Here is a 114,688-nt window from a genome sequence, read left to right on the forward strand (position 1 = left end):
CACCCTGCCCGATACCGACATCGGGTGCCGACTACCGCGATGCCACCGGCCTGGTCAGGCATCAATCACCCGGGACCAGAACCCGAACAACACCGGAACTGGCTCCAAACAGGTTGACAGACGCCGGCAACCCCGAGAATCGGGCCGCTTTCTACCGTCAGATTCAGTAGTTGGAGGGCGGGTCCGAGGCAGGGAAGGACTCGTCCTCCCACTCATCGGCCCGTTCGTCGTCATGCCGGTGGGCGGCGGCCGCCGCCGCGGCCACTGGATCTTCGGCATCCTCGGCGGCCACGGCCTCCGATTCCTCCAGGCGGTCTTCCTCGGGCACTTCCGGGTTCTCGTGGTCCATGGCGACTCCTTCGGGGGCGGGAATCCCAGTCTGGCCACCTCCCGGCGGTCGGGGCAAGTACTCAGGCTCCCCTCCGGCGGGCCGTGACGGACAGGATCAGGTAGACCAGCGCGCCGGCGAGGAACCCCCAGAATGGCGCCGCAATGTCCGCCACAGTCAGCCCCGAGGCCGTCACGGCCAGGGTCACGACGCCGGCCTCGAGACCCGCGGGGCCGCGTCGCCCGCCGCTGCCGGGCGCCTTCGCCCCGACCGGCGGGTCCGGATCCACCCGGACCACATCCGTCAGGGCCCCCTGCAGTGCCCCGAACAGCGCCACCCCCGCGGCGGCCGTGACCAGCTGTTCGGGGACCGCCCCCAGCAGCTCCACGATGTTCTGGCCGGCGAAGCCGAAGGCCACGAAGAACACGCCGCAGGAGATCCCGGCTACATAGCGGCGGGCCGGGTCCTCGTGGGCCTCCCGGCCGCAGCATATGCCGGCGGTGATGGCCGCCAGGTTGATGGAGTGGGCCCCGAAGGGTGCGAAGAGCACCGAGCCGGCCCCCGCGGCGCCGAGGAGCAGCCGGTCGTTCGCGGCGTAGCCGTTCGAGTGCATCATGGCCAGGCCGGGGCCGTTCTGCCCGGCCATCGTCACGATCAACAGTGGCAGTGAGATCCCGATGATCGACTGCGGGTCGAACGTCGGGGTGGTCCACAGCGGCATGGTCAGGCCGGCACTCAGGTGCGGGGCCGTCGTCGTTCCCGTGGCGAAGGCCAGCGCTACCCCCGCCGCCAGCGCCACCAGCACCGCGTACCGAGGCAAGAACCGGCGGCCGAGGACGTAGGCCAGCACGAGTCCGCCGGCCACGATCGGCGCCTCGGCGGACGCGCCCGCGGCGTCGAGCACGAAAGGCAGCAGCACGCCGGCCAGGACCCCGGCCATGATCGGCCGGGGCAGGGCCCGCATCAGCCGGCCGAACCATCCCGTGACCCCGAGGACGATGGTCAGCACGCCGGTCACGATGAAGGCGCCGATGGCGTCGGAGTACTCGTAGCCGCCAAGGGTGGTGATGAGCAGTGCGGCCCCCGGAACGGACCAGGCCACCACCACGGGCTGACGCGTCACCAAGCTCATGCTCACGCAGATGATGCCGCTGCCCACGGAGATGGCCCAGACCCAGGAGGCTGTCTGGCCAGGGTCGAGTCCGGCCCGCTGGGCGGCACCCAGGACCACGAGCAGCGGCCCGGCATAGGAGATGGCGACCGCCACCAGTCCCGCGACCACCGCGGATACGGAGACGTGCCGCCACGCCGGACGGCGGGCGGTGATGAGGGGGGATTCGGTGAGCTGGGTCACGGAGGTCACCGTACGGCCCCGATGTCAGCTCGCGCCAATAGGCAGATCGCGCTCATTGAGACGAGAACCAGGGGCAATCAACCCCCTGGGTCAGCCCTAGGGGAATGCCTGATGTGACTGGAGTCACCGATCTTCAGACTGGCTGGATACGCATCTGGGGAAGCCTCCCGGCCGCCATATTCCACGGGCCGGTGCCGTCCCTCCCCGTCCAGAAGGAGAACGACATGACCGAGAACCTGACTCACGTCCGGGACGTCCTCACGGACGCCGTGGTGGATGATCGCGAGAAGGGCATCATCCGGGCCAAGCGGGAGATCTTCACCGACGAAGAGGTCTTCGAGCTCGAGATGAAGCACCTCTTCGAGGGCAACTGGGTGTATTTGGCGCACGAGTCCCAGATCCCGAACATCGGCGACTACTTCACCACCTACATCGGCCGCACCCCGGTGATGATCACCCGGGACAAGGACGAGAACCTCAACTGCATCGTCAACGCGTGCTCGCACCGCGGGGCCATGCTGTGCCGGCGCAAGACGGACAACCGCACCACCTTCACGTGCCCGTTCCACGGCTGGACGTTCAAGAACTCCGGTGAACTGCTCAAGGTCAAGGACGGCCGCAACGGCGGCTACCCCGAGGGCTTCAACACCAACAATTCCCACGACCTCACCAAGGTGGCCCGCTTCGAGTCCTACCGCGGCTTCCTCTTCGGTTCCCTCAAGGCCGACGTCCTCCCGCTTCAGGAGCACCTGGGGGATGCGACCACGGTGATCGACTCGATCGTGGACCAGTCCCCCGAGGGGCTCGAGGTGTTGCGCGGAGCCTCCACCTACACCTATGACGGGAACTGGAAGGTTCAGGCCGAGAACGGCGCGGATGGGTACCACGTGACCTCCGTGCACTGGAACTACGCGGCCACCACCGCACGCCGCACCGCCGGGGACTCCGCCAACACCACCAAGGCCATGGACGCCGGCAAGTGGGGCAAGGTCAAGGGCGGGTTCTACTCCTACCCCCACGGCCACCTGCTGCTCTGGCAGGAGTGGACCAACCCGCAGGACCGCCCGCTGTGGGACCGCCGAGAGGAGCTGGTGGAGAAGTACGGGGAGGAGATGGCGAACTTCATGATCAACATCTCGCGCAACCTGTGCCTCTACCCGAACGTGTACATCATGGATCAGTTCTCCTCGCAGATCCGCCACTTCCGGCCGATCTCCGCGGACCAGACCGAGGTGACCATCTACTGCATCGCCCCGAAGGGCGAGTCGGCGGAGAACCGCGCCAAGCGCATCCGCCAGTACGAGGACTTCTTCAACGCCACCGGCATGGCCACCCCGGACGACCTGGAGGAGTTCCGCTCCTGCAACAAGACCTACTGGGCCACGAGCGCCAAGTGGAATGACATGACCCGTGGCTCGGCCCACCAGATCGAGGGACCGGACGAGCAGGCGGCGGCGCTGGGCATGAACGACGTCATCGCCTCCGGGGCCCGCACTGAGGACGAGGGCCTCTACCCGATCCAGCACCAGTACTGGCACGGGGTCATGGAGCAGGCGGTCTCCGCGGAGGAGTCCGCCGCCGAGAAGGCCGCCACCGGCGTCCAGTCAGCTGACGCCGAGACTGCCGCTGAACCGGCCTTGGCCTGACCAAGACCACCAAGACCTGCGAGGAGCTGCTTTCATGACCACCACTGCCACCGCGGTGCCCACCGTCAAGACCACTGAGGACATCATCACCCTCGAGACCGTCCGCGCCTTCCTCTACCGGGAGGCCCGGCTGCTGGACGACCGGCAGTTCGACGAGTGGCTCGAGTGCTACCACCCGGACTCCGAGTTCTGGATGCCGGCCTGGGATGACAACGACGAGCTGACCGAGGACCCTCAGTCCGAGATCTCCCTGATCTACTACGAGAACCGGGGCGGGATCGAGGACCGGGTCTTCCGCATCAAGACCGACCGCTCCTCCGCCACGTCCATGCCGGACCCGCGCACCGGGCACAACATCACGGACGTGGAGCTGATGGAGCGGGACGGGGACACCGTGAGGGTCCGCTTCAACTGGTTCACGCTGTACTACCGCTATCAGTCCACGGACACGTACTTCGGCACCAGCCACTACACGATCGACCTCTCGGGGCCCGAGCCGGTCATCCTCGCCAAGAAGGTCGTGTTGAAGAACGACTACATCCACCACGTGGTGGACATCTACATGATCTGAGCCCCGGCCGCACACCGGACGTCAGACACCCACCACCAGATTCAAACCGGATCCACCCGGATCCATCCAGGAGGACACCATGGGCCATCAAGTAGCCCTCAGCTTCGAGGACGGCGTGACGAAGGTCGTCAAGGTCGGCGACTTCGAGACCATCATGGACGCCGCGTACAAGGCACGCATCAACATCCCCTCGGACTGCCGGGACGGGGCCTGCGGGACGTGCAAGTCGTTCTGCGACTCCGGGACCTTCGACCCGGGCGACTTCATCGACGACGCCCTGACGGAGGACGAGCTGGAGAAGGGATACCTGCTGACCTGCCAGGCCGTCCCGGAGTCGGACATGATGATCCAGGTCCCGGCCACGGCGGAGTCCGCCAAGACCTCGGCCGCCGCGTTCACCTCGACCCTGAGCCGGCTGGACAAGCACTCCGAGTCCACCATCTCCTTCACCCTGGACGTGCAGGACCGCGAGGAGCTGGCGTTCCTGCCGGGACAGTACGTGAACATCAAGGTGCCCGGCACGGACGCCGAGCGCTCCTACTCCTTCAGCACCGGCCCGGACGAGGACCACTCCTCCTTCATGGTGCGCATCACCCCGCAGGGGGCCATGTCCGAGTACCTGCGGGATCGCGCCGCGGTGGGGGACGCCATCGAGTTCACCGGTCCCTACGGCTCGTTCTTCCTGCGCGAGCCCCAGCGTCCGCTGCTGCTGCTGGCCGGCGGCACCGGCCTGGCGCCGCTCATGTCCATCCTGGAGAAGCTCAGCGCCAACCCGCCGGCCCACCCCGTGCACCTGATCTACGGGGTGAGCCGCGAGGCGGACATCGTGGGCCTGGACTGGCTGAGCGCCTACGAGGAGCGGCTGCCGCAGTTCACCTGGGACCTCATCGCCTCTGAGGAGGGCACCTCCGCGCCCCACACTGGCTACGTCACCCAGATCATCGAGCCGCAGCACCTGAATGACGGCGATGTGGACGTGTACCTGTGCGGTCCGCCGCCCATGGTCAACGCGGTGGCGACATGGCTGGAGACCGAGGGCGTGGAACCGGCGAACTTCTACTTCGAGCGGTTCGCTCCCAAGGAGGCCACCGGCGGCGACGCCGAGACCGGCGCCCCGGCGTCCGCGGAGCAGGTCGAGTCCGCCGGGGACACCCTGTCCCGCTCCGAGGCCGTCTCCTCGATGACCACCGGGCGGCTGTCCTTCCGCAAGGAGGACAGCTACGCGCAGCTGGACGCCCGGATGGGCCTTGAGCTGGCCATCACGGAGCTGATGTTCGGCCGGCTCACGGACGAGCAGCTGCAGCAGTTCCGCCGGCTGGCCGAGGCCACCGCGGCCTGCGTGGGGGACGGAACGGTCACGGACCCGGAGGAGTACGTGAAGACCAACGAGGCCTTCCACGAGTACCTCTTCACCATCTCGGAGAACCCGGTCCTGCTGGAGTCCTACCGCCGGCTGGACCTCAGCGAGCAGATGTTCGCCACGTTCGAGCAGGGCACGGAGATCTTCGCCCGGGTGTCCCAGGACCACGTGGACGTGGTCCAGGCCTTCGAGGACGGGGGCCAGGAGGACAAGGAGAGAGCCCGGGAGATCGTCATGGCCCACGCCAAGGACGCCAAGGGCACCATGGCCACGGCCATCGACGCCATGGAGGCCGGCTCCGGTCCGGCTCCCGGTAGCGGTCCGGCCCAGGGGCACGACGCCGGCCAGGCGCCTGCCGCGGCAGCCGCGCCCTCCCGGGCGGTCGCCTGATGGCCGCCCCCTACGCGGGCCAGTTCATCACCCCGGGGCGCTTCGCAGGCAAGGTCGCGGTGGTCACCGGGGCGGGTCAGGGGATCGGTCGGAAGGTGGCCGAGCGGATCGCCGCGGAGGGCGGAACTGTGGTGCTCGTGGATCGCGCCGAGCTGGTCCACGAGGTGGCCGCCGGGATCTCCGAGCGGGAGGAGTCCACCGGGTCCGGGGGATCGGCCGCCGCCGTCACGGCCGACCTGGAGTCGTTCGACGGGGCCCAATCGGCCGTGGACGCGGTGCTGGCCACGCATGGGCGGGTGGACGTGCTGGTGAACAACGTGGGCGGGGCCATCTGGATGCGACCGTTCGAGACGTTCAGCGCCGAACAGATCCAGCACGAGGTCACCCGGTCCCTGTTCCCCACTCTGTGGATGTGCCGGGCCGTGCTGCCCGCCATGCTCGAGGCGGGCCAAGGCACCATGGTCAATGTCTCCTCCAACGCCACCCGCGGCATCAACCGGGTGCCCTACTCCGCGGCCAAGGGCGGGGTGAACGGCATCACCCAGGCGCTCGCCATGGAGACCGCGGAGCGCGGAATCCGGGTGGTGGCCACGGCCCCCGGCGGCACCCAGGCCCCACCCCGCACCGTCCAGCGCGGCCCCGGCCCGGACGGCGAACGGGAGGAGCGGTGGGTCCAGGACGTGGTGGACCAGGTGACCGAGTCCTCGTTCATGAAGCGCTACGGCACCCTGGACGAGCAAGCGGCACCGATCGTCTTCCTGGCCTCGGACGAGGCGTCCTATGCCACCGGGAGCATCCTGCCGGTGGCCGGCGGCGATCTCGGCTGAGCCCGGCTCGGAACGGCCGGCCGGCAGAGGCGTTGTCCCACCGAGCTCCCTGGGGACGGCTCAGTAGACTCGCGCCCATGATCACTGGCCATCACGCCGGTGCCGAGTTGCCGCTCGTCGGCCGGGCCCCGGTCCTCGACGGATTGACCGAGGCGCTGGACCTGGCGCGAGGGGGGACCGTGCGGACGGTGGTGCTCAGCGGCCCCACCGGGTCCGGGAAGACCGCCACGCTGGACCACTTCCTGCAGCACTGCCGAGCCGTGGTGCCGGACGTGCAGCAGATGACCGCGGCCGGGGATGTGTGGGAGAGCGAGTTGCCCCTGTCCGGGTATTCGCAGTTGATGCACCGGGAGCCGCTGCGTTCCTCCAAGGGCGTCGAGGGGGCCGTGCTGCCCCGGCCGGAGTCCGGGATGGACCTCACCCCGGCGCGGGCGGCCAACTTCGCCGACACCCTGGCCGCGCACATCACGGCCCTGCAGTCCCGCTCCTGTGTGGTGGTGGCCATCGACGACGTGCACCTGCTGGACGAGCAGAGCCTGCGAGTGCTGCTGTTCGGCCTGCGCCGCACGCACCGGCAGAGAGTCCTGTTCGTCCTCACCCTGGACCATGCCCGCGCCCACGGCGTTCCCCCGGGGCTGCTGGACCTGTTGAACAGCCACCGGGTCGGGCACCTCCAGCTGGAGCCGTTGGATGCCGAGGACGTGCGGGAGCTCGCGCGCCGGCGGTTCTCCATCGACCTTGGGGCCACCGCCGCCCACGGTCTGGTCCGGCACACCCGGGGGATGCCCCAGGCAATCGTGGAGCTGCTGGCCGAGTTGCCGAGGGAGACATGGCAGTCCTGGTTTCCGAGCCTGCCCGCCAGCTCGCGGATGCTGGCCCGGGTGCGGGGCCTCCTCGAGACCGCCTCGGAGGACCTGGTCTGTGTGGCCGAGGCGGTGGCGGTCCTGGGAGGGGCCGCCACCGCGGATGCGGTCGCGCATGTCAGTGGCGTGGAGGCCCTGATGGACGCCCTGGATGAGGGGCACCGGGTGCGGCTGCTGCGCCTGGCCGTCGACCCGACCACGGCCCGGGTGGAGTTGATGGAGCCGGGCGCCGCCGAGGCTGTCTATGGCCAGCTGGCACCCAGCCGCAGCCAGGCACTGCACTGCCGTGCGGCCGGCGTCGTGCCCCAGGAACGGGACCGACTCGGTCACCGGGCGGCCGCCACCCTGGGGGTGGACGAGGGCCTGGCGATGGAGCTCGAGGAGTTCGTGCGCCGGCGGGCGTTGGTGGGTGCCTGGAGTGACGTGGCCGTCTCCCTGTTCGCCGCGTCCCGGTTGTCCGCCGATCCCCGGTCGCGGAGCGAGCGACTGCTGCGGGGTGTGGACGCGCTCGTGGCTTCGGGGAACATCGCCGAGGCCCAGATGTGGTCCTCGGCCGTGGAGGACATGCCCCCGTCCTCCCTGCGATCCTCCGTGCTGGGCTACCTGTCCACTGCCTCCGGACACAACAACGGTGCCCGGACGCAACTGGAACAGGCCTGGGCGGACAGCGATCCCGAGCGGGAGCCCGCCGCCGCGGCCGCCGTGGCCCAGCGGATGGTGCTGCACGGGGTGGCGTCCTGGGATGGGCCCACCATGGGCCTCTGGGCCGAGCGGGCCATGACCCTGACCGCTCCCGGCACCCCGGCACACATCGAGTCCGAGGCGATCTACGGACTGGGCCTCTACGCCCAGGGGCGCACGGTCGAGGCGGAGCGCAGCTATGAACGGGCCTTCGGGCACGTGGCCGAGAACGCCCAGAAGCAGCGGATCCAGATGGGCTCGGCCTGGCTGGCGTTGCGGACGGACCAGGTGGAGACCGCCCTGGTGAACTTCGAGGCGGCCGTACCCACGGAGCAGCGTGGCGGTTCGCTGCGGATCTCCCTGTGGGCCGAGGCCTGGCTGGCTCGGACCCAGCTCACCCTGGGCGACTGGGATGCCGCGGCCGCCACGGTCTCCCGCGCCGCCGTGCGGCTGGAGACCTCGCGAATGCCGTTGATCCGCCCCCTCCTCTACTGGACCGCCGCCGAGCTGTGGTCCATGCGGGGGGACTGGGAGCGGGCCCGGCGTTACGTCTCCCTGGCCGGGGTGCAGCCGGGGACCTATCGGGCCATGCAGGTGCCGTCCATCCTGGCGCGGGCGCGCTTCCACGAGGCGCGCGCGGATTATGCCAGCGCCCTGGACGCCCTGGAGTCACTCGTGGAGATCGACCCGTGGACCAAGGACCGCGTGTCCTTCTGGCCCTGGCAGGACACCTACGTCAATGCACTCGTCATGACCAACATGGTCGATGAGGCGGACCGGTTCCTCACCGGTTTCGAGGCCATCCGCCGGGAGAAGCCGGTGCCGTCCGACCTGGCCCGGATGGCCTGGGCCCGGGGCCGGATCACGGCCGCGCAAGGAGATCCGGGCGCGGCCCGCGAACACTTCGAGGCCGCACTCGGGCACCTGCGCGGTCTGCAACGGCCGTACCTGCGGGCCCGCGTCAGCTTCGCCTTCGGCCAGAGCATGCGCCGTGCCGGCAAGCGTGGACTGGCCTCCTCTGTGCTGCACTCCGCCAGGGCCCTGTATGACAGCCTGGGTGCCACCACTTACGTGGAACGGTGCGACCGGGAGCTGCAGGCCAGCGGTGTGGACGTCGGTCTCATGGGGGACCCTTTGGCCGCCGGGGCCGCTGGGGTCGCCGGGGCCGGCGGCCCCACGTGGTTCGAGTCCGGCGGTTCGACCGGAGCCGAGCGCACCTCCGTGGAGCTGACCGCGCAGGAGCGGGCCGTGGCCGGACTGGTGGCCTCCGGGGCCACCAACCGAGAGGCGGCCCAGACGCTCTTCCTCGCCGAGAAGACCGTCCAGTACCACCTGACTCGGATCTACCGGAAGCTGGGCATCCGTTCCCGCAGCGCGCTCGCCGCGCGCTACCGCCCCAGCGGCTGAGCAGGCTGATCCGGCTGTGCCGGTTGAGCCTGCTGCGTTGGCTGTGTTGGTTGCACCGTTTGAGCCAGCCGTACCGTGGGGCCGGGGCGGCCGTCGTCGGGCGCTCCTGCCACTGCGGAGGCGACCGCCGGGCTCGCGGCCCGCTCCAGGGCGCGCTGACGCGGGACGGCCAGGGTGACGAGCGCCCCGAAGAGGGCGACGCCCCCGAAGATGTAGAACGCCGACCCGCCGCCGATGCCGAGTGCGGCCAGCCATCCGCCCACCAGAGGGCCGAGGACGCCACCGATCCGGCCGAAACCGGCCACCCAGGACACCCCCGCGGCACGGGCGTTGGTGGTGTAGTAGTTCGAGCTGAAGCCGTAGATGAGGACCTGGGTCCCCAGCGTGCCCACCCCGGCCACGGCGATGAACAGGAACAGGACGGGGGCTGGGAAGGCGAAGGTCATCAAGACCAGGGTGATGGCTGCCAGGACGAACGTGGTGGCCACGATCCGCTGAGCGCCGAGCCGGTCAGCGGCCGTGGAGGCGATGATGCCCCCGAGCACGGCACCGCAGTTGAGGATCAGCAGGAAAGAGAGTGAGTAGTTGGTGCCGAAGCCGTAGCTCTCCATGATGCGGGGCAGCCAGGTGTTCAGCCCGTAGGTCAGGAGCAATCCGGAGAAGGACATGAAACCCAGCAGGATCGTGGCCACGAGGAACTGGCGCGAGAAGATGGCCGCGAAGCCGCGGCGCGCAGGGGCAGCGCCCTCCCGCTGGACGACCTGCTCCTCCAGGAGGGGGATACCAGTCCGGGCCGAGGCGGCGTGCGCCTGTTCGGTCCGGCCGCGGGAGAGCAGCCAGCGGGGGGACTCGGGCAGCTTGAACCAGGCCAGGGGCAGCAAGAAGAGGAGGGGAGTGGCGCCGAGCATGAAGAGTCCCCGCCAGCCCAGGGGCTCGAGCAACAGGATGCCCAGCAGGGCAGCGATCACGCCGCCGGCCGGGATTCCGGAGTAGACCACGGCGTTGTAGAAGTTGCGGCGTCCTGCCGGAGCGAATTCCGCCATGGTGGCTCCCGCCGTGGCGAGGATGATACCGAGGCCGAGCCCGGTGAGCAGACGCATCGCGCCGAACGCGGGCACGGTGGTGGTCAGGGCGGTGATGAACATGCCGACGGAGAACCAGGCGATGCCCCCGAGGATCAACCGGCGGCGTCCGAAGTGGTCGCCCAGGAAGCCGCAGGTGAGTGAGCCGACCAGGACGCCGATCAGGGCGAGGGAGCCCAGGGTCCCGGCTGCAGCCGCATCGAGGGCCCCGATCTGGCCGGGATCGTCCAGGAGGGTGGAGAGCACGGCGCCGTAGATGGTGAGGTCGAAGCCGTCGAACACCAGGGCCATGCAGACGATGGCGGCCACCCAGTTGGCGGTGCGTCGCTCCTGGCGATCGGTCGATGTTCTCGGGTCGTGTGAGGTGCCGCCAGGGGCGGGGGAAGGCAGGGTCATGACCGATTCCTCTCGGGTCAACGCTGGGGGACAACAAGCCAGGGTCCAGCGTTGCAGGACGTGAGGTAGATCACATCAGGAGAATGCCCGGGTACACGTCAGGGGGCGCTCCGGGGGGTCAGGCGACCGGGTCGGCTGGCGTCTGGATCGCCGTCGGATGCGTCTGGACCAGGGGTGCCTTCCGGTGGCGGGGCTCACAGCCGCCTCGCTAGGGTGAGCCCATGATCAATCCCGCACGCCTGCACTCCGACCAGTCCCGGCTGGCTCGCGAGACCGCCATGCTCCTGGCCACCGTCGAGTCCCTCTCCGAGGACGAACTGGCCGCTCCCTCGCTCTGCGAGGGCTGGAGCCGGGCCGACATCGTGGCGCACCTGGCCTCCAATGCCCGGGCCCTGGTGCGCATGGTGGACTGGGCCGTCACCGGTGAGGAGCAACCCGTGTACTCCTCCCCGGAGGCCCGCGCCGAGGACATCGCCCGGATCGCGGCCCTGCCCCGGAGGGAGCTCATCGCCGAGCTGGTCGAGGCGTCCCGGTACTTCGCCGAGCAGTCCGAGCGGCTGGCCGGTGAGATCCGGGCGGAGGGGGTGCGCATCGGCGCCACACCCATCCCCGCGACCTCCCTGGTGGCCGTCCGCATCTCCGAGGTGGTGGTCCACCACGCCGACCTGGACACCGCCTGGACCGTCGAGGAGGCGGACCCGGACTCCCTGCTCAACGCCGTCGAGGCCGTCGTCCGGGCCATGCGGGTCCGCAACGCGCCCGGCATGACGCTCGTGACCGAGGAGCGCGACGAGTGGGTCATCGGTGACGGTGCCCTGAAGGTCGAGTCCGACCGGGAGGGCCTGTTGGCCTGGTTGGCCCGGGGTGACGCTGCGGGCGTCGAGGCTGACGGGCCGCTGCCGGAGCTGCCGTCCTGGTGACCGTCACACCTGCGCCGCGGCCGGACCGTCAGGTGGCGGGCGGCATCTGTTGCAACGACCAGGTGTTGCCGTCCGGATCAGCGAAGTAGACGAAACGGCCCCAGTCCTGTTCGTCCACGCCGCTGCACTCCACGCCGCGGCCGGACAGTTCAGCGAGGGCTGCATCCGCGTCGTCGATGACCATCTGAACGCCCTTCTGCGAGCCGGGCACCATCTCGGTGATGCCCACACCCAGCACGATCGAGCAGGCCGATCCCGGCGGGGTGAGCTGGACGAAGCGCAGCTCGGGGGAGAGGACGTAGTCATGGTCGGCGTGGAAGCCGACCTGGTCCACGTAGAAGGATTTCGCCCGGTCAACGTCGGTGACCGGGATCGCCACCAGTTCGATCTTCATGTCCATGGTGGCCACGGTAGAACCGCGGCGGTGCCGGGACCAGGTCCCGGCACCGCCGCGATCGAGCCTCAGACCGTGGTACCCGCCAGCGCCTGGCGTGCCGGGGCCTGGGCCGAGAGGAACTTCCGGTAGGCCGGCAGGGTGAGGAAGTCCGGGTACTCCTCGGCCAGGGCGGAGCCGGCGAAGACCTCGAGGGCGTCGTCGAAGCGGTCCCCCTCAGACCGTTCGATGCGGGCGAACTCCTCGTCCATCAGCTCCTGCACCCACTCGCGGGTCACGGTGCGGGTGCCGCCCCCGGTCAGCTCGGCGGAGGATCCGGCGTTGATCCACTGCCAGATCTGGGACCGGGAGATCTCCGCGGTGGCAGCGTCCTCCATGAGGTTGTGGATGGCGGCGGCGCCGTTGCCCCGCAGCCAGGACTCCACGTACCGGATGCCGACCTCGATGTTCATCCGCACGCCGGCCTCAGTGATGGAGCCCGGTGTCTCGGACACGGTCAACAGCGCTGCGGCGTCGGGAGTGACATCCTCGCGGCGGTTGGCGCGGATCTGGTTCTGCCGGTCCGCCAGGACCTCGTCGAAGACCTCCATGGCCACCGGCACCAGGTCCGGATGGGCCACCCAGGAGCCGTCGAATCCATCGGATGCCTCACGGGTCTTGTCCGCCCGCACCTTCTCCAGCGCCGCTGCGTTGGCCTCGGGGTCACGGCGGTTCGGGATGAAGGCCGCCATGCCGCCGATCGCCGAGGCGCCGCGCCGGTGGCAGGCGCGCACGAGCTGATCGGTGTAGGCCCGCATCATCGGGGCGGTCATGGTCACGTCGGCACGGTCCGGCAGCACGAACGCCTCACCGCGGTCCCGGAAGTTCTTGATGATGGAGAAGATGTAGTCCCAGCGGCCCGCGTTGAGGCCGGCGGCGTGGTTGCGCAGCTGGTAGAGGATCTCCTCCATCTCGAAGGCCGCGGTGATCGTCTCGATCAGCACGGTGGCGCGCACGGTGCCCTGCGGGATTCCGAGGTGGTCCTGAGCCACCACGAAGATGCAGTTCCACAGCCGCGCCTCGAGGTGGTTCTCGGTCTTCGGCAGGTAGAAGTACGGTCCGCGGCCGCGGCGCAGCAGCTCCTTGGCGTTGTGGAAGAAGTACAGGCCGAAGTCCACCAGGGCGCCGGCCATCGGCTCGCCGTCCACCACCAGGTGGTCCTCGTCCAGGTGCCAGCCGCGGGGGCGGACGATGATGGTCGGGCGGTCCACGAGCTGCACGCCCCCGAGCGTGTAGTCCTTGCCCTCGGGGGAGGTGAAGTCGATCTGGCGGCGGATGGCGTCCCGCAGGTTGACCTGGCCGTTCAGCATGTTCTCCCAGGACGGCGAGGAGGAGTCCTCGAAGTCGGCGAGCCAGCATTTGGCACCGGAGTTCATCGCGTTGATGGTCATCTTCCGGTCCACCGGTCCGGTGATCTCCACGCGGCGGTCCTTCAGACCTGGCGCGAGCGGGGCCACCCGCCAGGAGCTGTCCTCGCGGATGGTGCGGGTCTCCGGCAGGAAGTCCAGGGTGGCGCCGTCGGAGATCCGTTGACGGGTCTCCTCCCGCTTGGCCAGGAGTTCGAGGCGGCGGCCGTTGAACTGACGGTGCAGGCTGGCCAGGAAGTCGAGAGCATCGGGGGTGAGGATCTCCTCCTGCCGGGGCAGGTGCGGTCCGGTGATCGTCACGCCGTTGAGGGTGATGGGCTGGTCGGTGGGGTACATGGGAGCCTCCTCGGGAAGTCGTCCGCGGCGGCCGCAGCAGCGGTGACGCGGTGCGCGTTCAGAAGATCGCGCGGGGTCGAAAAAGTCGGTGGAAGAGCCCCAGGGGTGTGTGCGGGGTGAAATAAGGGGCGACGCCGGCCGTCCGGTCGGGAGCCGGCGTCGGGATAACTGATGGTGGGGTGGAAGGACGGGCGGCGCCCGGACCATGTGGGGTCCGGGCACCACCCGCCTTCCGTCCGGCTCAAGGCTTGGCCTGAGCCGACTGGATCAGAACTGGCCGGCCTCGGTGGACCCGCTGAGGGCCAGGGTGGAGGCATCCGGGTTCAGGGCGGTGGAGATGGCATCGAAGTAGCCGGTGCCGACCTCGCGCTGGTGCTTGGTGGCGGTGTAGCCGCGGGCCTCGTCGGCGAACTCGCGCTCCTGGAGCTCCACGTAGGCGGACATCTGGCGCTCCTGGTAGCCCTTGGCCAGGTCGAACATGGAGTGGTTCAGGGCGTGGAAGCCGGCCAGGGTGATGAACTGGAAGGTGTAGCCCATGGCACCGAGCTCGCGCTGGAACTTGGCGATGGTGGCATCGTCCAGGTTCTTCTTCCAGTTGAAGGACGGCGAGCAGTTGTAGGAGAGCATCTGGTCCGGGAACTCGGACTTGACGGCCTCGGCGAACTTCTTGGCCAGCTCCAGGTCCGGGGTGCCGGTCTCCATCCAGATGAGGTCGGAGTACGGGGCGTAGGCTTTGGCGCGGGCGATGCAGGGCTCGATCCCGTTGCGGACCTTGTAGAAGCCCTCGGCGGTGCGCTCGCCGGTGATGAAGTCCGAGTCGCGCTCGTCCACATCCGAGGTGATCAGGGTGGCGGCCTCGGCATCGGTGCGGGCGATGACCACGGAGGGGACATCGGCGACGTCGGCCGCGAGGCGGGCCGCGTTCAGGGTGCGGATGTGCTGGCCGGTCGGGATGAGGACCTTGCCGCCCAGGTGGCCGCACTTCTTCTCGGAGGCCAGCTGATCCTCCCAGTGCACGCCGGAGGCGCCCGAGGTGATCATGGACTTCATCAGCTCGTAGGCGTTCAGCGGTCCGCCGAAACCGGCCTCGGCGTCGGCGATGATCGGGACCAGGTAGTCCTCCACGGTCTGGACGCCTTCGGCGAACTCGATCTGGTCGGCGCGCATCAGCGCGTTGTTGATACGGCGGACGACCTGCGGCACCGAGTTGGCCGGGTACAGGGACTGGTCCGGGTAGGTGTGGCCGGAGAGGTTGGCGTCGGCGGCGACCTGCCAGCCGGAGAGGTAGATGGCGCGCAGCCCGGCCTTGACCTGCTGGACGGCCTGGTTGCCGGTGAGGGCGCCCAGGGCGTTGGTGTAGGAGCCCTCGGCGTGCTCACTGGTCAGCTGCTCCCACAGCTTCTCGGAGCCGCGGCGGGCCAGCGTGTGCTCCTCCTGGACGCGGCCGCGGAGCTTGACGACGTCCTCGGCGGTGTAGGTGCGCTCAGTGGTGGCCCAGCGGGAGTTGTGATCCCAGTCGTGCTGGATCTGCTCGGCGCTGGCCGGGGTGTGCTGGGTGTTCTGCTCGGTCATGGCAGTCTCCTCGGGGTCTGGACTGACGGATCTGGGGTGTCGAAGCGGTGTCTGGCTGCTTCGTTGGGATCCAGTCTTGACTCCCTGAGGACTCGAAAGGGTGAAAACTCCGGAAAAGTTCTGGCGAATGCTCCAATTTGTCAAAAGATAGGATCTTTGCGTACTTCGTTGCCGTAAGTGGTTCTCGTAGACGTGGAATGCGTCAGATGGCAAGAAAACTGACTGTCAGTCCTGGTGGATGGCCGAGCGATAGGCCGCGAGATCCTCCGCGAAGGTGTCGGTTCCGGGGAATCCTGTGACGCTCCTGGCCGGTGCTGGACCCACGGTCGGCTGCACCGCGGTCATATCGCCCGGGGTTGACGCGACCTCCTCCGCGGACCTCGCGGCGGCCAGGGAGCGGAACATGGACCACGTGGGCGGCATGAGCTGATGACGTCCGGCGCGGAAGTCCTGCAGGGCGCCGCCCGCCGTGGTCCACCGGCTGTCCGTGCCCTCGAAGGAGAGTGTCCCCGGGACCTGGCCCTCCGGCAGGATCGCGGCGAAGAAGTACGTGTCATAGCGCCGGGGGGCGTCTTCGGGGGTGACCCAGCGGGCTAGGGGCGCCATGCCGGTCACGTCTGGCAGCAGCTCCTGCTCCGTCAGCAGGTCGCCGAAGTCCAGCTCGTGACGCTCGACGCGGATCCGGGTGTCCTCCGGCCAGGCGTTCACCGAGGCAGGGCCCACCGGGGTCCCGTCCCGGTGCCGGGCCACCAGGATGCCGGTCTCCTCGAAGGTCTCCCGCACGGCCCCGGCCAGCACCTTCCCCGCAGTGGCCGGCTCCAGCCCGAGCAGCCCTCCCCAGGCGTTCAAGTCGGTGCCCTCCCAGAGTGCGGCGGGCAGTTCGTCAGCGGGGTCGATCCGGCCACCGGGGAAGGCTGAGACCCCCGCGCTGAAGGCGAGCTCCGTGGACCGGGTGATCGTGAAGACCTCGGGGGCTCCGGCGGCAGATGCCGTTCCGGGGCGGAGCAGCAGGACGGTCGCGGCCTGGGGGATCGGCTGGGGTGCGCCCGGAGCCGTCATGCCGCACTCCCGGCCTCGGCGGCGACGCCGGGGGAGGTGCCGCCGGCGAGGGACCGGTAGGCCATCCCGGCCAGGATGACGCCCGCTGGATCCCCCGGGGAGTCCGGGGCGCTGTGCGGGGTGGAGTTGAGCAGGCCGAAGGTGCCGAGCAGGCGGACCTGGCGCTCGCCGTCGTGCATGGTCGGGTCCAGGCGGGCCAGGACCCCGTCCCAGAGCTGGACGTATTCGCGCTGCAGTCGGCGCACCTCCTGGTTGTCCTCCGGAGCCAGGGAGGGCAGCTCGCGGTCCTGGATGCGGATGACGTCCGGATCGGTGGTGGCGAACTCCAGGTGGAACCGGATCAGGCGCATCAGGGTGTCCGCGGCACCGCCGCGCGCCTCCTCCGGCGAGTCCTCCGCCAGGATGGTCCGGCATCCGTCCAGCAACCGCTCAGAGGCGTCCACGAGGATCTCGGCGAGGAGTGCGTCCTTGCTGGGGAAGTGCTTGTAGAGGGCGGGGCCGCTCATCCCCACGGCCTCGCCGAGCTCCGCGGTGGACACGGCGGCGAAGCCGCGCTCGGCGAACAATCGGGCGGCGGACTCCATCAACGCGGCGCGGCGATGGGCCTTCTGGGTGGCCCGCCAGGTTGCGGTCATCTGGTCCTCCTGGGGATCCGGGTGCGTCCATCATAGACAACTTCGGTTACTGACCGCTAACCTGATTTCAGTTACCGTATAATCACCCAAAGGACGGCGCCCCTGATGTCGACAACCTACCCAGAGCTGATCGCCGAGCTGCGCGAGCGGCGCGCCACGGCGGCCCTCGGCGGGCCGGAGCGATCCCGCCTCAAGCACACGGAACGCGGCAAGATGCTGGCCCGGGACCGCGTGGACACCCTGTTGGACGAGGGCAGTCCCTTCCTCGAGGTGGCGCCCCTGGCCGGATTCGAGCTGTACGGGGGAGACGCCCCGGCCGCCGGGGTGGTGGCCGGCATCGGCCTGGTGGAGGGCCGCCAGGTGATGATCGTGGCCAACGACGCCACCGTGAAGGGTGGCACCTACTACCCCATCACGGTGAAGAAGCACCTGCGCGCCCAGGAGATCGCTGCCGAGAACCGGCTGCCCTGTCTCTACCTGGTGGACTCCGGGGGGGCCTTCCTGCCGATGCAGGACGAGGTCTTCCCGGACCGGGACCACTTCGGGCGCATCTTCTACAACCAGGCGCGGATGTCCCGGGACGGCATCCCCCAGATCGCCGCCGTCATGGGCTCCTCCACGGCCGGTGGTGCCTACGTGCCCGCCATGAGCGATGAGACCGTGATCGTGCGGAACCAGGGCACCATCTTCCTCGGGGGCCCGCCGCTCGTGAAGGCGGCCACCGGCGAGATCGTCACGGCCGAGGACTTGGGTGGTGGCGAGGTGCACTCGAAGGTCTCCGGCGTCACGGACCACCTCGCGGAGAACGACGAGCACGCCTTGCAGATCGTGCGGGACATCGTGGCCACCCTCCCGGACACCGCGGAGCTGCCCTACGTCCCGGCCGCCGTGGCGGAGCCCGAGCACTCCCCGGAGACGCTGGCGGACGTGGTCCCCGTCTCCCTGACCACCCCCTACGACGCCCGGGAGATCATCGCCCGCACCATCGACTTCGGCAGCTTCCACGAGTTCAAAGCCGAGTACGGCACCACCCTGGTGACCGGCTTCGCCCGGATCCACGGACACCGCGTGGGCATCCTCGCCAACAACGGCGTGCTCTTCGCCGAGTCTGCTCTGAAGGGCGCTCACTTCATCGAGCTGTGCGAGCAGCGGGGCATCCCGCTGCTGTTCCTGCAGAACATCACCGGGTTCATGGTGGGCCGCGAGTACGAGGCCGGCGGCATCGCCAAGCACGGCGCCAAGATGGTCAACGCGGTCGCCACCGCGTCCGTGCCCAAGCTGACCGTCGTCGTCGGGGGTTCCTTCGGGGCCGGCACCTACTCGATGTGCGGCCGCGCGTACTCGCCCCGGTTCCTCTGGCTGTGGCCGAACGCCCGGGTCTCCGTGATGGGCGGACCGCAGGCCGCCTCGGTGCTGTCCACCGTGCGCCGGGACCAGATCGAGGCCTCCGGCGGCGCGTGGAGCGCCGAGGACCAGGCCGCGTTCGAGGCCCCCACCCGGGAGCAGTACGAGAAGCAGGGCAGCCCCTACTACTCGACCGCCAGGCTCTGGGACGACGGCATCATCGAGCCCGCCCAGACCCGTGACGTGCTCGGACTAGCCCTCGACGTCGTGATGCGGTCGCCCTCGGACCGCACCGCCCATACCCCCGCCGGCCAGACGAGCCAGACGTCGTCCTTCGGCGTCTTCAGGATGTGAGCCCCATGACAGCAGCAGTGACCGAGACAGGTTCCCAGACCATGTTCAAGACCGTCCTCATCGCCAACCGCGGCGAGATCGCCTGCCGGGTGATCCGCACCCTGCGCTCGATGGGCATCCGCTCCGTGGCGGTGTACTCCGATGCCGACGCCGGCGCCCGCCACGTGCGATTGGCAGACGTGGCCGTGCGGCTGGGCCCGGCCCCCGCGGCCCAGTCCTACCTGGACATCGACGCCGTCCTGGACGCCGCCCGCTCGACCGGGGCCGAGGCCATCCACCCCGGCTACGGCTTCCTGGCCGAGAACGCCGCTTTCGCCCAGGCCTGCGCGGACGCCGGGATCGTGTTCATCGGCCCCGAGGCGGAGTCCATCCGGGTGATGGGGGACAAGATCACCGCCAAGAACGCCGTCGAGGCGCGCGGCGTGCCGACTGTCCCGGGGATCGCGCAGGCCGGGATGGACAACGCGGCCCTCGCGGCGGCGGCCCCTGAGGTCGGTTACCCGCTGCTGATCAAGCCCTCCGCGGGTGGCGGCGGCAAGGGCATGCACGTGGTGGAGTCGGAGGAGCAGCTCGCTGACGCTCTCGACGCCGCCCGGCGTGAGGCCGCCGCGAGCTTCGGGGACGACACCCTGTTCCTGGAGCGCTATGTCACCACGCCGCGGCACATCGAGGTCCAGGTCCTCGCCGACTCCCACGGCCACGTGATCCATCTCGGTGAGCGGGAGTGCTCCTTGCAGCGCCGCCACCAGAAGGTGATCGAGGAGGCGCCCTCGCCCCTGCTCGATGAGGCCACCCGCGCCCGGATCGGTGAGGCCGCCTGCGAGACCGCGCGCTCCGTGGGCTACCGCGGGGCCGGCACCGTAGAGTTCATCGTCCCCGCCGACTCCCCGGACGAGTTCTTCTTCATGGAGATGAATACCCGCCTGCAGGTAGAGCACCCGGTGACGGAGGAGATCACGGGCGTGGACCTCGTGGAGCAGCAGCTGCGGATCGCCGCCGGCCAGGTGCTGGAGCTGGACCAGGAGGACATCGTCCTGGACGGCCACTCGATCGAGACGCGCATCTACGCCGAGGATCCCTCCGCCGGCTTCCTGCCCACCGGAGGCCTGGTCGAGCACGTCCGGCACCCCGAGGGGGAGGGTGTCCGCGTGGACACGGCGCTGGAGGACGGGTTGAGCGTCTCCATCGACTACGACCCGATGCTCGCCAAGGTCATCACCTGGGGCCGGGACCGTGAGGAGGCCCGGCGGCGGATGGTCGCGGCGCTGGAGAACACGGCGGTGGTCGGCTTCACGACCAACGTCGAGTTCCTGCGGGCGCTGCTGGAGCTGCCGGCCGTCGTCGCCGGAGACCTGGACACCGGCCTGATCGCCCGCGAGTTCGACTCGATCGAGTTCGCCGAACCGGGGGAGCGGGAGTTCCGGGAGGCCGCCCTGCTGATGGACGCCGCCCGCGGCTCTTCGGCCGATCCGTGGCGCCGCCGCGACGGCTGGCGATTGGGAGCCCCGGCGCCCCGGCGCTTCCCGCTGGTGGCGGCGGACGGCACCACCCGGACGGTGCTGCTCTCCGGCACCGTGGATGCCCCCGCCGTCGTCGTTGAGGCCGCGTCCGGATCGGAGCTGGACACCAGGCCCGACGCCGGCCGGGCCGGGTCCCTGCCTGCGCTCGTCAAGCGCATCGGGCAGGACGTGACCGTCACGATCGGGGGCGTCGGGCGCAGCTTCACGGCCGTCGTCGGGCCCGAGGGGGTCCAGCTCACGCGGCTGGGAGCCCTCTTCGACATTCGGCGGGTCCACGCGGACCACAGCATCCAGGGGGAGGCCGAGTCCAACCCGACTCTGACCTCGCCCATGCCCGGCACCGTGCTGCTGACGCCGGTGGCGGACGGCGATGTGGTGGCCGAGGGCGATCCGGTGATCGTGGTCGAGGCCATGAAGATGGAACACGTCATCCGTTCCACCGTGGCCGGCACGGTGGCGCTGCATGCTGCCGCGGGGGACGCCGTCTCCCGGGGGCAGACGCTCGCGGTGATCACGCCGGTGGAAAACGAGAGTACCGACGACGAGGAGGGGGCCGCATGAGCGGGGAGCGGAACGAACGGCGGATTGTCCAGCGGGGACTGTACTTCGACGAGATGGAGGAAGGGACCGTCTACGTCCACAGCCCCGGCCGCACGGTGACCGAGGCGGACAACGTCCTGTTCACCACCCAGACCATGAACACCCAGTCCCTGCACCTGGACGCCGCCTGGTCCGCGGACACCGAGTTCGGCGAACCATTGGTCAACAGCATGTTCACCCTCTCCACGCTGGTCGGACTGTCCGTGGCGCAGCTGACCCAGGGGACCATCGTGGCCAACCTCGGCTTCAGTGAGGTGAGGTTCCCGGCCCCGATGCGGCATGGGGACACCCTGTATGCGGAGACGTTGATCGCCGGGAAACGGCGCTCGCAGTCCCGCCCGCTCCAGGGGATCGTGGAGTTCCACCACACCGCGCGGAACCAGGACGGGGTGGTGGTGGCCGTGGCGAAGCGGTCCACGTTGATGCAGGTCTCTCCGGAGGCGCTCGAGGGGGAAGGCGCCGCGGAAGGTGCCGGGGGGGCGGACGTCGGGCGGCCGACGTCGGGCGGTGTGGCATGACCGCGGCCGACCGGATTCCGGGCCCGTCCATCCTGTTCTGCCCCGCCGACCGGCCCGACCGGTACGCCAAGGCCGCCGCCGTGGCCGATGCCGTGATCCTCGACCTGGAGGACGCCGTGGCGCCCGCGGACAAGGCGGCGGCGCGGGAGCACGTTGCCGCCTCGACCCTGGACCCGGAGCGCACCATCGTCCGGGTCAACCCGGTGGGCGGTGAGACGGCGGAGGAACACCGCCTAGACCTGACGGCGCTCGACGGCGGCAGGTACCGGACACTGATGGTCGCCAAGGTCGAGGACCCGGCCCAACTGGACCACCTCCACGAGGCCGACTACCGGGTTATCGCCCTGTGCGAGACGGCCGCCGGGGTGGAGCATGCCTTCGAGATCGCCCGGCACCAGGCCGTCGTCGCGCTGATGTGGGGCGCCGAGGACCTCGTGGCCTCCATGGCGGGCAAGTCCAGCCGCTTCGCGGAGGGTCCGCGCGCCGGGCAGTATCGCGAGGTGGCCCGGTACGCGCGCTCGCGGGTGCTGATTGCCGCCAACGCCGCCGGGAAGGTCGCGGTGGACACGGTGTACATGGATATCGCCGACCTGGACGGTCTGCAGGCCGAGGCCGAGGACGCGGTGGCCTCGGGCTTCGCCGCCACGGCGTGCATCCACCCCTCCCAGGCGGAGACGGTCCGGCAGGCCTATGCCCCGAGCGCCGAGGAGAGCGAGTGGGCCGAGGCGGTGCTGGCCGAGGCGGAGGTGCAGCCGGGGGTCTTCCGGTTCCGGGGGCGCATGGTGGACGAGCCGATCCTGCGGCAGGCCCGGCGGATCGTGGGGTGAAGCACCCGCCGGACGCGGCCTGGTCTGGAATCTGACCGGGTCGGGATGGCCCTTGACGGCCGCTTTCATGGCGTCTATGGTCAGTCCATTCTGTTGTGCTCCCGATGGGCGTGAGTGCATGGACGTTCGCCTCCACTTCAAGAGGCGGTGATCCCGGGGGGCGGTAGTGCCTGAATCCACCCAGGAGCTGATCGAGCAAGTTCACCACACCCTGGAGCGGGTGGCCGGCCTCAGTCGTCGTTCCTACCAACGGGCCGATGTGCAGGACCGCATCCCTGCACTGGATGCAGCGCTTGCTCGAGCGGAGGCGGTGGTGCGCGGCCTGGCCAACCGGACCAAGAGGACGCCGAGCTCGGCGCCGAATCGTGGGGTGATGGATCTCTTCACCCTGCTGGCTGATCTCGGCGACCTCAGGAATCGCTTGCTCATGCACCAGCTGTCTGGTCGGCATGAGGTGATCCACCGGATGAACGAGGCGCTGAGCCGGCTGCGTTCAGCGGAGACGGTGCAGGAGTTCGTCGACCAGGTGCCCGTGGAGGTCGTGAATCTGGGGTATGTCCGTTCCCTCTATTCCTCGGCGGAAAGCATGCAATGGATCGCCCGGTCCGCGCACTCGACGCAAGGCCCGGAGGAGAGTCTTCTCCTGCTGGAGGCAGGGCAACAGGATCCTCTGCGTGATATCCACGACCTGTACGAGGCCGAGATGGTCCGGGAGCGCCACCCCATCCTGCGCCATGGGATCCGGAAGAGCCGGCGAGTCCACCCGGAGATCATCAAGGTCACGGAATCTGATTCCTATGTGGCATCACCTCTCGTCCTGGACGGACAGGTCAGGGCCTTTGTCAGCGTGGACGTCAACGCCGAAAGCGGTACCGTCGACGCGTTCGATTTGGAGCTGATGGGGCTGTTCACGACGGGCGCTGCGATTGTGCTGGACCGGCTCGGAGTCCCACGTCACCTCGACTCGGTGGCCGGTGCTGAGCGGGCGATCGGGGCCGGATCGGGCAACGGAGGTGGCATGCCTCCGGACCTGACCCGGCGCGAACTGGAGGTTCTCGGATTGGTGGCTGAGGGCCTGTCCAATGCGGCCATCGCCCAGCGGCTCGTCATCAGCGAGGGGACCGCCAAGACGCATGTGAAGAGCATCTTGCGGAAGCTGGGTGCCTCGAACCGTACCCAAGCGGCCGCCTTCCTGCGGCGGGGTTGACTCCGCCACGGAGGCATCGGGTCTTCCTGGGGAGAGATACCCCTTTCGGGAGATGTGAGCCGCATCACAGTAAACCTAGATTGGGGACACCCAACCTAGGAGGAAACGATGAGCGTCACCCAGGATTCCCCGGACACGTTGGTCCCCGACCACATCGCACGCCAGGTCGTCACGCCGGAGGGCCACCGCGATGACGAGGCCCTCTTCGAGGCCTACCGGTGGTTGCGCGACAACGCCCCGCTCGCCAAGGTCCACGTCGAGGGCTATGACCCTCTCTGGCTGCTCACCAAACACGCGGATATCATGGAGGTCGAGCGGCAGCCGCAGATCTTCTCCAACGGCGGTCCGGAGATCGGCTCTCACAACCCCAACCTCGGCAGCCAGGCCGACGACGCCTTCCACCGGCAGCTCACCGGGGGCAGCCTGCGGGTGATCGACTCCCTCACCTACCTCGACCCGCCCGAGCACACCATGGTCCGGGACATCGCCACCGACTGGTTCCGTCCCGTCACCCTGAAGAAGTGGGAGGACGAGATCCGCGTCCTGGCCCGGGAGGCCATCGAAGCGCGGTTGCGCCCCGGGACCAACGAGCTGGACTTTGTCAAGGAGTTCACGGTCTACTACCCCCTGCACGTCATCATGACCCTGTTCGGCGTCCCGGCCGAGGACGAGCCCCGCATGATGGCGCTGACCCAGGACTTCTTCGGCACCGCGGATCCGGACGCGCAACGCGAGGACGTGGAGCCGTTGTCCCCGGGAGCCGCGGCGGAGCAGTTCTCCGCGGCCATCCAGGACTTCTACGCCTACTTCGACCGGTTGATCGAGGACCGCCGGGCCGAGCCGCGGGACGACCTCGCGTCCATCATCGCGAACGCACGCACGGAGGACGGCGAGTACTTCGCCCGCAGCTACGCCTACGGCTGGTTCATTGCCATCGCCACCGCAGGCCACGACACGACGTCGAGCACCCTGGCCACCTGCCTCGAGGCGCTCGCACAGAACCCCGACCAGTTGGCCGCCGTACAGGCCGATCCCTCCCGGATCCCGGACCTGGTCAACGAGTCGCTGCGTTGGGCCTCGCCCGTCAAGCAGTTCACCCGGATGGCACTGGAGCCCTACGAGCTGCGGGGCCAGAAGATCGAGGCCGGCGATCGCCTGGTCACCCTCTACCAGTCGGCGAACCGAGATGAGGACATCTTCGAGGATCCCTACGCGTTCCGCTACGACCGCAAGCCGAACAAGCACATCGCATTCGGCTACGGCCCTCACATGTGCATCGGCCAGCACCTGGCCAAGATGGAGCTGCGGGTCATGCTCGAGGAGCTGCTGCCGCGCATCGCGTCCCTGCAGCTGACCGGGGAGCGGAAGGTCGTCCAGACGAACTTCGTGGGCGGGCTGAAGAACCGCCCCCTGGTCCTGGAGCTGTCGTGAGTCCGCGCAAGGTCGTCGTGGTGGGGGCCGGCCACGCCGGCGGCACCTTCGTTGCGCTGCTGCGCCGAGAGGGCTTCGACGGAGAGATCACCATGGTGGGCACCGAGGTCAACGCTCCGTACCACCGGCCGCCGCTGTCCAAGTCCTTCGGCGGGGGCAGAGGCGGTGAGAACCGAGGTGCACCCGCGAAATGGCTCTATGACCCGGCTTTCTACCAGGAACAGGGGATCGATCTCCGCCTGAGCGAGACCGTCACCTCCGTGGACCGGGGCGGCCGCTCGGTCACCCTGAGAGGTGGAGCCGTCCTCGACTATGACGTGCTCGTGTTGGCCACCGGCGCCGAACCCCGCCGCCTCGGTCTCCCGGGTGAGGGACTGGAGGGGATCCACACCCTCCGGGACGTCGGTGATGCCGTACGGCTGGACGAGGCCATCACCTCGGGCCGGCCGCTGGCGATCGTCGGTGGCGGCTATATCGGCCTGGAGGTCGCCGCGGCGGCCAGGGCGCACGGCGTGGACGTGACCGTGATCGAACGCGAGGACCGCCTCCTCGCCAGGGTCGCGAGCCCGGCGCTCTCAGGGCTGCTGTCCGAGCACCACCGGGCCAGCGGCACCGCGATCCTCACCGGAGCGCAGACCGTCGGCTATGTGTGCGACGCCGGCCGGGTTGGCGGGGTGCGCCTGGCCGATGACACGGTCATCCCCTGCGGCACCGTCCTCGTCGGAGCCGGAGCCGTGCCCCGGCAGGCCCTCGCGGAGCAGGCGGGGCTGGAGTGCGGCAACGGCGTCATGGTTGACGCGCGGTGCCGCACCTCCGACGAGTCGATCCTGGCGATCGGTGACGTCACCAACCGACCGGTGGACGGGTTGGAGATCATGGACGGTCGCATGCGGGTGGAGAGCATCCCCAGCGCGGTCGACCAGGCTCGGCATGCCGTCGATGTCGTCCTGGGCCGGCCGGCCCAGGACCATGAGGTCCCGTGGTTCTGGTCCGATCAGTTCGATCTGAGGATCAAGATCGCCGGGATCGTCCACGGTGACTACGAGACGGTCCAGCGCGGGGATCCGGCGGCCGGAAGTTTCGCTCTTTACCACCTGCGGAGTGGCCGACTGGTCGCCGTCGAGACCGTGAATGCTCCCAAGGACTTCATGGTCTCCAAGCGGATGCTCTCCACCGGGTGCCCCGTCGACGCCGAGGCACTGCGTGACCCCGAGGCGGATCTGAAGCTCCTCCTCGCCGCCGCCTGATCCGGAAACCGGCGGTCGCCCGTCCTGCAGAAGTCAACCCTCGAGTCATCGAGATACCCAGAAAGCGAATTCCATGCCCACCATCACCTATGTCCTCCCCGACGGAACCGAACAGCAGATGGACGTCCCCTGCGGGCAGTCCGTGATGGACGGTTCGGTGCGCAACAACCTCCCTGGCATCGTGGCCGAGTGCGGCGGCAGCTGCTCCTGCGCTACCTGCCACGTCTTCCTGGAGCACGCCCCGGACGGGGCCTTCGACGAGCCCATGACGGAGGAGACCGACCTCGTGGAGTTCCTCGAGGACGCCGCACCGAACTCCCGGCTCTCGTGCCAGCTCATCGTCTCCGAGAACGCGGACGGCGCCCGAGTGCGAGTGTCCACCGCCAACGGCTGACGTCTCCCGCCTGACCCCCTCATCTCACCGTCAAGGAGCAACCATGAAAACCACCGCAGCCGTCCTCGAAGCCCAGGGCAGCGACTTCACCCTGCAGGAGATCACCATCTCGGATCCCGGGCCCGGTGAGGTCCTCTTCGAGGTGGTCGGAGTCGGCCTCTGCCATACCGACCTGGCGGTGCGGGAGGGGCACCTGCCGTTCCCGTTCCCGGGGGTCGTGGGCCACGAGGGCAGCGGCACCGTGGTCGCCGTGGGCGAGGGCGTCACCAAGGTCGCCGTCGGAGACCGGATCGCTGCGAGCTTCAACAGCTGTGGGCAGTGCACGCAGTGCACCACCGACCAGCCCGCCTACTGCGCGGAGTTCATGGGGCGGAACTTCGGCGGTACCCGTGCGGACGGCACCAGCGCGCTGCGCGCCGGTGATCAGCAGGTCGGGTCGAACTTCTTCGGCCAGTCCTCCTTCGCCCGGCACGCCATCGCACACGAGCGAAATGTGGTCCCCGTGCCCGAGTCAGTCCGCCTGGAATTGGCCGGTCCACTGGGATGCGGTGTCCAGACAGGGGCCGGTGCCGTGTTGCAGTCCTTGAACTGCGAGCAGGGCTCGTCGCTCCTGGTCACCGGAGGCGGGCCGGTCGGGCTCTCCGGCGTCCTCGCGGCGGTAGTCCGCGGGGTGGAGACGATCATCGTGTCCGAGCCGATGGCCCAGCGGCGCGAGTTCGCGCTCTCTCTGGGCGCCACCCACGCACTCGATCCGCTGGCGCGCCCGCTGTCCGAGCAGGTCCGCGAAATCCTTCCGGAGGGCGTGCGCTACGTGCTGGACACCACCGCCATCGTGCCCGTGGTCACCGAGATCATCGCGTCCATGGCGCAACGGGGGCACCTGGGCATGGTGGGGGTGCCCTCGAACCCCGAGGCGGCGCTCAACGTCAACCTGCTGGAGATGCAGGCCCGCGGGCTGAGCTTCACCGGCATCGTCGAGGGCAACAGCGATCCCGACGCGTTCATCCCCGAGTTGATCCGCCTGTACGAGCAGGGTCGGTTCCCTTTCGATCGACTGATCACCACCATGCCGTTTGAGCAGATCAATGAGGCGGTCGCCGCCCAGGCCAACGGGGAGGCCGTCAAGGTCGTCCTCGTCCACAGTTGAGTCACCCCCGCTGAGCACCCACCAAGGAGAACACCATGACCACCGTCGACACCCGACAGACCATCGACTACGACCGCCTGTTCCTGGGGGGTGAATGGACAGCACCGACGACCGCTGACCGCATCGAGGTCCACTCCGCCACCACCCATGAACGGGTGGGAAGCGTACCGGAGGGCAGTGAGGGCGACGTCGACGCTGCCGTCGCTGCCGCCCGCCACGCATTCGACGACCCGACCGGCTGGGCGCACTGGACCCCGACGCAACGCGGCGAGGCGCTTGAGGGCTTCGCGAAGGCCCTGGAGGCGCGCGGGGCGGAGACCGCCCGGCGGGTGACGGTCCAGAATGGCATGCCCACCTGGCTGTCCCAGCAGTGGGAGCAGGGCTTCCCGCCCATGCTGGTGCGGTTCTTCATCGACCTGGTGAAACAGACCCAGGAGGAGATCCGCCCCGGCCTGCTCGGAAAACAGACTCTGGTAGTCCGGCGTCCCATCGGTGTCGTTGGTCAGATCGTGCCGTGGAACGTCCCGCAGGCCATCACCTTCCTCGGCCTGGCGCCGGCACTGGCCGCCGGTTGTACGGTCGTGCTCAAGCCATCCCCGGAAACAGTCCTGGACGCGTTCCTGCTGGCTGAGGCCGCCGAGGAGGCGGGGCTGCCGGCCGGCGTCGTGAACGTCATTCCCGGGGGCCGCGAGGTGGGGGCTTATCTCGTGTCTCATCCTGGGGTGGACAAGGTGTCCTTCACCGGGTCCACGGCCGCCGGGCGGACGGTGGCCGCGGCCTGCGGCGAGCTGCTGCGCCCGGTCACCCTCGAACTGGGTGGCAAGTCCGCAGCCGTGATCCTGGACGACGCCGACCTGGACTCCCAGCTGGAGGACTTCTTCGGCAACACCATGATCAACAACGGGCAGGTCTGCTGGACGTCCACGCGCATCCTCGTGCCCTCAGCACGGTACGACGAGATCACCGGGACCCTGGCGGACCTCTACTCGGGGCTGAAGGTGGGGGACCCCCTGGACCCGGCCACGAAGGTGGGCCCCCTGGTCTCCGAGCGACAGCGTGAACGCGTGGAGGGCTACATTGCCGTGGGCAAGCAAGAGGCCCGTCTGCTGGTGGGCGGCGGCCGGCCGCGCGGCATCGACCAGGGCTGGTTCGTGGAGCCCACGGTGTTCGCCGACGTCGATCCAAAGGCGAGGATCGCCCAGGAGGAGATCTTCGGGCCGGTGCTCTCGATCATCCGCTACGAGGACGAACAGCAGGCGACCCAGATCGCCAACGACTCCGACTACGGGTTGGGCGGCTCGGTCTGGACGACCGATTCGGACCGGGGAGAGGCGTTTGCCCGCACGGTCCGCAGCGGTACCTTCGGCATCAACGGCTACGCCAACGATCCTGTCGCCCCGTTCGGCGGTGTGAAGGCCAGCGGCCTCGGCCGCGAGTTGGGTCCTGAGGGCCTGGCCGCGTTCCAGGAGATCAAGACGATCTACCTGGACCGTCCGAACGCCTGACGGCCGGGCCCCCGAGCGGCCGGTGGCCGGTGCCTGGTCACGGTGCCGACCACCGGCCGCCGGGTCCGGAGGCGCTGACGCAGCTCAGCCGCGCCCGACCAGTCGCTCGTGGAGGTGCCCGGCCAAGCTCTCGACCTGGGCTCGAGTGCCCTCGTCTTCCCCGGTACCCGCAGCGGAGGACAGCAAAGGGACCACCCCGCCGTCGGCGTGGACCCCACGCAGGAAGGCGGCCATGCTGTCGCGATGCGCATGCAGGATCGGGTGGTCGGGGAACTCGGTGCTGGGCATCGGCCGGCCGGTGGCCTCGGCGTGGCGCCGGTGAACCCCGTCCACGAAGTCGCCGGTACGGGCGTAGTCCTCGATCACCACGTCGTCGTCGGCGCCCAGGAGCAGCAGGATGACGGCGGCCAGGACCCCGGTGCGGTCCTTGCCGGCGGTGCAGTAGAACAACACGCCGCCATCGGAGGCGGCGATCTCCCGGATGCTGTCCAGCAGGACGGCCGAGCGTGCCCGGGCCAGCCGCAGGTACCAGTCACCCACTCCCGTGTAGTCCGTGATGGAGTCGAACGTGGCGGCCAGGGTGGCCGGGTCGGCTGACTTGCGGGTCATCGGTTGGTGCACGTGCCGGATTCCGTTGCGCTCCAGGACGGCGGTGCCGGTCAACTGCACCTCGTCCGGGGCTCGCAGATCGATGACGGTGCGCAACCCTTGGCCGTGGAGATCCCGCAGTTGCTCATCGGGGCTGACGGTGATGTTGTCACTGCGCCACAGCCGGTTCTCGGCAATGCGGCCGCCGGCCACCGGCAGCCCACCGAGGCTTCGAAGGTTTGCCGTCGGGATTCCCGCCATGGGTTCAGGCACGGCGCAAGAGCGCTGCAAGGGCCTGCCCGCCGCCGATGCACATGGTGACGATGGCCAGCTCCTTGTCCTCCCGGACTAGAGTCTTCGCGGCCCGCAAGGTGAGGATCGCCCCGGTGGCGCCAACGGGATGGCCGAGGGCGATCGCCCCGCCATAGGCGTTGGTCTTGGCCGGGTCTAGGCCGGCGTCCCGGATGACGGCCACCGCCTGGGAGGCAAAGGCCTCGTTGAGTTCGATGACGTCCACGGTCGCCGGCGAGGTCCCGGTCATCGCAAAGAGCTTCTCGAGCGCCTGGACCGGAGCGTAGCCCATCAGCTGCGGTTCCATGGCGGAGGTGGCCACCGCCTCCAGCGTGGCCAGCCCCTGGACGCCACGGTCCCGGGCCACCGATTCGCGGGCCAGCACGAGCGACGCGGCACCGTCGTTGATGCCGGAGGAGTTCCCCGCGGTGACGGTGCCGTCCTTCTCGAAGGCCGGCCGGAGCCCCTGCAGGATCTCGACGGTGGTCTCGGGCTTGGGATGTTCATCCTCGGCGACGGTGAACGGCTTCCGTCCGGGGACCTCGTAGGCCACGATCTCTTCGGCAAAGGCCGCATGTGCCTCCGCGGTGGCGGCCCTCCGCTGCGATTCGGCGGCGAACTCGTCCTGCTCCTGTCGGCTCACACCGTACTTCCGGGCCACGTTCTCTGCCGTGACGCCCATGTGGATGCCGCTGAAGGGATCGGTCAGGATGGCCACGGTCCCGTCCACGAGGCTCCGGTCACCGAGGCGGTATCCCTCCCGCGCGCCGAAGTCATAGAAGGGCATGCGGGTCATCGACTCGTTGCCGCCGGCCAGCGCGATGTCCACCCCGCCCCAGTGCATCTGTTGCGCGGCGGACCACACGGCCTGGAGCCCGGATCCACACAGGCGGTTGACGGTGAAGGCCGGCGTGCCCTCGTCCAGCCCCGCTGCCAGAGCCACGCGTCGGGCGTTGTAGGCGTCCGGGCCGACCTGGCCGATGCAACCCATGACGACCTCGTCGACCTCGTCTGGGCCTACCCCGGCCCGGACCAACGCCTCCCGGCTGGCCGCCGCACCGAGCTCGAAGCCCGGAACCGTCTTGAAGACCCCGCCGAAGCTGCCGGTGGGAGTGCGAGCACCGTCGAGGATGACGGCCTTGTCTCGGGTGGTTTCCATGGGAGTCCTTCGTCAGGGGAACACGGTGTCGGCGGTGCGCGTCGTTTCCTCCACTGTAGTGCGATTACCCGAAAAAGTCAGACCAAATAAGCACACAAATGGTTTCGAAAAATCGTGTGACGCTCTACTATGAGGTGCATCACACCCCCTGCCTGTCTCGTCTCCCGGAGGTCCAGATGTCCGCAGTCGCTTACGTTCCCACGCTCGAAGAGCGCTACAGGCCTGAGCGGATCCGCGCTTTCTATGAGTCAGGCGTGTGGTTCAAGGACAGCTTCTACGGCCAGGCCCGCGCACAGGCCGAACGCCAACCGGACAAGGTGGCCTTCTTCGACTCCACGAGCTCGCTGACGTTCGCCCAGTTCCGAGAGCAGATCCTGCGGCTTGCCGTCGGGTTCAAGAGGCTGGGGGTCCAGCGCGGCGACCGGGTACTGGCGCAGGTCCCGAACATCACGGAGTTCCCGGTGATCGCCGGTGCCGTCAGTCGGATCGGGGCGGTGATCGTGCCCGTCATGCCGATCTACCGGGCGCACGACCTCGAACACGTGCTGGAGAACTCGGGTGCCACTGTGGCCTGCTTCGCCCAGAGCTTCGGCGGGTTCAGCTACGAGGACATGTTCACCCAGCTGCAGGCTGCCGCTCCGGAGCTGCGCCAGCTCGTGGTCCTCCGCTCGGAAGGCACCCCGGCGGAGGGGGCGGTGACCTACGAATCCCTGTTGGTCGACGGTGACCTTAAGGCACTCGAGGCCGAGGCCGGTCCGGACAGCTCCCCGGATGATCCCTTCGAGATCGTCTACACGTCGGGAACGACCTCCCGTCCCAAGGGCTGCTTCCACACGCTGAACACGGTCCGTTCCAGCGCCGTGCAGATCGTGCGGTCCCTGGACTACTCCGCCGAGGATGTGCAATTCGGGCCGTCCCCGATCACCCACAGCACCGGCCTGGTGACCAGCGTGTTGATCCCCCTGTACCTGGGAGCCTCGTCCCATTTCATGGAGAAGTGGGAGCCGTCCGACGGCGTCCGCCGGGTCCGGGAGCATCGGCTCACGGCGGCCGTGACCGCCACCCCGTTCCTGCAGATGCTGATGAAGGCCTTCGACCCGGAGCGGGACGACGCCTCTTCCCTGCGCATCTGGGTGTGCGCCGGTGCGCCGATCCCCGGTTCCGTGGTCTCGGCTGCCACCGCGATGTTCCCGAACTGCAAGATCCTCAGCCTGTACGGGCGTTCGGAGAACCTGTTGACCACGCTCTGCTCGGTCGAGGACGCCCCGGAGCGTTCCAGCACCAGCGACGGCCGCGCGGCCGACCCATCCGTCGTCCAGGTGGTCGACGCCGAGGGCACCGAGCTGCCGCGGGGCGAGGTGGGCGATGTGGCCTACAAGGGCCCGTCCCACATGCTCGGCTACTGGAACAACCGCGAGGCCACCGAGGAGCTGTTCACCCCGGACGGCTACTCGCGGTCCGGCGACCTCGGCTTCATGGACGAGGACGGCTTCGTGCGCATCACCGGCCGGTCCAAGGACATCATCATCCGTGGCGGCATGAACATCTCCGCCCGTGAGGTTGAGGATGAGCTGCTGCAGAACCCGCAGATCGCCAACGTCGCTGTGGTGGCCATGCCGGACGAGCGGCTCGGCGAGAAGTGCTGCGCCTTCGTGGTCCCGGCGGACGACGGCGGCGCCCCGGACCTGGAGACGATCGTCGCCTTCCTGAAGGAACGCGGGATTGCCAACCAGAAACTCCCCGAGCGTCTGGAGGTTGTCGAGGAGCTGCCCACGACGGCGACCGGCAAGATCCAGAAGCACGTGCTCCGGGCGCAGATCGCCGAGAAGGTCTCAGCCGGGGTCTGACGCAGCGGTGTGGTGCGGCGAATCCGCGTAGTAGCCGTCCTCCAGGGCGAAACGGACCCGCAGGGGCTGGGCGTCTGGGACGATCTCCGGTTGGATCGGTGAACAGTCGGGGGAGGCGTCCAGGGCCTCGGCCACCGTGCCGAACCCCTGCAGGTAGTGGAACTGGGACCAGGTCGGTGGCATGAGGAAGGTGCTGCCGTTCCGGAACCACTCCAGTGCGGTGGCGGCGTCCAGCCACTGGACCGCGCTGGCCTCGCCGCTGGCTTGACGGGGTTCCTGACCCTGTGGCAGGGCGGCCAGAAAGAACCGGGTGTCGTAGCGGCGCGGCTCGCCGACCGGGGTGATCCAGCGCGACAGTGGCCGCAGCAGGCCGACATCGGGGACGAGTCGGTGGGCGGCCAGGAAGTCGGCGAAGGACACCTCACGCGATTCCAGGCGTGCCCGTTCCTCCTCGAAATCACGTGGATCGGCCAGGATGCGGCCGCAGCTGGGCCGGGCCAGCAGCACCCCGCATTCCTCGAAGGTCTCCCGGATGGCTGCCGCCAGCAGTTGCATGGCCAGAGCCGGGTCCGGGCCCAGCATCGGCACCCACGGTTCCAGGTCGGTTCCGGCCCAGAACTGCTCCGGGAGGTCGTCGCCCGGGTCGACCCGCCCGCCCGGGAAGACGGTGGCACCGGCGGAGAACGCCATGGAGGTAGCCCGGGTCAACGTGAAGGCCTCCGGACCCCCGTTCGAATCCCGCAACAGGACGACCGTGGCCGCATCGCGGACGGGTGCAGCATCGATTGCGGGGGTCGTGTACCGGGGATACTCGGTGGGCGCCGTACCGGGGTTCGTCTCCGAGGTGGACATCAGGACTCCTTGACGGTGACGACGACCTTGCCGACCGCGGTGCGGTTCTCCAACGATGCGAAGGCCCTCGCCGTGTCCGCCATCGGGTAGGTGTCCTCCACCGCGGGACTCAGCCGGCCGGCGTCGAGAAGGTCCTGGACTCCGCGGCGCACCCGGTCCAGCGTTCCGGGGTGCTCCTTCTCCATGACGTCCATGGCGATCCCCGTCAGGGTCAGGTTCCGCAGCAGCAGGCGGTTCACCTTGATCTCCGGGATGCTGCCGCCGGCGAAACCGACCACCACGCCGGTGCCACCGATGGCCAGAGCGCGGACGGTGTCCAGGAAGCCGTCCCCGCCCACCATGTCGATGAATCCTTGGACGCCTCGGCCGTCTGTGAGGGACTTGACCTCGTCCAGCCAGGCGCCGGTGGAACGGACGACGTGAGTGGCTCCGGAGGCACGGGCCACCCGCTCCTTCTCGTCGGTGGAGACCAGGGCGATGGTGGAGATCCCCTGGGCGCGGGCGATGTCCAGCACCGCGGTGCCGACGCCACCGGCGGCACCGGTCACCAGCACCGTCCCACCCGGCTGCACCCGGGAGCTCTCGAGGGCATACCAGCCGGTGGAGTAGTTCATGTAGACGCCCGCCGCCTGGACGTAGTCCATGGATTCGGGGATCCGGACCAGGTAGTCCTCGATGGCCAGGGCCCGTTCGGCCAGGGCGCCCTGCCACACGATTCCCGCGACCCGGTCGCCGGTCCGCAGCGGGGAGTCCTGAGGGGCCTCCAGCACGACGCCGGCCAGCTCGCTTCCCGCGATATAGGGGGCTTCCAGCCCCGACTGGTACTTGCCCCGGGTCTGCAGCGGATCGATGAAGGACAGGCCCACGGCGTGGACGTCCACCAGGACCCGCCTGCCCTCGGCCCGATGGTGGGCGCCTTCGGGCTCCGGGACTTCCTCCACGCGGGCGGCGGTGGGGCCGGTGAGTTCGGGGATGAGGACTGCCTTCATTCGGGTCTCTGCTTTCCTCCCGCCCGGAGGCGGGATGCTGCGGTACGGGCCTAGCCCGTGGTGACGGAGGGGGTGGGTCGCTCCAGGGAGGCGAGGGCGCCTTGAAGGAGGGCGAAGAGGTGGTCCTCCACGGCCGCGCCACGGAGGGTGCGGCCCGGCCAGGACGTCATGGAGAAGATGGCGCCCAGCACGGACTGGACGGACTGGGCCGTGCGGTCCTGGCCCAGTCCGGGGTAGCGCCGTTGGAACAGGAACTCCCACTTCTCGATGTACTGGCGCTGGCGGCGGTCGAAGGGGCGCTTCCAAGGATCCGAGAGCGAGCGGACCTCCCGCTGGTACAGGCCGACGAGATGGCCCTTGGTGGCCGAGAAGTGGATGTGGTGCCGCAGGGCGCGGTCGAGGTCCAGGGCCGGGTCTTCATGAATCGAGATGGTGGCCGTCATCAGCTCGTCCAGCGCCTCGTTGAGCAGGGTGGCGAGGATCTCGTCCTTCCCTGAGAACGATCGGTAAAGGGCCGGGCCGCTCAGTCCGGCGCGACGCCCCAGCTCGTCCATGCTGACGCCATGGAAACCCTTCTCCGCGAAGGCGCCGGTGGCGGCACTGAGGATCGTCTGTTCCCTGCCCATAGAGGGAGACTAACCGTGATAACGACCGTTCACAACAGCAAGACGCCTCCATCCACGGGGATGCTGGTTCCGGTGATATAGGACGAGGCATCGCTGGCCAGGAACGTGACCGTGGCGGCGATGTCCTCGGGATCGCCGATCCGGCCCAGGGGAATCCGGGCATCGATGATCTTGCGCTTGTAGTTCTCGCTGTAGTTGGCCGTGGCTTCCGTGGGGAAGACACCCGGGAGCAGGGCATTGACCCGGATCCCGCGCCCGCCCCACTGGGCCGCCAGATCCCGGGTCAGGCCGAGGACGCCGGCCTTCGAGGCGCTGTAGGCGGCCGCCGGCATCCTCGCGGTGGTCACCGCCATCACCGAGGAGAAGTTGATGACCGATCCGCCGTCCGCCAGATGCCGTCCCGCAGCCTGTGCCATCCAATAGGAGCCGTTGAGGTTGAGGTCGACCATGGAGAGCCAGTGCTCCGGCGGATCCTCGGTGGCCTCGTGGTACTCGCCCCCGGCCCCGGCATTGTTGACCAGGATGTCCACGTGGCCGAAGGTCTCCTGTGCGGCATCCGCCAGGGCGAAGCAGGCCTCGCGGTCGGTGACGTCGGTGGTGACCGCCACGCAGCGGACCCCGAGGGCTTCCACCGACCTACGGGTCTCGTCCAGCCGGTCGGCCCGTCGGGCGCCGATGGCGAGATCGGCACCCGCAGCGGCGAGCCCCAAGGCGACGGCCACTCCCAAGCCGGACGAAGCTCCGGTGACGATGGCGGTCTTGCCGGTCAGGGAGAAGCGGTTGCGGAACCGTTCGGGAGAGTAGTCCATGGCTCCAGTGTCCGCGGTCGGCAGGTCGGCGGCCAGCGGTGGCCGGTCTCCCACTGTGGAGTTCTCCATGACCGGGCTGGGGCGGGCCTTGCCTGGCGCGGTCCGGTGCCGGACAGTGGCAGGGTGACTGGACGTGCTCAGGTGCTCGCAGAATCCGCCGTGGTTGAACGGGTGGCCGCCGCTGCGCGGAATGCTGCCCCGTGGGCCGGTGTTGGGCCATCCCCGGAGGTGGCCGGGATGCGGCGGCTGCCGGGTGGGGTCTCGAGCCTGACCTACGCGGCCGAGATCCGCGCCGGAGGTGCAGACGGGTACCCCGTGGTCATCAAGATCGCTCCGCCGGGGTTGGACCCCGTGCGCAACCGGGACGTGCTGCGGCAATCCCGGCTGATGGCCGCGATCGGGGCTACCGGCGCGCTGCCGGTCCCGCGCATCCTGGTGGACGACGACGGCGACCCGCCCCTGTTCGTCATGGACCTCGCCCCCGGACAGTCCTATGAGCCGTTGCTGGACGTGGCGGAGAACCCTCCCGCGGCCTCGGTGGTCCGGGAGCGGGCCCTGGTGGCGGCGGCATCCCTTGCCGGTCTCCAAGGCCTGGATCCCGTCCTCGCCGGATCGGGGGAGCCGGTTCTCGACCTGCGAACGGAACTGGACCGCTGGGAGAGGTTGCTGCAGACGGTGCCCGATGAGATCGTCCCCGGCCACGCGGAGCTGTACCGCAGGCTGGCCGCAGCCGTCCCGACTGATGCGGCTCCGGTGCTGGTCCACGGGGACTACCGGCAGGCCAACATGCTCTTCGAGGGTTCCGTGCTGAACGCCGTAATCGACTGGGAGATCTGGTCGGTGGGCGATCCACGACTCGATCTGGCGTGGCTGCTGATGCACACGGCCCCCGCCCACCGCTACGCGCGGACGCGGTCGGCGGTGGACCAGGACGCCGGCGCCGGGATGCCGTCCCGCGAAGAACTGGTCTCGGCGTACCTGGAATCCGGCGGGCCCGCTCGGCCGGACGACCTGCCATGGTTCCTCGCCTACTCGTATTACAAGGTCGCCTCCACCCTGGGAGTCATCGTCAAGCGGAGCCGGAAGGACGCGGAACCGCCCGAGCACCTGCTGGCGGCAGCTGACAGCCTGCCGGACGTGGTGGCCTACGGTCTGGAGGCGCTGAGCGGGAGGCGACCGGCCGGCGTCGCCTCCCGCCACTGGAGAAGTCCACACCCGGGAGGATCGCGGCAGGAGCCTGAAGCCGACCGCGGGCCCTAGGGTCGCAGCAGATCATCCCCGTCACACCGGACGGGCACGCCGGGCCCCCTGCCCCACGGGTATACCGGCACCATCCCCACGAGAGGACCCCATGGATTGGTCAACACCCGCACCCCTGCAGGACCTGCTGGACCGTCTGGATGCCTTCATCGACGCCGAGATTGCCCCGTTGGAGCAGGAACACCCGCAGTTCTTCGATCACCGCCGGGAACACGCACGGACCGACTGGGACCGCGACGGGGTCCCGGCCCGGGAATGGACGGAACTGCTGGGGGAGATGCGCCGCCGGGCCGACGCGGCGGGGTTCTACCGTTACGGACTCCCGGCGGCTCTCGGTGGGCAGGACGGTTCGAACGCGGACATGGCTCGCATCCGGGAGCACCTGCTGGCGCGTGGACCGGGCCTGCACTTTCCCCACAATGACGAGGCCTCGGTGGTGGGCAACCTTCCCCTGGCTCTGGTACTGCACGAGTACGGAACTCCCGAGCAGAAGGAGACGTACCTGCACCGCTATGTCAACGGGGAGATCGAGATTGCCTTCGGACTCACCGAACCGGGCCACGGCAGCGACGCCACGTTCCTGGAGACCACGGCCCGGAGGGACGGCGACGACTGGATCATCCAGGGGGCCAAGCGTTTCAACAGCCTGTCGCACGCCGCGGAGGTGGACGTGGTCTTCGCCCGGACCTCGGGAGAGGACGGGAAAGCCCAGGGGATCACCGCATTCCTCGTCCCCACGGCATCGGAAGGGTTCGAGATCCCCTTCAACTGGTGGACCTTCAACATGCCCAGCGACCACCCGGAGGTTCACCTGAACTCCGTTCGGGTGCCGAACTCGGCGATCCTCGGCGAAGAGGGCCGGGGCCTGGATCTGGCCCAGCTGTTCGTCCACGAGAACCGCACCCGCCAGGCGGCGTCCTCTCTGGGTGCGGCCCAGTTCTGCATCGATGCCTCCGTGGCCTACGCCCAGGAACGCACCGTGTTCCGCAAGCAGCTCCACGAACACCAGGGCATCCAGTGGCAGCTGGTGGACCTCAACACCGAGGCGGAGATGGTCCGCAGCCTGCTCTACCGGACGGCCGCCCTCATGGACGAGGGCGGCAAGACCAGTGCCAGCCCGCTGGTGTCCATGGTGAACCTGCGGTCCAATCAGCTGGCCTGCAACGCCGCGGACCGGGCGATCCAGATCCACGGTGGCATCGGTTACACGCGGCACCTGCCCTTCGAACACATCTACCGCCACCACCGGCGGTACCGGATCACCGAGGGCGCCGACGAACTGCAGAAGCGGCGCATCGCCAGCAGCATGTTCGACTTCCGCTCTTCCGCGCCGTCCCCCGGCACCCGGGGCTAGTCCGTACCGAGAATCTTCGGGGCGACGGAACGGTGGAACGGCTGGAATGGGGCGATGTTGCGTGCCGGCTCGGGCGTGACCCAGGCCCGTGAACCGTTGGGGGCTGCTCCGTCGACGCGGATCACCGAGCCAGAGGTGAAACCCGAGGCCGGGGAGAGCAGATAGGTGATGGCCGAGGAGACCTCCGCCTCGGTGCCCCAGCGCTGCAGGGGGATCTCCCCGCGCAGTTCACGCTGCATATAGCCGTCGTCCTCGGGATCATAGGTGTCCAGCCCGGAGGAGGCGATAGAACCCGGTGCCACGGCGTTGACCCGGACCCCGGACTCGCCCCATTCGGCTGCGGCCGTCTGGGTGAGGTTCCACATGGCGGAGCGGGCGGCACCGGAATGACCGTACATGGGCCAGCCCATCCACATGTCCGCAACGATGTTGACGATGCCCCCGCCGTGTTCCTCCATGGTGCGGTTGTACACCTCGCGCATCATGATGAACCCGCCGACCACGTTCGACCGCAGCACGGCCTCGAGCCCCTTGGTCTTGATGGTCTTCAGGGCACCCCGGTACTGGCCTCCGGCGTTGTTGACCAGGCCGTGGATGTGGCCGCGGTCTGCCAGGACCGCCTCGACGATCTCGATGACGCGGGCCTCGTCTCGGATGTCCCCGGAGTAGGTGGAGGCAGAGCCGCCGTCCTCGAGGATCTCGGCTTGAACGTCATCGAGCTTCTCCTGGGTGCGCCCCACCAGAACCACGTGGGCGCCGAGGGAGGATAGTTCATGGGCCGTGCACCGGCCGATGCCGCTGCCGCCGCCCGTGACCACCACGGTCTGGCCGGCGAACAGGTCGCTCCGGAATGCTGACTGGTATCCGCTCATGGGTGTTCTCCTTCAGGTGATGCCGTGTGCTCCGGCCGTACTTCGATGACAACTTTTCCGTGGGCCTCGCGGCGGTCGATGATGCCCATCGCCTCCGGGGCGCGGTCCCACGGCAGGACATGACCGACCAGCGGGGATACCGTACCGGACGCGGCCATGGCCTCCAGTTCGTTGAGCATGCGCTCGCCGAACCCCGGGTGCCGTTCCAGCCAGGGATTGACGGCCACGCCCATGACGCTGAGATCCCGCAACAGCAGCCGGTTGACCTTCACCTCCGGGATGCCTCCGCCGGCGAAACCGACCACCATCAGGCGACCGCCCACGTCGAGGGACCGCAGGGAATCGGTGAACCGGTCCCCGCCCACCGGGTCGATGACGATGTCCACACCGTGACCTCCGGTGGCCGCACGGGCCCGGCCGGGCCAGTCGTCCCCGGAACGCAGCACCTCGGTCGCCCCGCAGCGGGTGGCCACGTGTGCCTTCGAATCCGAGGAGACCACCGCCAACAGGTGATCCGAGCGGACCTTGAGCAGATCGAGGGCGGCACTGCCCACCCCGCCGGCCGCTCCGTGCACCAGCACGGACTCCCCGTCCGTGAACCCCGCCCGGTGCAGCGTGAACCAAGCGGTGAGGTAGTTCAGGAAGAACGCGGCCCCCTCGTTGAAGGACATGGTGGACGGGATCCGCACCGTATATCCGGGGATGGCCGTCACCTGGTCGGCCGCGGAGCCGAAGACCGTCAGCCCGGCCACTCGATCGCCTACCGCAAACCGTGAGCCCGCCGGGGCCTCCAAGACGATGCCTGCGAACTCACCACCGGCCACGTACGGCACCGGTGCCGCATGTTGGTAGGCGCCGCGGGACTGGAGCACATCCGGAAAGGCGACGGCGGCCGAATGGACCTCGACCAGGAGGCGTTCGCCGCCGGCCCAGGGGTGTGCTCCGTCCGGATCCGGCACCTCGGCGAGCACAGCGGCTTCCGGGCCGGTGGTCGCGGGTACCTGCAGGGCCCTCATGCGGTGTCGCCGGAGGCAGGCCGTGCGGAACCGGGCCCGGCAGTGGACTCGACGTGGGACACCATGCTGGAGGTGACGGTGCGGTGGTTCAGGAAGTCACCGCCGTCGATGGTCAGCAGCTGGCCGGTGACCATGCCGGAGGCCTCTGACGCGAAGAACGCGACGCCGTTGGCGATGTCCGCGGGTTCCACGAACCCCTCCGGCAGGGTCCGCAGCCAGGCGTCCTGGATCTCCTGCGGCATGGAGAGGATCCCACTGCTGGCGGTCATCCCGGGCAACACCAGGTTCGCGGTGATGCCGCGGCCGGAGTTTTCCGCAGCAACCGTGCGGGCCATGCCGATGAGCCCGGCCTTGGACGTGGAATAGGAGACCTGCGCAGGCATGCCCTGCACGGCCGAGGTGGACGAGGTCAGAACGATGCGGCCGTAGCCGCGTTCACGCATCCCGGCCAGGCACTGCTGCAGGACCCGGAAGGTCCCGGTGAGGTTCACCTCCAGATCCAAACGCCATTTGTCCAGGTCGAAGGAGTGCGCCGCGCCGAACAGCGTGGTGATCGCCGCGTTGCCCACGTAGACGTCGATGGGGCCGAAATCCGGTAACTCGTCCCGGGACAGGTCTACCTGCCAGGTGCACCCGGGTTCACGGTCCAACGTCACCACCTCGAAGCCGTCGGATTCAAGCCGGGCGACAATCGCCTCGCCGATGCCGCCGGAACGTCCGGCACCTGTCACCAATGCGCGTCTGCTCATGCGATCCTCCTGTGGTCGGTCTCGTTCGCTGGGGCGTTCTTCTCCGGCAGGGCGCCGGTGAGTTGGAGGACCAGCAGCGCCGTCTGGACGGACAGCTGGTCGTTGGCGTTGCCGGCCACGTCCAGGCCGGTGAACTCATGCACCCGGCCGAGCCGGAGCCGGACGGTGTTCTCGTGGACGGCGAGGGCACGCGCCGAGGCCCGGATGCTGCGGTCGTGGCCGAAGTAGGACTGCAGGGTCACCAGCAACGACCGCTGGGTCTCATCGCCGCCCAGCAACGGACCCAGCACCTCGGAGACATAGGCGCGGATGGCTTCGGTGTCCGCATTGGCCACGAAGAGCCGGGCCGGACCAAGGTCATCCACGGCCAGGATGCGCTGTCCCCGTGGGGAGAACCGGTCTACGCATCGGGCGACCTCCCGGGCCTCCCGGTACGCGCGGCGCAGGCCCATGCGATCGGTCACCGAGGAGACCCCGACGGCGGCGCCCGGCCTTCCGTCGTCGTTCCGCGGCTGCAGGTACCGCCCAACCGCGTACTTGACCTCGTGGACGAAGTCCGCCGGCGCCCGGCCGTCGGGTACCTCGACGAGCAGGATGGTGCCCTGGTTGCCCTGTGTTCCCAGGACCTCCACGCCCAGCGCGGAGGCGAGCCGGGCCGCGGCGCGGGCCTCGTCACCGGTGTGGGCGATGTGGCCGGTCCGGGACGGACGGCCGAGGCCGTGCCCTTCAGTTTCCGTGCGGCCTTTCTCTGTGGGGTCGGAGAGGTAGACGACCAGCCGCTTGCTGTCGACGTTGACGCCGAGGTATTCGCCGCTCGCCACCAAGTCGTCCTCGGCTCCGGATCCCCGGACCAGTTGGCGGGCCAGCAGGGACCGGGCATTCCAGGCGGCGCGGGCCACGCGGTGCTGTGCGTCGTATTCGGTGGCCAGATGATGGGCTACGCGATCGGCCAGGATCCGGTCTGCCTCCTCGAAGAGCCGGGGCATTTCGGCCACCACCCACCATGCGTGGATGATCCCACGCCGGGCGACGGGAACCACCAGGTGTCGTCGAGCCAGACCATGCGCGGGGGATGGGGGAACCATCGTGGCCGCCAAGCTATCCGTGTCGATCCCCCCGTCCATCTCCGTCAACGACTCCCATCGGGGGGTGGAGATTTCGCGTGCGCGGGCCGTGCAGGCAACCAGCCTGCCATTCGTTCCGATCAGCCATTGCGGACGGTCCGAGAGGCCCCCGGCGGCGGACACCAGGCCCACCAGACCCTGATGGGCGGCGGCGCTGTCCGCGAGGGTCAGCTCGGCATGGTGCAAACGGGGCAGGTCCGAAGGGGCGGGCAACGCAGAAGCGGGGCGGCTGGTCAACAGTGTCCTCCCTGCGGGCGGTTGGTCTTCAGCGACACTTTAGAATGGTCAGTCCATTAAGTGCAAGGGAAGGCTGCGGGCGGTCTGCTCGACCCTGCGGGTCGGGATGACCACGGGGAGATGGAGGGGGTGCAGGTCGGCCGCCACCCCTTGCTCAAGGCGGCCAGTCTTGTAAGGTGTGAATGGTCTGACCGAAAGGGGCAAGATGCAGGCGATTGTGATGGGCGACTATGGCGGACCGGAGGTCCTGATTCCGGGCACCGCCCCCGACCCGAGGCGGCGTGACGGATGGACCACCGTGCGCCTGGGGGCCAGTGCGCTGAACTGGCATGACACCCTGGCGAGGCGCGGTGTCTACCACTCCCCGCTGCCGGCCGTGCTGGGGGCGGACGGTGCCGGGACCGTGGTGGAAAGCGGGGAGGACGTTGTCATCCTGCCGTCCCTGTTCTGGGGCGCGCGGGAGTCCGCCCCCGCTGCGGGCTTCGAGATCCTCGGAGACCACCGGAGCGGGACCTATGCCGAGTTCGTGTCCGTGCCGGATGAATGCCTCTTCCCCCGCCCTGCCGGCCTGGGCCTCCACGAGGCGGCTGCCTTCGGGCTGGTCGGCGTGACGGCCTACCGGGCGCTGTTCACACGGGGGCGGCTGGCGGCCGGTGAATCACTCCTGGTCCTCGGCGCCAGCGGGGGCGTGGCCACCATGGCCGTCTCCCTCGCGGCGGCCGTCGGAGCCACGGTCACCGTGACCTCCGCCTCGGAGGCCAAGATCGGCCGGGCCCGCGAGCTGGGGGCGAGGGCCGGCGTCGACCATTCCGCCACCGACTGGGTGGAGCAGGCTCGGAAGCTGACGCCGGGGGGCGAGGGCTTCGACCTGGTTCTGGACCCCGTCGGCCGCGTGGGGGAGTCCCTGGGTGCCCTGCGGGCTGGCGGCCGGTGCGTGGTGCTGGGGGCCAATGCGCAGGAGACGACGCCCTTGGAGGTGCGGCCCTTCTACTTCGGGCAGCACGACCTGCTGGGCACCACCATGGGCAGCCCTCGGGACTTCGCGGATCTGCTGCGGCTCGTGGACGAGAGGACGGTCCGCCCGCCCATCATCGACCGCACCTACCCGCTGGACCAGGCTGCCGAGGCCCACCGCCATCTCGAGTCGGGAGCCGGGTTCGGCAAGATTGTGCTGGACCATGGCTGACCACTGATCACTGACAACAGGAGAAACGCTCGTGGATACCACCATCCGCTATGACGTGCGCGACGCCGTCGCCACCATCACCCTCGACGACCCCTCTACTCGCAATGCCCTGGGGGATGAGACCCTGGACCAACTGCTGGCGGCGCTGGAGGCGGCCCGTGACGACGGGGCCATCCGCGTGGTCGTGTTGCGGTCCGCCGACCCGAAGGTCTTCTCCTCCGGTGGCAATCTCAAGGCCTTCACCGACGAGCGCCCGGTGGTGGAGAAGTATGCCGGCTTGGACCGGTTCCCCCGCCTGTACAGATTGCTCGGTGGGCTCGGCAAGCCCGTGGTCTGTGCGGCCGAGGGTGATGTCCTGGCCGGCTCCTTCGGCCTGGCGCTGGCCTGCGACTTCATCGTGGCCGTAGACGGCATCCGATTCGGCTGCCCCGAGATCAACGTGGGGGTCTTCCCCTTCATGATCTCTGCCCTGATCTACCGCAGCGTGCCCCGCGCCCGGGCCAACGAGCTGATGATGACGGGCGAGCTTATCTCCGCAGCTGAGGCCCACCGGCTGGACATCGTCAATCGGGTGGTCCCGCGCGAGGACTTCGAGGATGAGCTCTCCAGGCTCGTGGATCGCCTGGCCTCGCGCTCGCCTCTGCTGATGCGGATGGGCAAGGACGCCTTGGATGCGACCCGGGACATGTCGCTCGATTCCGCGCTGGACTACCTGCAGTCGCAGCTGGCGCTGGCCTTCGCCACGGAGGATATCCGCGAGGGGGTGGCTGCATTGAAGGACAAGCGGGAGCCCCGGTGGGCGGGCCGATGATGCTCGTCACGGTGGGCAGCAATGGGCTTATTGTGTCAATGGTCTGACCGAACTAGTATGCCAGTGAGCCCAGTCACAGACGTGACTGCGGGCATGGCCGAAGCAGGGCAAGAGAATGGCCCGAAAGGGGACCTGATGGCATTCGCGACAGTGCGTGACCGCTACACCCAGGAGCAGATCGACGGTTTCTATGCCGAGGGCTTCTGGGGCAAACCCACGATGTTCGAGGTGCTCGAACATCAGGTGGCGCAGCGCGGTGACAAGGTCTTCATCACCGACGACGCCACGGGCTTCACCTACCGTCAGGTTCACGATGACGCCGTGCGGATCGCGGCAGGCTTGTCTCGGCTGGGTGTGGGGCGTGGTGATTCGGTGGCCATCCAGATGCCCAGTTGGGCGGAGTTTGCCGCGCTGTCCATGGCCGTCAACCGCGTAGGGGCCATCATCGTTCCGGCCCAGCCGATCTATCGGACCGATGAAGTCAGGCACATGATTGCGACGGCCAACGTCAAGGCCGTCTTCACGGCCACCGAGTATCGCGGGTTCGATCATGCCGGCATGTGGCTCAGCTTCATGGAGTCTGCCCCGAGCCTCGAGCACGTCATCACGGTCCGGGGTGAAGGTCCTGCGGGGACGCAGGCGGTGGAGTCCCTCATCGAGGGCATCGCCGTGGAGGAGGCACAGCGCGAACTCCCGGTGGGTGCCGGCCCGGATGACGCGTTCGCCATGGTCTTCACCTCCGGCACCACGTCCCAGGCCAAGGGGTGCCTGCACACCTTCAACACCCTGGCCACCTCGGCCCGGATCCAGTCGGAGAACTACCGCTACACCGAGGACGATGTGCAGTTCGGCCCGAGCCCGCTCACCCACACCACCGGACTGGTGACGAGCATCATCCTGCCCCTGCTCAACGGGGCCGCGACTCACGTCATGGAGCGGTGGAACCCGGAGTTGGCCCTCGAGCAGATCCGGGAACACCGCTGCTCCGTCACAGTGAACGCCTCCACCTTCCTGCAGACGCTGGTGGAAGCCTATGACCCGGCACGCCATGACGCCTCCACCATGAGGGTGTGGACCCTTGCTGGTGCGCCGATCCCTGCCTCGCTGGTGGAGAAGGCCCGGCAGGCCCTGCCGAACCTATCCGTCCTGAGCCTCTATGGCCGCACCGAGAACACCTCGATGACGATGTGCACGCTGGATGACGAGCCGGAGCGGTCCCTCACCTCGGACGGGCGTGCCTTCCGCGGCCAGGAGATCGTAATCCTCGGCCCGGGGGACGAGATCCTCCCCGCCGGCCAGGAGGGCGAGATCGCCTTCCGTGGCGCCATGGTCCTGCTGGAATACGTCGGTGAACCGGAGAAGACGGCCGAATCGTTCACGGCCGAGGGCTACTCCAAGTCCGGTGACCTCGGGATCCTGGACGAGCAGGGATTCCTGCGCGTGACCGGTCGGTTGAAGGACATCATCATCCGCGGCGGGTACAACATCTCCGTCCGGCAGGTCGAGGATTTGCTGGCGGCGCATGAAGCGGTGGGCAAGGTGGCCGTCGTCGCGATGCCGGACGAGACCATGGGCGAGCGGGCCTGCTGTTACCTGGTCCCCGCCTCCGGCCATGCTCCACTGACGCTGGACGAGATTCGGGACTACCTCCTGGGCCACGGACTGGCGATCCAGAAAGTCCCCGAGCGCCTGGAGGTGGTGGACGAGGTGCCCACGACGCCCACGGGCAAGATCCAGAAGAACGTGCTGCGTGCCGAGATCGCTCGCAAGGTCCTGGGCGTCCCGGACCTCAGCAGCGCTGGCTAGGGTCCATCCTGCGGCGGGATCCGCAACGAAGCCCGAGGGCGGCACCGGACATCAGGTGCCGCCCTCGGGCTTCGAGCATGGCGTTGGGGTGGACGTGTCCCTTCGGCGGAGGGCGCCTATAGGCCGACGTTGATCCCCGTGCGCTCGTCCACCTCGAGGAGGGCCTCGGCGTAGGAATGGACGTGACGGGTCATGCGACGCACGGCGGCGTCCCGGTCCTGTTCGCGGATCCCGCGAGTGACAGACCGGTGGGCGCGGACCGTGGTGGCCCGCACCGCGTCGTCCACGAACCCCTGGTTGTCCGTCGCCTCGTAGATCGCGCGGGACAACGCGCGCATCATTCCCGAAAGCAGTTCATTGTGGCTGGCTTCGGCGACGGCCATGTGCCAGTCAACGTTGATCTGGAGGAATTCGGCGAGCGAGGCGCCCTCGGCCTGCTCGATCTGGTTGTTGAGCTCGTCCAGTCGCTGGAGGTCCTCGTCGGTCCGGTACAGGGCGGCGAGGCCGGCGCACTGCGGCTCGATGGCCTCGCGGGTCTCCAGCAGATCGTCCAGCCGGATCTGCCGGCCGCGGATGAGCAGTTCCACGGAGCTGGCCACCGAGTCGCTGTCCGGGCGGCGCACGAAGGCACCCCCGGAGCGGCCGGTGCGGATGGTCACGAGGCCCTGGACCTCCAGGATGCGCAGGGCCTCCCGGACGGTGGTGCGACTCATGGCGGTCTGGGCGACCAACTCGCGCTCGGGTGGCAGGGACGTGCCCTCGGGGAAGTCGCCACGGAGGATCCGCTCCCTCAGGTCGTCCGCCAGGACGTCGGACGCCTTGGGCACCTGCAATGGCGACAGGGACGCAGCGGGCGCGCCCGGGATCGACGTGGTGCCGTTCGATGTGGCCATGGTTGCCTCCTGGGTTGCGCGGGTATGCGGCGTGCGGGTTCCTCGGGCGAACCTGTTCCTCGGCGGCCACGCCACCCATCGGAAAGCAATGGTTCAAGAATTTCCCTCACCGCCGAGATTACCAGTAGGGTCTTCGTGACTAAACGGTCAGACCTTTGGTATGGTTCCAGGCATTGGACGCAGCGACCGCGTCCAGCCCCTCACAGGGCGCCCCTTCACCACAGGAGGCCTCCGCATGGACTTCGAACTGACGGAAGACCAGCAGACCATCAAGGACGCCGTGGCAGAGCTCGCCGCGCGTTTCGACCACCAGTATTGGATGGACAAGGACCTCAACAAGGAGTTCCCCACCGAGTTCTACGAGGCCTTCGCCGAAGGCGGCTGGCTGGGACTGACCATTCCCGAGGAGTTCGGCGGCCACGGCATGGGCATCACCGAGGCCTCCCTGCTGCTGCAGGAGGTGGCGGCCTCCGGTGCCGGCATGAACGGCGCCAGCTCCATGCACCTGTCCATCTTCGGCATGCATCCCGTGGTCGTCCACGGCACCGAGAGGATGAAGCAGGAGAACCTGCCCCGCATCGCCGCCGGTGACCTGCACGTGTGCTTCGGCGTGACGGAGCCTGGCGCCGGCCTGGACACCACCCAGATCACCACCTTCGCCCGCAAGGACGGTTCCGACTACGTGGTCAACGGCCGCAAGGTGTGGATCTCCAAGGCCGTGGAATCCGAGAAGATCCTGCTGCTGACCCGGACCACCAAGGCCGAGGACGTGCAGAAGAAGACGGACGGCATGACGCTGTTCTTCACCGACTTGGACCGGGCCCACATCGACGTCCAGCCCATCAAGAAGATGGGCCGCAATGCGGTGACCTCCAACGAGCTGTTCATCGACGACCTGCGGATTCCTGAGGAAGACCGCATCGGCGAAGAGGGCAAGGGCTTCACCTACCTCCTGGACGGCCTCAACCCCGAACGCATGCTGGTGGCCGCCGAGGCGCTGGGCATCGGCTATGCCGCCCTGAAGGCCGCCACCCAGTACGGCAACGACCGGGTGGTCTTCAAGCGCCCGATCGGCAAGAACCAGGGCATCCAGTTCCCTCTGGCCGATTCACTGGCCCGCCTCGAGGCCGCCGAGCTGATGCTGCGCAAGGCCACGTGGCTCTACGATCACGGCAAGCAGTGCGGCAAGGAGGCCAACATGGCCAAGTACCTATGCGCCGACGCCGGCTTCGACGCGGCCGACCGGGCCCTGCAGACGCACGGCGGCATGGGCTACTCCGAGGAGTACCCCGTGGCCCGCTACTTCCGCGAGGCCCGGCTGACCCGGATCGCCCCCATCAGCCAGGAGATGATCCTGAACTACCTGGGCTCGCACGTCTTGGGCCTGCCGAGGAGCTACTGAGATGACCGTGGAACAACGAAGCTACCCTGCCGTCTTCTCCCTCCAGGGCCGTTCGGCCCTGGTGACCGGGGCCGGTGCCGGCATCGGTGAAGCTGTGGCCCGTGCGCTGGCTGCCGCCGGTGCCGCGGTGCTCGTCACCGACCTGCAGGAGGAGGCCGCCCGCGTGGTGGCCGAGTCCATCGTCGCCGGTGGTGGGACCGCCGCCCATGCCGCCCTGGACGTGCGCAACGCCGAACAGGCCGCCGCCGCGGCGCGCCAGGCCGCGGAGCTCAACGGGGGAACCCTGAACATCCTCGTCAACAACGCGGGCGCCATCGCCCCGGCGATGTTCCCGAAGATGACCGCCGAGCAGTTCGAGTTCGTGATCGGCGTCCACCTGGTGGGTTCCTTCACCGTCAGTCACGCGGCCCAGGAATTCCTGCCCGACGACGGCACGGGCCGCATCCTCAACGTCACCTCCGCGGCCGGATTGACCGGCACGATCGGCCAGGTGAACTACGGCTCCGCCAAAGCCGGCATCATCGGACTCACCAAGTCCCTGGCCAAGGAACTGGCCCGCCGTCAGATCACGGTCAACGCGCTCGCCCCGCTGGCCGCCACGGCCATGACGGAGACCGTGCGGACCAATGAGAAACTGTCCGCGAAGCAGCTGGCCCGGATCGCCATGGGGCGTTGGGCCACCCCGGAGGAGATCGCCCCCAGCTTCGTGTTCTTCGCATCCGATGCGGCCAGCTACATCACTGGCCAGGTCTTGCCGGTCGACGGCGGAACGGTGGTCTGAACCATGAGCAACACCGCGCGCACACAGCGTTCCTTCACCAATCCGTTCATCGAGAACGGCCGCGACGCCTGGATCGTCGAGGCCCTGCGCACCCCGATGGGCAGATCCCACCCCGAGAAGGGTTGGTTCCGGGATGTCCACCCCAACGAGCTCCTCGGTCGGGTCTACACGGAACTGCTGAAATCCACCGGCCTGGCCCCTACGGAGATCGAGGACCTCGTGATCGGCTGTACGGCACCGTTCGGCGAGCAGTCCCGCAACATCGCCCGCAACGCCTGGCTGCAGGCCGGTTACCCGCCGGAGGTCCCCGCCACCGTGCTGGACCGCCGCTGCGGATCGGCCCAGACTGCCGTGGAGATGGCCGCCGGGCTGGTGTCCTCCGGAACCCATGACGTGGTCATCGCCGGCGGCGTGGAGCACATGGGACATGTGCCGATGAACTCCCCCGCGGAGATCTCCAAGCTCTACGGGGATCCCTGGCCGGAGGAACTGCGAGCCCTCTACGACTTCGTCCCTCAGGGCGAAAGTGCCGAACTCATCGCCGACCGCTGGGGAATCACCCGCGAACAGATGGACGAGTTCGCTGTCCGCTCCCATGCCAGGGCCGCCGAGGCCGTGGACGCCGGCCGTTTCGAGCGCGAGACGATCCCGTGGGAGACCCACGGTGAACGTCATGCCAGCGACCAGACGATCCGCCCCAGCACGTCCCTGGAGTCCCTCTCCGGCCTGAAGACCGTCTTCCGTCCGGATGGCCGGATCACCGCCGGCTCCTCCTCGCCCATCTGCGACGGCGCCGCCGGCGTGGTCATGGCCTCGGACGCCGCCGTCGAACGCCACGGCCTGACCAAGCGTGCCCGCATCCTGGACCAGACGACGGTCGGGGTAGACCCGATCATCATGCTGACCGGGCCCATTCCGGCCACGCAGAAGCTGCTGGAACGCAACGGGATGACGATCGGGGACATCGACCTGATCGAGATCAACGAGGCATTCAGTTCCGTGGTCCTGGCCTGGGAACAGGAACTGAAGCCGGACATGGACCGGGTCAACGTGAACGGCGGCGCCATCGCCCTGGGCCACCCCGTGGGCGCCACCGGATCCCGGATGTTCGCCACACTGCTGGCCGAGATGGAGCGGCGCGACGTGGAGATCGGCCTGGTCACCATGTGCTGCGGCGGCGGTCTCGGCACTGCCACCCTGATCCAGCGGGTCTGACGGCCATGGCCCGCATCGATTTCAGCGCTCTGCTGGCGGAGGCGTCCGCCAGCGGTGCCGTACCGGGCGTGTGGTGGGGGCAGGGAGCCGGGGAACCGGTGTCTCTGGTCGACTCCCTGCTGGACACACTGGCTGATCCGGCCTCCGGGCTCGAGCGCGTCCGGGCCTTCAGCGGCCTGAGCCTCAACCCGTGCCTGGGCCGGGACCTGCCGGATGGCCTCGAGATGGAGTCCTACGGCGCCCTCGGGCAATTGCGCAAGGTCGCGGCCGCCGGACGGCTGGAGGTCATCCCGGCAAACTATTCGGCGTTGCCCCGGCTCTTCGCGCAGGGAAGGCTCCCGGCCGACGTCGGGATGGTCCAGGTCTCGCCGCCGAACCGGAACGGCGAGGTGTCCCTCGGTGTGGCCGTCGATTACTTCGGCGACGCGATCGGGTCCACGCGGATGCTGATCGCGGAGATCAATCACGCCATGCCCTTCCTTGAGGACGCGCCCCGGCTGCCGCTCTCCGCCTTCGCCGCCACCGTGGAGGTGGACCGGCCCCTGGCCGAGATGGATCACCGCGCCCCGGACGAGGTCGATCTGGCCATTGCGGCCCACGTGGCGGGGATGGTCGAGGACGGCGACACCCTGCAGATCGGCGTCGGCACCCTGCCGAACGCGGTCCTGCAGGCGCTGTCCGGGCACCGTGACCTCGGCATCCACTCCGGGATGATCACCGACGGCGTGCTCGACCTCATCGAGTCCGGCGTGGCCACCGGTGCCCGCAAGGAGATCGACTCCGGGGTGGCCGTCACCGGTTCCGCCCTCGGCTCCGCCGGGCTCTACCGCCGGCTCGGCGAGCAGCAGGGCCGGCGGCAGGACGACGGGCTCGACGTGTCCTTCCGTCCGGCCAGCTACACCCACGACCCGGCCGTGCTGTCCCGACTCGGCAGTCTCGTCTCGATCAACTCCGCCCTGGAAGTCGATCTGTCCGGCCAAGTCGGATCCGAACGCGTCGGCGGACGCTTCCTCGGTGCGATCGGCGGCCAGGCCGACTTCAGCCGGGCCGCCGCCCTGACCGGGGCTCGGTCCATCATCGCGCTGCGGTCCACCAGCCGTGGAGCCTCCACCATCCGCCCCGAGCTCGACGGCGGCCTGGTCGCCACCGCGCGCGCCGACGTCGACGTGGTGGTCACCGAGCACGGCGCAGCCGTGCTGACCGGGCTGACGGAGCGGGCTCGCGCCCGCGCCCTGATCGCCATCGCGGCCGAGGAGCACCGAGACGAGCTGGCGTGCGCAGCCGACCTCCAGACCAATCAGACCAGTCAGACCAACCAGTACAACCAGAGCAATGCAGAGGTGCCGGCATGACCGAGACAACCACCAACGCCACCCCCGGCGAGGACCGCACCGTGGCGATCCGCGAGGTCGGCCCGCGGGACGGCTTCCAGAACGAGCCCGAGACCATCCCCACCGCGGACAAGATCCGGCTGATCAATGAGCTCGGCCAGACCGGTCTCACCCGGATCGAGGTGGCCAGCTTCGTGCGTCCGGACGTCATTCCGCAGCTCTCCGACGGGGTCGAGGTGCTGAAGGGCATCGACCTGCCCGAGTCGGTGGAACGCATGGTGCTGATCCCCAACACCAAAGGTCTGGACAACGCCCTGGCCATCCGGGAGCTCTTCGACGCCTGCACCCTGTTCGTCAGCGCCTCCGAATCCCACAACAAGGCGAACATCAACCGCACCGTCCGCGAGACCATGGACGACGTGAAGACCATGGGCGGCCGGATCGCGGCCGAGGGCATCAAGTACGGTGCCGTCATCGCCACCTCCTTCGGCTGCCCCTACGAGGGCCACATTCCCATGGAGCGGGTGCTGGACCTGGCCGAGGAGTTCGCCGAGTCCGGTGCCACCGAACTGGGCTTCGGGGACACCACGGGCATGGCCAACCCGGCCTACGTGCATCGCTTCTTCACCGAGGCCGCACGCCGGCTGCCCGGCGTCGAGCTGACGGCGCACTTCCACAACACCCGGGGGCAGGGCCTGGCCAACGCCTACGCGGCGCTGGAGGCAGGCTGCCGGTCCTTCGAATCCAGCTTCGGAGAGCTGGGCGGCTGCCCCGTGCCCAAGGGATCCACCGGCAACATCGCCTCGGAGGACCTCATCAGCATGTTCCACGAGATGGGCGTGCAGACCGGAATCGACCTGGATGCCCTCATCACCTCGGCCCGCCACGCCCAGGAGGTGCTGGGCCGCAAGCTGACCAGTCACTCGATTGTGGCCGGACCCATCCAGTGGGAGGCGGCGGCCTGATCGGCTCACCCCCGCCGCGCACGCCTCCACCGCAATCGACACCACGCATCAAGACCACGCCGGGCGCCACCGCCTGACCGCATGAAGGGAACACGACCATGACCGAAGTACGCACCGCGCTGATCACCGGAGGAGCCCAGGGCATCGGCAAGGGCATCACCACGTCCCTGGCGGAGGCCGGGTTCTCGGTGGTCATCGCCGACCTCAACCTGGAGGTCGCCACCGCCACCGCCGAAGAGCTCACCGGCCGCGGCCTGAAGGCCTCCGCCGTGACCATGAACGTGACCGACTCAGCCTCCGTCGCCGAAGCGGTCCAGCAGGCCGAGGCCCAGTCCGGGCCGATCAGTGTGCTGGTCAACAACGCCGGCTGGGACGACTTCATGCCCTTCCTGGACACCACCGAGGAGTTCTGGGACAAGATCGTGGACCTGAACTTCAAGGGCCACCTGCGCACCATCAAGGCGATTGTCCCGGGCATGATCGAGCGCGGCTACGGCCGAGTCATCAACATCGGTTCCGACGCCGGCCGCGTCGGATCCTCGCTCGAGGCCGTGTACTCCGGCGCCAAGGGCGGGGTCATCGCCTTCACCAAGACCCTCGCCCGCGAGGTGGCCACCCAGGGCGTCACCGCGAACGTAGTCTGCCCCGGCCCCACGGACACCCCCGCTCTGCGTAAGTTCGCGGACGGTGCCGGCGACGACGCGGACAAGGTCATCAACGGGATGAAGCGCGGCGTGCCGATGAAGCGCCTGGGCACCCCCGAGGACATCGGTCCGGCTGTGGCCTTCTTCGCCTCTGAGGGCGCGGGCTTCATCACCGGTCAGACACTGTCCGTCTCCGGCGGACTGACGATGGCCTGAGCCGCGTCATGACCGAGACGACTGCGCCGGAGACCTGGACTGCCTCTGGGACCTACGAGGACATCCGCTACGAGACCACGCCCGACGGCATCGCCAAGATCACCATCGACCGCCCCGAGGTGCACAACGCTTTCCGGCCCCAGACGCTGATCGAGGTCTCAGAGGCACTGGTGATCGCCCGCGAGGACGAATCCGTCGGCGTCATCATCCTCACCGGGGCCGGTGACCAGGCCTTCTGTTCCGGCGGGGACCAGCGTGTGCGGGGGAACAGCGGATATCAGACGGCACCGGGGGCCACGGGGCGGTTCCACGTGACCGACCTGCACGTGCAGATGCGCCGGTGTCCCAAACCGATCGTGGCCATGGTCGCCGGCTGGGCCATCGGTGGCGGCCACATCCTGCAGATGGTGTGCGACCTGTCCATCGCCGCGGACAACGCCCGCTTCGGACAGGTCGGTCCGCGCGTCGGCTCCTTCGACGGCGGCTTCGGCGCCTCCCTCCTGACTGAACTGGTGGGGGCGCGCAAGGCCAAGGAGATCTGGTTCCTGTGCCGTCAGTACACCGCCGAGCAGGCCCTCGAGATGGGGCTCGTCAACACCGTGGTGCCGCTGGAGCAGCTCGAGCAGCAGACACAGTCCTGGTGCCGCGAGATGCTGGCCTTGTCCCCGTACGCGCTGCGCCTCATGAAGGCCTCCTTCCACGCGGCCGAAGACGGCTTCGCGGGCATCCAGCAGCTGGCCCATGACGCCAACCTGCTGTTCTACGGCACGGAGGAGGCCCAGGAGGGGCGCGAGGCGTTCAAGGCCAAACGGGAACCCGACTTCTCGAGGTTCCCCCGCCGGGCCTGAACCGGGATCCCGGCGCTTCCCCTGCCACTGCCACTGTCCCAGACCGTTCACCACCTACGTGAGGACCGCCATGCACGCCCTCGGACTGGCCACCTGGTTCCGCCGCCGCGCCGAAAGGGATGGATCCCGAGATGCGATCTCCTTCGCCGGCCGGACCCTGACCTTCGCCCAAGCTCAGGCCGAGATAGAGGCCTTCGCCGACATGCTGGCCGCCTCCGGGGTCGAACCCGGGGACCGGGTCGCCTATGTGGGGTTCAACCACAGCCGCTTCCTCATCGCGCTGTTCGCCACCGCGCGCCTCGGGGCCATCTTCGTGCCGCTGAATTTCCGGTGCACCGGCCACGAGCTGGCCTACTTCGTCCGGGACAGCGGCGCACAGTTGCTGATCTCCGACGAGGCGCACTCGGGCCCGCTGGACGAGGTCCGCGCCGACCTCGACGTCCGGACCTACCTGCGGTTCGGGGAGGGTGCGGAGGGGTGGCAGGGCATCGACGAGCTGCTGGCCCGGGACTGTCCGCACGTTCAGGAGGCTCCCGTGGACCCGGACTTCCCGGGTGTGATTGTCTACACCTCCGGCACCACCGGCAACCCCAAGGGCGCCGTCCTCTCACACCGGAACCTGTGGACGAACAACGTCAACTGGATGCTCTCGGTGGGCTACGGCTCTGACCATGTGGCCCTGACCTCAGCACCCCTGTTCCACTCCGGCGGCATGTGCGTCATGACCCTGCCGATGCTCATGGCCGGTGCCCACGTCATCATCCACGAGAAGTTCGACCCCGGTCTGTTGCTCGATGACGTGGAACGGTACCGGGTGACCTCGCTGTTCCTGGTCCCGGCCATGATGCAGGGCATCAGCCGGCACGAGCGCTTCGACTCAGCCGACCTGTCCAGCATCCGCATCGTCGTGGCCGGCGCCGCTCCCGTGCCGGAATCCCTGCTGCGGCTCTATGGTTCGCGGGGCATCCCCGTGAGCCAGTGCTGGGGCCAGACTGAGGTGGCCACCGGGGCCACTTTCCTCGGAACCGAGGAGGCCCTCGACAAGCTGGGATCCTGCGGGACGGCGGGCTTGCTCAACGAGGTCCGGCTTGTCGACTTCAGCGGCGAGCCGATCACCGAGCCGGGAGTCCGCGGCGAGCTGTGCGTCCGCGGGGACACCGTCACCCCCGGGTACTGGAACCTGCCGGAGGCGACGGCGGCCGCGCAGGGCGGCGACGGATGGTTCCGCACCGGGGACGTCGCCTACCAGGACGAGGATGGCTACTTCTACATCGTCGACCGCCTGAAGGACATGATCATCAGCGGTGGGGAGAACGTCTACTCCGCCGAGGTCGAGGACGCGATCTACGGTCACCCGGCCGTGTCCGAGGTCGCCGTCATCGGAGCCGCCGATGAGCGCTGGGGCGAACGCGTGGTCGCGGTGGTGGCCTTGAAGGACGGCGCCGAACTGGACCTCGAGACACTCCGTGACTTCGCCGGTGCGAGGCTGGCCCGTTACAAGCTGCCCCTTGAGCTGCGGCTGGTGGACGAGTTGCCTCGCAACACCACCGGAAAAGTCCTCAAGCATGAACTGCGCGCGGAGAGCACCTCTGCGTGAGTGGTCATTTGCTGTGGCGTAAGGACGTCTAACGTCACGGTAGATGACCACCCACACGTCCTAGCGCAATAGCTCGTCCGTGTACTCGACCACTTGCTCGGTGGAGTTGGCTGCAAGTGCGGACGCGCCGCCGTCGGGATGGACCTCGTCCTCCCGGCGGCGCAGCTCGACCCGGCGGATCTTCCCCGAGATGGTCTTGGGCAGGTCGTGGAACTCAAGACGCCGGATCCGCTTGTACGGGGCCAGGTGCTCGCGGCAGTGCTGCAGGATGGCCTTCGCGGTCTCCTCGGTGGGCTCCCAGCCCTCGGCGAGCCGGATGTACGCCTTGGGCACGGCCAGCCGGATCGGATCGGGGGAGGGCACCACGGCCACCTCGGCCACGGCGGGGTGCTCGATCACCGCGGACTCGAGTTCGAAGGGCGAGAGCCGGTAGTCGGAGGCCTTGAAGACGTCGTCATTGCGGCCCACATAGGTGATGATCCCGTCCTCATCCCGGGAGACCAGGTCGCCCGTGTGGTAGATCCCGTTCCGGAACGCGAACGCCGTCTTCTCGGGATCGCCCCAGTAGCCGGGGGTCAGTCCGACCGGCCGGGGGTCAAGCCGCAGGCACAGCTCCCCCATCTCGGCGGACTCCTCGTCCGTGTCCGGGTCGATCAGCACCACGTCGTAGCCGGGCAGCGGGCGCCCCATGGCACCGGGGCGCACGGGCTGGCCCGGGGTGTTGGCCACCTGGAGGGTGGACTCCGTCTGGCCGAAGCCGTCGCGGATCTGGGTGCCCCAGGCCTTCTCGACCTGGGCGATGACCTCCGGGTTGAGCGGCTCGCCGGCCGCCACGATCTTGGTCGGCGGGGTCTTCAGCTGGGACAGGTCGGCCTGGATCAGCATCCGCCAGACGGTGGGCGGGGCGCAGAAGCTCGTGACGGACTCGCGCTCCAACTGGTTCATCAGGGCCTTCGCGTCGAAGCGGCCGTAGTTGTAGAGGAACACGGTGGCCTCAGCGATGAACGGGGCGAAGAAGTTCGACCAGGCGTGCTTGGCCCAGCCGGGGGAGGCCACGTTCAGATGTACATCTCCGGGCTCGAGGCCGATCCAGTACATGGTGGACAGGTGCCCCACCGGATAGGAAGTATGGGTGTGCTCCACCAGCTTGGCCTTGGAGGTGGTCCCCGAGGTGAAGTACAGCAGCAGCGTCTCATCGGCCCGGGTCGGCTGGTCGAGGTGGAACTCCTCGGGGGCGGAGAAGGAGTCCTGCCAGTCGTGGACTGGGTGCCCGCCGCCGGCAGGATCGCTGCCCGGGCGGTCACCGATCTGCACCAGTTGGTAGTCCCCGGGGACCGCATCGAACTTGGCGGCGTCGGCCCCGGTGGTGACCACCCAAGTCGCCTGGCCTCGCTCGACCCGGTCCGCCAGGTCGGCCGGTCCGAGCATCACGGTGGAGGGGATCACCGGGGCGCCGAGGCGGAAACAAGCCAACATGACCTCCCACAACTCGACCTGGTTGCCGAGCATCACGATGATCCGGTCCCCGCGTTGCACGCCGACGCCGGACAGCCACGCGGCCACCTGATGCGACCGGGCTGCCAGTTCGCGGTAGCTGCGGCGTTCCTCGGCACCGTCCTCCTCGACGATGACCAGGGCGGGCTGTTCCGCGCGGGGGCCGGACGCGATGTCATCGATCCAGTCTGAGGCGAAGTTGAAGTGCTCGAACCGGGGCCACTGGAAGGTGCGTTGGGCGGTCTCCGGCTCGGTCCGGCAGGCAAGGAGCTGGTCGCGGGCCTGTCGGAAGGTGTCTGCGGCGGACTGCTGCGTCATGGGAGGCCTTTCTGCTGTACCCGGTGGTCTCTGTCACGCCAGACTACTGACCGGTACCGGAAAACGGGTGGGAGTGGCAGGGCCTGGTCTTCACAAACCGTGCTCTACACAGTACGGTCAGACCATAAGCATACTTTTCTTGATCCGGAGGTACTGATGACGGCTGAGCTGGCTACCGACGTGGTGACGTGGGAGATCGTGCGTCCCGGGACCATGGTGGTGACCATGGACCGCGGACCGGCCAATGCGCTCGGCATTCCCCTGCTGGACGGGTTGCAATCCGCCTGTGACGCAGCCGAGGCCGCCGGGGATATCAAGGTCATGGTCATTCGCTCCGCCATCGACGGCTTCTTCGCAGCCGGTGCGGACATCAAGCATCTAGGCACCATCAATGCCGAATCCTTCACCGCCTACGGCAACCAGATGCGGGCCGCCAACGACCGCATCGAATCCGCATCGTTCATCAGCATCGCCGCCGTCGACGGTCTCGCCTTGGGTGGCGGCATGGAACTTGCCATGGCCTGCACCTTCCGGGTGGGCGGCGCCCAGGCGCGGTACGGCCTGCCGGAGGTCAATATCGGGCTGATTCCCGGCGCAGGCGGCACCCAGCGGCTACCGCGGCTCGTCGGCCGTGGCAAGGCGCTCGACATCATCCTCACCGCCCGTAAGGTCCCCGCTGCCGAGGCGGCGGAGATCGGACTCGTGGACCGCTCCACCGACGGCGATGTCCTGGAGGCAGCCCTCGCGCTCGCCGACGAATTCGCCGGGGCCTCGTTGCCGGCACAGCTGGCCGGCATCCGCTCGGTCGACGCCGCCTATGACCTGCCCTTCTCCGAGGGCGCACTGGTGGAACTGGAGCAGGAGCAGGGTCTCTTCGAACACGGTGAGGCCGCCGAGGGCATCGAAGCCTTCATCACCAAGCGCAAGCCGGACTTCGCCTGAACCTCCCCGCGAGCAGTCGCCGGGTTTCGACCGGGTGACCGCCAGCGACCGACCAGCCATCCACCAGAAGGGACCAGGGGACACCATGACCACTCCGGAACGATCGTTCACAGGACCGCTCGCAGGCCTCCAGGTCCTGGAGATCGGCGGCATGGGACCGGGACCTTTCGCGGCCATGGTCCTGGCCGATCTCGGTGCCGACGTGGTCCGGGTCGACCGGGCCCACGGGGCCAGCCTGCCCGGGCCGAACCACGACTTCCGCAAAGAGGTCATGCACCGGGGCCGCCGTTCCGTGGCGGTGGACCTGAAGCATCCGGACGGGGCCGGCGTCGTCCTTGACCTGGCCGAACGCGCCGACGTGGTCATCGAAGGCTTCCGGCCTGGGGTGGCCGAGCGGCTCGGCATCGGGCCGGAGGACTGCTTCCTACGCAATCCACGGATCATCTACGGCAGGATGACCGGCTTCGGCCAGGACGGTCCGCTGGCCCAGGACGTAGGCCATGACATCAACTACATCGCCACCTCGGGGCTGCTGTCCCTCATAGGGCGCAAGGACGCACCGCCCACCCCGCCGCTGAGCCTGCTAGGCGACTTCGGCGGCGGTGGCATGCTGTTGGCCATGGGCGTGCTGGCCGCGCTGTGGGAGACCGAGCGATCCGGGGAGGGGCAGGTCATCGACGCGGCCATGGTGGACGGGGCTGCGCTGCTCGGCACCGCCTTCTTCGGGTTCATGCCCACTGGCGACTGGCGCCAGGAGCGCGGCGCGAACCTCGTGGACAGCGGCGCACCGTTCTATGACAGCTACGAGACCTCCGACGGCGGCTGGGTCGCCGTGGGCGCGATGGAACCGCACTTTTATGCGGACTTGCTGACCGTCCTCGAGCTGGACGAGGCGTCGCTGCCCGGCAGCCAGTATGACGAGGCGGCGTGGCCGGCCCTCAAAGAGGTCATTGCGGACCGCTTCCGCACCCGCACCCGGGACGAGTGGGTCACCGCGGCACGGGGCCACAATGCCTGCCTGCATCCCGTGCTGACCATGGACGAGGCCACCCGCTCGGAGCATGCCCGGGCCCGCGAATCCTTCACCGAGATCGACGGTGTGGCACAGCCGGCCCCGGCTCCGCGGTTCAGCCGCACCCCCGCGACCGTGACCGCGCCGCCGCCGTTGCCCGGCGAGCACACTGAGGGAGTCCTCGCCGATTGGGGGACACCGACGTGGAGGATTGCCGAATGGCTGAAGTCCGGTGCCGTCGTCGATGCTGAGACCGCCGCCGGGGAAGACGCGGGAACTGCGATCGCGAACGGGACCGAGACCACCGAAACGACCACCGATTCGCCCGCCGAGGCGCGGGCCTGAACTGCCACGGAGCGACCATGAAGACCACTGAGACCACATACGAGACCTTCACCCTGGATGAGCGGGCCCCCGGTGTGGTGGTGATGACGCTCAACCGCCCCGAGACTTACAACGCCATGACCAACACCATGTTCCGGGAGTTCGAGGAGTTGGCGTGGGCCATCGACGACGACGATGACATCCGAGTTTTGGTGATGACCGGCGCCGGTAAGGCCTTCTGCTCGGGTTATGACCTCAAGGATGCCGACGACCTGCCGAACCTGGGTGCCATGGGCATGCTCGACCAGCAGGAACGTGCCGCCCGGGCCCTGCTGGCCCTGCGCAGCATCCGCATCCCCTTCATCGCGGCCGTCAACGGCCCGGCGGCCGGCGGCGGCATGTCCCTGGCTTTGGCCGCGGACATCCGGTTGGTCTCCGAATCCGGACGTTTCAACGCGGCGTTCGTCAAGATCGGCCTGACCGCGGGCGACCTGGGCGTTTCTTGGCTGCTGACGAGGTTGATCGGCCCCGGCCATGCGGCCGAGATCGCCTACACGGGACGCCAGGTGGGTTCCGAGGAGGCGCTGCGGCTGGGTATGGCCACCAGTGTCCACCCGGACGGCGAGGTGGTGGCCGCCGCCGTGGAGTTGGCCGTGTCCATCACCGGGAACTCGCCCACCGGGGTCCAGCTGTCCAAGCGGGCACTGCAGGCCAATATGGAGGCTGCGTCCTACGCAGGAGCCCTGGAACTGGAGAACCGCGGCCAGGCATTGCTGACCCGTACCCAGGATATGTCCGAGGCGCTGGCCGCCTTCAAGGAGAAGCGCCAGCCGAACTTCATCGGGGCCTGAGGCCCGACACCTATCTGCCACTCAGGCACCCCGAGCGACGAAAGACGAGAGACATGAACCTGCAGATCCCCCAGCTGGAAACCCTGACCGTGGAAGAACTCCCCGGGGACATCGTGGTCCTCCGGATGAACCGGCCGGACCGGATGAACTCGCAGACCGTGCAGATGTTCACGGAGTACGGCATCGCCGCCCGCGCCCTGCGGGACAGCGGCGCGCGAGCCATGATCCTCACCAGTGCCGGGGAGAAAGCCTTCTGCGCCGGATTCGACCTGGACGAGATCGACGTGATCACCACTATGGGCGTCCGGGAATTCCTCAAGTTCCAGGAGACCGCCACCGGAGGAATCCAAGGCATCCGGCACCTGCCGTTCCCCGTCATCGCGGCCATCCACGGGCCCGCGACCGGTGGCGGGCTGGCCCTGTCCCTGGCCGCGGACATCCGGCTGGCCGCGCCGACCGCCAAGTTCAGCGCTGCCTTCGTCAAGGTCGGGCTGTCCGTGGGCGAGCTGGGGACCTCCTACAACCTCACCCGGTTGATCGGCCCGGGCCGCGCCGCCGAGATCGGCTACACGGGCCGGATCGTGAAGGCCGAGGAAGCTGAACGGATCGGGCTGGTCAACAGGATCGTGCCGACCGAGGAACTCTTCGACGCCGCCCTGATGATGGCCCAGCAAATTTCGGAGAACTCGCCGGGAGGCGTGCGCATGTCCAAGCGGGCCATCCAGCGCAATCAGGAGATCACCTCCTACGCGGCGGCCCTGGAACTGGAGAACCGGGGACAGGCACTGATGACGCGTACCGAGGACATGCCCGAGGCGCTGGCGGCGTTCAAGGAGAAGCGTGCGCCCCAGTTCACCGGGCGCTGAGATGGAACGAGTCATGACACCCACTGATAACCGGGAACTGGTCTGGGACTGGACCGAGCAGACCCTGGCCGACTTGGCCTGTTTTCTCGAGGACCGCGGGGTGATGTCCGGCCCACTGAGGTCGAAGCCGATCGGTGACGGACATTCCAACCTGACCTTCCTCATCACCAACGGCGAGGCGTCCGTCGTCGTGCGCCGGCCCCCGCCGCCCCCGCTGCCGCCGGGGGCGAACGACATGCTCCGGGAGGCCCGGTTCCTGTCCGGCCTGCACGGCACGGGCTATCCCGTGCCGGAGGTGCTGGCCACCGCGCAGGAGGGCGAGGTGCTGGACGTGCCGTTCTACGTCATGTCCTTCGCGAGCGGCCACGTGGTCACGACCTCCACGCCGGAGGCCCTCGCCACCCCGGAGCAGCGGCTCAACATCGCCCACTCCCTGGTGGACAACCTGGCCCGGCTGCATCAGACGGACTACCGGGCCGCCGGGCTGGACGACCTCGGGCGGCCCGAAGGTTTCAACGCCCGGCACCTGAAGCGGATGGCCCGGCTGGTCCAGGACGCCGCGGGCAACCTGCCGGCGGATTTCGACGCCGTCTACGACTGGTTGGCCACCAACGTTCCCGCAGAGTCCGGGGAGGCGGTCATCCACAACGACTACCGCATCGGCAACACGATGATCTCGCCCGATGCTCCCGGCCGGGTCATCGCCATCCTGGACTGGGAACTGGCGACCCTGGGCGACCCCCTCTTCGACCTGGGGTACTTCCTGTCCTCCGTACCAGAGCCCGGCCACGCCCGAACCCCCACCGAGGACCTGGGCGCGGCCATGCTCGAGGAGGGCTACCCCGGCCGTGCCGAACTTGCCGAGCGCTATGCCGAACAGACCGGGGCAGACCTGACCCACCTGGACTGGTACGTCACCCTGGCCCTGTGGAAGCTGGCCGCGCTGTACGAGTACAGCCGCCGCCGTGGGGAAGACGAGTACTACCTCACGCCCGGTCTCGTGGACAGCTTCCTGGCTGAGGCCCGGGAGACCGCGGGGCTGGCATAGGCCTGACACCGAACCGAATCGACACCGACGACGCTGGCCTCTCACCCCGCGAGCCGGCGGCACCGCACCGAGGAGCACCATGAGTACTGATTTCGACGACGCGATGATCACCACCACCACCACCGACATGCCGGAGAAGTTCTTCGACCGGTTCATGTTCAACCTGCACCCCGACGACGGCACCAGCCCCTCACTCGTCCTGGGTGCCGGTGCCTATCCGCCCCGGGACGTGGCCGACGGGTTCGTGGTGCTCTCCACCCCTACGGAGCAGCGCAACCTACGCTTCTCCACTGAGCTCTCCGCCACCGACGGAGCCTCCGTCGGACCGTTGCGCTGGGAGACGGTGGAGGACAACAAGATCTGGCGCCTAGTCCTCGGCGCCAACCGCACCGGCCTGGAGCTGGACCTGACCTGGAAGGCCCGGGCCCCGTACTGGCTCGGCTCCGTGGACGTGGAGAACGCCGACGGGAACACGACTTCCTTCGACCACCTGTTCCAGCCCGGCCGCTACGAGGGCACCCTGACTCTGGACGGAGAATCTCAGTCGGTCGCGGGTTGGTATGGCGTCCGCGACCGCTCTCGCGGGGTCCGCACCATGTCCGGCGGGCAGGGACTGCATATCTGGTACCAGGCCCAGTTCCCGGACCGCGCCATCGGCTTCTTGCTGGTGGAGGACCGCGAGAGCGGTCGGATCCTACTCGAGGGCGCCGTCATGCACGAGGACGGCGAGGTGGACGACGTCACCGGCGTGGTCCACGACCTGGCTTTCACAGACGACAACGACCTGGTCTCCGGCACCGTGCAGGTGACCACGGCGGCAGGCCGCACCTACCGCGTGGACGCGGACGCGACCGGCGGGGGAGGGTACATGGCCGGCGGCGGATACGGCGGACACCATGGCAAGGTCCGAGGGCGCGACCACGAGGAATACGACGTGTACCCGCTGGACGGCTCCGTGAGCGCCAAGACCTTGGACTCCGCGCTGACCGACCGGAGCTCGACGTTCACTTGGGACGGCCAGGTGGGCTACGGGATCTTCGAGTACGCGCTGACCCGGTCCTCGTCCTACGAGTACAAGCCCACGCTGGATTCCACCACGGCGGAGGCCTGAACCGTGGCCCGGCGTCATCTGACGATGGCGGAGCTACGGGATGTGGAAGGACAGGAGATCGGGACCACCGGGTGGCACATCCTGGACCAGGACACCATCGCGGCCTTCGCCGGAACGACCGGGGACACCGAGCGGATTCACCTCGAGGCGGAGGCGGCCAGGGCACAGGGTCTGGACGGGACCATCGCCCACGGACTGCTGACCCTGGCCCTCGGGCCGATGTTCATCCAGGAGCTCTTCGCCGTCACCAACCACTCCCGGGTGCTGAACTACGGCTTCGACAAGGTCCGGTTCCTAGAACCGGTTCCAGTCGACTCCTCGATCCGGATGGTGTTGCGACTGGAACGGGTGAGGCCGATCGAGGGCGGCAGCGCCTTCCACCTCAACCAGGCTTTCGAGCTGCGATATCCGGATGGCACAGTTGCCAGTCGTCCCGCCTGCGTGGCGGAGGCCGTGGTGGCCTACTTCGACTGAACCCGCCTGAGTCCAGTCCACTCGCGGGATTCGCCGCCATGTGGGCCACCAGTACGAAGGGCTGCATCATGACAGAACCGAAGGCCTCGCAGACCACCGACGGCGACGGCCGGATCAGGCCAGAGGACACGCTCGGTACGCTGTTCCTCCGCTCTGCAGCGGAGGACCCTACGGCTGTGGCCCTCTCTGGGAACTCCGCAACCTTCACGTGGCAGCGGTACCGGGAGATTACTTCTTCCATGGCCTCCGGATGGCGTGCCCTGGGATTAGGGCCCGGGGATGCCGTCGCACTCCTCATCGGTCCCAGTCCCGAGTTCCATCTCGTGGACACCTCGGTATTGCTCGCGCGGGGCGTACCCTTCTCGCTGTCCCCCGAGGACCCGTCTGACCGGCATGGTCTACTGCTGAGGCTCTCCGGCGCCCGAGTCATCGTGACCGCACCCGAACACTTGAAGGTAGCCCATGCGGCCGCCGCGGACGCGGGGAGCCTCGGAATCCGCGTCGTGCTCCTCGGCTCATCACCGGCCGCTTCCTCCGCGGACACGGCATCGGGAGCGGTGTCCCTCGAGGAAGTCGTGCAGGCCGGACGGGCATCACAGTTGCCCGACGCCGGCCCTGGGGATCCCGAGGACATCGCCACCTTGATCTTCACCTCCGGAACCACCGGCACTCCCAAAGGGGTGCGGCTCTCGCACCGGGCCATCGTCAGTTCCCTCGCCTCCACCGACGCCATCGCCCCCATCGGTGTCGGCGGAAAAGTCCTGTCCTTCCTGCCCACGGCACACATCGCCGAGCGATTCATGAGCCACTACCAGGGACTCGCTTTCCGTCTGAGCATCCGCAGCGTCGCGGACCCGGCCACCCTGTATGACGAGGTCCTCCGAGTCCGGCCCGACCGGTTCTTCGCCGTGCCCAGGGTCTACGAGAAGCTGGCTGCCACAACTCATCGCCTGATCGAGGCAGCCGGGCTGAGCGCTACCTTTAAAGCGAGCCTGGATCATGTGCGCCGTGAGCAGGAGACCGGACAGCACGGTTCCACCGATGAGCAAGATCAACGGCTCGCCTTGCTGGCCCCGATCCGGGCCGAGCTGGGCCTGGAGCGGACCGAATACCGCGGTGTGGCCACGGCCCCGTCCTCATCGGATATCCTCGAGCTGTTCTCCGCCATCGGCCTGCCCGTGGGAAACATCTGGGGGATGTCCGAGGCGATCATGTGCACCATGAACCCGCCGGAAAAGCTCAAGCTTTCCAGTGTGGGCATTCTCCTGGATGGGGTTGAGGGCAGCATCGACGCGGACGGCGAGATCCTGATCCGGGGCCGCAACCTTTACTCCGGCTACCTGCCCGGACCGGACACCCCGGAGGATCCGGTCGATGAACACGGCTGGTTGCATACCGGGGACCTGGGCGTCATCGATGAGGGCGGGTACCTCTCCGTGACCGGACGGAAGAAGGACCTGATGGTCACCGCCACCGGCGCGAATATCGCGCCGGCGCAAGTGGAGGGCGCCCTGGTGGGTGCCACGGACCTGGTGGCCCATGTCATGGCCGTCGCCGACCGCCGGAGGTTCGTCACCGCCGTCGTGGGCCTGGATGAAGATGCCCTGATTGAGTTCGCCAGCGTGCACGGATTGGAAGGGGGCGTTGCGCAACTCAGCAGGCACCCTGCTGTGCATCAGGAGATCGAACGGGCCGTTGCCGAGGCCAATGCTCACCTGCCGAAAGCTGCAAGGATCAGAGGTTTTCTGGTTGCCGATCGGTTGTGGCAACCGGGAGGTCCAGAGATCACCCCGACCATGAAGCTGCGCAGGCCTGCGGTCCTCGAGGAATACGCCGAACAGATCGACGCGCTCTACCGTTGAGGTTGGATGCAGCCAACCGAATGTATTGGCGCCCGAGGCCACACGTGGAAGAGGGGCTGACGGATTCCGTCAGCCCCTCTTCCACACAGCGCCGGGGGTAGCGGCCTGTTACGGTCTCGGGGAAGTCGTCTCGTCCGAAAGTTCCTCCGAGTGTGGTGCCTCGGGACCGTTGTCGGCGCTGGCGCTCTGGTGGTCCAGGGTGAAGCGGTAGGGGCCCATGAACAGTAGGCAGACGATGGCCACTCCCACGAGCAGGATGATCGGCAGGGCCCCGGACTGGTAGGAACCGGTGGCACCGTAGATCTGGCCGAGCAGGAAGATGCCGAAGGCCGAGCCCTGTGCATACAGGAAGTAGATGAAGCCCAGGACGCGTCCGTAGGAGTGCTTCGGGAAGTACCGGCTGCACATGTAGGCGGCTATGTCGCCCTCGGCTCCCAAACCCAGGCCGATGAGGACCGAGGCGAGGAACAGCAGGCCGGTGTTCGATGACGTGATCATGAAATACACACCGACCGCGCAGAGGGCGAAGATGATCGTGCCGATCACCGGCGCGTAGAAGCGGTCCAGCAGGAAGCCGACCACCAGCCGGGCGAAGAGCGAGGACAGGCTGAGGACGGAGAGGATACCCACGGCGATGACCTGGTCGATCCCTTTGTCCGTGGTCATCGGGACCACCTGGCCCATGAGGCCGAAGGTGGCGGAGGAGACCAGGAAGATGGAGATGGACAACAGCCAGAACTGGCGGTAGTTGCGCGCGATGGTCCACAAGGACTCGCCCGCCATCTTGCCGCGTTTCCGGGCCGCCAAACGCTCGGCCTCGTGGTCCGCGGGCATCCGGGTGATGAACGCGTAGACACCGGCGGGGATGATGGTGCAGAGGGCACCGATGACGAGGAAGGTCATGCGCCATCCGCCCCAGGCGAGGACCCAGTTGGCGAGGTAGGGCATGAGGACGCCGCAGGCCCCGAGGCCGGCCATGAGGATACCCAGGGCCAAGCCGCGGCGGTCTTTGAACCAGGCGCTGACCACGGTGGAGTGGGCCACCGGGTTGACGGCACCGGCGCCGGCACCGATGACGGCGCACAACAGGTAAAACATGAACTGGCTGTTCGGCATGGCCGCCATCAACATCAGGCCCACGCCAAAGGCCATCGCCATGGGGACGGACGGGAGCCGAGGGCCGTAGCGGTCAATCAGGAAGCCGAGCGCCACGATGCTGATGCCCACGAGCACCGTCTCGAGGGAGAGGCCGTTGGTCATCACGCTGCGTTCCCAGCCGAACTCTTCGGTCATGGGCGCGCCCAGCACGTTGAACAAGACGTTGACGGTGCTGGTGCCGAACAGAAGGGTCAGGAACCCGGTGACCACGTACCACCATCTGTTCAGATGGCCGGTGCGAGCCTGAACCGGGGATAGGGCTGCTGTGCTCATGGAAGCTCCTTGATCATCGTCAGATCTCCCCGATGGAATCAGCTCATGTGGCCAGGAGCAGTTCGAATGCCATGGGGACGTGCAGTGGATCACTCTCTGCTCATGAAACCAGCGTGCGTCATTAATATCAATGGTCAGGCCAAACCTCTGCTTCGATTAAGTTTGGCCAATCGTTGCTTTTGGTCTGTCCTTTGATTATCTTGGGGTGATTCACATCACAGATCGTCTCGTGCACCGTTGAACAAGGGAGCCTCCCGTGGGAGCCAAGAAGAAGATTATGTACTCGTTGTCCGCTGTGGCAGTGATGGGGTTGGTGGCCTCCTGCAGCGGTGGAGGCGCGACCGAGGCGGGGAGTGAAGGTGGTGCTTCCGGTGAGCCGATCAAGATAGCCGTCGTCCCGCCGACCAGCGGGGCCTTGGCAGAATTCGGCACGGCCTCCCGGGAGGCGTGGGAGTATGCGGCTCAGGAGGCCAATGACAACGGCGGCATTCTCGGAAGGCCTGTCGAATTGGTCATCAAGGACACCGACGCGACGGCCAACACCACGCTGAGTGCCGTTCGGGAAGCGGTGACGCAGGATGGTGCGAATTTCATTGGCGGCATCATGACCTCCACCGAGCACAATGCCGTGAACCAGCAGCTGGAGGGCCTAAATGCCCTTTCCTTCAACTCCAATGGCAAAGACGACGCGCTGACGGGAGAGTCATGCAAGCCGAATGCGTACCGTGTCGTCCAGTCCAATCTCATGGACATCAACGCCCTGGCTGATTCGCTGGGGGATCTTCCGGGAGACAAATGGGCTATTCAAGCTGTTGACTACTCCACCGGCCACGATGCGGCAGCGGCTTTCACCGAGGCTGCCGAGGCAGCGGGCAAGGAAGTGGTCTTGGAGCAGTTCGCCCCGCTGAATACCACGGAGTTCGGCAGCTACATCACTGGGCTCAAGAGCAGCGGCGCCGATGCATTGTTCGCTGTGGAATACGGTGCTGACGGAGTGGCGTTCGTGAACCAGGCCGACCAGTTTGACCTGACCGATCAGTTCGACACAGTTCTGGGATTCAACATGGTGAGCGAACCGCTGTTCGAGACTCTTGGTGACCGAATCGTGGGATTCAAGAACAATGTGGGATACGACGTCAGCGCAGCCAACGAGTCCAACCAATCGTTCGTTGAAGGTTTTGAAGCGGAGTACGACGAAAAGCCTTATTACGTCCATGCGGATAACTACCTCGCTGCCCAGACACTTTTTGCCGGCATTGAAGCTGCTGAGAGTGCGGAAACGGAAGATGTGCGCGAAGCGCTCAGGGATCTCAGCTTTGATTCAATCGTCGGCGAGGTCACCGTGCGCTCGGATGACAACCAGGTGCTTCGCCCCTCGAATATCGGGGAGGTGGTTGAAGGCGACGGCGGTCTCGCGTTCGACATCCTGCAGACCGCGGACCCCAGCGTCACCACCCCGGAAGCCAGTGACGCATGCACCATGTAGGTCGGCGGCAACGAAAGTGAGGTGTAGCCGCTGATGATCGCACAACTACTGAATGGCATTGCGCTCGGATCCCTCTACATGGTCCTCAGTTCCGGGCTGGCCATGATCTACGGACTCCGCGGGGTGACGAACTTCGCCCATGGGTCGCTGTATATGGCCGGCGCCTATGTGGCCATGAGCGTCAGTGCCAACGTTTCGTTCTGGGTCGCGCTGGTTGCCGCACCGATCGTCCTGGCCGTCGTCGGGGCCAGCTTGGAACTGATCTTCTTCCGCCGTCTCCAGCACCGAAACCATATCGAGGTCGGTCTGGTTACGTTCGGGTTGAGCATGATCCTCGAACGGGGCATCGTGTTGCTCTGGGGAGAGCAGACTCACACCGTGTCACCGCCGGAGTTACTGTCCGGCTCGCTGTCCGTCCTTGGCACGTCCTACCCGACCTACAGGATCTTCCTGATCGTCGTCGCGCTGGTGATGGCCGCCGCACTGGTCTCCTGGATCAGATACACGCGAACAGGGCTCTACGTGCGGGCCGCCAGCCGCGACGTCCAGGCTGCCTCCGTGCTGGGCATCAATGTGGACCGGGTCAGCCTGATCGTGGTCTGCGTGGGCGGGGCGCTGGCCGGACTGGCTGGCGCACTGGCGGCGCCGTACATATCAGTCAGTCCGACCATGGGCATGCAGATCCTGATCACCGTCCTCATCGTGGTGGTCGTCGGTGGAGCCGGCAGCCTGGGCGGGGCCATGGTCGCCGGTATGGCTCTCGGCATCCTCCAGACCGTCGGAAACATCTGGGTGCCGGCCGTTGCCGCCCTGATCCCGTTCGCGGCTCTCGTCGTAGTACTCGTGTGGCGGCCCCAGGGCCTCGCCGGAAAGCAGGCGTGACATGGCCATCGATGTGGATACCGGAACAGCGGAGGAAAATGGGCTGCCACACCAGCGGCGCCCAGTCAGACGTCGCGGCGGACGACTAGTGCTCTGGGTGAGCGTGGGAACCCTGGTGGTGCTCTTGGCCGGCCTCGCGATGCCGCTGGTGCTGACGAACCGCTACTACATGAGCTTGATGGTCGGAGCTGCCATTCTCTCGCTTCATGCCCTGGCCGTCGGGTTCTTAGCCCGCCATTTGGGGCTGATCAGTCTAGGTCACACGGTCTTCTTCGGCGGCGCAGCCTATTGCGTCGGAATCGCCATGACCCATTGGGGGTGGTCGCCGCTGGGTGCCGCCGTGTTCGGCCTGGTGGTGGCCACGGTCGCTGCTATTCCTATGGGAGCGCTGATCATGAGGTCCTCCGGAATGGTGTTCCTTATGCTGACGTTGGCCCTGGGGCAAGCGCTGTATACGATTTCCATCCAGCCGGTGTCCCGTGACATCACCGGAGCCCATGACGGCCTGCAACTGCAGGCCGCTCCGGACGCCACGTTCTTGGGCGTCGAATTCGGTGGCCTGCTGAGACCGGACGTCTTCTGGCCCTTTGCTTGGGTCGCACTCGTGGTCATCGTCTACCTGTTGTGGGTGTTGGCCAGATCCAGATTCGGAGTTCTCCTGGAGGGCATCCGCGAGAACGAGGAGCGCATGCGGTTCTCCGGTATCCAGACCTTTTGGCCACGGCTCCTGGCGTTCACCATTTCCGGGGCCGTTGCGGCCGTGGGCGGAGTACTCTTCGCCCTGAACGGCCAGTACGTGTCCCCAGAACTCCTCAGCTTCCTGGAAGCGGGCGACGCATTGGTATCCGCGATCATCGGTGGACTGGGCGTGCTGTTGGGCCCCATACTCGGCGCCTTCATCTACACATTCGGTCACTCATTCCTCAACTTCGGAGGAAATCTCCAGCTGTTTATGGGCGCATTGCTCGTCATCGTCCTGGTCTTTTTCCCGGGTGGCCTGGGCGGTTTGCTCCGCTCACAGGTGGCGAAGCGTCGCAAGAACAAGAAATCATCACAGGAGGACTCCTCATGAACCTGTTCGAGGGTCGTGACGTGACCGTTCGTTACGGGGCGGTCCGTGCCCTGGAGGGCGTCGATATTTCCGTGGATCCAGGTGTGGTCCATGGGATCATCGGGCCCAATGGGGCAGGAAAGTCGACGTTCATCGACGCCCTGTCCGGCCGGCGTCGTCTGTCCCGAGGGAAGGTCCTCCTGCGCGGGGACGACATCAGTAAGCGTTCGGTGGTATGGCGCCGCCATCACGGGGTGTCCCGGTCCTTCCAGAAGACCAGCGTGTTCTCGTCCATGACGGTGCGCGACCAGCTAGACATGGTCGGTTGGCAGAACGGTGAGCCGGACGTTAGCGAGATCGTCGACGTTCTGGACCTGGGGCCGGTCATGGACACCGTGTGCTCGGAGATCGCCTATGGAACCCAGCGTTCGGTGGATCTGGCGATGGCCCTGATCGGCCGGCCTGACGTCGTGCTGTTGGACGAACCATGTGCGGGATTGGTCGCCTCCGAATCGATTCGCACGTTGGAGCACATCCGCTATCTGTGTCAGGAGCGCGAGGTGGGGGCCCTCGTGGTTGACCACAATGTCGAAGGGATCTTTGGAACCTGCGATGTGGTATCCGTGCTCAATCTGGGCCAGCTGCTGACGACCGGCGAGCCTGCCACCGTCCGGAAGGATCCTGCCGTGATCGAGGCTTACCTGGGGAGTGCCGCATGACCGCCTTACTCGAGTTCAAGAATGTCTACGCCTCGTACGCGGGGGCCGTGGTGCTTCAAGACGTGTCCTTCTCGATCGAGGAGGGGGAGTTCGTCGGTCTGGTGGGGCGCAACGGTGCTGGTAAGAGCACGGCGCTGCACTCGGTCTACGGAATCCCACAGGTGACCGGGGAAATCCTCATTGACGGCAAGCCGATCAGTCGGAAGCGTTACGAGCCGGCCGCCCGAGGAGTTAGTCTCGTGCCCCAGGGCAAGAGCATTTTCCCGAATCTCACGGTCGAGGAGAACCTTCTGCTGGGCAGGGCGGCCAATCGCACGGGTGATTGGACCGTTCAGGCCGTCTATGAGATCTTCCCCAACCTGTCGCGCGGATCCAAGCGATTGGGGACCCAGCTCAGCGGTGGAGAGCAACAGATGCTGGCGATCGGACGTGCGCTGATGGCCGCCCCCAAACTGCTGCTACTGGATGAGCCGACGGAAGGTTTGGCACCGGTGATCGTTGACGAGTTGGTCGGGGCTCTGCAGCAGATCCACGAGCGTGGCACCGCCGTCCTTCTGGTGGAACAGCACGTCGGCATGATCCAGAAGCTCGCGACCCGGTTCATCGCCTTGCGGACCGGCGAGCTGGCTGCCTCGGGGCCGACTGCGGAGCTGCGGTCCCGTGAGGTGCAGGAGATCATCGCGCTCTGATCCGCGCGTACAAAGAAACAGTGGCCTGCGAGGATTACTTCCCCGCAGGCCACTGTTTCATGCCGTGAGTCAAGCGCCGCTCGTCGGCGATGTGCTGTGCCCTAGACGCTGCGTTGGGCCTTCGAGGCTTCGGTGGCGGCCTTGGACTTCTCGCGGGCCTCGGCCCAGTCCTCGTCGGTCATGGTCGTGAGCCCGGCGAAGGTGCCGGGGCCGGCCAGCATCTGCCCGCCGTCCATGACGATGGTCTGCCCCGTGATGTAGTCGCAGGCGTCCGTCAGCAGAAAGATCGTCAGGTTGGCCAACTCCTCCACCGTGCCGGGGCGGCCTGCCGGGACGGTGTCGAACTGGGTGGCACCCGCTGAGGAGTTCTCCGTGGGATTGAGCATCTCCCAGGCGTATTCGGTGGGGATCGGCCCAGGGGCGATCGCATTGATGCGGATGCCGTACTTGGCCCACTCCACGCCCAGGGACATGGTCATGGCGTTCACTGCGGCCTTGCCCATCGCGGAAGGCACCACGAAGGCCGAACCGGTCCAGACCCACGTGGTCAGGGTGGACAGCACGCTGCCCTTGAGGCCTTGGTCGATCCACCGCTTACCGGCCGCGTGGGTCACATGGTAGGAACCCTTCATCACGGTGGAGGAGACGGTGTCAAAGCCGCGGGGGCTCAGGTCCTTGGTCTGGGCGATGAAGTTCGCGGCGGCGTTGTTGATGACGCCGGTCAGCGGCCCGTGCTCGGTCCAGATCTGCTCCATGGCGGCATCCACGCCGTCGTAGTCCTTGACGTCCACTGTCTGGATGTGAACCTTGCCCGGTGCGTTGGCCGAAGCCTCGTCGGCTGCCTCCTGCAGGACTGCCTCGCGACGCCCCCACAGGTGGACCTCGGCGCCGTGTTCGGCCAAGTGCTTGGCGACGCCGCGGCCGAGGCCGGTGCCGCCGCCGGTGATGAGGATGCGCTGGCCGGACAGGATGTCCTGCCGGAACGGTGAGGGGTGCTTCGTCATGGTCTCGCCTTCTTCGGTCTGGGTGGTGCTGGAAGGTGACCGGCCGGCGTCCTGCTGGGATGGGAAGCACGACGCCGGCCGGCAGGGTAGCGCTCAGGGGCGCCCGAGCAGGGCCTTGGCGATGATGTCCCGCTGGACCTCATTGGCCCCGCCGTAGATGGGCGGGGCGATGGCAGCACGCAACTGGGCCTCCATGCCGTACTCCTTGGTGAATCCATTTCCGCCGTGCATCTGGATCCCCTCGAGCGCCGCCTTCTGCGCGATCTCGGTGCATCGCGACTTGGCCATGGCGGACTCGGAGGCCAGGGCGTCCTCGAGCCCAGCATCCACCTTCGCGGCGGCGTCGTACACGAACGAGCGGGCCATCGCGATGTCCGTGGCGAGGTCGGCGATGCGGTGGCGGAGGGCCTGGAAGCTCGCCAGCTTCGTGCCGAAGGCCTCGCGCTCTTTGATGTACACGATCGTGTCGTCCAGGGAGCGCTGGGCGGCACCCAGGCTCATGGCGGCGATGATCAGCCGCTCCACGCTCAAGCCGCGCATGAGCTGTTTCCAGCCCTGTCCGGCTTCTCCGACCACGGCCGAAGCCGGTACGCGGACGTCCTTGAAGAACAGCTCGTTGACGGTGTGCGGCTCCATGGTCTCGATGGCGACCATGTCTAGGCCCGGGCTGTCAGCGGGAACCATGAGCAGGGTCAGGCCCTCGTGCCGGGTGCCGGAGGTGTCCTCGCGGACCAACAGGAGGATGTTCTCCGCCAGATGGGCGGCGGTGCACCAGGTCTTCTGGCCGTTGATGACGTATTCGTGGCCCTCGCGTACGCCCTTGCACCGCACGCCGGCCAGGTCCGAACCCGTATTGGGTTCGGAGAGCGAAATCGCCTCGAGCCTGCCCGCGGCGAGGTTGGTACAGATGGTGGTCTTCTGCTCGTCGTTGCCCCACTTGAGGTAGGTCTGGGCGGCGGTCAAACCGGTGGAGTAGGAGTGGTTCAGAGACAGACCCCGGGATGAAGCCTCCAGGAAGACCACCTCGTCTAGGAAGGTCCCGCCCTGTCCGCCGTACTCCTCGGGTAGGGAGATGCCGAGCCAGCCGAACCCGGCCATGTCCGCCAGCACCTTCCGGGACGTGGTCTGGGTGCCGCCCTCGGTCAGGGCGTCACGCTGGGCCACGGTGGCCGTGGTCTGCGCGCAGTAATCCCGGACGGAGTCGGCCAGAGAGAGTTGTTCGTCGGTGAGCTGCATGGAGAGATCCTCTCTGGGACCGTGTGGTGGGGTCGGTTCAGATCTGATGAGCGCGGAAGTCTGGCTCACGCTTCTCGTTGAACGCGGTGATGCCTTCCTGCGCCTCCTCGGTCTCGCCGAACATCTTCAGCGTCGAGTAGGCCATCTGGCCGACACCGGCGAAGTGCTCGGTGTCCGAGTTGAAGGACTGCTTGAGGACCTTCAGTGCGGTGGGGGAAAGCTTGAGGATCTCGTCCGCCCAGGAGCGGACCTCGGAATGGAGTTGGTCCATGGGGACGGACTTGTTCGCCAGCCCCCAATCGACGGCCTGCTCAGCCGAGTAGCGGCGGCAGAGGAACCAGATCTCCCGCGCGCGCTTCTCGCCGACCGCGCGGGCCATCAGGCCGGTGCCGAAGCCGGCATCGAAGGAGCCGACGCGCGGGCCGTTCTGCCCGAAGACCGCGTGGTCGGCCGCAATGGTCAGGTCGGCCAGCAGATGCAGTACGTGGCCACCTCCGATGGCGAAGCCGTTCACAGCCGCGATCACCGGCTTGGGAGTGTCCCGGATGACTCGATGCAGAGAGTCGATCTCGAACAACCCGGAGTCCGAGGGGCCGTAGTCACCGCTCTCCATCCGCTGCTTCTGGTCACCGCCGGTGCAGAAGGCCTTCTCTCCGGCACCGGTCAGGGCCACCACGCCGACGGCCGGGTCGTTCCAGGCCGTTTTGAAGGCCATGACGAGTTCGTCCACGGTCCGGGCGCGGAACGAGTTGTATCGGTCCGGTCGATTGACGGTGATCCAGGCGAGACCGTTGTCCACCTCGTAGGTGACGTCGGTGAAGTCCTCGACAGCAGGCATGATTCTCCTTGAAGAAGCGGGCTAGGTGATTCCGGTGGCCTCGTCTCTCGCGATTTGGCCTTACCATTTACTGAGCCTAGGTGTGTGAACGCTCGTTATCAATAGGCTTCGGACGAAAGATTCTTCCAGGGCCATCGCTGCATCATCGATCAGGTTCGCCCCGCATCGGGAAGTGCAGGCACTGCTTGCCGTGTCGCGCATCACGAGTCTGGACCGCCACCATGCTTACCGTCCTTTCCGGAAGGCCTTCGCTTGTTCGGCGTACCAGTCGAGGACGGTGGGGTCTTCTGCGGTGCCGCGGTTGAGGGTTTCAGGTCCGGCGCCTTGGAAGAGTTTCTTGATGGGGACTTCCATGAGTTTTCCGGTGCGGGTCTTGGGGACGGCGGGGGCTTCGATGATCTCGTCGGGGACATAGCGGGGGGAGACCTCGGTGCGGATGGCCGTGGTGATGGCGTCCTTCATGGCCTGGTCCAGGGTCTGGCCGGCGGTGGGGACCACGAAGAGGGGCATGTAGTAGTCGCCCCCGGAGAGTTCGGCGCCGATGACCATGGAGGCGGCCACATCCTGGACCCGGTCCACTGCTTGGGTGATGTCGGCGGAGCCCATGCGGATGCCGCCGCGGTTGATGGTGGAGTCGGAGCGGCCGTGGATGATGAACTGTCCGCCGTTCAGTTCGGTGACCCAGTCCCCGTGGCGCCAGACGCCGGGGAAGTCCTCGAAGTAGGAGGAGTGGTACCGGGCCCCGTCGGGATCGTTCCAGAACTTGATGGGCATCGACGGCATCGGCCGGGTGACCACGAACTCGCCGACCTCGTTGAACACCCGGTTCCCGGTCGGGTCCCAGGATTCGGCGGCCACGCCGAGACAGGCGCCCATGAGCTCACCGCGGTAGGCGGGGTCCAAGGGGTTGGAGCCGATGAAGGCGGTGGCCACGTCCGTGCCGCCGGAATCGGAGCCGACCCGCAGGTCCTGGCCCACGGACCGGTAGATCCAGTCCCAGGTGGAATCCGGCAGCGGCGAACCCGTGACCATCATGGCCTTCAGTGCCGAGAGGTCGTAGCGGGTGTTCGGGGCGATTCCGGACTTCTCGATCATGGTCAGCACGGCCGCCCCGGTGCCGAAGAACGTGGCCTGGTGGCGGGCGATGAGTTCGAAGTGCCGGTCCGGGCCGTCGTGGGTGGGGGAGCCGTCGTAGGTGACGATCGAGGTTCCCACGGTCATGGTGTCCACGACCATGTTCCAGACCACCCAGGTGGTGGACACGGCAAAGTAGGCCCGGTGGTCCGGGCCGAGGTCGTAGTGCAGGCCGTTGGCCTTGAGGACCTCCAGGAGCACACCGCCGTGGGAATGCACGATGCCCTTGGGTTTGCCGGTGGTCCCGGAGGAGTACAGCACCCACAGCGGGTGACTGAAGTCGACCTGTTCGTAGTCGGGTTCGGCGGTGCGGGTCACGATCTCAGAGAGCCGCAGAACATCGTCCGGCAACGGGCCACAGGACCCGGCGGGGAACTGGTCGGCCACGATCACGTGCTCCACGGTCGGCAGGACCTGGCGCAGGTCACCGATGCTGGCGGTCATGTCCCGGACCTTGCCGCCGAACTCGTAACCGTCCACCGTGAACAGCACCTTCGGCTCGATCTGGGCAAAGCGGTCGGCCACGCCCTGGACACCGAAGTCGGTGTTGACCACGGACCAGACGGCGCCGACGGAAGCGGTGGCGAGCAGGGCCACCACGGTCTGCGGGATGTGGGGCAGCACAGCGGCCACTCGGTCGCCCGGCCGGATGCCGAGCCGGCGCAGCTGAGCGGCCAGGGCCGCGACCTGGCCCTCCAGCTCGCCCCAGGTCAGAGTGGTTGCGGCCAGGGTCTCGTGCTCGCCGATGATCGCGAGTTCGTCCGGACGGTCGGCGGCGTGCCGGAGTAGGTTCTGGGCGTAGTTCAGCCGGGTTCCCGGGAACCAGTCGGCCCCCGGCATCGAATCGTCAGCCAGCACCGCGCCGGGACGACCCAACTGCGGTTGCACCGAGGCCAGCACCTGGAAGTACTCCCACACGCTGCCCCAGAATCCCTCGAGGTCGATTACGGACCATTCGTGGAGGGACCGGTAGTCGGTGGTCTGCACCCCGCGGTGCTCGGCCACCCACCGCTGGAAGTCGCGCATCCGGGACCCCTCCACGCGTGCTGCGGACGGCGACCACATCAGCGTGCGATCCGCGCCGCCGTCGTGCCCTGCGCCGGTGTCTGCCGGTGCCGGCGCGGTCACCACTGCCTTTCCCACGACGACGGCGTTGCCGCCCACCGAGGCGGTCAGGTCTAGTTCCGCGCGGTTCCCCGCTGATCCCGCCGGGGCTCCAGGGGAACCGTTGTGGACGGCGGTGAAGTTGATGGTGTCGCCCAGGGAGACAGGTGCTTTGAACTGGACGGAGAAGGAGTGCAGGTTCTCCACTCCGCACCAGTCGGTGAGCCATCCGGACATCAGTGCCGCCGTGAACTGCCCCATGGCAATGGGGACGTCGAAGCCGGCCTGGCGGGCGAACGCCGGATCGTGGTGCAGGGGGTTGAAGTCGCCGCCGGCCCCGGCGAATCGGACGACATGGGTTTGGGTCACCGGGCCGAAGTTCCCTGGGGGAACGGCGACCGGGGCGCTGGCGCCGGTGTCTGCGGTGGCCTCGGGAGTGTACTGGTCCTCAACGCGGTTGCTCATCGACGTCCCCTTTCAAGGATGGTCTCCTGTTGGCGGATGGCCACTTGGCCGTGCCGGTCCCGGTATACGGTTTCCAGGGTGATGACGCGCAACGGCGAACCGCTGCTGCTGGTCTTGGTCACGTCCCCGGTGACGACGCGCCGCCCAGTGAGCGAGTCCCCAGCAACCAGTGGGCGGACGTAGTCCCAACTCGTGCCGCCGACCATCACCCGAGGCAGGTCGAGCCCCAAAGTCTCCAGCATGGACTGCGCCGAGCGGTGGTGACCGGCAACCACCACGTGCGTTGCGGTGGCGGCCACGTCCGGAAGGTGGCGCCGCTCGGCCTCCCTCCGGTCGGTGTGGACCGCATCGTGGGCGCCGGTGGCCCTCGCGAACTCGGCGATCTTGCCGCGTTCCACATCGAAGGCGACCTCGTCCACGATCGTGCCCACCAGGTTTCCGGTGCCGTCGCCGGGCTGCTTCGCTTCGTGATCCATCGTCGTCCTCCCGTTGTCCATTTCGGGCTAGTCATTATGGGCTAGCCAATTCAAATGGTCTGACCTAAAGTTCACTCTAGCGAAAGAACGATGAAGGGACGAGCATGGATTTCTCCGAGCGACCGGACGAGGCGCAGTTCCGCACCGAGGTGCGTGCCTGGTTGTCCGAGACACTCCCCACCCTGCAGTGGCCCGAGCCCCCCGAGCTGGAGGACAAAGTGCCGTTCTGGCGCCCCTACCAAACAGCGCTCTTTGAGGTAGGCTACGCCGGACTGACCTGGCCCCAGGAGTATGGCGGCCAAGGCCTGGACGAGCGCATGTCCTCCATCTTCTCCGAGGAGTCCGCCCATGCGGGGGCCCCGGAGCGGCTGAACACCATCGGCGAGGACTTCGCCGGCCCCACGATCGCCCACTTCGGCACGGCCGAGCAGAAGGAGAAATATCTGCGGCGGATCCTCACCGGCGAGGACATCTGGTGCCAGCTCTTTTCCGAGCCCGAGTCGGGATCGGACCTGGCCTCGCTGCGGACCAAGGCCGTCAAGGTGGACGGCGGGTGGCGCATCACCGGCCAGAAGATCTGGACCTCGCGCGCCCAACTGGCTGCCCACGCCATCCTGTTGGCGCGCACCGGGGGAGGGGAGCGCCATAAGGGCATCACGTACTTCCTGCTGCCGATGGACGCCGAGGGCGTCACGGTCCGACCCCTGGAACACATGCTGGGAGAGGCCGAGTTCAACGAGGTGTTCCTGGACGAGGTCTTCGTGCCGGACTCCGCCGTCGTGGGGGAGGTGGACGGCGGCTGGCGGGTGACCATGGGCACCCTGGCCTTCGAGCGCGTGGCCATCGCCACCGGCCGGGTGAACACGGTGAAGGAGATCCGGAATCTCGTGGACGACGTTCGCTCGCGTACGGATGCCGACGGCAACCCCCTGGGTGCCGATCCGCACGTGCGACGCAGGGTGGCCGACCTGTGGGGGCGGGTGCACCTGCACCAGGCCATCAGCCAGCGCGTCATCTCCGGTGCCACTGGTGGGGAACCGCCCGGAGAGGTCACCTCCATCGGCAAGCTGTTCTTCTGCCCCCTGGTGGAGGACCTGGCCGACTTCGGCCTGTCGCTGGAGCCGCTGAACGACCAGTTCGACCTCGAGGACGAGGTGGCCGCCGTCGGCACCGGTGGTCTGGGCGCTGCCGAGCACGAGGCCGGCCCGCAGGACCAGGGGCATCGGCACTGGCTGCGATTGGCCAACCAAGCCCGCGGCACCGCCATTGCTGGCGGATCCACCTACATCCAGCGGAACATCGTGGCTGAACGCATCCTCGGGATGCCCAAGAAATAGACCGTTCGCGGGGCCCACGGCGGCTACCGCTGAGATCTGAACCACCACGAAGAATACGGGCCACAGTGGTCCAGGAAGTGCGGGAAGACCATGGAGTGGAAATTCTCCGAAGAGCAGGAGGCCTACGCCGAGGCGCTGCAGGACTGGCTGTCCGGCGTGGTGGACTCCGAGAAGCTTCGCGGTTGGTTCGATTCCGGTGACGCATCGGCTTTCGCCGAGACGTTCGCCCGGGACTGGGCCGGCGTCGGAATCCCCGAGGAGGACGGCGGCCAGGGCGGCGGGCTCGTCGAGCTCGCCCTCACAGCCGAGCATCTCGCCCGGGTCGACGCGCCCTCCGCAGCCTGGCTCGCCACAACACTGGCCGTACCGGCGCTCGCCGGACGCCCAGCCGAGGTTGAAGAGGCCGTCGGTGGGCAGACCGTCGCCCTGCTGGCCTCCGCCGACCGGATCCCCAGCGCCGCGGTTCCGCTTCAGGGCGGAGCGAACGGTCTCACTGGCTCGGTCGCTCGGGTCCTGGCCGGGGATATCGCGGTGCGGTTCGTCGTGCCGGTCACCGGGGCGGACGGCCTCGAACTCCACGTGGTCGACGCCGGCCAGGAGAGTGTGCGGGTGACGCCGCGTCGGCTGCTGGATCGGTCCAGGACCCTGGCGGACGTGACCCTGGATGGTGTGGCCTCCCAACGGCTCGACGTCGACGCCGTGTCCGTGCTTGAAACGATCAGCCGCCGCGCCGCCGTGCTGGTGGCCGCCGACACCCTCGGCGCGAGCCAGGCCATGCTCGACCTGGCAGTGGATTACTCGAAGCAGCGCCAGCAGTTCGGCGTCTTCATCGGCTCCTTCCAAGCCGTCAAGCATGCCGCGGCCTCCATCATGGTGGCCGTGGAGGCCGCCCGTTCGGCCGTCTACTACACCGCGGCATCCGTGGACTCGGATCAGCCAGAGGCGGCCCTGCATGCCGCCGCCGCCAAGGCCCAGATCACGGCCGAAGGGGCGCGGTCCGCGGACACCGCCCTGACGATGCACGGGGCCATCGGATACACGTGGGAACACGACCTCCAGCTGTACTACAAGCGGGCCAAGCTCAACGAAGGGCTCTTCGGATCCCCGGGTGCGTGGAACGATCACATCGCAGATGCCTTGCTGTTGACAGCGCGAGATCAAGCGACGCCCCGGCTGCTTGGCGCGGGAGCGAGTGTTTGAATGGCCCCGTAGATGTAGACGCCGTTCAGCTGCAGAAGCTGCTGATTCCGCATGGACGAGCGGAAGAACTCTTCGGGCTGTCGGGATTGGGACTTTCGGGCGCGGACTCTTTCGGCACCATGGCACCGGGGCCGTGGAGCCGGGAACAGGACGGCCGGTTCGCGGCAGGCGTCCACGGCGTGCTGGCCGACAATGTCCTGGCCCAAGCGGTCTTGGCGCACCGACGTCCGGACATGTGGGCCGTGACCACCGAGCTCGCCTTCGACTTCTTTGCACCACCCGTCGAGGGCCAGGAACTGACGGCATCGGCGAGGGTGCTGGTCGTGGACGCTGGTGGCGGAGGATCGCGCGGTCGCATCATCGACGAGAGCGGCGGGGCCGTGGCTGACGTTTCGGTCAACCGGACGTTAGGCGACGTGCCATGACCTTTCCGATCATCTCCGGCCCGGCGGAACGGGTCTTCGGTGTCCATGAGATCTCCCCTGCCGCCCCTGAGATGGAGGTCCGAGCACGAACACGGCGCTGGGTGGAAGGCAGCGACGGGGACGCCCCTGTCGGGGTCCTGGGTGTACCCGTGGACAATGCCACGGGGTATGCCGTCATCGCCGGTGCGCCCCCGGGGCATTGGTCTGTCACCACGGAACTCTCCCTTGATGTCTTCGGACCGATTCCCACGGATGGCAGTGATCTCGTCGCGTCGGCGGCGCTGGTGCACAGCAATGCTTCCACTGGATTCTCCGAGGGCGAGGTGGTAGATGCACTGGGGTGCACAGTGGCCCGGATCCGCCAACGAGGTCTCTTCGTGGCGGGATATCCGGGGGCGGCCACGTCTGTTGCTGTGCCGTCAGCCGGTCCCGGCCCGGTGGACCTGGGCGCCTTCTTCGGTGTGGTGTCCAATGGCTCGCGAAAACCCGGTGCGGCGGAGGTCGACGTGACCGCCGATCTGGTCAATCCGATGAGGAACCTGCACGGGGGTGTGGGGCTCTGCCTGGTGGAATGGATGGCCCGCGAAAGGCTGCAGGTGGTCAATGGTGACGGATTGCGCACGACCTCGATCCATGTGTCGTATCTACGCCCCGTCCCGATGGGCTCCACGGTCCGGGTCTCCACGGAAGTGCTGCATTGCGGTCGTAGCTTTGGCCTGGTACACGTGACGGCGTCCCTGCCGAACGGCAAACCTGTTCTCGTCGGCAGGGTGACCGGTGGAGCAGCGTAGGACTGGCGGGGGTGCGAGTGGCCTCCGAGGCCTAACATCAGGGACGACGGCGGCACCCGGCTTCGGGCGCCGCCGCCCTTTTCGCGTTGTTGGCTACCGGGCCCGGGGGCCGAGGATCCCGCAGGTCGGGGCCGGCCAGTTCAGGGCAAGGTCCTGTGCCACCAGCCGGTCGTAGGCCGCGGCGACGTCCTCGGGGAATTCCACTCCCCGGCGGGTGTCCATGTTGACGTGGACGAGGACCGTTTCAAAGATGCAGGCCAGCCGGTCCTTTCTGCGGTCCATGATGAGCGCGACCATGTGGCCGACCTTGGCGCTTCGCTCCAGCGTCCGGACGTGGACGGTGATGGGGGCGCCCAGCTGCATCTCCTGCAGGTAGGTGAGGTGCTGTTCGGCGGTGAAGACACCCATCCGGCGTTCGGCACGATAGTCATCGTCGATGCCCGTGGCCCGGCAGACCTGATCGGTGGAATGACCACCCAGGTCGACATAGTGGCGGATGTTCATGTGCCCGTTGACGTCGATCCAATCGGGGTGGACCTCGTCCTTCCAAGCTGGCTCGATCTGCAGGATCTCATCGGTGCTGGGAGTGGTGCGGGTCATGACCATGGTGGTCTCCTCTAGGCCGGGGCCGACGTCGGGCTCGGTTATTTGGTCTTACCTTATCGTCATGGGCGCTCTGGGTCACAATGTGGCGTGAACTCGATCACTCATCGGAATTTACTAGGTAGCCCTAGTAATTAGCAGGAGGTCCTAGTACCTTGGTGCGCAGATCGAATACCACCCCGTGTCGAGGAGAGCGCTCCATGAAGATTGTTGTGTTGGCCAAGCAGGTTCCGGATACCTGGTCGGATCGGAAGATCGACTTGGAGTCGGGTTTGTTGGATCGTGCCGCGTCGGAGCCGGTGCCGGATGAGATCAATGAGCGGGCGTTGGAGAACGCGTTGGCGTTCAAGGATGAGAACAAGGACACCGAGATCGTGGTGGTCGCGATGGGTCCGGAGGATGCCACGAAGACGCTGCGCAAACTGCTCTCGATGGGCGCGGACTCCGCGGTCCTGGTCAGTGATGTTGCCCTGGCTGGTTCGGACATGGTCCAGACCGCACGGGTGCTGGCCGCAGCGATCGAGAAGGTCGGCGGGGCCGATCTGGTCGTGGCGGGCAACGAGGCCACGGATGGTCGGGGCGGGATGATCCCGGCCATGGTCGCCGAGGTGCTGGGGCTGCCGGTGCTGCCGGGCCTGGACGAGATCCAGATCGCCGCGGACCGGGTCTCGGGTGAGGCCGTGGTGGACGGCGGGGCCCTGCAGGTCTCCTCCGATTACCCGGCGGTGGTCTCGGTGACGGAGAAGACGGCCGAGCCGAGGTTCCCGAACTTCAAGGGGATCATGGCGGCGAAGAAGAAGCCGTTGGAGAACTGGTCGCTGGCGGACCTGGGGATCCAGGCCGGCCCGGAGGCCGCCTCGGTGCGGTCGGTGATGGTCTCCGCGGCGGCCCGTCCACCGAAGGAAGCCGGCCCGAAGGTCGCCGATGACGGCACCGCGGCGGCGCAGCTGGCCGAGTTCCTGGCCACGAACCGGCTCATCTGAGCCCGGCCACCCCCTGATCTGATCTGTGAATCGCACGAGACTTTTGAGTTGAAGGAAACACACATGGCGAACGTTGGAAATGTACTGGTTTTGATCGAGACGACCGCCGAGGGGGCTCCGAAGTCCACGGCGGCGGGCCTGCTGGGCGCCGCTGCCGGCCTGGGGAACCCCGTGGCGGTGGCGGTGACCGCCCCCGGCCAGTCCGGGAACCTGGCCGCCGACCTGGGAGCCCTGGGTGCGGGGCAGGTCTACCTGGCGGAGTCGGAGTCCGCGGCCACCGAGTTGGGCTCCGCCGCGGTCGGTGCCTTGGCCGATGCGGTGCAGGCCTTCTCGGCACCGGTCGTGTTGCTCTCGGCCACGAATGATTCCAAGGCGGTGGCCGGGCGTCTGGCGATCGTGGCCGGCGGATCCGTGGCCAGTGACGTGGTCGGCATCGTCTACGACGAGGAGGGTCAGGAGGTCATCGCGTCCCATGCGGTGTTCGGTGGGGACTTCACCACCGAGTCCACCGTCGAGGGTGGCCTGTTGATCGCCACCGTGCGCCCGGGCTCGATCGAGGCCCGCGCCGAGGCCGTGGCCTCCCCGGAGGTGACGACGGCGGCGGTGTCCACGCAGGCCGCGAAGGGTGCCGTGATCGATTCGGTCAGTGAGGCTCCGGCCTCTTCGGACCGTCCCGCGCTGCGGGGGGCCAAGGCCGTGGTCTCCGGTGGCCGTGGGGTGGGCTCGAAGGAGGCCTTCTCCGTGGTCGAGGACCTCGCCGATGTCCTCGGTGCCGCGGTTGGTGCCTCCCGTGCGGCGGTGGACGCCGGCTATGTCCCGCAGTCCTACCAGGTCGGCCAGACCGGTGTGACGGTGACCCCGCAGCTGTATGTGGCGTTGGGGATCTCCGGGGCGATTCAGCACCGGGCCGGGATGCAGACCTCCAAGACGATCATCGCGATCAACAAGGACGAGGATGCCCCGATCTTCGAGGTCGCGGACTTCGGGATCGTCGGCGACGTGTTCACCGTGGTCCCGCAGCTGATCGAGGAGATCGGCAAGCGCCGCAACTGATCTCCGCTTGCCTGCGCCGCCCGCAGAGCACCACGGCTTGCGGGCGGCGCAGGCAAGCGAAGGCACCTTCCTCCCCGGCGCATCTGGCGCACCGTGATGATCCCCTCAGAAGGACTGAATACCACCATGAGCAGCGAGCAGAACCCGGGACAGTCTCCGGCACGACGCCGGATGGCCGGCTACACACCGGTGGTCGCGCAGCCCGAAGCCCAGGCCACCGAGCACGAGGTTCCGGCCCCGGCCGTGTCTGAGCCCGAGGCCACGGCCCCTGAGGCCCAGGTGCCGGAGCAGGCGACCGCGGCCCAGACCCCGGCTCCGGCTGAGCAGCCGGAACCGGCCTCCGCGGCCCCGACGGCCCAGCCGGAACAGACGCCCGAGCCGGCGGCAACGGAAGCCCCCGCCCGGAAGCGCCGGATGGGCAGTGCCCCCGCCCCGGCTGCAGCCGCCTCGCCTGCAGCGCCGGCCGGCCCGGAGACACCGGCCGAGCCTGCCGCAGGTGAGCGAGCGGCATCTCCGGCCGCTTCGAACGCTCCGGCCTCTGGTGCGCCGAAGCGTCGCATGGGCGGCGCTCCGGCGGCGCAGGCCGCCGCCCCGTCAGCGCCGGCGCCTGAAACCCCGGCCGCCGGGACCGACGGGGCGGCAGCCGCCCCGAAGAAGCGGATGGGCGGGGCCCCGGCTCCGGCCAAGACCCGGATGGGTGGCGCCCCGGCTGCGGGGACCGCGACTTCCACTGCGCCGGCTTCCACCCCGGCTGCCTCATCTGCGGCTGCCACCGCGTCGCCGTCCACGGACTCCTCCTCCGCACCCGCTGCTGCTGCCGCCTCCACGTCTGGAACCGCCACGCAGACCGCCTCGGCCAACCGGCCGTCGTCGGGCAGGATGGGTTCGGCGGGAGCCGCCGGAACTCCAGGACCGGCCGGCGCGGCGACGCCCGAGAAGCCGGAGCGCCCGTGGGTGAAGCCGGCCCTGATCATCGGCGGCCTGGTGGTCGTGGCCGTCGCCGTGGTGCTGGGTGCCCGGTGGTTACGGACCCTGGAGGGCGTGCAGGAGTTCATCGCCACGTATGACGGTCATTCCACCCAGCTGGATGCGGCACCGGAGGGCATGCCCTGGTGGATGGGCTGGCAGCACTTCTTCAACATGTTCCTGATCGTGCTGATCATCCGCACCGGCCTGCAGGTCCGCAATGAGCGCAAACCCCCCGGGTACTGGACGGCGAAGAAGGGCTCGTTCTTCTCCCCGAAGGGCAATACCCCGAAGAAGGTGTCTCTGACCCAGTGGCTGCACCAGTCCCTGGACGTGCTCTGGGTGCTCAACGGGCTGGTCTTCATCATCCTGCTGTTCGTCACGGGCCATTGGATGCGGATCGTGCCCACGGACTGGGACGTGTTCCCGAACATGCTCTCCGGTGCCATCCAGTACGCCTCCCTGGACTGGCCCACCGAGAACGGCTGGGTGCACTACAACGCCCTGCAGACGGTTGCCTACGGCTTCACCGTGTTCATCGCGGCCCCGCTGGCGATCCTCTCCGGCATCCGGTTCTCCACCTGGTGGCCGGACAACGCGGACAGACTGAACAAGATCTACCCGGTCGAATGGGCCCGGGCCACCCACTTCCCGGTGATGCTCTACTTCGTGGGCTTCATCATCGTGCACGTGTTCCTGGTGTTCTTCACCGGGGCCCTGGCCAACCTGAACCACATGTACACCTCACGCGACGTCGTGGACTGGTGGGGCCTGGTGATCTTCCTGGTCTCCCTCGTGGTCATCGCCGCGGCCTGGTTCCTGACCAAGCCGCTGTTCACCACCCCCATCGCCGCCCGCATGGGCAAGGTCTCCAAGTAACTCCCGCAGCCAACCCGTGATCCGGGCGTGGCCACGCACAAAGGACGGACAGCATGCTTCGCATCACCGAAGACCAGCAGGCACTCGTGGACGCGGTCCGCGACTTCGCCACCGAGCGCATCGCCTCGCACGCCTTGGAGTGGGACGAGCAGAAGCACTTCCCAGTGGACGTCCTGGCCGAGGCTGGCGAGCTCGGCCTCGGCGGCATCTACGTGGACGAGGCGTATGGCGGAGCCGGACTGGAGCGCAAGGACGCCGTCCTGATCTTCGAAGAGCTGTCCAAGGCCGATCCGGCTCTGGCCGCCTACATCTCCATCCACAACATGGTGGTGTGGATGATCGATTCCTTCGGCACCGATGAGCAGCGGGCCCAGTGGGTGCCGCAGCTGGCCAGCATGGAGCACCTCGGCAGTTATTGTCTGACCGAGCCCGGCGCCGGCTCGGACGCCGCCGCACTCAGCACCCGTGCTGTCCGGGACGGGGACGACTACGTCCTCAACGGCGTCAAGCAGTTCATCTCCGGTGCCGGCACCTCCGAGTACTACGTGGTCATGTGCCGGACCGCGGACACCGGGTCCAAGGGCATCTCCACACTGGTGGTCCATAAGGACACCCCGGGGCTTTCCTTCGGGCCGCAGGAGAAGAAGATGGGCTGGAACACCCAGCCCACCCGCCAGGTGATCTTCGAGGACGCCCGCGTCCCCGTCGGCAATCTCCTCGGCAAAGAGGGCGACGGCTTCCATATCGCCATGAAGGGCCTCAACGGCGGCCGCATCAACATCGGCGCCTGCTCGCTCGGCGGGGGACAGGTCGCCCTGGAGAAGGCGACCGCCTACCTCAAGGAACGCACGGCCTTCGGTGAACCGTTGACCACCAAGCAGTCTCTGGTCTTCGATCTGGCCGACATGACCACGAGCCTGGAGTCCGCCCGCACCCTCCTGATGCGCGCGGCGGACGCCTTGGACCGCCAGGATCCGGACACCGTCCGCCTGTGCGCCATGGCCAAACTGGTGGCGACCGACGCCGGCTTCGAAGCCGCCAACAAGGCCCTCCAGCTGCACGGCGGCTACGGCTACCTGCACGAGTACGGCATCGAGAAGATCACCCGCGATCTGCGGGTCCACCAGATCCTCGAGGGATCCAACGAGATCATGCGGCTGATCGTCGGCCGCATGCTGGTCGACGGCTGAGAGGACCCGTGAGCAACGACATGAGCAACGACACCACCACGAACGCCGCCACAGAGACCGAACCCGAGGTCGTCGTCCACCGCGCTGGCCGCCTCGGACACCTCATCCTCAACCGCCCCAAGGCGCTCAACTCACTGACTCACGCCATGGTGCAGACCGTCCGGGACACCCTGGAGCAGTGGCGGGACGACGACTCCGTGGCCACCGTCCTGATCAGTGGCGCGGGCGAGAAGGGGCTGTGCGCCGGGGGTGACGTCGTCTCCCTCTACCGCGCCGCCGTGGACGGCCGCCCCGAGGTCGGGGACGAGTTCTTCGCCGACGAGTACGCCATGAACGCATTCATCGCCGACTACCCGAAGCCCTACGTGGCCTTCATGGACGGGATCGTCCTGGGCGGTGGCGTCGGGGTGTCCGCGCACGGCTCGCACCGCATCGTTACCGAGCGCACCCGCTTGGGCATGCCGGAAACCGGCATCGGCTTCTTTCCCGACGTCGGCGGGGCCTGGCTGCTCTCCCGCGCCCCCTCCGGCTTCGGTCACCATATGGGCCTGACCTCCTCGCACGTGACCGGCGCCGACGCGCTGGCCCTCGGCTTCGCCGACCACTACGTGGAATCCTCCCGGCTGGCTGAGCTGGCCACCGCCCTGGAGACCACCGGCGCGGAGGAGGCCATCGCTGCCGTCGCCGCCACAGGCGCCGCGGTGCCCGAATCCCCGTTGATGCAGCAGCGGGACTGGATCGAGTCGGCCTACGCGCAGGACACGGCGGAGGACGTCGTCGCCGCTCTCCGCTCCCACGGCGATCCCGCCGCGGCCGCGGCCGCCACCCAGATCCTGGCCAAGTCGCCGACCTCCGTGAAGGTCACCCTGGAACTCATCCGCCGGGCCGCGCAGATGTCCACCGTGCACGAGGTGCTGGACCAGGACGCCACGGTGGCCCACCACCTGCTGCGCGGCCACGACATGCGCGAGGGTATCCGCGCCCAACTCGTGGACAAGGACCGCAATCCGCAATGGAACCCGCCGACCCTCGAGGACGTCCCGGCGGACGCCGTCTCCTCAGCCTTCGACCCCGTGACCTCCGGGTCCCGGAATTGACCATTCAACTCCAGGAGAACCTGACATGACCGAGAACACCGCAGCCACCGTTGCCACTCCGAGTGCAGACGCGGCCGGAGGTCCGTCCGAGCTGCCCGCCGTCGCCTTCATCGGCCTGGGGAACATGGGCGGCCCGATGGCCCACAACCTGGCGGCTGCGGGCTACCGGGTCATCGGATTCGACCTGGTCCCCGAGGCCCTGGAGAAGGCGAAGGCGGCCGGCGTCGAGATCGCCTCCTCCGGTGCCGACGCCGTGCGCAGCGCCGCCGCCTCCCCGCGCAGCCTCGTCATCACCATGCTGCCGGCCGGCCGTCACGTGGTGGGTGCGCTGAAAGGCTCCGACGGAGCGGACGGCAAGGACCCGGTCGAGGGCCTGCTGGCCGCAGCGGCTCCCAACACCCTGTTCATGGACTGCTCCACCATCGCGGTGGAGGACTCCGTGACGGTCCGCGAACTGACGACGGCGGCAGGGCACCGGGTGCTGGACGCCCCGGTGTCCGGCGGCACGGTCGGGGCCGAAGCAGGCACATTGGCGATGATGGTCGGCGGTGCGGCTGAGGACGTTGCGGAGGCCATGCCCGTGCTCGAGGTGGTCGGCAAGCGCATTGTGCACTGTGGTCCCGCCGGCAACGGACTGGCCGCCAAGGTCTGCAACAACATGATCCTCGGAGCTTCTATGATCGCGGTGTCCGAGGCCTTCGTGCTGGGGGAGAAGCTGGGCCTGAGCAACGAGGCCCTCTTCGACGTGGCCTCCAACGCCACCGGCCAGTGCTGGGCGCTGACCACCAACTGCCCGGTTCCCGGGCCCGTGCCGACCTCGCCGGCCAATCGCGACTTCAAGCCCGGCTTCGCCGGCGCCCTGATGGCCAAGGACCTCGGGCTGGCCAAGAGCGCCATCGAGACGACCGGCATCGAGGGCCGCATGGGGCTGCTGGCCGAGGAGATCTACGCCGCCTTCGCCCAGGGGGAGGGCGGCACCAAGGACTTCTCCGGGATCATCGAGCTGATCCGCGAACAGTCCGCCCCCGCCGCCTGAGACCCGCGCCCGAGACCTGAGACGAGCAAGGAGCACCATGACCACCGAGAACGCCATCGAGAACAACACCGCAGACCGCACCTACGAGACGATCCTGACCAGCACCACCGGCCGCGTCGCCACGATCACGCTGAACCGGCCGAAGGCCCTCAACGCCCTCAACCTGAAGCTCACCGAGGAGCTGCTCGAGGCGGCCGAGGCCTTCGACGCGGACCCGGAGATCGGCGCGATCGTCATCACCGGTTCGGAGAAGGCCTTCGCCGCCGGGGCGGACATCAAGGAGATGGCCACCCGCACCTTCTCCGACGTCTACACCGCGGACCTCTTCGGCGCCTGGGACCGCCTCGCCGCGGTGCGCACCCCGGTCATCTCGGCCGTGGCGGGCCATGCCCTGGGCGGTGGCTGCGAGCTGGCGATGATCGCGGACATCATCATCGCCGCGGACAACGCGAAGTTCGGCCAGCCCGAGATCAAGCTCGGCATCATCCCCGGCATGGGCGGCTCCCAGCGGCTCACCCGGGCCATCGGCAAGTCCAAGGCCATGGAGATGGTGCTGACTGGGCGGGTCATGGGCGCCGACGAGGCCGAGCGCTCCGGCCTGGTGGCCCGCGTGGTCCCCGTGGCCGCGCTGGCCTCCGAGGCCGCCGAGCTGGCCGCGACCATCGCGGGAATGTCCACGCCCATCGCTATGATCGCCAAGGAGTCCGTCAACCGCTCCTACGAGTCGTCCCTGAGCGAGGGGCTGCTCTACGAGCGTCGAATGAACCACGCGTGCTTCGCCACCGAGGACCAGAAGGAGGGCATGGCCGCCTTCGTCGAGAAGCGCCAGGCCACCTTCACCCACCGCTAGACCGCAGCCCTACCGAACACGGGCCAGCACTGAGCAGCACCGAACATCATTGAGCTTCACGGAGAGAAGGACCCCATGACAGAGATCATCTTGGACGAGCGAGCGGCCGGCATCATGGCCGGCGTCGAGCAGTTGCTGTGGATTGACGGGCGCGCCACCGAGGCGTCCACCGGCGAGTGGCGCGAGGTGCGTAACCCTGCGCGTCGGGGTGAGGTCATCGGGCGGGTGCCGGCGGCCGGCGAGGAGGACGTCAACCGGGCGGTCTCGGCCGCGCGTCGGGCCTTCATCGAATGGCGCAGCGTGCATTTCACGGACCGGGCCCGGGCCCTGCTGGCCATCGCGGACGATGTCGAGGCCGAGGCGGAGAAGTTCGCCCAGCTCACGGCCCTGGACACCGGCAACGCCCTGAGCTCCCAGGCCCGTCCTGAGGTCAAGACACTCGTCTCCCTGTTCCGGTACTTCGCCGGCGTGGCGGGGGAGTCCAAGGGCGTCACCCTGCCTGCGGGGGATCAGCAGCTGCAGTACACCCGGCGCGAGCCGCTGGGCGTGGTGGCGTGCATCCTGCCGTGGAACTCGCCGCTGATGATCGCCGCCTTCAAGGTTCCGGCCGCCCTGGCCGCCGGGAACACCGTGATCCTCAAGGCGGCCGACGATGCGCCGCTGACCATCCAGTACCTGGCCCAGGTCTGCCAGCGGCATGTGCCGGCCGGCGTCGTGAACTCCCTGACCGGCCGCGGCTCGGTGATCGGCAATGCCCTGTCCACCCACCCGGGCGTGGACAAGGTGTCCTTCACCGGCTCCACCGAGGTGGGGCGCGGCGTGGCCGCGCAGGCCTCCGAGCGGCTGGCGCACCTGTCCCTGGAGTTGGGCGGGAAGAACCCGTCCATCGTGTTCCCGGACGCCGTGGAGGACGAGGGGATCCTGGACGGGTTGATGCTCTCCTCGCGCTTTGCCCGCCAGGGTCAGTCCTGCACCGCCGGTTCCCGGTTGTTCCTGCACGAGGACATCTATGACGAGATGCTGGAGAAGCTGGCCGCGCGGCTGGGGGCGATGGTCGTCGGCGACCCGCTGGACGAGGCCACGGACATGGGCGCGGTCATCAATCAGTCCCAGTTCGACCAGATCTCCGGCTTCCTCGAGGACGGGCGGAACCACCCGGACCTGACCACCGTGCTCGGTGGCTCCGCGCCGACCGAGGGGCCGCTGACCGAGGGCTTCTATCACGTGCCGACCATCTTCGGCGGGGCCCGGAACGACTTCCGCCTGGCCCAGGAGGAGATCTTCGGCCCCGTGCTCGTGGCGATCAAGTGGAAGGACGTGGACGAGGTCATCCAGATGGCCAACGACTCCCACTACGGGCTGGCCGCGTACGTCTGGACGCACGACCTGGACAACGCCCTGAACACGGCGCACCGGATCGAGTCCGGGTGGGTGCAGGTCAACCAGGGCGGCGGCCAGGTGGTGGGCCAGTCCTACGGCGGGTACAAGCAGTCCGGTATGGGCCGGGAGGCGTCCCTGGAGGGCATGCTGGAGGGCTTCACCCAGATCAAGCAGATCAACGTGAAGCTGCGAGGTTGAGCATGACTCACCAGAGTGCGGACCACACCGTGCCCGACGGCGGCGGGTCACCCGCCGCGGCGGGCGCGGCCCTGCCGCTGGCCGGGATCACCGTGATGGACCTGTCCCGGGCCCTGGCGGGGCCGTACTGCACGGCGCTGCTGGGAGACCTCGGGGCGGACATCATCAAGGTGGAGTCCGCCAAGGGTGGGGACTCCACCCGGTCCTGGCCACCGTTCGAGGACGAGCACTCGCTCTACTTCGATTCGACGAACCGCAACAAGCAGTCGATCGCGGTGGACTTCTACACCGAGCAGGGCCGTCAGCTGCTGTGGGACCTCGCGGTGTCCGCGGACGTGCTGGTGGAGAACTTCCGCCCCGGGGTGCTGGCCACCATGGGCTTGGACCCGGAGGCGCTGCGCGCGGCGAACCCCGGTCTGGTCATCGCCTCCGTCTCCGGGTTCGGGACCACCGGCCCACTGGCCCAGGCCGCCGGGCTGGACCAGGTGGCCCAGGGGATGTCCGGGCTGATGTCCGTGACGGGCCCGGATGCGGACTCTCCCACCCGGGTGGGGGTGCCGGTGATGGACCTCTACGCGGGCGTCTTCACCGCGGTGGGGATCTGCGCCTCGCTGGCCGGCCGCCCCGGCAACGGGGGGCGAGGCCACGAGGTGGGGACCTCCCTGCTGGAGGCCGGACTGGCCGTCTCGGCGTTCCAGGGCCAGAACTACCTCAGCACGGGTACCGTCCCGGTGCCGCAGGGCAACAACCACCCCGTGCTCTCCCCGTACGGGGTCTTCCGGACCGCCGACATCCCGGCGATCATCGCGGTGGGCAACCAGGTGCATTGGAAGAAGTTCTGCGCGATCATCGGCGCCCCCGAACTCGAGGAGGATCCACGCTTCGCCCTGGGGCGTGACCGCTCGGAGCACCGGGCCGAGCTGACCGAGCTGATCGAACAGCAGCTGGTGACCCGCCCCGGGCTGGAGTGGATCGAGGCGTTCCGCGCCGCGGGGATCCCCACCGGGCCCATCTACACCTACGCCCAGGCCTTCGAGGACCCCCAGGTGCAGGCCTTGGACATGGTGCAGACCGTCCAGCGGCTGGACGGCTCGGCGCTGCCATTGCTGCGTGGGCCGCTGAGCATCGACGGCACTGCCACGGGCGTGCGCAAGGCCCCACCGGCGCTGGGCGAGGACACCCGGTCCGTGCTCGAGGGTCTGGGCCTGGACGAGGGCCAGATCGCCGGCCTCGTCGAGGCGGGCATCGTGCAGGAGCGTGGAGGACAGGGGGCGCGGTCATGACGGAGACCACCGCGTCCGGTGGATCGGTGGAGGTGTCCCAGTCGGGGTCCATCGCCACGCTCACCCTGTCCAATCCGGGGCGGCGCAACACCATGACGGAGGCCATGTGGCGGGCCCTGGAGCCGGCCTGCGCCCGACTGGCCGATGACGCATCGGTGCGGGCCGTCGTCGTGCGGGGGGCCGGGACGGACTTCTCGGCCGGGGCGGACATCTCCGATCTGCGCGCCATCCTGAGGGACGAGGACTCCGGGCACCACGACGGTGGCGCCGTGGCCGTCGGCGAGGCGGCCCTGGCCGGACTGCACAAGCCGACCATCGCCGCCGTCGAGGGTTACTGCCTCGGTGGCGCCTGGCAGATCGCGGCGGCCTGTGACATCCGGCTGGCCTCGTCCGGGGCGACCTTCGGGATCACCCCGGCCAAGATCGGGATCGTGTATCCGACCGCCGGGATCGAGCGGCTCGTGCGCATCGCCGGGCCGGCCACCGCCAAGTACCTGCTGTTCAGCGGCGACTTCGTGGATGCCGAGCGGGCCCGCGTGCTGGGCCTGGTCCAGGCGGTCCACCCGGCCGAGACGTTCTGGGACGAGGTGAACGCGTTCGTGCAGCGGCTCGCCGCCCGGTCCCAACTGTCCATTCAAGCCATGAAGGACATCGTGGACACCATTGATGCGGCGGGCGCCGGCGATGACAGCGGGGCGGAACTGCAGAACGCCAGCGACCACTGGCAACACCTGATGGCCACCGCCGGGGACGCCGAAGCCGGGGTCGGAGCGTTCCTGTCCAAGAGGACCCCGGAGTTCACCTGGAACGGCGGGCGGGACACCCAGAGGCGCACCAGGACGGGGGAACCCGCATCGTGACCCCTCCGCTCCAGCACGACCCCGTGGCACAGGCCCACCAGAATTGGGCGGGCCACGGCTGGGAGGAATCCGCCGACGCCATGGCGGCAGTGACCTCGCTGTTCCGCGCGCAGCAGATCCTCATGGCCCGCATCGACGCCGTGCTGCGGCCCCTGGACCTGACCTTCGCGCGCTTCGAGATGTTGACCCTGCTGGGGTTCTCCCGGACCGGGGCAATGCCGCTGGCCAAGGCCTCGAGCCGACTCCAGGTCCATCCGACCTCCGTCACCAACACCGTGGAACGGCTGGGCCAGGCAGGACTCGTGGAACGCCAGCCACACCCCACGGACGGCCGGGCCAACCTCATCGCCATCACCCCCCAAGGCCGCGACCTGGCCCTGCAGGCCGCCCGGGAGCTCAACCGCAAGGTCTTCACCGACCTCGGGCTGCCCGCGGGGGAGCTGACGGACCTCAACCGCATCCTCGGGACCCTGCGCTTCTCCGCGGGGGACTTCTCCGAGCCCAGTGAGCTGATGGGCGGCAGCGTCCCGGACGCCGGATCCGGCCCCGTCCGGGACTCCGGTCCAGGTCCCCGCACCGGGGACCGCGAGGCGGCCACGGACGTCGCGATCGTCCGGGGCGAGGAGCAGACCGCCGCCCCGGGGCGCATGCCGGACCAATCCGGGGACAAGCCCGCGCGGCCCCGGAAGCGCAGATTGCCGAGAGCATAAGGCATCCTGCCGTCCAGCGGGCCCAAGGACACACCGCCGACTTGTTTTTTGGATCAAATAATGAGAAAATGAATTGGTCATTTTCCCGGTGGCAGGCTTCTGCTTGCCCCGGTGACATCTCGGTGTAAGCAACAGGAAGGTGCATCCCACCCATGCGTCTGGTTCCCGGTCAGTTTGTTGTCCATCCCCACCACGGCCCCGCGATCGTCCTCGATCGTCAGGTCCGGCAATTGAAGGGCAAGGACGTCGCGTATGTGGAACTGGACATCCAGGACAAGGGCTTGCGTATCTCCGTCCCCGAATCGATGGTCAAGGACATCGGTGTCCGCGATGTCAGCAGCCACACCCAGGTCCGCAAGCTGATGTCCCTCCTGGCCAAGCCGAGCGAGTACGTCGAGGAGCAGTGGTCCCGCCGGTTGAAGGCGTTCCAGGAGAAGCTGGCGACCGGTGACCTGCCTCGCGTGGCCGAAGTGGTCCGAGACCTGCACCGCCGGCAGGCCGAGAAGGACCTGTCCATGGCCGAGCGCACCCTCTACCGTGACGCCGTGGAGATCCTCGCGGCCGAGGTCGCGATCGTCCTGGACATCTCCGTGGTTGAGGCCGAGGACGTCATGGTCCAGGCCATTGACGGCACCCCGCTGAAGGACCTGGGCCTGGATCGCGGCAAGGACTCCAAGCACGCCAAGCAGGCCGCCTGAGCGGTCTTTCCCGCTGCCGTCTCGCCGCGGCCGTCAGCGTGCGGCGCGGAACACCGCTGCGGCCTGGACGAACGGCTTGGCCTGGGTGAGATGACCGACGTCGGGCCCGCCGGCCACCAGCTCTACGTCCACGATGCGTAGGGAGCGCCCTGCGTGGCGAACCCGGGTGCGAGCGGCGATGGCGCCCCCGGCCGGCCGGAGGAAGAGGACTCGTAGCGACTGCAGGTCGAGTCCGCTCCGGTCCGGCATGGCCTGCTGGGCCGCCAGCCCGGACATGATGGTCAGCGCCCCACCGTGCACCGCGCCCTGAGGGTTGATCAACTCGTCGTTCTCGGCAAACTGCGGACCATCCTGGAACTGGTCGGTGACGGAGGGCCGCTCGTTCGTGTCCTGGTCCGGAACGGCGCAGCCGTGCATGCCCATGAGCGAGGCCAGGGGGGCCTCGGTCTCGGGGCCGAGCGGGAGCGATGCGAGTCGCCTGTACTGCTCTGCTGTGGTGCCGGAGCTCGGGCCGACGCCCTGGAACCACCCCGTGGCGTTGACGTAGACCGTTCCCTCAGCGTCCTGCAGGCTGGCCTGGGCCATGCCGCCCAGGGAATCGACGGCGGCCGCGCTCGCCCAGGAGTCCAGAACGGTCTCCTCCCCTGGGAAGGGGCGGCTGAAGTTGAGCTGCAGCTCGGTGGTGACGATCCAGTCCAGGCCCGGGGCGGCTGCTCGGATGGCCCGGGCCAGTGTGTTGTCCAGCACCACGGCGGCGGAGAGCCCGCTATGGCGCCCCTCGGGATCCACGGACCAGGGTCCCGTTCTCAGGGTTCCCGTCCGCTCGCGCGCCCCCCGCTGTTGTGCCTCGAACAGCTGCACGCGCATCAATTGCTCGGTGCGGCCGAGCAGTTGGGGGCGTGCGGCGGAGGGCGGCGCTGTGATCTGCGAGGTCGAGAAGGTCATTCCAGCAACCTAGCCCAGAGCGGATGCGTTCGGCTCCCAGTCGTTGTGACGGGGCTCATAGCACGCTATTCTTGGCGTTGCAAAGATAACGGAATGATAAAGATCTAACGGTGCCCGTTCGGCCTCGAAAGATTTGCCCGGGCAACCGCGTCAGCTATGGGATGCGGCGGCGTGTCGGACGGGGCGATATCCGGCCGGAGATGGGGCCAAAACCCCGGAAATCCGCCAGACCGGGCTTGAAATCAGATTTCATCTCGTTAGGTTGGAGGGGATGGCAGATGATGCAGACACAGCACTGACCACCCGACCGACAGCCCCCGTGCTCCGCCCTCCGCAGACTGAGGATGGAGCGGCGTTGTGGCACATGACCAAGGACTCGAAGGTCCTCGACCTCAACTCGTCCTACTACTACCTGCTCTGGTGCAGGGACTTCGCCGACACCACCGTGATCGCCGAGATCGACGGCGAGCCGGCTGGCTTCGTCACCGGCTACCTCCGGCCTGACGCCCCCGCCACGCTGATGGTGTGGCAGGTGGCCGTGACCGAGGCCGCCCGAGGCCACGGGCTGGCCTCCCGCATGCTGGACGAACTCGTCACCCGCACCTCCGCCGAGGCGCTGGAGACCACCATCACGGATGACAACGCGGCCTCCCAGCGATTGTTCGCGAGCCTCGCCGAGCGCTTCGGAGCGGATCACCAGATCACCCCGCTGATCACCGCGGAGATGTACCCGGATGGCCATGACACGGAATACCTCCACCGCATCTCTCCCCTCGCGGAGTAGTCGCGCCGTCAACGCGTCGTAGCGCTGCCGATGCCGTGCAGCGTCCTCGCCCTGTGGCCGGCAAACCTCAGCGCGACCCGAACTTGAATCCATCACCACTCGCCATCGCCCCCACCGACCATGCAGGCCGTCCACCACACGGATGCCTGCCAAGAAAGGGATGAACCATGGACACCACCGTCTTCACCACCATCGAATCCGAGGTCCGCAGCTACAGCCGCGGCTGGCCCACCGTCTTCACCCAGGCCAAGGGTGCCGTCCAGACCGCCGAGGACGGCACCGAGTACCTGGACTTCTTCTCCGGTGCCGGCGCGCTGAACTACGGGCACAACCACCCGCTGCTGCAGAAGGCCCTGGTCGAGTACCTCTCCAGCGATGCCCCGGTGCACTCCCTGGACATGATGACGCCGGCCAAGCGGGACTTCCTGCAGACCTTCAGTGACGTCATCCTGAAGCCGCGCGGACTGGACTACAAGGTCATGTTCCCCGGCCCGACGGGCACCAACACCGTGGAGGCCGCCCTCAAGCTGGCCCGCAAGGTGACCGGCCGCCAGCACATCCTGTCCTTCACCAACGCGTTCCACGGCATGACCCTGGGCTCGCTGTCCGTGACGGGCAACTCGATGAAGCGCAAGGGCGCCGGCATCCCGCTGACCAACAGCTCGAAGATCCCGTATGACGACTACTTCAACGGTGAGACCGAGGACTTCATGTGGCTGGAGCGTGTCCTGGAGGACTCCGGCTCCGGCGTGGACAAGCCGGCCGCCATCATCGTGGAGACCGTGCAGGGCGAGGGCGGCGTGCGTGCCGCCCGCCTCGAGTGGCTCAAGCAGCTCTCGGATCTGTGCGGCAAGCACGAGATCCTGTTGATCGTGGACGACGTCCAGGCCGGCTGCGGCCGGACCGGCACCTTCTTCAGCTTCGAGGAGGCCGGCTTCACCCCGGACATCGTCTGCGTCTCCAAGTCGATCTCCGGTTATGGCCTGCCGATGGCCCTGACCCTGTTCCGCCCCGAGCTGGATGTGTGGGAGCCCGGCGAGCACAACGGGACCTTCCGTGGAAACAACCCGGCGTTCGTCACCGCCACCGCCACCCTGAAGGAGTTCTGGGCCGACGACTCGTTCCAGAAGGGACAGCTGGCCGAGGCCATCGCCACCGTGCACGGTGCCCTGGAGCAGATCGCCAACTCCGTGGACGGTGCCTCCGTCCGTGGCCGCGGCCTGCTGGCCGGCCTGCACTTCGCCGACACGGAGGTGGCCGGCAAGGTGGCCGCCGAGTCCTTCCGGAACGGTCTGCTCGTGGAGACCTCCGGTCCCGACGATGAGGTCCTGAAGCTGATGCCGGCTCTGACCACCCCGAAGGACCAGCTCGAGCGTGGCATGGGCATCATCGCGGCCGCCGTGTCCACGGTGACCGGCACCGACGTCGCCTATCAGCCGGGAACCGGCGCTCTCGCCGCCGCCTGAGTCCCTCAGCGCCTTGGCGCTTTCCTCCACGGCACCGACGGCGGTACGTTGTGCGGCACACGCCGCGCCGGCCGTCGTCGTGCCCCCTGCAGATGTACCAACCGTCCTGACCGAAAGGAATCCACATGCTGGTGACCAACCTGAATGACCTGAACGACACCGAGCGTGACATCAAGTCGGAGACCTGGCGCTCACGCCGCATGGTGCTGGCGCGCGAGGGCGTCGGCTTCTCCTTCCACGACACCGTGATCTACGCCGGCACCACCTCGACGTTCCACTACGCGAACCACATCGAGGCCGTGTACTGCGTGCAGGGCGAGGGCACCCTGACCAACGAGGTGACCGGTGAGGTGCACGAGCTCAAGGACGGCACCATGTACCTGCTGGACGGCAACGAGAAGCACACCGTGCGCGCCACCACCGAGCTGCGCATGGCCTGTGTCTTCAACCCGCCGGTGACCGGCCGCGAGACCCACGACGCCAATGGCGTCTACCAGCTGGTCTTCGAAGAGGGCTCGGACCGCAAGGTGCCGAAGAAGGCCAACGTCGAAACCGAAGCGATGGCCTGAGGGCCTGACTGGCGCGGACCGGTACTGATCGGTGCCGGCCTGAGCCGCCCGGCTGTGGCCCGGTGCCCCGAACTCCCCTTGCGGGGGATCGGGGTGCCGGGCCACAGTGGTATGTGGGGTGACGGGGCATAGTAGGGCCCGCACCCGTGTGGTGAGAACCACCGAAACCGCGCAGAACACCGAAGGATAGGAGAAGACCGATGACTGCAACGGCAACGCAGCACAGAATCGACACCTACCCCACCCGGAACAATGGTGAGGTCAAGGTCATGCCCCGCGAGGATGCGGTGGTGTGGGGGTCCGCGTCAGACGGCCCGCTGGACCAGGCGACCCTGGACGGGTTCGACGCCCGCGGGTACCTGTCGATCGACCGGCTGGTCAGCGACGACGAGGTGGCGGAGTTCCACCGAGAACTCGAACGCCTCTCGCAAGACCCACAGGTCCGGGCGGACGAGCGCTGCGTGGTCGAGGCCAGCAGCCGTCAGGTGCGCTCCGTCTTCGACGTGCACCGCATCAGCCCGGTGTTCAAGAGGATCGCCAACGACCCGCGGGTGGTGGACCGTGCCCGCCAGCTGCTGGGCTCGGACGTCTACATCCACCAGTCCCGCGTGAACTTCAAGCCCGGATTCGAGGGCAAGGAGTTCATGTGGCACTCCGACTTCGAGACGTGGCACGCGGAAGACGGCATGCCCGCACCCCGGGCCGTCAGCATATCGATCTCGATGACGGACAACCACTCCTACAACGGGCCCCTGATGATCATGCCCGGCTCGCACCGTGAGTACGTCTCCTGCGACGGGGCGACCCCGGAGGACAACTACCTCAAGTCCCTGGTCATGCAGGGCGCCGGGACCCCGAGCAAGCAGATCCTGACGGACTTCTACGATCGCTACGGGATCGACGTGCTGGAGGGCCGGGCCGGTGGCGCCGTCATGTTCGACAGCAACTGCATGCACGCGTCCAACGGCAATGTCACCCCCGTCCCGCGCTCCAACGTGTTCATCGTGTTCAACTCGGTGGAGAACACCATTGAGGAGCCATACGCGGCGGCCAGGCCGCGGCCCGAGTTCGCCGGCTCGACCGACTTCACTCCGGCCGGACTGCGGTAGAGCCCTGGCTCACGGCCCGGGAGCCCGCTCCAGCTGGGGCCGGCACCCGGGCCGCTGTGGCTCAACGGTCCTCGGGCGTCCCCAGTGTCTGCGGGGTCTCGGGGTTCCTGGCCGGGGCAGCCTGGTCCGCTTGGGTCGCCTCGTCGACCAGGGGTGCGTCCTCCGGGTGGGCGGCCAGGTGTTCCCGGTGCGCCTCGTCCACGTGCAGATCGGATCCCTCCACGGACTTCGGCACCAGGGACACGGCCACGAAGGAGACGATGGCCAGCGCGGCGATGTAGACGCCGATGGTCCAGCTGGCACCGGTGCGGTTCAGCAGCAGCTGGGCGATCATCGGGGCGAAGGCGCCGCCGATGATCGAGCCGAAGGCATAGCCGATCGACACGCCGGAATAGCGAACATTGGCGGGGAACATCTCGGCATAGAGCGCGGACTGCGGGCCGTACGAGGGGCCGAGGCCGATGGTGAGGATGACGATGGCCAGGGTGAACAGCGGCAGTGAGGCGGTGTCCAGCAGGAACCACATGGGGATCGCCCACAGGATGATGATGCCGTAGCCGATCTGGAAGGTGCGGATCTTGCCGATCCGGTCACCGAGCCTGCCGCCCAGCATGGTGAACGCCAGCCAGCCGAGGCCGCCGATGAAGGAGGCCACGAGCGTGGACTCCCGGCTCATGCCCAGCACATTGGCGCCGTAGGAGGCGAAGAACGCGATGACCAGGTAACCGGCCGCGTTGTTGGCGGCGAAGATCAGGGCGGCCAGGATGACGTTCTTCTTGTGGCTCTTCAGGAGCACGCCCAGGGGAGCGGCGGATTCCTTCTTGCGCAGCTGCATCTCCTTGAACACCGGGGACTCGTCCACGGCGCGCCGGATGAGGTAGCCCACCAGGATCAGCACCACGGAGGACAGGAACGGGATGCGCCAGCCCCAGGCCATGAAGGCCTCCTCGGACATGGAGCTGGTCAGCAGCGTCATGAAGGCGGTGGCCAGCAGCATGCCGATCGGAACACCGATCTGCGGGTAGGAGCCGAAGGTGCTGCGCAGGTTGCGCGGAGCGTGCTCGACCGACATCAGGGCGGCTCCGCCCCATTCGCCACCGGCGGAGAAACCCTGGACGATGCGCAGGAAGATCAGGAGGATCGGGGCCCAGACGCCGATCACGGCGTGAGTGGGCAGCATGCCGATCAGGGCCGTGGCCCCGCCCATGCCGACCAGGGTGAGCACCAGGATCATCTTGCGTCCGTACTTGTCCCCCAGGTGGCCGGCGATGATGGCGCCGAGGGGTCGGAACAGGAAGCTGATGCCCAGGGAGGCCCAGGAGACCACCTGGGCCAGGGGTGCGTTCTCCTCAGCCAGCGGCGCGAAGAACAATGGCGCCAGCACGAAGGCCGCGGCCTGGGCGTAGATGAAGAAGTCGTACCACTCGATGGTGGTACCGACCAGGGTGCCGGCGAGGACCTTGCGCTCCTCGGCGCTGCGCCGCGGGCGGGCTGCCGCTGCGGTCTGTGAATCTGCCATGGTGAGCTCCAGACGACGGATGGGATGCTGAGGACGGTGCGGATTAGTGACTGACCGTTCGGTCACCGCACGATGATAATCCACTCTTGTGAGTCACGCCACATTCACCGCGGGGGTGACTGGACTGGTTGACCCCGCCGGCCGGGGGTGCGAATCTAATAGTGAACGATTGGTCGGTAATTGTCTGCCGTCCAGTCAGCGAACCCCACCATCCCCGTCGAACGGAGCCGAAGTGAGCGAAGCATTCCTGATCGGAGGTGCTCGCACGCCGGTCGGCCGTTATGGGGGTGCCCTCTCCTCCGTCCGCCCAGACGATCTGGCGGCGGTGACCATCCGCGCCGCGGTCTTGCGTTCGGGGCTGGACCCGGCCGCGGTCGATGAGGTCATCTACGGCAACGCCAATGGAGCGGGTGAGGAGAACCGCAATGTCGCCCGGATGGCCTGGTTGCTGTGCGGCTACCCGGACCACGTCCCCGGCATCACCGTCAACCGCCTCTGTGCCTCGGGCATGAGTGCCATCCAGATGGCCACCCACATGATCCAGGCCGGTGCGGCCGAGATCGTGGTGGCCGGCGGCGTCGAGTCCATGTCCCGCGCCCCCTGGGTCATGGAGAAACCGGCCACGCCGTTCTCCAAGCCGGGCGAGGTCGTGGACACCTCCATCGGCTGGCGCTTCACCAACCCGGCCTTCCTGTCCGGGGAGTACTCCCGCGGCGGCAAGGCCACCTACTCCATGCCGGAGACGGCGGAGGAGGTGGCCCGGGTCTACAACACCTCGCGCGAGGACTGCGATGCGTTCGCCGTCCGGTCCCACGAACGTGCCCTCGCCGCCATCGAGGCCGGGCGCTTCGCCGAGGAGATCGTCCCCGTGACTGTCCAGGGACGCAAGGGCGCCGAAACGGTGGTGGACACCGACGAGGGGCCCCGGCCGGGCACCTCGCCCGACGTCCTCGCCGGGCTTCGCCCCGTGGTGAAGGGCGGCAGCGTGGTCACCGCCGGCAACGCCTCCACGCTGAACGACGGGGCGTCCGCGATCATCGTCGCCTCCGAGGCCGCCGTGGAGAGGTACGGGCTCACGCCTCGTGCCCGGGTACTGGCGGGAGCCTCGGCCGGGCTGGCACCGGAGATCATGGGCATGGGTCCGGTCCCGGCCAGCCGCAAGGTGCTGGAACGCACGGGCACCGCGGTCGGTGACCTCGCCGCCGTCGAGCTCAACGAGGCGTTCGCCTCGCAATCCCTGGCCAGTCTGCGCGAACTGGGCCTGGACGCCGGGACGGTGAACAACGACGGCGGCGCGATCGCCCTCGGACACCCGCTCGGCTCCTCCGGGTCCCGGATCGTGATCACCCTGCTCGGCCGGCTCGAGCGCGAGGCGTCCCCGGGCGCACGGGGCCTGGCCACGATGTGCGTCGGCGTCGGTCAGGGCGCGGCGCTGCTGGTGGAGGCGGTCTGATGGTGCCGCTGGAGAATCTGAACCCGGACATCTTCGCGACGTTGGCGGTGGAGGAGAGCGAGGATCGGCTCGTGGTGCGATTGCACCGGCCCGAGGTGCGCAACGCAATCGACCAGGTGATGGTCGATGAGCTTCACGCGGTCTGTGCCCACCTGGAGCGGGTGCCGAAGGTGCTGATCCTGACCGGGACGCCCTCGGACGCCGAGGCCGGCACCCAGGGGGTCTTCGCCTCGGGGGCGGATATCGCCCAGCTGCGTGAGCGCCGCCGGGAGGACGCGCTGGCCGGGATCAACTCCACGATCTTCGATCGGATCGCGAAGCTGCCGATGCCGGTGATCGCCGCCCTGGACGGATACGCGTTGGGTGGGGGCGCGGAGCTGGCGTATGCCGCGGACTTCCGGATCGGGACGGCGGCGCTGCGGATGGGCAACCCGGAGACGAACCTGGGCATCATGGCCGCCGCGGGGGCGACCTGGCGGCTGAAGGAACTCGTCGGTGAGCCGCTGGCCAAGCAGATCCTGCTGGCCGGCCGAGTCCTGACCGGCGCCGAGTGCCTGGCAGCCGGTCTGATCAGCGAACTGGTCGAGCCGGAACAGCTCCTCGACGCCGCGCACTCGTTGGCGGATCGGATCGCTGCGCAGGACCCGCTGGCGGTGCGGATCACCAAGTCGGTGTTCCATGCCCCGCGTGAGGCCCACCCGGTGATCGACACCTTGGCCCAGGGCATGCTCTTCGAGTCCGAGGCGAAGTTCGACCGCATGCAGGCCTTCCTCGACCGCAAAGCCAGCAAGTCCAGCAAGAACAACACCAGCCGGGAGCAGTCATGAGTAGTGCAGAATCCGCGATGGTTCCGGCCCGGGTCGGCGTGCTCGGGGGCGGGCGGATGGGTGCCGGGATCGCGCATGCGTTCCTGATCAAGGGCGCCGAGGTGGTCGTGGTGGAGCGTGACGAGGCTGCTGCGGCTGCGGCCCGTGAACGGGTGAGCGCGTCGGCAGCGGCCTCGATCGAGCGCGGGGTGCTGCAGGGCCCGCTCGAGCAGGTCCTGGACCGCCTGGCCGTGACTCTGGACCGGAGCGCTTTCGCGGACCGGGAACTGGTGATCGAGGCGGTCCCGGAGGATTGGGAGCTGAAGGTCGCCTCCCTCAAGGACGTCGAACGGCACCTGGGAGACGGGGCGGTGCTGGCCTCGAACACCTCGAGCCTGTCCGTCACCGGGCTCTCGGCCGAACTGGTGCACCCGGAGAACTTCCTGGGGCTCCACTTCTTCAACCCGGTCCCGGCCTCGACCCTGATCGAGGTCGTGGTCGGGGCCCAGACCGCCCCCGAATGGGTGGCCGCGGCCCGGGCGTGGACTGCGGGACTGGGCAAGACTGCGGTCGTGGTCAATGACGCCCCGGGCTTCGCCTCCTCCCGACTCGGGGTCGCGATCGCGCTGGAGGCCATGCGGATGGTCGAGGAGGGAGTGGCCACCGCCGAGGACATCGACAACGCCATGGTCCTGGGCTACAAGCACCCCACCGGGCCGCTCAGGACCACGGACATCGTCGGGCTGGACGTGCGCCTGGGGATCGCCGAATACCTGGCCTCCACCCTGGGAGAGCGCTTCGACCCGCCCCAGATCCTGCGGGACAAGGTCGCCGCCGGCGAGCTCGGCCGCAAGACCGGTCAGGGCTTCTTCACCTGGTCCTGACCCTCCACCCCCCTGCTCAGACTCGGCGGCCGGCCAGGGGATTGTCGAGGTCCCCGGCATAGGACAGGGATCCGGCGGGGTCCGTCAGATCCACCATCTGCCGGTTGTTCCGCAGCTGCAGGCGGTTCAGGCAGGACAACCTGAAGGTCGGTTCCAGGAGACGCAGCGCATCGAACCGTTCGGCCGTCTCCGGGTGCCGGGACCGGTAGTCCGTCAGGCGTCCGGCCACCACGGCCCAGAACTGCTCCTCGGTGACCAGGGCCTCGCGGTCGAGCAGCGGGGCCAGGAAGCGCAGGAAGCAGTCCACGATGTCCGTCAGGATGGAGAGCCCGTGGTCCTCCGGAGCCACCTCGGCCCGGAGTCGTTCGACGCCCGGGGGCAGGTCCGTCCGGTCCCCGAGCACCGCGACCTCCTCCGCCAGGTCCTTGAGCAGCACCCGCTCGGGGGCGCCGTCCCTCAGCACCAGGATCACGTTCTCCCCGTGCGGCATGAAGACCAGGTCATGGCGGACCAGGCAGTGCACGATCGGCACCAGGTAGGCGTCCAGGTACCGTTCCAGCCACGCGGTGGCCCCCAGCCCGGAGCGCCGGACGTAGGCAGCGGCCAGGGAGGCGCCATCGGCATCCGTGTGCAGCAGGGAGGCCATGGTGGTCAGCTGCTCGCCCTGACCGATGCGCGCGGCCGGTGACTCGCGCCAGAGGGCCGCGAGCATCTTCCGGTAGGCCGAATCCCGCTCGGTGGCCGCATGGAACAGCGGATTGGCATACCCGACGGCGGCGACCTCGCGCAGCAGTTGGACACGCCCCGGATCCAGCTCGGGGTCAGCGGCGAAGAGCCCCTGCAGCCAGTCGTTGATCGCCGGTGTCGCGTCCATGTACTCCGCGGACAGTCCTCGCAGGAACCCCATGTTGAGGACGGACAGGGCTGTCTTGACGTAGTGGCGCTCCGGGGCTGAGCGGTTGAAGAACGTCCGGATGGACTGCTGCGGCTGGTAGAGGTCCTCCGTGGCCCCCAGATGCACCAGGTGCCCCGTGGCCACGTCCGCGGCGAAGGTCACCGACAGGCGGTGGCGCCACTGCCAGGGGTGCACTGGTAGCGGCAGGAAGTCCGCGGCGTCCAACCCGGTGTCCCGGCAGGCCTGCTCCAGCCGGGCGCGGAACACAGAGCGCAGCTCCGGGCCGAGCTCGGCTTCGAGCAGTCCGTCCAGGTCCAGTCCGTCCACCGCGGTGAACCGGGTCCGGGACACATGGGCGGCCACCCACTCCAGGGGCAGGGCCGAGCCGGTCTCCGGGGCCAGATCCAGATAGTCGTCCGAGCCCAGCCCGAGCCGGCCGTTGTTGGCCACGAAACAGGGGTGGCCCTCGGTCATGGCGGCCTCGATCCTCTGGAAGTCTGCCACGGCGTCACCTGTCCCGGCGGCGAGCTCCGCCGCGGTGGCCACCGAGTGCAGCTGCTTGTAGCAATGGGAGGCCAGCGTGCTGCCGATCTCCTCCAGGTACACCGGCAGCTGCGCCGTGGACAGGCCCAGCACGTCGCGGAAGGCCGTGACGAACCGCTGGACGTCGGGCACCGCGGGTGCCCAGCCGGCGTCGGGATTGGACTCGGGATCACCCGGCGTCCCGACGCCGGCCGCCTCGCCGCCCCCACGAGCCTCGCCCGGGTGCCCGGTCAGCTCCTCGCAGTGCAGGGACCCGGCATCGATGTCCCAGTGGTCCAGCGCGTAGCGCCGGGCCTGGAACCGGTAGCGCACACCGGGCCCGTCCACGTGCCACGCGTCTGCCTGGAGCACGGGTTCCAGGAGCCGCTCATGGGTGAATTCGGCGAGGGCCTTGGCCAGCAGGTGGCGGTTGGCGGTGGCCCAGCGTGCCGGGGACAGGTGGGCGACGGTCTCCGAGGGGCGGCCGGTGGCGGTGGCGAAGTCGGACCGGGTGCAGAAGGACAGCTGGGCCGTCTTGGCGGGGGCGCCGTCCGCCGCGGGCAGGTCCAGCCGCTCCACGGGTCGGAAGCCCAAGCGGGCGTTGAGGGCCTGGATCGCGGAGTTCCGCGCATCCGGTTCGACCACCACGCGCAGCACCGCCGGATCCGCGAACAGATGCGCCAGCGACGCCTCCATCGCGGCGGCGCTGTAGCCGGACTCGGGACCACCGGTGGTGGCCGGGCTGCCGAGAATTGTGGTGGCCGGGTCCGGCAGCAGCAGATGCAGTCCGGCGTCGCCGTGCCGCCAGGCGTAGCGGCCGGCCAGCACGGACTGGGCCGGGTCATAGGTCTCCAGCAGGAAGGCCGGCGCCCCGCCACGGTGCCCGTCCAGCGCGATCAGTGCGTGGTGGTGCGAGTCGGCGGCGATCCGCTCGTGCTCAGCGCGGACCTGCTCCACGCCCGCTCCGGTCAGGCCCCAGAAGTGCGCCCGTTCCGTGCTGACCCAGGAGTGGAGCAGCCCGGCATCGGCCGCCGGGTCGACGGGTCGGAAGGAGAACCGGGGTGTGGCCGGGGCGGTGCCAGCGGTGGGACCTGCGGGCGCCGGGGTGGGGATGGTGGTCTGGTCGATCATCGAAGGGCCTCCTGGAGGTCTGCGGACGGGGTGGTCTGTGCGGGGGTGCCGGCGTCGGCGGCGGGGTCGAAGGTCGCGTGGCTGCCGGGCGTCCCGAATTCCTGGAAGGCGATCCGGCGCTCCGCCACGTAGTGCTCGTGACCGCACAGGCGGTTGACGAGCACGGAGTTCCGGTAGGCGCCCATCCCCAGGTCCGGAGCCGTGAACCCGTGGGTGTGCAGTTCGGCATTCTGGACGAACACGTCGCCGTGCCTGCCGATCCCGTAGCCACGGTCCACGTCCCAGCGCCCGTCCGGCAGGCGGGACAGCCGGTCCTCGACGCCGGCCAGGAAGTCCGGCTGACGGTAGCCATAACCGGTGGCCAGGACGACGGCATCGACCTCGGTCTCCTGTAGCCCGCCGTCCTCGCCGTGGCGCAAGGACAGCACCAGCCGGCCGGTGCTCTCACGGATGCCCTCGAGGGCGGTGGCCGTCCGCAGGGTGGCCGGGGCGGGGCCGTCCACGCTGGCCGCGTAGAGGCGGTCGTAGATGCTGTTCAGCAGGTCCGCGTTGACACCCTTGTACAGCCCCTGATGCTCCGCGCCGAGGCGGTCCCGGACGGATTGAGGCAGGGCGGTGAAATGGTCGATGTAGTCCGGGGACGTCATCTCCAGCGTCGGCTTGGTGTACTCGAGCGGGAAGAACCGGGGGGACCGGGTCAGCCACTCCACGTGCCGGTGTTCGCCGGCTCCGGCCAGCAGGTCGTCGAAGACCTCGGCGGCGCTCTGCCCACTGCCCACGACCGCGATGCGCTCAGCCGCCAGCAACCGTTCCCGGGCGGGCAGATAGCCGGAGGAATGGAAGACGCGTGGGTCGGAGCGCAAGGTGCCGGGGACGGCGTCGGGCATCCGGGGTTCGGTGCCGGTGCCCAGAATGAGGTTTCGTGCGGCCAGGGTGCGCGGGCCGTCCGGGGTGTGAGCGGTGACGCGGTAGGCCGTGCCGTCATGGCGGATGTCCGTCACCCGGTGCCCGTACCGGACCGGCAGCTGCTCGGCAGCCCAGGCGAGGTACTTCGCGTACTCGGACCGCAGGGCGTAGAAGTCCTCGCGGATGTAGAAGGGGTAGATCCGTCCGGCGTCCTTGAGGAAGGCCAGGAAGGAGAGGGGGTGGGTGGGATCGGCCAGGGAGACCAAGTCGGCGAGGAACGGCACCTGCAGGTGCGTGCCCGCCAGCATCATCCCCGGGTGCCATTGGGGTGCGTCCCGCCCCTCGAGGACCACGACGTCCAGACCGGCAGGGCCGGCCAGGGCGGCGAAACCCAGGTTGAACGGGCCGGCGCCGATCGCGATGGCGTCGTGGACGATGGGCGCGCTCATGCGGCCACCTCCGATCCGGCCACGGCACGCCCATGCCGGACCACCGCCTCGAGGATGGCCTCCACGTCGGCCACGGTGGTGCGCGGGTTGAGCAGGGTCAGCTTCAGGTGACGCCGGCCGGCGACGGTGGTGGCGGCGACCATGGCCTCTCCGGAGCGGTACAGCGAACGCCGGAGGGCATCCTGCAGCCGGTCCACGGCCACGCCGTCCGCCTCAGGTCCCCATCCCGGTTCGAACCGGAACACCACGGTTCCGAGCTGGACCGGGGCGGCGAGCTCGAGCTCGCCGCTGTCCTCCACCAGCCGGCCCGCCTCCGCGGCCAGGTCCAGGGTGGCGTCGAAGAGCCCGCCGAGGACGTCGGAGCCCAGGGACCGCAGCGTCACCCACAGTTTCAGGGCATCGAAGCGCCGGGTGGTCTGCAGCGACTTGTCCACCTGGTTGGGGCTGTCCGGGTCCTGGTCCGGGTTGAGGTAGTCGGCGTGGTGCGTGATGTGGGCGAACCGGCTGCCCTCGGCCACCAGCAGCGCACTGGAGCCGATGGGCTGGAAGAACGACTTGTGGAAGTCCACGGTCACGGAATCGGCCCGTTCGATCCCCGCGAGCCAGTGCCGGCGGGTGGGGGAGGCGAGCAGTCCGCAGCCGTAGGCGGCGTCCACGTGGAACCAGGCGCCGTTCCTCCGGGCCGTTGAGGCCAGGGCGTCCAGCGGGTCGATGGCGCCGAAGTCGGTGGTGCCAGCGGTGGCGACGACGGCCAGGGCGCGCAGTCCGCGCGCCACGTCCTCGCCCATGGCCCGTTCCAGGGCCACCTGGTCCATGCGGTGGTTCCGGTCCACGGGGATCGGCACGACCGCATCCTCACCCAGACCGAGGTGGACGGCCGAGCGCACGATGCTGAAGTGGCTGTCCTGGGAGGCGTAGATCCGCCAGCCGGCCAGTCGCCCCGGAAGGGGGCCGGTCCCCGGGGAGACGGCACGGTTGCGGGCCATCAGCAGCGCCTGAAGGTTCGACTGGGTGCCGCCGCTGGTGAAGATTCCGTCCGCTGCCGCACCCAGTCCGGCCAGGTCGGCGGCCCACCGCACCAGCCGCCGCTCGATCAAGCTGGCGCCGGCCGACTGGTCCCAGGTGTCCATGGAGGTGTTGATGCTCGTGACCAGTGCCTCCGCCGCCACGGCCGGCAGGGCCACCGGGCAGTTCAAGTGGGCGGCGTACCGGGGGTGGTGGAAGTACACCGCATCGTCCAGGTAGAGCGAGGAGGCCTCGGCCAGCGCGGCCTCGGTCGAGCCGAGCGGCGCCGCGAGGTCGATGGCCGAGACGGACTCCTGCAGGTCCGCTGGGTCCGGTCCGGTCGTCGGCGACTGCGCCCGAACGATCGCCGCGGCGGCCAGCAGGGCAGCGGTCCCGGTGTCCTGTACGAAGCGGTGCGCGTTGTCGGCGGAGAGCAGAGCGGCGTCCGCGGCGGGGTGCCGTAGGGCGAGGCTGTCCGGACCCTGCATCGGGCTGGTGTGGCTGATCGGGCTGGTCTGACCGGTCGGATCGGCCGGGGCCATCTGCTCGGTGGAGCTGGGGGCTGTCATACTGTCCCTTCGTTGATGAGGTTAGCCTTACCTAACCGGCGTCCATTAAACGCACAGGGGTGGGCGGTAATTCAACTGGACCTTTGGCCAGGGTGGTGGAGGCGATGGGGATGGCCAGTACGGCCGGGTTGAGATGGCCAGGGCCAGGGCGGCCGGGCTGGTCGAGTGGCGGAATGGCGAGCCCAGCAGCTCTGCCGCGGAGGGTGTGTGCTGGGCCACCCTCCTGTTAGGGTGGTGGTCATTACTGACCGATCGTTCAGAAAGGCCTCTGCCGGATGAGCACGCACACGACCACCGCCACCGTCCCCAGCTACGTCCTCGACCAGTGGTGGACCCCCGCGGAGGGCTCCCGCACCGCGGAGGTCCGGGACGCCAACACCGGCGAGGCCATGCTCCGTTTCGGGGCCGAGGGCCTGGACCTCGGCGAGGTTCTGGCGCATGCCCGCACCATCGGCCAGCGCGAGCTCGGGGCACTGACCCTGCACGAACGGGCGCTGAAGCTCAAGGAACTCGCTATGTTCCTCAATGGCCGCCGTGACGAGCTGTATGCCCTCTCCCACCGGACGGGGGCCACCCAGGTGGACAACATGGTGGACATCGACGGCGGTATCGGCGTGCTGTTCACCTACTCGTCCAAGGGGCGGCGCGAACTGCCCAACGCCAACGTCATCCAGGACGGGGGCGTGGAGCCACTGTCCAAGGACGGCTCCTTCATCGGCACCCACATCTACACCCGTATCCCGGGAGCAGCTGTGCAGGTCAACGCCTTCAACTTCCCGGTCTGGGGCATGCTTGAGAAGTTCGCGCCGGCCTTCATCGCCGGCGTGCCCACCATCGTCAAGCCGGCCACCCCCACCGGCTATGTCACCGAGGCCGCTGTGCGGATCATGATCGAATCCGGGATCCTGCCGCCTGGCTCGTTGCAGCTGATCTCCGGATCCGCCCGCGGGCTGCTGGACGTCATGGACTATCGGGACCTGCTGGCCTTCACCGGATCGGCCTCCACAGCGCAGTCGCTCAAGGCCCATCCGAACGTGGTGACCGGCGGCGTCCGCTTCACCGCCGAGACCGACTCGCTCAACGCCGCCATCCTCGGCCCGGACGCCGTGGAGGGCACCCCGGAGTTCGATGCCTTCGTCAAGGCCGTCGTCACCGAGATGACCGTCAAGGCCGGGCAGAAGTGCACCGCCATCCGGCGCACCATCGTCCCCGAGGGCCAGCGGGATGCCGTGGCCCGGGCCGTCTCCGAGCGGCTGGACTCACGCGTGGTCCTCGGCGACCCGCGCGCCGAGGGCGTCACCATGGGCGCCCTGGCCTCCCTGGACCAGTTGCGGGACGTGCGCGGTGCCGTCGAGGACCTGCTCGCCGCCGGGGGTGAACTCGCCTATGGAACCCTGGACGCCCCCTCGGTGCGCACCGCCTCAGGTGAGGAGGCCGTCGTCGAGCAGGGTGCCTTCATGTCCCCGATACTGCTCTCCTGGGCGGACGGGGACGCCGAGGCCGTGCACTCCCGCGAGGCATTCGGGCCGGTGACCTCCTTGCTGGGCTACACCGACGTGACCGACGCCGTCCGCCTGGCCGCCCGCGGCTCCGGCTCACTCGTGGCCACGGTGTGCACGAACGATCCGGAGGTCGCGCGCGAACTGACCACCGGGATCGCCGGCCACCACGGCCGCGTGCATTTGCTCAACCGGGAGACCGCCCGGTCCAGCACCGGCCATGGCTCTCCGATGCCCCAGCTGGTCCACGGCGGGCCGGGCCGGGCCGGGGGCGGTGAGGAGCTCGGCGGCATCCGCGCCGTCCTGCACCACATGCAGCGCACCGCCCTGCAGGGCTCGCCCAACCTGGTCACGGCCGTCACCGGCGTGTGGCAGACCGGGGCGGACCGCCGCATCGCGGGATCACCGGCGTACGGGGCCGAGTCCGGCCAGAAGCACCCGTTCCGTAAGTCACTCACAGACCTGCGGGTCGGTGACGCCCTGGCCTCGGACCTGCGCCAGGTCACCCAGGAGGACATCACCGCGTTCGCCCACACCACAGGGGACACCTTCTACGCCCACACGAACCCGGAGGCGGCCGCCGCCAACCCCTTCTTCCCGGGCACCGTGGCGCACGGCTACCTGCTGGTGGCCTGGGCCGCCGGACTCTTCGTGGAGCCGGCTCCCGGCCCGGTGCTGGCCAACTACGGCCTGGAGAACCTGCGGTTCGTCACGCCGGTGGCCGCCGGTGACTCCATCCGCATCACCCTGACCGCCAAGAGGATCACCCCGCGGGTGACGGACGAGTACGGCGAGGTGGCCTGGGACGCCGTGATCCACAACCAGGACGACGAGATCGTGGCGACCTACGATGTCCTGACCCTGGTGGAGAAGGAGGACACCCTCTACCGGGACTGGACCGACTGAGGCCGACCCTGCGCCGGGTCAGGCGCGGGCGCGCAGCCCGTCCACGATCATGGCGATCGCGTTCTCCTCGACCTGCGCGGGGGAGACGGGCCCGTCCGGGCGGTACCACTCCACCAGGGAGTTGAT

Annotated in this window: 100 protein-coding genes (1 of these 100 cut by a window edge); 67 read left to right on the forward strand and 33 right to left on the reverse strand. The window is 68.3% G+C overall.

The window, feature by feature from the left end; translation table 11 throughout:
• Positions 1-163: 163 nt before the first annotated feature.
• Together BOSE125_RS00005 and BOSE125_RS00010 are read right to left on the reverse strand one after the other, a co-directional pair.
• Positions 164-349: a hypothetical protein gene (locus tag BOSE125_RS00005; RefSeq protein WP_159548301.1), complete on the reverse strand. Its 186-nt coding sequence runs from the start codon at positions 347-349 to the stop codon at positions 164-166.
• 61 nt (positions 350-410) lie between these two features.
• Positions 411-1,682 carry a benzoate/H(+) symporter BenE family transporter gene (locus BOSE125_RS00010; protein ID WP_236557738.1) on the reverse strand — a complete coding sequence of 424 codons (1,272 nt, stop codon included), beginning with the start codon at positions 1,680-1,682 and terminating at the stop codon, positions 411-413.
• Between the two features lie 224 nt (positions 1,683-1,906).
• On the opposite strand from BOSE125_RS00010, the gene benA reads away from it, so the two are divergent.
• The 5 genes from benA to BOSE125_RS00035 all read left to right on the forward strand — a co-directional run bounded on the left by benA (position 1,907) and on the right by BOSE125_RS00035 (position 9,427).
• Positions 1,907-3,328, forward strand: a complete 1,422-nt coding sequence (gene benA, locus BOSE125_RS00015; protein WP_159548304.1) for a benzoate 1,2-dioxygenase large subunit — start codon at positions 1,907-1,909, stop codon at positions 3,326-3,328.
• 34 nt (positions 3,329-3,362) lie between these two features.
• Positions 3,363-3,899, forward strand: coding sequence for a benzoate 1,2-dioxygenase small subunit (gene benB / locus BOSE125_RS00020; RefSeq protein ID WP_159548307.1), 537 nt, complete (start codon positions 3,363-3,365; stop codon positions 3,897-3,899).
• Positions 3,900-3,978: 79 nt separating this feature from the next.
• Positions 3,979-5,649 (forward strand): benzoate 1,2-dioxygenase electron transfer component BenC, encoded by a 1,671-nt coding sequence (gene benC / locus BOSE125_RS00025; RefSeq protein ID WP_159548310.1) that lies wholly within the window; start codon positions 3,979-3,981, stop codon positions 5,647-5,649.
• A complete protein-coding gene (locus BOSE125_RS00030; RefSeq protein WP_159548313.1) occupies positions 5,649-6,476 on the forward strand; it encodes a 1,6-dihydroxycyclohexa-2,4-diene-1-carboxylate dehydrogenase in 828 nt (275 codons plus the stop codon). Before benC ends, BOSE125_RS00030 begins: the two co-directional genes overlap by 1 nt.
• 77 nt (positions 6,477-6,553) lie before the next feature.
• Entirely contained in the window at positions 6,554-9,427 is a 2,874-nt protein-coding gene (locus BOSE125_RS00035) for an AAA family ATPase (protein ID WP_159548316.1), read from the forward strand.
• Here the strand turns inward: BOSE125_RS00035 and BOSE125_RS00040 are convergent.
• Positions 9,409-10,905, reverse strand: coding sequence for an aromatic acid/H+ symport family MFS transporter (locus BOSE125_RS00040; protein ID WP_159548319.1), 1,497 nt, complete (start codon positions 10,903-10,905; stop codon positions 9,409-9,411). The two genes, BOSE125_RS00035 and BOSE125_RS00040, sit on opposite strands and share 19 nt — an antisense overlap.
• Before the next feature lie 221 nt (positions 10,906-11,126).
• Between BOSE125_RS00040 and BOSE125_RS00045 the strand changes: the two genes are divergently transcribed.
• Positions 11,127-11,825, forward strand: a complete 699-nt coding sequence (locus tag BOSE125_RS00045) for a maleylpyruvate isomerase family mycothiol-dependent enzyme (RefSeq protein ID WP_159548322.1) — start codon at positions 11,127-11,129, stop codon at positions 11,823-11,825.
• Between the two features lie 28 nt (positions 11,826-11,853).
• On the opposite strand, the gene BOSE125_RS00050 is transcribed toward BOSE125_RS00045, so the two are convergent.
• From BOSE125_RS00050 to BOSE125_RS00070, 5 genes are all read right to left on the reverse strand, one after another.
• Positions 11,854-12,225, reverse strand: a complete 372-nt coding sequence (locus tag BOSE125_RS00050) for a glyoxalase superfamily protein (RefSeq protein WP_159548325.1) — start codon at positions 12,223-12,225, stop codon at positions 11,854-11,856.
• A 62-nt stretch (positions 12,226-12,287) separates the two neighbouring features.
• Positions 12,288-13,961, reverse strand: coding sequence for a malate synthase A (aceB, locus tag BOSE125_RS00055; protein WP_159548328.1), 1,674 nt, complete (start codon positions 13,959-13,961; stop codon positions 12,288-12,290).
• A 267-nt stretch (positions 13,962-14,228) separates the two neighbouring features.
• Entirely contained in the window at positions 14,229-15,533 is a 1,305-nt protein-coding gene (gene aceA, locus BOSE125_RS00060) for an isocitrate lyase (RefSeq protein ID WP_159548331.1), read from the reverse strand.
• Between the two features lie 225 nt (positions 15,534-15,758).
• Entirely contained in the window at positions 15,759-16,592 is an 834-nt protein-coding gene (locus BOSE125_RS00065) for an NUDIX domain-containing protein (protein ID WP_159548334.1), read from the reverse strand.
• A complete protein-coding gene (locus BOSE125_RS00070; RefSeq protein WP_159548337.1) occupies positions 16,589-17,227 on the reverse strand; it encodes a TetR/AcrR family transcriptional regulator in 639 nt (212 codons plus the stop codon). Before BOSE125_RS00070 ends, BOSE125_RS00065 begins: the two co-directional genes overlap by 4 nt.
• 105 nt (positions 17,228-17,332) lie before the next feature.
• On the opposite strand from BOSE125_RS00070, the gene BOSE125_RS00075 reads away from it, so the two are divergent.
• The 10 genes from BOSE125_RS00075 (at position 17,333) to BOSE125_RS00120 (ending at position 29,321) form a co-directional block, all read left to right on the forward strand.
• On the forward strand, positions 17,333-18,925 hold the full coding sequence (locus BOSE125_RS00075; protein WP_236557739.1) for a carboxyl transferase domain-containing protein: 1,593 nt from the start codon (positions 17,333-17,335) through the stop codon (positions 18,923-18,925).
• 5 nt (positions 18,926-18,930) lie between these two features.
• Positions 18,931-21,006 (forward strand): acetyl-CoA carboxylase biotin carboxylase subunit, encoded by a 2,076-nt coding sequence (locus BOSE125_RS00080; protein WP_236557740.1) that lies wholly within the window; start codon positions 18,931-18,933, stop codon positions 21,004-21,006.
• The gene (locus BOSE125_RS00085; protein WP_159548340.1) at positions 21,003-21,563 is read left to right on the forward strand and encodes a MaoC family dehydratase; all 561 of its coding nucleotides are present in this window, start codon (positions 21,003-21,005) and stop codon (positions 21,561-21,563) included. Before BOSE125_RS00080 ends, BOSE125_RS00085 begins: the two co-directional genes overlap by 4 nt.
• Positions 21,560-22,390, forward strand: coding sequence for a CoA ester lyase (locus BOSE125_RS00090; RefSeq protein WP_159548343.1), 831 nt, complete (start codon positions 21,560-21,562; stop codon positions 22,388-22,390). The genes BOSE125_RS00085 and BOSE125_RS00090 overlap by 4 nt, the downstream gene beginning before the upstream one ends.
• A gap of 166 nt (positions 22,391-22,556) precedes the next feature.
• Positions 22,557-23,597: a helix-turn-helix transcriptional regulator gene (locus BOSE125_RS17815; RefSeq protein WP_159548346.1), complete on the forward strand. Its 1,041-nt coding sequence runs from the start codon at positions 22,557-22,559 to the stop codon at positions 23,595-23,597.
• Positions 23,598-23,705: 108 nt separating this feature from the next.
• A complete protein-coding gene (locus BOSE125_RS00100) occupies positions 23,706-25,028 on the forward strand; it encodes a cytochrome P450 (protein WP_159548362.1) in 1,323 nt (440 codons plus the stop codon).
• Complete coding sequence (locus BOSE125_RS00105; RefSeq protein ID WP_159548364.1) at positions 25,025-26,275, forward strand: NAD(P)/FAD-dependent oxidoreductase; 1,251 nt, start codon at positions 25,025-25,027, stop codon at positions 26,273-26,275. The genes BOSE125_RS00100 and BOSE125_RS00105 overlap by 4 nt, the downstream gene beginning before the upstream one ends.
• A gap of 73 nt (positions 26,276-26,348) precedes the next feature.
• Positions 26,349-26,669 carry a 2Fe-2S iron-sulfur cluster-binding protein gene (locus tag BOSE125_RS00110; RefSeq protein WP_159548366.1) on the forward strand — a complete coding sequence of 107 codons (321 nt, stop codon included), beginning with the start codon at positions 26,349-26,351 and terminating at the stop codon, positions 26,667-26,669.
• A 43-nt stretch (positions 26,670-26,712) separates the two neighbouring features.
• Positions 26,713-27,816: an NAD(P)-dependent alcohol dehydrogenase gene (locus BOSE125_RS00115; protein WP_159548368.1), complete on the forward strand. Its 1,104-nt coding sequence runs from the start codon at positions 26,713-26,715 to the stop codon at positions 27,814-27,816.
• Between the two features lie 35 nt (positions 27,817-27,851).
• Positions 27,852-29,321 carry an aldehyde dehydrogenase gene (locus BOSE125_RS00120; RefSeq protein WP_159548371.1) on the forward strand — a complete coding sequence of 490 codons (1,470 nt, stop codon included), beginning with the start codon at positions 27,852-27,854 and terminating at the stop codon, positions 29,319-29,321.
• Between the two features lie 84 nt (positions 29,322-29,405).
• Here BOSE125_RS00120 and BOSE125_RS00125 read toward each other — a convergent pair whose 3' ends face one another.
• The gene (locus tag BOSE125_RS00125) at positions 29,406-30,182 is read right to left on the reverse strand and encodes a tyrosine-protein phosphatase (protein WP_159548374.1); all 777 of its coding nucleotides are present in this window, start codon (positions 30,180-30,182) and stop codon (positions 29,406-29,408) included.
• The gene (locus tag BOSE125_RS00130; protein ID WP_159548377.1) at positions 30,175-31,359 is read right to left on the reverse strand and encodes a thiolase family protein; all 1,185 of its coding nucleotides are present in this window, start codon (positions 31,357-31,359) and stop codon (positions 30,175-30,177) included. Before BOSE125_RS00130 ends, BOSE125_RS00125 begins: the two co-directional genes overlap by 8 nt.
• A 176-nt stretch (positions 31,360-31,535) precedes the next feature.
• Here BOSE125_RS00130 and BOSE125_RS00135 point away from each other — a divergent pair, with 176 nt between their 5' ends.
• Positions 31,536-33,206 carry an AMP-binding protein gene (locus BOSE125_RS00135; protein ID WP_159548380.1) on the forward strand — a complete coding sequence of 557 codons (1,671 nt, stop codon included), beginning with the start codon at positions 31,536-31,538 and terminating at the stop codon, positions 33,204-33,206.
• On the opposite strand, the gene BOSE125_RS00140 is transcribed toward BOSE125_RS00135, so the two are convergent.
• From BOSE125_RS00140 to BOSE125_RS00155, 4 genes are read right to left on the reverse strand one after another with little or no spacing between them, the layout of a single operon-like run.
• Positions 33,192-34,058, reverse strand: a complete 867-nt coding sequence (locus tag BOSE125_RS00140; protein ID WP_159548383.1) for an NUDIX hydrolase — start codon at positions 34,056-34,058, stop codon at positions 33,192-33,194. The two genes, BOSE125_RS00135 and BOSE125_RS00140, sit on opposite strands and share 15 nt — an antisense overlap.
• On the reverse strand, positions 34,058-35,047 hold the full coding sequence (locus BOSE125_RS00145) for an NADPH:quinone oxidoreductase family protein (RefSeq protein WP_159548386.1): 990 nt from the start codon (positions 35,045-35,047) through the stop codon (positions 34,058-34,060). Before BOSE125_RS00145 ends, BOSE125_RS00140 begins: the two co-directional genes overlap by 1 nt.
• A gap of 50 nt (positions 35,048-35,097) precedes the next feature.
• On the reverse strand, positions 35,098-35,673 hold the full coding sequence (locus BOSE125_RS00150; RefSeq protein ID WP_159548389.1) for a TetR/AcrR family transcriptional regulator: 576 nt from the start codon (positions 35,671-35,673) through the stop codon (positions 35,098-35,100).
• A gap of 29 nt (positions 35,674-35,702) precedes the next feature.
• The gene (locus BOSE125_RS00155; protein ID WP_201301095.1) at positions 35,703-36,551 is read right to left on the reverse strand and encodes an SDR family NAD(P)-dependent oxidoreductase; all 849 of its coding nucleotides are present in this window, start codon (positions 36,549-36,551) and stop codon (positions 35,703-35,705) included.
• A gap of 72 nt (positions 36,552-36,623) precedes the next feature.
• Between BOSE125_RS00155 and BOSE125_RS00160 the strand changes: the two genes are divergently transcribed.
• Both BOSE125_RS00160 and BOSE125_RS00165 read left to right on the forward strand, forming a co-directional pair.
• The gene (locus tag BOSE125_RS00160) at positions 36,624-37,742 is read left to right on the forward strand and encodes a phosphotransferase family protein (RefSeq protein WP_159548392.1); all 1,119 of its coding nucleotides are present in this window, start codon (positions 36,624-36,626) and stop codon (positions 37,740-37,742) included.
• Between the two features lie 91 nt (positions 37,743-37,833).
• A complete protein-coding gene (locus tag BOSE125_RS00165) occupies positions 37,834-39,096 on the forward strand; it encodes an acyl-CoA dehydrogenase family protein (protein WP_159548395.1) in 1,263 nt (420 codons plus the stop codon).
• On the opposite strand, the gene BOSE125_RS00170 is transcribed toward BOSE125_RS00165, so the two are convergent.
• The 4 genes from BOSE125_RS00170 to BOSE125_RS00185 are packed head-to-tail and all read right to left on the reverse strand — an operon-like array spanning position 39,093 to position 43,094.
• A complete protein-coding gene (locus BOSE125_RS00170) occupies positions 39,093-39,968 on the reverse strand; it encodes an SDR family oxidoreductase (protein WP_159548398.1) in 876 nt (291 codons plus the stop codon). The genes BOSE125_RS00165 and BOSE125_RS00170 overlap by 4 nt on opposite strands.
• Positions 39,965-40,984 (reverse strand): NADPH:quinone oxidoreductase family protein, encoded by a 1,020-nt coding sequence (locus BOSE125_RS00175; protein ID WP_159548401.1) that lies wholly within the window; start codon positions 40,982-40,984, stop codon positions 39,965-39,967. Before BOSE125_RS00175 ends, BOSE125_RS00170 begins: the two co-directional genes overlap by 4 nt.
• Complete coding sequence (locus tag BOSE125_RS00180) at positions 40,981-41,733, reverse strand: SDR family NAD(P)-dependent oxidoreductase (protein ID WP_159548404.1); 753 nt, start codon at positions 41,731-41,733, stop codon at positions 40,981-40,983. Before BOSE125_RS00180 ends, BOSE125_RS00175 begins: the two co-directional genes overlap by 4 nt.
• Positions 41,730-43,094 (reverse strand): CdaR family transcriptional regulator, encoded by a 1,365-nt coding sequence (locus BOSE125_RS00185; RefSeq protein WP_159548407.1) that lies wholly within the window; start codon positions 43,092-43,094, stop codon positions 41,730-41,732. The genes BOSE125_RS00180 and BOSE125_RS00185 overlap by 4 nt, the downstream gene beginning before the upstream one ends.
• Positions 43,095-43,299: 205 nt before the next feature.
• Here BOSE125_RS00185 and BOSE125_RS00190 point away from each other — a divergent pair, with 205 nt between their 5' ends.
• From BOSE125_RS00190 to BOSE125_RS00200, 3 genes are all read left to right on the forward strand, one after another.
• Positions 43,300-44,280, forward strand: coding sequence for a zinc-binding dehydrogenase (locus tag BOSE125_RS00190; protein ID WP_159548410.1), 981 nt, complete (start codon positions 43,300-43,302; stop codon positions 44,278-44,280).
• A 31-nt stretch (positions 44,281-44,311) separates the two neighbouring features.
• Entirely contained in the window at positions 44,312-45,091 is a 780-nt protein-coding gene (locus BOSE125_RS00195; RefSeq protein ID WP_159548412.1) for an enoyl-CoA hydratase/isomerase family protein, read from the forward strand.
• Positions 45,092-45,226: 135 nt separating this feature from the next.
• Complete coding sequence (locus BOSE125_RS00200) at positions 45,227-46,897, forward strand: AMP-binding protein (protein WP_159548415.1); 1,671 nt, start codon at positions 45,227-45,229, stop codon at positions 46,895-46,897.
• Between the two features lie 116 nt (positions 46,898-47,013).
• Here the strand turns inward: BOSE125_RS00200 and BOSE125_RS00205 are convergent, their stop codons facing one another.
• Positions 47,014-47,790 carry a FadR/GntR family transcriptional regulator gene (locus BOSE125_RS00205; protein WP_159548418.1) on the reverse strand — a complete coding sequence of 259 codons (777 nt, stop codon included), beginning with the start codon at positions 47,788-47,790 and terminating at the stop codon, positions 47,014-47,016.
• Positions 47,791-48,025: 235 nt separating this feature from the next.
• Between BOSE125_RS00205 and BOSE125_RS00210 the strand changes: the two genes are divergently transcribed.
• From BOSE125_RS00210 to BOSE125_RS00245, 8 genes are all read left to right on the forward strand, one after another.
• Complete coding sequence (locus BOSE125_RS00210; RefSeq protein WP_159548421.1) at positions 48,026-49,192, forward strand: acyl-CoA dehydrogenase family protein; 1,167 nt, start codon at positions 48,026-48,028, stop codon at positions 49,190-49,192.
• Between the two features lies 1 nt (position 49,193).
• The gene (locus BOSE125_RS00215) at positions 49,194-49,973 is read left to right on the forward strand and encodes an SDR family NAD(P)-dependent oxidoreductase (protein ID WP_159548424.1); all 780 of its coding nucleotides are present in this window, start codon (positions 49,194-49,196) and stop codon (positions 49,971-49,973) included.
• 3 nt (positions 49,974-49,976) lie between these two features.
• Entirely contained in the window at positions 49,977-51,188 is a 1,212-nt protein-coding gene (locus tag BOSE125_RS00220; protein ID WP_159548427.1) for a thiolase family protein, read from the forward strand.
• 5 nt (positions 51,189-51,193) lie between these two features.
• Positions 51,194-52,540, forward strand: a complete 1,347-nt coding sequence (locus BOSE125_RS00225; RefSeq protein ID WP_159548430.1) for an acetyl-CoA hydrolase/transferase family protein — start codon at positions 51,194-51,196, stop codon at positions 52,538-52,540.
• Positions 52,537-53,484, forward strand: coding sequence for a hydroxymethylglutaryl-CoA lyase (locus BOSE125_RS00230; protein WP_159548433.1), 948 nt, complete (start codon positions 52,537-52,539; stop codon positions 53,482-53,484). The genes BOSE125_RS00225 and BOSE125_RS00230 overlap by 4 nt, the downstream gene beginning before the upstream one ends.
• A gap of 98 nt (positions 53,485-53,582) precedes the next feature.
• Positions 53,583-54,344, forward strand: coding sequence for an SDR family NAD(P)-dependent oxidoreductase (locus tag BOSE125_RS00235; RefSeq protein ID WP_159548436.1), 762 nt, complete (start codon positions 53,583-53,585; stop codon positions 54,342-54,344).
• Between the two features lie 8 nt (positions 54,345-54,352).
• Complete coding sequence (gene menB, locus BOSE125_RS00240) at positions 54,353-55,192, forward strand: 1,4-dihydroxy-2-naphthoyl-CoA synthase (RefSeq protein WP_159548439.1); 840 nt, start codon at positions 54,353-54,355, stop codon at positions 55,190-55,192.
• 70 nt (positions 55,193-55,262) lie between these two features.
• Positions 55,263-56,789 (forward strand): long-chain fatty acid--CoA ligase, encoded by a 1,527-nt coding sequence (locus BOSE125_RS00245; RefSeq protein WP_159548442.1) that lies wholly within the window; start codon positions 55,263-55,265, stop codon positions 56,787-56,789.
• A 60-nt stretch (positions 56,790-56,849) separates the two neighbouring features.
• Here the strand turns inward: BOSE125_RS00245 and BOSE125_RS00250 are convergent, their stop codons facing one another.
• A complete protein-coding gene (locus tag BOSE125_RS00250; RefSeq protein WP_159548445.1) occupies positions 56,850-58,601 on the reverse strand; it encodes an AMP-binding protein in 1,752 nt (583 codons plus the stop codon).
• Positions 58,602-58,757: 156 nt separating this feature from the next.
• On the opposite strand from BOSE125_RS00250, the gene BOSE125_RS00255 reads away from it, so the two are divergent.
• The 8 genes from BOSE125_RS00255 to BOSE125_RS00290 all read left to right on the forward strand — a co-directional run bounded on the left by BOSE125_RS00255 (position 58,758) and on the right by BOSE125_RS00290 (position 67,091).
• Positions 58,758-59,543, forward strand: a complete 786-nt coding sequence (locus BOSE125_RS00255) for an enoyl-CoA hydratase/isomerase family protein (protein ID WP_159548448.1) — start codon at positions 58,758-58,760, stop codon at positions 59,541-59,543.
• 85 nt (positions 59,544-59,628) lie between these two features.
• Entirely contained in the window at positions 59,629-60,900 is a 1,272-nt protein-coding gene (locus tag BOSE125_RS00260; protein ID WP_159548451.1) for a CaiB/BaiF CoA-transferase family protein, read from the forward strand.
• Between the two features lie 17 nt (positions 60,901-60,917).
• Entirely contained in the window at positions 60,918-61,730 is an 813-nt protein-coding gene (locus BOSE125_RS00265) for an enoyl-CoA hydratase/isomerase family protein (RefSeq protein ID WP_159548454.1), read from the forward strand.
• A 53-nt stretch (positions 61,731-61,783) separates the two neighbouring features.
• Positions 61,784-62,596 carry an enoyl-CoA hydratase/isomerase family protein gene (locus BOSE125_RS00270; protein WP_159548457.1) on the forward strand — a complete coding sequence of 271 codons (813 nt, stop codon included), beginning with the start codon at positions 61,784-61,786 and terminating at the stop codon, positions 62,594-62,596.
• A gap of 13 nt (positions 62,597-62,609) precedes the next feature.
• The gene (locus tag BOSE125_RS00275) at positions 62,610-63,644 is read left to right on the forward strand and encodes a phosphotransferase family protein (protein ID WP_201301096.1); all 1,035 of its coding nucleotides are present in this window, start codon (positions 62,610-62,612) and stop codon (positions 63,642-63,644) included.
• A 79-nt stretch (positions 63,645-63,723) separates the two neighbouring features.
• Complete coding sequence (locus BOSE125_RS00280; protein WP_159548460.1) at positions 63,724-64,755, forward strand: hypothetical protein; 1,032 nt, start codon at positions 63,724-63,726, stop codon at positions 64,753-64,755.
• 3 nt (positions 64,756-64,758) lie between these two features.
• Positions 64,759-65,229 carry a MaoC/PaaZ C-terminal domain-containing protein gene (locus BOSE125_RS00285; RefSeq protein WP_201301097.1) on the forward strand — a complete coding sequence of 157 codons (471 nt, stop codon included), beginning with the start codon at positions 64,759-64,761 and terminating at the stop codon, positions 65,227-65,229.
• 68 nt (positions 65,230-65,297) lie between these two features.
• The gene (locus tag BOSE125_RS00290) at positions 65,298-67,091 is read left to right on the forward strand and encodes a long-chain fatty acid--CoA ligase (protein ID WP_159548463.1); all 1,794 of its coding nucleotides are present in this window, start codon (positions 65,298-65,300) and stop codon (positions 67,089-67,091) included.
• 108 nt (positions 67,092-67,199) lie between these two features.
• On the opposite strand, the gene BOSE125_RS00295 is transcribed toward BOSE125_RS00290, so the two are convergent.
• The gene (locus BOSE125_RS00295) at positions 67,200-68,522 is read right to left on the reverse strand and encodes an MFS transporter (RefSeq protein ID WP_159548466.1); all 1,323 of its coding nucleotides are present in this window, start codon (positions 68,520-68,522) and stop codon (positions 67,200-67,202) included.
• Positions 68,523-68,778: 256 nt separating this feature from the next.
• On the opposite strand from BOSE125_RS00295, the gene BOSE125_RS00300 reads away from it, so the two are divergent.
• The 5 genes from BOSE125_RS00300 to BOSE125_RS00320 are packed head-to-tail and all read left to right on the forward strand — an operon-like array spanning position 68,779 to position 73,349.
• Positions 68,779-70,008 carry an ABC transporter substrate-binding protein gene (locus BOSE125_RS00300; protein ID WP_159548469.1) on the forward strand — a complete coding sequence of 410 codons (1,230 nt, stop codon included), beginning with the start codon at positions 68,779-68,781 and terminating at the stop codon, positions 70,006-70,008.
• 33 nt (positions 70,009-70,041) lie between these two features.
• A complete protein-coding gene (locus tag BOSE125_RS00305; protein ID WP_159548472.1) occupies positions 70,042-70,890 on the forward strand; it encodes a branched-chain amino acid ABC transporter permease in 849 nt (282 codons plus the stop codon).
• Position 70,891: 1 nt separating this feature from the next.
• Positions 70,892-71,962 carry a branched-chain amino acid ABC transporter permease gene (locus BOSE125_RS00310; RefSeq protein WP_159548475.1) on the forward strand — a complete coding sequence of 357 codons (1,071 nt, stop codon included), beginning with the start codon at positions 70,892-70,894 and terminating at the stop codon, positions 71,960-71,962.
• On the forward strand, positions 71,959-72,660 hold the full coding sequence (locus tag BOSE125_RS00315; RefSeq protein WP_159554485.1) for an ABC transporter ATP-binding protein: 702 nt from the start codon (positions 71,959-71,961) through the stop codon (positions 72,658-72,660). The genes BOSE125_RS00310 and BOSE125_RS00315 overlap by 4 nt, the downstream gene beginning before the upstream one ends.
• Positions 72,657-73,349: an ABC transporter ATP-binding protein gene (locus BOSE125_RS00320; protein ID WP_159548478.1), complete on the forward strand. Its 693-nt coding sequence runs from the start codon at positions 72,657-72,659 to the stop codon at positions 73,347-73,349. Before BOSE125_RS00315 ends, BOSE125_RS00320 begins: the two co-directional genes overlap by 4 nt.
• Before the next feature lie 101 nt (positions 73,350-73,450).
• Here BOSE125_RS00320 and BOSE125_RS00325 read toward each other — a convergent pair whose 3' ends face one another.
• The 5 genes from BOSE125_RS00325 to BOSE125_RS00345 form a co-directional block, all read right to left on the reverse strand.
• The gene (locus tag BOSE125_RS00325; protein ID WP_159548481.1) at positions 73,451-74,353 is read right to left on the reverse strand and encodes an SDR family oxidoreductase; all 903 of its coding nucleotides are present in this window, start codon (positions 74,351-74,353) and stop codon (positions 73,451-73,453) included.
• Between the two features lie 93 nt (positions 74,354-74,446).
• Entirely contained in the window at positions 74,447-75,589 is a 1,143-nt protein-coding gene (locus BOSE125_RS00330; protein ID WP_159548484.1) for an acyl-CoA dehydrogenase family protein, read from the reverse strand.
• A gap of 37 nt (positions 75,590-75,626) precedes the next feature.
• Positions 75,627-76,427 carry an enoyl-CoA hydratase-related protein gene (locus BOSE125_RS00335; RefSeq protein ID WP_159548487.1) on the reverse strand — a complete coding sequence of 267 codons (801 nt, stop codon included), beginning with the start codon at positions 76,425-76,427 and terminating at the stop codon, positions 75,627-75,629.
• A gap of 225 nt (positions 76,428-76,652) precedes the next feature.
• On the reverse strand, positions 76,653-79,130 hold the full coding sequence (locus BOSE125_RS00340; RefSeq protein ID WP_159548490.1) for an acetoacetate--CoA ligase: 2,478 nt from the start codon (positions 79,128-79,130) through the stop codon (positions 76,653-76,655).
• The gene (locus BOSE125_RS00345) at positions 79,127-79,606 is read right to left on the reverse strand and encodes a MaoC family dehydratase N-terminal domain-containing protein (RefSeq protein ID WP_159548493.1); all 480 of its coding nucleotides are present in this window, start codon (positions 79,604-79,606) and stop codon (positions 79,127-79,129) included. The genes BOSE125_RS00340 and BOSE125_RS00345 overlap by 4 nt, the downstream gene beginning before the upstream one ends.
• A 104-nt stretch (positions 79,607-79,710) precedes the next feature.
• Here BOSE125_RS00345 and BOSE125_RS00350 point away from each other — a divergent pair, with 104 nt between their 5' ends.
• The 4 genes from BOSE125_RS00350 (at position 79,711) to BOSE125_RS00365 (ending at position 83,359) form a co-directional block, all read left to right on the forward strand.
• Positions 79,711-80,943 (forward strand): acyl-CoA dehydrogenase family protein, encoded by a 1,233-nt coding sequence (locus BOSE125_RS00350; protein ID WP_159548496.1) that lies wholly within the window; start codon positions 79,711-79,713, stop codon positions 80,941-80,943.
• A 90-nt stretch (positions 80,944-81,033) separates the two neighbouring features.
• Complete coding sequence (locus BOSE125_RS00355; RefSeq protein WP_159548499.1) at positions 81,034-82,143, forward strand: acyl-CoA dehydrogenase family protein; 1,110 nt, start codon at positions 81,034-81,036, stop codon at positions 82,141-82,143.
• Between the two features lie 119 nt (positions 82,144-82,262).
• Entirely contained in the window at positions 82,263-82,568 is a 306-nt protein-coding gene (locus tag BOSE125_RS00360) for a PaaI family thioesterase (protein WP_159548502.1), read from the forward strand.
• Positions 82,565-83,359 (forward strand): hotdog domain-containing protein, encoded by a 795-nt coding sequence (locus BOSE125_RS00365; RefSeq protein ID WP_159548505.1) that lies wholly within the window; start codon positions 82,565-82,567, stop codon positions 83,357-83,359. The genes BOSE125_RS00360 and BOSE125_RS00365 overlap by 4 nt, the downstream gene beginning before the upstream one ends.
• A gap of 93 nt (positions 83,360-83,452) precedes the next feature.
• Here the strand turns inward: BOSE125_RS00365 and BOSE125_RS00370 are convergent, their stop codons facing one another.
• The gene (locus BOSE125_RS00370) at positions 83,453-83,959 is read right to left on the reverse strand and encodes a thioesterase family protein (protein WP_159548508.1); all 507 of its coding nucleotides are present in this window, start codon (positions 83,957-83,959) and stop codon (positions 83,453-83,455) included.
• Between the two features lie 203 nt (positions 83,960-84,162).
• Here BOSE125_RS00370 and BOSE125_RS00375 point away from each other — a divergent pair, with 203 nt between their 5' ends.
• The 12 genes from BOSE125_RS00375 (at position 84,163) to BOSE125_RS00430 (ending at position 97,145) form a co-directional block, all read left to right on the forward strand.
• The gene (locus tag BOSE125_RS00375; protein WP_159548511.1) at positions 84,163-84,945 is read left to right on the forward strand and encodes an electron transfer flavoprotein subunit beta/FixA family protein; all 783 of its coding nucleotides are present in this window, start codon (positions 84,163-84,165) and stop codon (positions 84,943-84,945) included.
• A 63-nt stretch (positions 84,946-85,008) separates the two neighbouring features.
• On the forward strand, positions 85,009-85,998 hold the full coding sequence (locus BOSE125_RS00380; protein WP_159548514.1) for an electron transfer flavoprotein subunit alpha/FixB family protein: 990 nt from the start codon (positions 85,009-85,011) through the stop codon (positions 85,996-85,998).
• A gap of 126 nt (positions 85,999-86,124) precedes the next feature.
• Entirely contained in the window at positions 86,125-87,843 is a 1,719-nt protein-coding gene (locus BOSE125_RS00385; RefSeq protein ID WP_236557741.1) for a cytochrome b/b6 domain-containing protein, read from the forward strand.
• 53 nt (positions 87,844-87,896) lie between these two features.
• Positions 87,897-89,033: an acyl-CoA dehydrogenase family protein gene (locus tag BOSE125_RS00390; protein ID WP_159548517.1), complete on the forward strand. Its 1,137-nt coding sequence runs from the start codon at positions 87,897-87,899 to the stop codon at positions 89,031-89,033.
• 8 nt (positions 89,034-89,041) lie between these two features.
• Positions 89,042-90,130, forward strand: a complete 1,089-nt coding sequence (locus BOSE125_RS00395; RefSeq protein ID WP_236557742.1) for an enoyl-CoA hydratase/isomerase family protein — start codon at positions 89,042-89,044, stop codon at positions 90,128-90,130.
• A gap of 25 nt (positions 90,131-90,155) precedes the next feature.
• Positions 90,156-91,166 (forward strand): 3-hydroxyisobutyrate dehydrogenase, encoded by a 1,011-nt coding sequence (mmsB, locus tag BOSE125_RS00400; RefSeq protein WP_159548521.1) that lies wholly within the window; start codon positions 90,156-90,158, stop codon positions 91,164-91,166.
• A gap of 37 nt (positions 91,167-91,203) precedes the next feature.
• On the forward strand, positions 91,204-92,016 hold the full coding sequence (locus BOSE125_RS00405; protein ID WP_159548524.1) for an enoyl-CoA hydratase: 813 nt from the start codon (positions 91,204-91,206) through the stop codon (positions 92,014-92,016).
• Positions 92,017-92,091: 75 nt separating this feature from the next.
• Positions 92,092-93,594, forward strand: a complete 1,503-nt coding sequence (locus tag BOSE125_RS00410) for an aldehyde dehydrogenase family protein (protein ID WP_159548527.1) — start codon at positions 92,092-92,094, stop codon at positions 93,592-93,594.
• A 2-nt stretch (positions 93,595-93,596) separates the two neighbouring features.
• A complete protein-coding gene (locus tag BOSE125_RS00415) occupies positions 93,597-94,877 on the forward strand; it encodes a CaiB/BaiF CoA-transferase family protein (protein WP_159548530.1) in 1,281 nt (426 codons plus the stop codon).
• The gene (locus BOSE125_RS00420; protein ID WP_159548533.1) at positions 94,874-95,737 is read left to right on the forward strand and encodes an enoyl-CoA hydratase/isomerase family protein; all 864 of its coding nucleotides are present in this window, start codon (positions 94,874-94,876) and stop codon (positions 95,735-95,737) included. The genes BOSE125_RS00415 and BOSE125_RS00420 overlap by 4 nt, the downstream gene beginning before the upstream one ends.
• Positions 95,734-96,447: a MarR family winged helix-turn-helix transcriptional regulator gene (locus tag BOSE125_RS00425; RefSeq protein ID WP_201301098.1), complete on the forward strand. Its 714-nt coding sequence runs from the start codon at positions 95,734-95,736 to the stop codon at positions 96,445-96,447. The genes BOSE125_RS00420 and BOSE125_RS00425 overlap by 4 nt, the downstream gene beginning before the upstream one ends.
• 152 nt (positions 96,448-96,599) lie before the next feature.
• Positions 96,600-97,145, forward strand: coding sequence for a CarD family transcriptional regulator (locus BOSE125_RS00430; protein ID WP_159548536.1), 546 nt, complete (start codon positions 96,600-96,602; stop codon positions 97,143-97,145).
• 33 nt (positions 97,146-97,178) lie between these two features.
• On the opposite strand, the gene BOSE125_RS00435 is transcribed toward BOSE125_RS00430, so the two are convergent.
• Positions 97,179-98,090 carry an acyl-CoA thioesterase domain-containing protein gene (locus tag BOSE125_RS00435; RefSeq protein ID WP_159548539.1) on the reverse strand — a complete coding sequence of 304 codons (912 nt, stop codon included), beginning with the start codon at positions 98,088-98,090 and terminating at the stop codon, positions 97,179-97,181.
• A gap of 364 nt (positions 98,091-98,454) precedes the next feature.
• Between BOSE125_RS00435 and ectA the strand changes: the two genes are divergently transcribed.
• From ectA to thpD, 4 genes are all read left to right on the forward strand, one after another.
• Complete coding sequence (gene ectA, locus BOSE125_RS00440; RefSeq protein ID WP_236557743.1) at positions 98,455-98,874, forward strand: diaminobutyrate acetyltransferase; 420 nt, start codon at positions 98,455-98,457, stop codon at positions 98,872-98,874.
• A gap of 167 nt (positions 98,875-99,041) precedes the next feature.
• Positions 99,042-100,340 carry a diaminobutyrate--2-oxoglutarate transaminase gene (ectB, locus tag BOSE125_RS00445; RefSeq protein ID WP_159548545.1) on the forward strand — a complete coding sequence of 433 codons (1,299 nt, stop codon included), beginning with the start codon at positions 99,042-99,044 and terminating at the stop codon, positions 100,338-100,340.
• 125 nt (positions 100,341-100,465) lie between these two features.
• On the forward strand, positions 100,466-100,909 hold the full coding sequence (locus BOSE125_RS00450; protein WP_115932809.1) for an ectoine synthase: 444 nt from the start codon (positions 100,466-100,468) through the stop codon (positions 100,907-100,909).
• A gap of 200 nt (positions 100,910-101,109) precedes the next feature.
• Positions 101,110-102,018: an ectoine hydroxylase gene (gene thpD / locus BOSE125_RS00455; protein ID WP_159548548.1), complete on the forward strand. Its 909-nt coding sequence runs from the start codon at positions 101,110-101,112 to the stop codon at positions 102,016-102,018.
• Positions 102,019-102,079: 61 nt separating this feature from the next.
• Here thpD and BOSE125_RS00460 read toward each other — a convergent pair whose 3' ends face one another.
• Positions 102,080-103,537, reverse strand: a complete 1,458-nt coding sequence (locus tag BOSE125_RS00460; protein WP_159548551.1) for an MFS transporter — start codon at positions 103,535-103,537, stop codon at positions 102,080-102,082.
• A 232-nt stretch (positions 103,538-103,769) separates the two neighbouring features.
• Here BOSE125_RS00460 and BOSE125_RS00465 point away from each other — a divergent pair, with 232 nt between their 5' ends.
• The 3 genes from BOSE125_RS00465 to BOSE125_RS00475 are packed head-to-tail and all read left to right on the forward strand — an operon-like array spanning position 103,770 to position 106,680.
• On the forward strand, positions 103,770-104,990 hold the full coding sequence (locus BOSE125_RS00465) for an acetyl-CoA C-acyltransferase (RefSeq protein ID WP_159548554.1): 1,221 nt from the start codon (positions 103,770-103,772) through the stop codon (positions 104,988-104,990).
• The gene (locus BOSE125_RS00470; protein WP_159548557.1) at positions 104,990-105,817 is read left to right on the forward strand and encodes an enoyl-CoA hydratase/isomerase family protein; all 828 of its coding nucleotides are present in this window, start codon (positions 104,990-104,992) and stop codon (positions 105,815-105,817) included. The genes BOSE125_RS00465 and BOSE125_RS00470 overlap by 1 nt, the downstream gene beginning before the upstream one ends.
• Positions 105,814-106,680: a 3-hydroxyacyl-CoA dehydrogenase family protein gene (locus BOSE125_RS00475; protein WP_159548560.1), complete on the forward strand. Its 867-nt coding sequence runs from the start codon at positions 105,814-105,816 to the stop codon at positions 106,678-106,680. The genes BOSE125_RS00470 and BOSE125_RS00475 overlap by 4 nt, the downstream gene beginning before the upstream one ends.
• 16 nt (positions 106,681-106,696) lie before the next feature.
• On the opposite strand, the gene BOSE125_RS00480 is transcribed toward BOSE125_RS00475, so the two are convergent.
• Genes BOSE125_RS00480 through BOSE125_RS00490 form a run of 3 tightly spaced genes read right to left on the reverse strand, consistent with a single transcriptional unit; the run spans position 106,697 to position 112,157 of the window.
• Entirely contained in the window at positions 106,697-109,228 is a 2,532-nt protein-coding gene (locus BOSE125_RS00480) for a GNAT family N-acetyltransferase (RefSeq protein ID WP_159548563.1), read from the reverse strand.
• Positions 109,225-110,583, reverse strand: a complete 1,359-nt coding sequence (locus BOSE125_RS00485; protein WP_159548566.1) for a lysine N(6)-hydroxylase/L-ornithine N(5)-oxygenase family protein — start codon at positions 110,581-110,583, stop codon at positions 109,225-109,227. Before BOSE125_RS00485 ends, BOSE125_RS00480 begins: the two co-directional genes overlap by 4 nt.
• The gene (locus BOSE125_RS00490; RefSeq protein ID WP_236557744.1) at positions 110,580-112,157 is read right to left on the reverse strand and encodes an aspartate aminotransferase family protein; all 1,578 of its coding nucleotides are present in this window, start codon (positions 112,155-112,157) and stop codon (positions 110,580-110,582) included. The genes BOSE125_RS00485 and BOSE125_RS00490 overlap by 4 nt, the downstream gene beginning before the upstream one ends.
• 275 nt (positions 112,158-112,432) lie before the next feature.
• On the opposite strand from BOSE125_RS00490, the gene paaZ reads away from it, so the two are divergent.
• Positions 112,433-114,562 carry a phenylacetic acid degradation bifunctional protein PaaZ gene (gene paaZ / locus BOSE125_RS00495; protein WP_159548569.1) on the forward strand — a complete coding sequence of 710 codons (2,130 nt, stop codon included), beginning with the start codon at positions 112,433-112,435 and terminating at the stop codon, positions 114,560-114,562.
• Between the two features lie 18 nt (positions 114,563-114,580).
• Here paaZ and BOSE125_RS00500 read toward each other — a convergent pair whose 3' ends face one another.
• Positions 114,581-114,688 carry the end of a TetR/AcrR family transcriptional regulator gene (locus BOSE125_RS00500; protein ID WP_159548572.1) on the reverse strand. It continues 507 nt past the right edge of the window, so 108 of the gene's 615 nt are visible here — the last part of the coding sequence; its start codon lies off the right edge, out of view; the stop codon is at positions 114,581-114,583.

The sequence above is a fragment of the Citricoccus sp. K5 genome (assembly GCF_902506195.1).
Lineage (GTDB): Bacteria > Actinomycetota > Actinomycetes > Actinomycetales > Micrococcaceae > Citricoccus.

Coding starts and splice junctions, on each gene's coding strand:
- BOSE125_RS00415 (WP_159548530.1), top strand. CDS start 93,597: ATGACTCACCAGAGTGCGGACCACACCGTGCCCGACGGCGGCGGGTCA.
- BOSE125_RS00120 (WP_159548371.1), top strand. CDS start 27,852: ATGACCACCGTCGACACCCGACAGACCATCGACTACGACCGCCTGTTC.
- BOSE125_RS00325 (WP_159548481.1), bottom strand. CDS start 74,353: ATGACGAAGCACCCCTCACCGTTCCGGCAGGACATCCTGTCCGGCCAG.
- BOSE125_RS00270 (WP_159548457.1), top strand. CDS start 61,784: ATGAACCTGCAGATCCCCCAGCTGGAAACCCTGACCGTGGAAGAACTC.
- BOSE125_RS00215 (WP_159548424.1), top strand. CDS start 49,194: ATGACCGTGGAACAACGAAGCTACCCTGCCGTCTTCTCCCTCCAGGGC.
- BOSE125_RS00340 (WP_159548490.1), bottom strand. CDS start 79,130: ATGAGCAACCGCGTTGAGGACCAGTACACTCCCGAGGCCACCGCAGAC.
- BOSE125_RS00075 (WP_236557739.1), top strand. CDS start 17,333: ATGTCGACAACCTACCCAGAGCTGATCGCCGAGCTGCGCGAGCGGCGC.
- BOSE125_RS00030 (WP_159548313.1), top strand. CDS start 5,649: ATGGCCGCCCCCTACGCGGGCCAGTTCATCACCCCGGGGCGCTTCGCA.
- BOSE125_RS00475 (WP_159548560.1), top strand. CDS start 105,814: ATGAGTAGTGCAGAATCCGCGATGGTTCCGGCCCGGGTCGGCGTGCTC.
- mmsB (WP_159548521.1), top strand. CDS start 90,156: ATGACCGAGAACACCGCAGCCACCGTTGCCACTCCGAGTGCAGACGCG.
- BOSE125_RS00350 (WP_159548496.1), top strand. CDS start 79,711: ATGGATTTCTCCGAGCGACCGGACGAGGCGCAGTTCCGCACCGAGGTG.
- BOSE125_RS00365 (WP_159548505.1), top strand. CDS start 82,565: ATGACCTTTCCGATCATCTCCGGCCCGGCGGAACGGGTCTTCGGTGTC.
- BOSE125_RS00305 (WP_159548472.1), top strand. CDS start 70,042: ATGATCGCACAACTACTGAATGGCATTGCGCTCGGATCCCTCTACATG.
- BOSE125_RS00485 (WP_159548566.1), bottom strand. CDS start 110,583: ATGAGCGCGCCCATCGTCCACGACGCCATCGCGATCGGCGCCGGCCCG.
- aceA (WP_159548331.1), bottom strand. CDS start 15,533: ATGACCGAGCAGAACACCCAGCACACCCCGGCCAGCGCCGAGCAGATC.
- BOSE125_RS00420 (WP_159548533.1), top strand. CDS start 94,874: ATGACGGAGACCACCGCGTCCGGTGGATCGGTGGAGGTGTCCCAGTCG.
- BOSE125_RS00070 (WP_159548337.1), bottom strand. CDS start 17,227: ATGACCGCAACCTGGCGGGCCACCCAGAAGGCCCATCGCCGCGCCGCG.
- BOSE125_RS00385 (WP_236557741.1), top strand. CDS start 86,125: ATGAGCAGCGAGCAGAACCCGGGACAGTCTCCGGCACGACGCCGGATG.
- BOSE125_RS00130 (WP_159548377.1), bottom strand. CDS start 31,359: ATGGAAACCACCCGAGACAAGGCCGTCATCCTCGACGGTGCTCGCACT.
- BOSE125_RS00280 (WP_159548460.1), top strand. CDS start 63,724: ATGAGTACTGATTTCGACGACGCGATGATCACCACCACCACCACCGAC.
- BOSE125_RS00155 (WP_201301095.1), bottom strand. CDS start 36,551: ATGGAGAACTCCACAGTGGGAGACCGGCCACCGCTGGCCGCCGACCTG.
- BOSE125_RS00210 (WP_159548421.1), top strand. CDS start 48,026: ATGGACTTCGAACTGACGGAAGACCAGCAGACCATCAAGGACGCCGTG.
- menB (WP_159548439.1), top strand. CDS start 54,353: ATGACCGAGACGACTGCGCCGGAGACCTGGACTGCCTCTGGGACCTAC.
- BOSE125_RS00230 (WP_159548433.1), top strand. CDS start 52,537: ATGACCGAGACAACCACCAACGCCACCCCCGGCGAGGACCGCACCGTG.
- BOSE125_RS00140 (WP_159548383.1), bottom strand. CDS start 34,058: ATGTCCACCTCGGAGACGAACCCCGGTACGGCGCCCACCGAGTATCCC.
- BOSE125_RS00405 (WP_159548524.1), top strand. CDS start 91,204: ATGACCACCGAGAACGCCATCGAGAACAACACCGCAGACCGCACCTAC.
- BOSE125_RS00110 (WP_159548366.1), top strand. CDS start 26,349: ATGCCCACCATCACCTATGTCCTCCCCGACGGAACCGAACAGCAGATG.
- BOSE125_RS00310 (WP_159548475.1), top strand. CDS start 70,892: ATGGCCATCGATGTGGATACCGGAACAGCGGAGGAAAATGGGCTGCCA.
- BOSE125_RS00220 (WP_159548427.1), top strand. CDS start 49,977: ATGAGCAACACCGCGCGCACACAGCGTTCCTTCACCAATCCGTTCATC.
- BOSE125_RS00175 (WP_159548401.1), bottom strand. CDS start 40,984: ATGAGGGCCCTGCAGGTACCCGCGACCACCGGCCCGGAAGCCGCTGTG.
- BOSE125_RS00085 (WP_159548340.1), top strand. CDS start 21,003: ATGAGCGGGGAGCGGAACGAACGGCGGATTGTCCAGCGGGGACTGTAC.
- BOSE125_RS00315 (WP_159554485.1), top strand. CDS start 71,959: ATGAACCTGTTCGAGGGTCGTGACGTGACCGTTCGTTACGGGGCGGTC.
- aceB (WP_159548328.1), bottom strand. CDS start 13,961: ATGTACCCCACCGACCAGCCCATCACCCTCAACGGCGTGACGATCACC.
- BOSE125_RS00100 (WP_159548362.1), top strand. CDS start 23,706: ATGAGCGTCACCCAGGATTCCCCGGACACGTTGGTCCCCGACCACATC.
- BOSE125_RS00180 (WP_159548404.1), bottom strand. CDS start 41,733: ATGAGCAGACGCGCATTGGTGACAGGTGCCGGACGTTCCGGCGGCATC.
- BOSE125_RS00255 (WP_159548448.1), top strand. CDS start 58,758: ATGACGGCTGAGCTGGCTACCGACGTGGTGACGTGGGAGATCGTGCGT.
- BOSE125_RS00170 (WP_159548398.1), bottom strand. CDS start 39,968: ATGAGCGGATACCAGTCAGCATTCCGGAGCGACCTGTTCGCCGGCCAG.
- benB (WP_159548307.1), top strand. CDS start 3,363: ATGACCACCACTGCCACCGCGGTGCCCACCGTCAAGACCACTGAGGAC.
- BOSE125_RS00490 (WP_236557744.1), bottom strand. CDS start 112,157: ATGACAGCCCCCAGCTCCACCGAGCAGATGGCCCCGGCCGATCCGACC.
- BOSE125_RS00375 (WP_159548511.1), top strand. CDS start 84,163: ATGAAGATTGTTGTGTTGGCCAAGCAGGTTCCGGATACCTGGTCGGAT.
- BOSE125_RS00045 (WP_159548322.1), top strand. CDS start 11,127: ATGATCAATCCCGCACGCCTGCACTCCGACCAGTCCCGGCTGGCTCGC.
- BOSE125_RS00190 (WP_159548410.1), top strand. CDS start 43,300: ATGCAGGCGATTGTGATGGGCGACTATGGCGGACCGGAGGTCCTGATT.
- BOSE125_RS00080 (WP_236557740.1), top strand. CDS start 18,931: ATGACAGCAGCAGTGACCGAGACAGGTTCCCAGACCATGTTCAAGACC.
- BOSE125_RS00225 (WP_159548430.1), top strand. CDS start 51,194: ATGGCCCGCATCGATTTCAGCGCTCTGCTGGCGGAGGCGTCCGCCAGC.
- BOSE125_RS00290 (WP_159548463.1), top strand. CDS start 65,298: ATGACAGAACCGAAGGCCTCGCAGACCACCGACGGCGACGGCCGGATC.
- BOSE125_RS00260 (WP_159548451.1), top strand. CDS start 59,629: ATGACCACTCCGGAACGATCGTTCACAGGACCGCTCGCAGGCCTCCAG.
- BOSE125_RS00090 (WP_159548343.1), top strand. CDS start 21,560: ATGACCGCGGCCGACCGGATTCCGGGCCCGTCCATCCTGTTCTGCCCC.
- thpD (WP_159548548.1), top strand. CDS start 101,110: ATGACTGCAACGGCAACGCAGCACAGAATCGACACCTACCCCACCCGG.
- BOSE125_RS00245 (WP_159548442.1), top strand. CDS start 55,263: ATGCACGCCCTCGGACTGGCCACCTGGTTCCGCCGCCGCGCCGAAAGG.
- BOSE125_RS00345 (WP_159548493.1), bottom strand. CDS start 79,606: ATGGATCACGAAGCGAAGCAGCCCGGCGACGGCACCGGAAACCTGGTG.
- BOSE125_RS00410 (WP_159548527.1), top strand. CDS start 92,092: ATGACAGAGATCATCTTGGACGAGCGAGCGGCCGGCATCATGGCCGGC.
- BOSE125_RS00035 (WP_159548316.1), top strand. CDS start 6,554: ATGATCACTGGCCATCACGCCGGTGCCGAGTTGCCGCTCGTCGGCCGG.
- BOSE125_RS00165 (WP_159548395.1), top strand. CDS start 37,834: ATGGATTGGTCAACACCCGCACCCCTGCAGGACCTGCTGGACCGTCTG.
- BOSE125_RS00480 (WP_159548563.1), bottom strand. CDS start 109,228: ATGATCGACCAGACCACCATCCCCACCCCGGCGCCCGCAGGTCCCACC.
- BOSE125_RS00320 (WP_159548478.1), top strand. CDS start 72,657: ATGACCGCCTTACTCGAGTTCAAGAATGTCTACGCCTCGTACGCGGGG.
- BOSE125_RS00145 (WP_159548386.1), bottom strand. CDS start 35,047: ATGAAGGCAGTCCTCATCCCCGAACTCACCGGCCCCACCGCCGCCCGC.
- benA (WP_159548304.1), top strand. CDS start 1,907: ATGACCGAGAACCTGACTCACGTCCGGGACGTCCTCACGGACGCCGTG.
- BOSE125_RS00115 (WP_159548368.1), top strand. CDS start 26,713: ATGAAAACCACCGCAGCCGTCCTCGAAGCCCAGGGCAGCGACTTCACC.
- BOSE125_RS00150 (WP_159548389.1), bottom strand. CDS start 35,673: ATGGGCAGGGAACAGACGATCCTCAGTGCCGCCACCGGCGCCTTCGCG.
- BOSE125_RS00250 (WP_159548445.1), bottom strand. CDS start 58,601: ATGACGCAGCAGTCCGCCGCAGACACCTTCCGACAGGCCCGCGACCAG.
- BOSE125_RS00235 (WP_159548436.1), top strand. CDS start 53,583: ATGACCGAAGTACGCACCGCGCTGATCACCGGAGGAGCCCAGGGCATC.
- BOSE125_RS00330 (WP_159548484.1), bottom strand. CDS start 75,589: ATGCAGCTCACCGACGAACAACTCTCTCTGGCCGACTCCGTCCGGGAT.
- BOSE125_RS00355 (WP_159548499.1), top strand. CDS start 81,034: ATGGAGTGGAAATTCTCCGAAGAGCAGGAGGCCTACGCCGAGGCGCTG.
- BOSE125_RS00050 (WP_159548325.1), bottom strand. CDS start 12,225: ATGGACATGAAGATCGAACTGGTGGCGATCCCGGTCACCGACGTTGAC.
- BOSE125_RS00005 (WP_159548301.1), bottom strand. CDS start 349: ATGGACCACGAGAACCCGGAAGTGCCCGAGGAAGACCGCCTGGAGGAA.
- BOSE125_RS00360 (WP_159548502.1), top strand. CDS start 82,263: ATGGCACCGGGGCCGTGGAGCCGGGAACAGGACGGCCGGTTCGCGGCA.
- BOSE125_RS00040 (WP_159548319.1), bottom strand. CDS start 10,905: ATGACCCTGCCTTCCCCCGCCCCTGGCGGCACCTCACACGACCCGAGA.
- BOSE125_RS00450 (WP_115932809.1), top strand. CDS start 100,466: ATGCTGGTGACCAACCTGAATGACCTGAACGACACCGAGCGTGACATC.
- BOSE125_RS00460 (WP_159548551.1), bottom strand. CDS start 103,537: ATGGCAGATTCACAGACCGCAGCGGCAGCCCGCCCGCGGCGCAGCGCC.
- BOSE125_RS00380 (WP_159548514.1), top strand. CDS start 85,009: ATGGCGAACGTTGGAAATGTACTGGTTTTGATCGAGACGACCGCCGAG.
- BOSE125_RS00135 (WP_159548380.1), top strand. CDS start 31,536: ATGTCCGCAGTCGCTTACGTTCCCACGCTCGAAGAGCGCTACAGGCCT.
- BOSE125_RS00265 (WP_159548454.1), top strand. CDS start 60,918: ATGAAGACCACTGAGACCACATACGAGACCTTCACCCTGGATGAGCGG.
- BOSE125_RS00435 (WP_159548539.1), bottom strand. CDS start 98,090: ATGACCTTCTCGACCTCGCAGATCACAGCGCCGCCCTCCGCCGCACGC.
- BOSE125_RS00200 (WP_159548415.1), top strand. CDS start 45,227: ATGGCATTCGCGACAGTGCGTGACCGCTACACCCAGGAGCAGATCGAC.
- BOSE125_RS00065 (WP_159548334.1), bottom strand. CDS start 16,592: ATGACGGCTCCGGGCGCACCCCAGCCGATCCCCCAGGCCGCGACCGTC.
- ectB (WP_159548545.1), top strand. CDS start 99,042: ATGGACACCACCGTCTTCACCACCATCGAATCCGAGGTCCGCAGCTAC.
- BOSE125_RS00370 (WP_159548508.1), bottom strand. CDS start 83,959: ATGACCCGCACCACTCCCAGCACCGATGAGATCCTGCAGATCGAGCCA.
- BOSE125_RS00390 (WP_159548517.1), top strand. CDS start 87,897: ATGCTTCGCATCACCGAAGACCAGCAGGCACTCGTGGACGCGGTCCGC.
- BOSE125_RS00470 (WP_159548557.1), top strand. CDS start 104,990: ATGGTGCCGCTGGAGAATCTGAACCCGGACATCTTCGCGACGTTGGCG.
- BOSE125_RS00205 (WP_159548418.1), bottom strand. CDS start 47,790: ATGGCCACATCGAACGGCACCACGTCGATCCCGGGCGCGCCCGCTGCG.
- BOSE125_RS00295 (WP_159548466.1), bottom strand. CDS start 68,522: ATGAGCACAGCAGCCCTATCCCCGGTTCAGGCTCGCACCGGCCATCTG.
- paaZ (WP_159548569.1), top strand. CDS start 112,433: ATGAGCACGCACACGACCACCGCCACCGTCCCCAGCTACGTCCTCGAC.
- BOSE125_RS00275 (WP_201301096.1), top strand. CDS start 62,610: ATGACACCCACTGATAACCGGGAACTGGTCTGGGACTGGACCGAGCAG.
- benC (WP_159548310.1), top strand. CDS start 3,979: ATGGGCCATCAAGTAGCCCTCAGCTTCGAGGACGGCGTGACGAAGGTC.
- BOSE125_RS00335 (WP_159548487.1), bottom strand. CDS start 76,427: ATGCCTGCTGTCGAGGACTTCACCGACGTCACCTACGAGGTGGACAAC.
- ectA (WP_236557743.1), top strand. CDS start 98,455: ATGACCAAGGACTCGAAGGTCCTCGACCTCAACTCGTCCTACTACTAC.
- BOSE125_RS00430 (WP_159548536.1), top strand. CDS start 96,600: ATGCGTCTGGTTCCCGGTCAGTTTGTTGTCCATCCCCACCACGGCCCC.